Origin of the sequence: Stenotrophomonas rhizophila (genome assembly GCF_003751305.1) — a bacterium.
GTDB classification, from domain to species: Bacteria; Pseudomonadota; Gammaproteobacteria; order Xanthomonadales; family Xanthomonadaceae; genus Stenotrophomonas; species Stenotrophomonas rhizophila_B.
In genome coordinates, this window is record NZ_RJKV01000001.1 from 1,348,898 (window position 1) to 1,464,240 (window position 115,343).

The following is a 115,343-nucleotide window of genomic DNA, read 5'->3' on the forward strand; positions in this document are numbered from 1 at the left end:
TGGACCGCCTGCGTGCCGCCCGGGAACAGGCGCGTGCGGAGAAGGGCGCGGACTGATGGACGGCATTGGCCTGTGGTGGCAGCAGCTCGGGCTGGTGATGGCCGGCGGCGCACTGGGCGCGGCGCTGCGTTTCGTGATCGGCGATGCGATGCTGCGCCAGTTCGGTACTTGCTTCCCGTGGGGCACGCTGACGGTGAACCTGGTCGGCGCGTTCGTGGCGGGTTACGTGATGATCTGGCTGCAGAGTCGTGGCACGGCCGCGGTGTACTGGCGCGCCTTTCTGATCGTGGGAATCGTGGGCGGGTTGACCACGTTTTCGTCGATGATGCTCGAGTCGCTGGTGTTTACCCGCGCGGATCGAAGCCTGATGGTGCCGCTGTATCTGGGCATCAGTCTGCTCGGTGGCATGCTGCTGGTGTGGGCTGGCGCGCGTGTGGCCGAGGCGTGGCGCTGAGGTTCACACGCTGCCATCGCAGAAATCCACGCAAAACGCTGGATTAAAGTGATGTCTCACGATATCGTGCGCGCCCCCGTTTGCATCCTCGTCCGTCATGCGCGATGAACAAGACCCCGGAACACTGGAACTGACGCTGCCGCGCAAGCGCGGCCGTCCGCCCACGTTCGGCTACGCGATGACCGATGCACAGCGTGCGGCCCGTTACCGTGCGCGCCGCGCCGGGCAGGCCGGGCATGCCGATGTGCGCAACTGCAGCGACATGGTGCTGCTGGACAAGATCCGCGCCTCGATCACCAGCAAGGACCCGGAACTGACCGGCTTCCTGGTACACGTGCTCTGGCAGCGCTACCCGCTGCAGCTCAAGTAAGCGCGCCCGCCCGTTCCTGATCGAGCAGGCCCGTCAGGCGCACGGCCAGGGCTTTGACCAGCGGGTCGGCTGTGGTGCGGTGAAGCAGCGCGATCTCGAACGTGTCGATGGGCGGCAACCCTTGTTCCGGACCCAGCACGGTGTGCTCGCGACTCAGGGCGCGCGCCGGCAGCAGGCTGATGCCCATGCCATCGGCGACGGCGCCCTGGATGCCGCTCAGGCTGGAACTGGTGAAGCTGATCCGCCAGCGCCGGCCGAGTGCTTCGATGGCATCGATGATGTCGTCGCGATACAGCCCGCGCGGAGGGAAGGTGACCAATGGCACCGGATCCAGGCCGATGCAGCCATTGCGGGCACTGTCGATCCAGACCATCGTCTCCGGCCAGCAGGCCACGGCGGCGCGGCTGTTGCGGCGCTGCTTGACCAGGATCAGATCGAGTTCGCCGTGATCGTAGCCATTGGCCAGGTCGCGGCTGAGGCCGCTGGTGACTTCCAGCTTGACCTGGGGGTGCTCGCGGTTGAAGGCGCCGAGCAGCTGGGTGGTCGCGGCGCTGACGAAGTCTTCCGGAACCCCCAGCCGGACGGTGACGGCCACCGTGGTGCCGGCAAGCGCTTCGAGCAGTTGGTCATTGAGCGCCAGCAGTTGGCGGGCATGGCCAAGCACGAGCTGCCCGGCATCGGTGGGATGCACGTCGCGGTTGCCGCGCACCAGCAATGGATGGCCCGCCATCTCCTCCAGCCGACGGATCTTCTGGCTGATGGTGGATTGGGTGGAGTGCAGACGCGCCGCCGCCGTGGTGAAGCTTGCGCAGTCGGCCACCATCACCATGGCGCGCAGCAGGTCCAGGTCGAACAGGGTGCGATTCGGTTTTTCACTTGCGGTCATGCCGTCATTCTGAGTTGCAATGGCTGTCGGCGCCAATGTCGACGCGCATGCGGTCAGGTGCTGTTGGTGCCTGCCGAGGCCTCCGACGGTTCGCTACGGGCCAGGCTGCGAGTGATCCGCTCGCGCGCCTCGCGCATGGCCTGATGCAGCGCAGGGGGTCCCAGCACCTCGAAGTCCAGACCCAGCGCCAACAGCCAGTACACCACCGTTCCCAAGGGGTTGGCGGCGCAGCGCAGCAGGCAGCGCCGATCATCGACCGCTTCCAGCTCCCCGGCCGATGCCGGTATCTGCTGGCGCATGACCGACAGCGGCGCATGCAGGATGATCCGGGCCTCGTCGTGGTACTGGCCCAGCGAGAGCGAGCGGGCGACCCATTGGCGCAGGTCACCGTCGCCTGGGCCTGCGCGGGGTACAAAATGCGCGCCCACCAGCGGTGCGCTGGCGATCCGGTCGATGCGGAAGGTGCGCCAGTCATTGCGTCCGGTGTCCCAGGCGACCAGGTACCACCGGCGATCGGTGTGCACCACGCCTTGGGGATCGACCTGGCGGGCGCTGGAGACACCCTCGCGGTCGGTGTAGTCGAAGCGGAGTTGCACCTGGTCGCGACATGCGCAGGCGAGGGTGGTCAGCCGCCCCGCATCGACCTGCGGGCCGATCGGGCTGGCGGGGAGAAGCGTCGAGCGCAGCGCGGCCAGCCGGGGGCGCAGTCGCGGTGGCATGGCCTGTTCGATTTTCACCAGCGCCGTGATCGCGGTCTGCTCGATGCCGCTGATCGTGCCGGTCACGGCCGTGCGCAGCGCGACAGCGGCCGCCAGTGCTTCCTCGTCATCCAGCAGCAGTGGCGGTAATGCGCGCCCCGGACGGAACGCATAGCCGCCGGCGATGCCGGTGCTGGCGTGGATGGGGTAGCCAAGCTGGCGTAGGCGATCAATGTCCCGCCGCAGCGTGCGCGGGTGGATGGCCATGCGCTCGGCCAGCTCGCCGCCGGCCCAGTGCGGGCGGGATTGCAGCAACGAAAGCAGGCTCAGCAGGCGGGCGGAGGCGGTCAGCATGCGCGCCAGCGTAACAGTCATTGCGGGCTGATTCTGTCCGCAATGCTGCCTAGTCTTGAGGGCACGGTGCAGCACCTGTTCCGCCGCACCTTTCCGCCCCTTTCAAGGAGTTCTTCAATGTCACTGGTTTTCTATTGGCACCCCATGTCCAGCGCCACCCCGGTCGCGTGCGCTCTGGCCGAGCTGTCCGTCCCGCACGACCGGGTCAAGATCGACATCCGCAACGGCGAGCAGCGCACGCCTGCGTATCTGGCGATCAATCCGAACGGCAAGGTCCCGTGCCTGGTGGTGGACGGCACGCCCCTGTTTGAAGGTCTGGCCATCCACCTGTGGTTGGGCGAGCAGTACGGGGTGGGCCAGGGCCTGTGGCCGGCGGCGGGGACCCCGGCTCGACTGGAGGCGATGTCCTGGTGCACGTGGGCGTACGTTACCTACGCAGCGGTGCTGGGGCGGGTATGGCTGGCGACCGTGGACGATGCGCTGCGCAGCGTGGAGCATGCTGCGGCGGGCATCCGTGCCGCCAACGAACTGCTGGATCTGTTGGAGGCGCGCCTGTCGCAGCAGCCGTGGATGGTTGGCGAGGCATACTCGTTGGTGGATCTGGTGGTTGGCCAGGTGGTGGGCTACGGCACCCATCTGGGGGCGGTGGTGGATGCGCATCCGGCGGTTGCAGCCTGGCTGCAGCGGGTGCAGGCCCCCCCGGCCATGCAGGGCGAGAACTGAGGCTGCTGCGTATTGCAGCAGGCTCCATTGCAATTGTGCATGCGCATCATGCTGAAATTTAACTGGTGAATGTGCCGGGCCTGACCGTAAGGTGGCCCGGTTCTCTTTTTTCCGGTGCGCTCTCCATGTCCTTCCGTCTTGCGATCCCGGTGCTGCTTGCACTGGCCCCTTCCGCGTTCGCAGCCGAGCAGGCCGATCTAATGATCCGGCATGCCACCGTGGTCGACGTCGAGCGCGCCACGACGGTGGCCGACCAGACGGTCGTGGTGCGTGGCCAGGACATCGTGGCGGTCGGCAATGACCGGGCGATGCGCAAAGCGTGGCGAGCCAGGCAGGACGTCGATGGCAAGGGGCGCTATCTGATTCCCGGGCTGTGGGACATGCACGTGCATTTCGGCGGCGGCCCGGCGCTCATCGACGAGAACAAGGCGCTGCTCCCGCTGTACATCGCCCATGGCATCACCACCATCCGTGATGCTTCTGGAGATCTGCCCGAGCAGGTACTGCAGTGGCGCGGTGAGATCGCCAGCGGCCAACTGGCCGGCCCGCAGCTGTTCACCTCCGGGGCAAAGATCGAAGGCGTCAAGCCGGTCTGGAAGGGCACCATTGAAGTGGGCTCGCAGGCCGATCTGGATGCGGCGTTCGTGCGCCTCAAACGCGACCGCGTCGATTTCGTCAAAATCACCGACAGCACCCTGACTCCGGAGCTGTTCCTGGCTGCCGTGCGCGGCGCGCGCGCCAATGGGCTGCGTGCCTCCGGCCACATCCCGATGGCGTTGACCGTGCAGCAGGCCGTCGATGCCGGTATCAGCTCGATCGAGCACCTGGACTACGCCTACAAAGCCGGGGTCAAGGATGAGGCGGCCATTGCCGCGGACTTCGCGGCCAAGCGGATTGATCGTGCCCAGGCCAACGCACGATTGGATGCGGGTTTCGACCGTGACACTGCCATGGCCGCCTATCGCGGTTTCGCGACCAAGGGCGTATTCGTGACGCCGACACTCAACGGCGGACGCATTTTGGACTTCCTGGACCAGGACGACCATCACGACGATCCCTATCTGGCCTACATCGGTCCGAAGCTGCAGGCCACCTACGCCTGGCGCGTCGAGCGTGCGGCCAAGGCGACGCCGGCACAGATCCAGGCCCGGCATCAGGAGTACCACCAGGTCGCTGCGGTACTACCGATGCTGCAGCAGGCCGGGGTCACGATCATGGCCGGCACCGATGCGGGCTTCCTCAACTCGTTCAACTATCCGGGCATCGGCCTGCATGACGAACTGTCACTGTTCGTCAAGGAAGGGCTGAGCCCGGCGCAGGCACTTTCGGCGGCGACGCGCGCGGGCCCGGCCTGGTTCGGTACGCTGGACCGCTACGGTGCGGTCGCGCCAGGCAAGGCCGCCGATCTGGTGTTGCTGGAGCGCAATCCGCTGGAGGACATCGAGGCCACGCGTGGCATCCAGTACGTGGTGCTGCGCGGCCAGGGGTATGACCGCAAAGCGCTCGATGCGCTGCTGGAGCAGACCAAGGCGAAGGTCGCGGCGTGGAAGGCGGAAGAAACGAAAGAGTAATGGATTCGGGCGCGCTCACCGGTGTGGTGGGCGCGCACGGGGCTGGACAGTGAGCCGGTCTACGGCGATGTCGGCGAGGTGAAGGTGAACGTTCGGCCATCTGCAAGCCGCGCGGTCGCGCTGCGCGGGGGTAGGGTGTGCGTATCGACCTGCTGCGGTTGATCGGAGAAGTTGGCCACGATCACGCTGCCGTCGGTGAACGTAGTCTGCTGCACCTGGCCGGCGGTATCGCGCCAGCGGAAGTCGATCAGCGCCTGATCGAACAGGGCCTGATGCAGCGGCCGGAAGAAGGCGTCCAGATGGCGCAGGTAGGCGATCCGTGATGCGGCGGTCGCGACGCTGAGGTTGAGCAGCGGTGGCACGTTGTACAGCTGCTGCAGCAGCTCGGTGGTACTGCGGCTCTCGCGGAACTTGAGGCTGTCCAGGGTCCAGTGATGGGTGCTGACCACGCTGTCGTGGAAGGCAGCCTGCAGCAATGGCAGGCGACGGGCCGGGTTGAAATAGAGCTGCTGGTACCGCGGTTTGAGCTGGCTCTGTCTGAAGAAGAAGGCGGGCTGGTGCTCTGGCGCCCAGGCGCCGAGGTAGTAGGGGGAGGCACGCTCCCGGCGCATCTGCGGATCGGCCCAGCCGAAGCCGGAGGTCTGTGCGCCGTGGGCGAACGCAATATGGCGGTTGACGACGGCCGAGCCCACTTCAGAGCCGACCACCAATTTCTGGGTATCGGCCAGCCAGGCCAGTGCCGCGTTCCGGTGGCCGGCATCCTGGGCCTGTGAGGTCGGTTTGGCCGGATCCACGTCATCGAACAACATGCCGGTCGCGGCCACATCCAGGAACCAGCTGTTGTAGGGCGCGTCGGCGCGAAGGGTGCGCACGCGCCGTTCCATCAGCGGGCGGATGCAGGCCGCGTTGGTGTACACCCCGTTGCCCTGGAAGCCTTTGATGCGCTCGCCGTCGGGTTTCATGATCCCGCAGCGCTCGAATGCGTCCTGCCCCAGCTGCGCTGAGAGCCAGGAAGGATTGTCGTTGCCGTCGGGCAGGGCGGTGTCATAGGAATCGTAGGGCGCCACCAGATACCCGGCCTTCGCGGCGGCGTCCACGGCGTCAGGGCTCGCCCAACCGGCGGTCCAGTCCGGCAGCCCGAGCCAGAGGCGTGGCAGGCCGGCAGCCTGCAGGGCATGGATCATCCGCGGCGATGCGCTGTCGCCCCGAAGCGCGTCGGGCTTTAGCGCCTTGCCCAGCGTTACGTCCAACTGTTGCCTGCGCTGCTGCAGGGACTCGGCCGTGTCACCGGGAAACTGTTCCGCCAGCGCGGCATTGATGGCGGCCACCAACACCTGCTGTACATACGGGCCGCTGTATTCGGCGGTGAGCGCCTGCAGCGCTTCGGCGTCCTTGGTGATCCATGCCCGCGGCAGCAGTGATTTCAGAACGGCCCAGTCACGCACGTCCTGTTCGACCAGCAGCCGATCGCCCCACAGATAAAGGTGACTGGCACCGATCAGCTTGTGACCGTCGGGCAGCTGGGCGAGTTTGTCCTTCAGTGGTACGAAGCCGCCCTGCGCCTGCAGCCAGTGCCGGTAGCGTTTGGCCGGGGCCAGCCAATCCGGCGCATCCAGGCTGACGATGACGGTATACGGGTCGGCCTGGTTGAGGGCATTGACGTGGTGCTCGGCGGCCACTGCGACACCCGGCCCGTCCGGGCTGAAGCGCACGGTGTTGTTGAACGGTGTGGCGAACAGGATCGACAGCACGCGATCCTGCCACGCCAAGCCGATCACGGGCAGGGTCAGGTCTTCGGTGGTGTTGATCTCGCCGTAAGCATCGATGAGCTCATCGCGCCAGACGGTGTCGTCGGCGGGAAGGTAGTAGCCCTCGTGCAGTGGCAGCAGCAAGGCGTGTGGGCCCGCTGGCAGTCGTGGCCAGTGGATGCTGCCGATGGTGCTTCGCTGGAACGTCATCTGCAGCGTATCGCCCACCAGTGCAGCGCGCACTTCGGTTGCCTCACCCCATTGCCAATGGCCGGTGTCGCGGGTCTGCACCAGCGCTGACACCGTGCCGACATCGCCCGCGGAGGAAACCTGGGTCGTGGTGCCGTCGGCAGCGGTGATGGAGGCCGCCAGCGTTGCGGGATCGATATGGACGCGCCAGTGCGCGTTGGTCAACGTCAGCGCTTGCGCCTGCGTTGCGGGGAGCAGCAGCAACAGAACGAATAAGTACTTCATGCAGAACCTTGGCGAATGTGGCATGTAGTGCCGATCAGTTGCGGGAGCCTAAAGCGCGTGACGGCGCTCGCGTCGGCTGTACGTCACAGTTGCGCGCATGGCGCTGCTGCGAATCATGAAATGTGAGATGCGTTGGCATCCATGGACGCGGTTGCCATGTGTTCGCCCAGTGCGAATGCAGTCTGCAGGTGGGCCTGCACGTCGCCCGAGTCCGTTTCCAGCAGCAGCGTGGACGACAGCACCGGCGCGCCGCAGTAGTCGAAGATGCCGGTCTCGATCTGGGTCTTCATCGCGTCGGTATAGCCACGCTTTTGCCACGTGCGTTCGTCAGCGCCGCCGAGGCTGACCAGGTGAATGGACAGATGCCCCAGTTTCTTGAGCACCCCCTGGCCACTGCTGTCGTCATAAGCCCACCCATTGGAAAACACGCGGTCGATCCAGCCCTTCATGAGGGCCGGCATGCTCCACCAATACACAGGGAAGACCAGCACCAATGCAGTGGCGCGGTCCAGGCGGGCCTGTTCGGCCAGTACATCAGCGGGGAAGGGCGCCAGGCGTTGATGGCCCTGCATGTCGTCCTGATTGAAGCGGGGGTCGAAGCCCTCGGCGCTCAGATCGGCCAGTTCGACCGTTGCGCCGGCAGCTGTCGAAGTGATGCCCTCGGCGATGTGGCGGGCCACGGTGTGGGTCAGTGCGTCGGGATGGGGGTGAGCGGTGACGATCAGGGTGTGCATCGGAGTCCAAGAGGATAGGGGAGGCTGTATACTTTCGGTAAGTTACACTTCGTAAGTTACGATTGGTATATAGCTATGTCAAGCCCATCTGATCCTGCTGCCTCGGTGCCGACCCGGCGCCGGATGACGCGCGACGACCGCCTTCGCCAGTTGCTGGAGACGGCATGGCGGCTGATACGCGAAGAGGGCACCGACGCCCTGACGCTGGGGCGGCTGGCCGAGCAGGCCGGGGTCACCAAGCCGGTGGTGTATGACCATTTCGGTACGCGGGCGGGTCTGTTGGCCGCGCTGTATCGTGATTTCGACGCACGCCAGGGCGTGGTGATGGAGACGCTGTTTGCCAGCAGCGGCCCGACACTCGCGGAGAAAGCGCAGGTCATCGCCGAGGCCTACGTGGCCTGCGTGATGAAGCAGGGACGCGAGATTCCCGGCGTGATTGCTGCGCTGGCCGGCTCACCGGAGCTGGCGCGTATCAAGCGCGAGTATGACGTCGTGTTTCTCGAGCAGTGTCGCGCGCTGCTGTCTCCGTTCGCGCCCGAAGGTACTCTGGGTCAGGCCGGGCTGTGGGGCATGCTGGGTGCCGCCGAAGGGCTCTGTTCTGCGGCGACTGCCGGTGACATCACGCCCGTACAGGCCGAGCAGGAGCTTGCCGCGACGATCGAGGCGATGGTCATGCGTGGTTGAGTGCTGCGCAGGCTGGCATGAAGTGCGGCACGGCTGCGATGCGCTGGCCGCGAAGCGGGCGTGATCGGGCGCGTATGATGTCCCGCCCTTCTGGACTGGATGCCATGCGCACTTTTGTCACCGTTGCTGTACTTACTGCTGCTATCGCTGCGGCAGTGCCCACCAGCGCTGCAGCACTGTCGTTGAATGAGCGTCTCAAGAATGCATCGACTGTCCAGGTGAACCAGGTGCCGCCGAGTGGCGCGTCACTGCTTGGCCGCGTGCAGCAGTTCCAGAACGGCGACAGCTTGATCCGCGTCGGCGAGGGTGAGGGTGAGCCGCTGGTGCTGACGCTGTGCAATGGCAAGGCGCATATGAATCTCGACGCGAGCTGGCCCGGCGCGCCTGCGGCGAGGACGCAGGAAGAGAAGCAGATGCGTGCGTATGGCCTGTACATGGCGGTGATGGGCGGCATGGCGATGGCGCAGAGCATTGCGGGCGACACGCTGGAGCTGCCGGCCGAAGGGCAGGCCTCCACGGTGCAGCGCGAGACTCCGTGGGCCTATGGCAAGGAGCAGTACGCGGTGACGGTGAGTAACCGGACCGACGGGGAGCTGCGGATCAGGGTGGCCAAGACGGGAAACACCACGAGAACCCCATCGTCGGGGCCGGATGACATCGTCAGCACCGACGATGACAAGGCCGCGCGCCTGGCCGAGCTTGAGCCGGTCGGTACCTCGCGCGAGCTGGTGATCTCCGCGGCACCGAAGGTTGCGTCCGTGCCGGACGACATGTCCTTGAAGGGCTGGATGTCGGCCAGTGGCAAGGGCGGTGCAACGGTGGGTGCCGCGCGCAAGGCCTCGGGCGATTGCGCGCGCTGAACCGGGCGGCGCAACGTCAGTGATACCCATTCTCATTTGAGTTACACTGGCGCGATAGCACCGTCCCTCGCTCCGGGTAGTCATGATTGTTTCGTCGTCGCTGATCTCTTCCGTATCGCCGTGGTTGCGCACGCTGGGCGTGGCGACCGCCATCGGCATGGCGGCGTTGTCGCCCGCCTCGGCGCAGCAGCGCAATCCCGAGCAGAAGGTCGGTGAGACGGTGCTGGATCAGCCGGCGCAGAGCTATCGTTTCGAGCATTTCGTGCTCGACAGCCCCGACAAGGCCCGCCGCTGGCGGGTGAATGTCGGCGTGCCGGCCAAGGCCTCGGCCACGCCGGCACCGGTGCTGTACATGCTGGATGGCAATGCCGCGGCGATGGTGCTCGACCAGGCGATGCTTACCGATCTGGCCGCACATGCCGCGCCGGTGCTGGTATTCATCGGCTACGACAACGATCTGCGCATCGATTCGCCGGCGCGTACCCGCGACTACACCGCGTGGATCGATACCGCTGACGACGAGAACGGCACGTCGCAGTCCAGCGGTGGCGGTGCGTATGCGTTCCTGGATCTGATAGAGCGCCGGATCAAGCCGGAAGTGCAGCGCCGCGCCAGCATCGATCTGCAGCAGCAGTCACTATGGGGCCATTCGCTCGGCGGCCTGTTCGTGGTCAGCACGCTGTATACCCGCCCGGCCGCGTTCCAGCATTACGTGTCCGCCAGCCCGTCACTGTGGTGGAGCCAGGGCGCCCCGCTGGGCGACATGGAGCGCCAGTTCATCGCCAACGCCCAAGGCCAGCCGGCACAGGTCACGGTGATGCTCGGTGGCGACGAGCGCACCGGCAACCGCGGCGTGCGTGACATGACCAATCCGCGCGTGGTCGCGCATCTGCGCCGCATTGGTGGCGCCACCCCCGATGCCGCGCAGCAGCTGGCCACCCGCCTGGCCAAGGTGCCGGGCCTGACCGTGCAGTACCGCGAATTCCCCGGCCTTGGCCATGGGCCGATGCTGCCGGCATCGCTCAAGGCAACGCTGAGCCAGTTGTATGGCATCGCCGATCGCAGCGGCACGCCCGCGCCAGCCCCCTGATTTTTCGTTACCCAGGCAGTTCCGTGGCCGTGTGCCACCGCCGCAAGGGACCGCGGCCACGCCAAGGCAAGCACTGTGACAACGCGCCAACCGGCGCGCCCCCAACAGAAGGAGTCTGCTGATGTACACCCTGAAAACCCTCCCGCGCGTCGCCACCCTGGCCCTTGCGCTGTCGCTGGCCAGCCCGACCGTGTTCGCCCAGCCGGTGTTCGATGCGCCGGCCAACGGCTTCCGCGGTGAAGTGGTCAGCCGCGGCCAGAACGTGGTGCCGGGCAGCGACGCCGAGGTGATCGGCCGCCAGTTCGTCCCGGGCCAGCAGGTGACCCTGCTGCGCGGTGAAACGGTGCTCAACGCCACCCCGTACGTGGTCGATGCCGAGGGCAACTTCAAGGGCAAGGTCGCGGTTCCGGCCGATGCCGTGCCCGGCCAGCAGCCGGTGATCGTGCGTGCCAGCCAGCCGTCCGCCGCCGCCGTGCTGTCGCTGCGCGTTTCGCCGAACCTGCCGCTGAGCGGGCAGCAGAACTTCAACCAGACCTCGGCCAAACTGGTCCAGGGCCTGTACCAGTCCGCGTACAGCGCGGCCAGCAACGCGGTCTTCGTCACCGCTGCCGTCGGTCGCCCGCCGGTCACCCAGTCGCAGCTGCTCAAGCTGGACCCGAAGACCCTCAAGGTCACCGCCAAGATCACGCCGGCGGAAGTGCCGGGCGGCAAGGGCGGTGCAGTGTTCGCGGTCTATGGCGTGGGCGTGGATGATGCCAACGGCAACGTGTGGGTCACCAATACCCGCCAGGACACCGTGGCCGTGTATCGCCAGAAGGATCTGTCGCTGGTGCGCCAGTTCGATGTCGGCACTGTGCCGCATGCCCGCGACGTCGTGGTCGATGGCCGTCATGGCAAGGTATTCGCTTCGGCCGCCGGTGAGGATCATCTCTCGGTGTTCGATGCCCGCACCCTGCAGCCGCTGGAGCCGATCACCCTGGCCTCGGGCGTGGACGACAAGAAGTTCGTCCCGATGAGCCTGGTGCTGGATGAAGCGGCCGGCAAGCTGTTCACCGTCAGCATCGGCACGCCCGAAGCGGCCGTGATCGACACCACCACCGGCAAGGTGGAGAAGGTCATCGATCTGGGCAACTCGATCAGCGCCTCCGGCGTGGCCTATGACGCTTCGGCGGGTCGCCTGTACGTGGCCTCGCAGGGCACTGACAACCTGCTGATCGTCGATGTCGCCAGCGGCAAGGTGCTGCACGACGTGCCGGTCGGCGCGGGTGCGCTGAACGTCGCCTTCGAGCCGGTGTCCAAGCTGGCCTATGTGACCAATCGCGGTGCCGGCACGGTGACCGTGGTCGATGGCAACGGCAAGGTGGTGGGCAACCTGGATGGCGGCACCTTCCCGAACCATGTGCGTGAAGATGGCAAGGGCAACGTGTTTGCCGTCAACAAGTCGCGTGATGCCCAGGATCCCAAGGGCGACCGCATCACCCGCATCAGCACCCGCGCGAACTGAGGTTCGCGCAGTGCGTTGCACTGGCGGCGGGGCGAACAGCCCCGCCGTTCTGATGGAAGAGGAACTGCCATGAAGTCGATTGTTGTCCGCCGCAGCCTGCTGGCGCTGTCTCTGGTTGCCGTAATCGCCGGGTGCTCGAAAGAGCCTGCCGCGCCGGCTGCCGATACCGCCGCGGCACCGGGCGTGCAGGGCGCCGAAGCGCTGCCGGAGGGCTGGCAGCGCGTGCTGGGCGTGGACGTGCCGGATATCGACGGCGCCACCCAGCAGTTGCCGGCACAGGTCACCTCCGATGATGGTGTGGCCACGACAGTGACCGATACCTCCAGGATCATTGCCGGTGGCGATGACATCATCGCCGTGCTCGAAGCGCTTGGTCTGGACGACCAGGTCTACGCCGCGCCGCTGCGCTCGGCCACCGCGTCCGGCCGCAAGGCCCCCAAACAATTTCTGTTCAACCGCACCACCGGCGTGGAAGGCGTGTTGAGCCTGCAGGGCACCCTGTTCCTGGGCAACAGCCTGCGCCGCCATTCCGATCTCGCTGCCAAGCTGCGCGGCGCAGGCGAGGCGGCGGTGATCGTCGACGATCTGCAGCCGGCCGCGGACAAGGTGCGCAAGGTCGCCGCCGCCGTCGGCATGGCCGAGCAGGGTGAAGCATTGGCCACGAAAGTGCAGTCGCAGCTGGATGCGGCCAAGGCCAGTGGTGCCGCATTGGCATGGCACCCGCGCGTGATCCACGTGTCCGCGACAGGTGCCGGCGGCGCGCCGACCGTGGCGGGCTCGGACAGCGCCTCGGGCAAGCTGATCACGCTCGCCGGCGGCATCAACATCGGCGACGAAGCCGGCGTGGCCAACTACTCGGCCCTCAGCAATGAAGGCGTGGTGGCCGCTGCGCCTGACGTGATCCTGGTCACCGAGAACGATCTGGCCCTGTTTGGTGGCCAGGCCGGGCTGTGGCGCGCCTATCCGACGCTTCGGCAGACGCCGGCCGGTGCGGCCAACCGCGTGTGGGTGATGCCGGATGTGGAGTTGAAGTCCGCCAGCGTCGCCTCGGGCAGTGGTGCGGTGGCGCTGGCCGCGGCATTTGCAACCGTTCCGCGCCCGTGAGTGCCTGAGGCATGGCGGTGTTGAGTCCTGCGCGTCGCCGCGGCGCGACCGTGTTGATCTGGGCCGCGGTGGGGCTGCTGATCGCAGTCATTGCCTCGTTCGCGGTGGGCCCGTTGCGGTTGCCACCGATGGAGGTGCTGCAGGCGATCGGCGTAAAGCTGGGGCTGGCCGATCTGGCCAGCGTCAGTACCCGCGATCTGGCCGTGGTATGGCAGTTGCGCATTCCGCGTGCCTTGTTGGGCGCGATGGTGGGCGCCGCACTGGCGATGGCCGGCGCGAGCCTGCAGGGGTTGTTTGGCAATCCCTTGGCCGACCCCGGCATTGTCGGCGTGACCCAGGGCGCTGCCTTGGGCGCGGTCTCGGCGATCGTGCTGGGTGCCGGCGCCTTCGGTGCGTGGACGCTACCGCTGGCGGCGTTCGCCGGTGCCGGTGGCGCGATCACATTGACGTACCTGCTGGCGCGACCGGGGCAGGGCACCGGCACGGCGACATTGCTGCTGGTCGGCATTGCGATCGCGGCGTTCTGCTCGGCGATGATCGGGTTCCTGACCTACATCGCCAGCGAGAGCGAGTTGCAATCGCTGGTGTTCTGGCAGATGGGTTCGTTGGCCCAGGCCGACTGGATGGATGTGATCGCGGTGGCGCCGGTGTTCGTGCTCGGCACGATCGCGTTGCTGCGTCTGGCGACACCCTTGGACATGCTCGCGCTCGGTGAGCGCCAGGCCCAGCACCTGGGGCTGGATGTGAAGCGCACGCGGCTCAAGTTGATTGCCTTCAGCGCGCTGCTGGTCGGTGCCGCCGTCGCCTTTGCCGGCTCGATCGGTTTCGTGGGTCTGGTCGTGCCGCACGTCGTGCGTCTGCTGGTCGGCCCCGGCCATCGTTGGCTGCTGCCGGTCTCAGCCGTCGCCGGTGCGCTGCTGATCGTGGTCGCCGACACCGCCGCACGCACGCTGGATCCGCCGTCGGAGATTCCGCTCGGCCTGTTCTCGGCCGCCCTGGGTGCGCCGTTCTTCCTGTGGCTGGTGATGCGTCAGCGCCACCGGAGCGGCGCATGAGCGCGCTGCTGCAGTTGCAGTCGGTGCAGTTGAGTCGCGGCGCGCGGCGCATTCTGGATGACATCACGCTGGATTTCGTGCCCGGCACGGTGACGGCGCTGGTTGGGCCGAACGGCGCGGGCAAGTCAACGTTGCTGGCGGTGGCCGCAGGCGATCTGGACGCGGAGCAGGGCAAGGTGCTGCTGCGTGGACAGGCGCTGGCGGACTGGAAAGCCAAGCCGCTGGCACGTGAGCGCGCGGTCATGCCGCAGGAGCACGCCGTGCGGTTCGCCTTCCGTGTGCATGAAGTGGTGGCGATGGGCCGGCTGCCGCATCCGCCGGATCCGGTCAAAGATGCCGCCTGCATTGCCGATGCGCTGGCACGAGCAGACCTGCATGCGTTGATCGAGCGGGAGGTGGAACATCTGTCCGGTGGCGAGGCGGCGCGCACGACCTTCGCCCGCGTGCTGACCCAGGACACGCCGTTGTTGTTGCTGGATGAACCGACGGCGGCATTGGATCTGCGTCATCAGGAGCGCACCCTGCGCGCGGTCCGCGACCTGGCCGATGCCGGTGCCTGTGTGATCGTGGTGTTGCATGATCTGAATCTGGCCGCTGCGTATGCGGACCGGATCGTGTTGCTGGAACAGGGTCGCGTGGCCGCCGATGGCACGCCGACCGACGTCCTGACCCGGGAGCACATCGAGCGCGTCTACCAGCAGCCGGTCCTGGTGCTGCGGCATCCGCAGCGCGATGTCCCGTTGGTGGTGGTGACCGACGCCTAGCGCCGGGAGTTACCCCGGCGCCGCCACCCTTTACCAGCCGAAGCGCGCCGTCGCCATCACGGTGCGGCCGCTGCCGTAGTAGCACGACGACACGCCGGTGCAGGTCGATACGAAACGCTTGTCGGCCAGGTTGCTGGCGTTGAGTGCCAGCTGCACCTGGGTGCCGCCGATCTGACCCACGTCATAGCGGATCGCCGCATCGAACAGCGTGTAGGACGGAATCCGGTACAGGTTGGCGCTGTCGCCGTAGCTGACGCCGTTGTAGCGCGCGCCCGCAGCCAGGCTCAGGCCCTGCAGCGCGCCGGCCTGGAAGGTGTAATCGGCCCAGAACGAGGCGCTGTAGTCCGGCACCATCGCCAGTTCCTTGCCCTTGTAAGGCGCCGAACGGGTCATCTCCGAGTCCATCCGGGAGGCGGCACCGATCAGGCTGAAGCCCTCGATCGGCGTGATCCGGCCTTCCAGTTCGATGCCGCGCACGCGACCTTCGTCGCCCTGGATCGAGCAGGCGGCAGTACCGGTCGCGCCGCAGTTGCGGTGCGAGGCCACCGGATCATCCACGATCATGTTCTGCTGGCGCAGGTCGTACACCGACAGTGTCACCAGGCCGTCCACCGAGGCGGGCTGATACTTCAGGCCGGCCTCCCACTGCGAACCTGTCACCGGTTCGAACGCGGTCTGGGTGAAGCTGTCCAACGGCGATTTGGTCGACGGCTGGAACGATTCGGCGTAGCTCACATACGGGGTCAGCCCGTTCTCGAACACATACAGCACGCCCGCGCGGCCGGTGAACGCCTCGCTCTTGATCACATTGCGTCCGCCCGGCGTGGAGATGCCGGTGGCGATGTTGCGGTTGGCGCTGCTGCTGTCGTCCTTGGTCCAGTCGTAGCGACCGCCGAACGTCATCCGCCAGTTGCCGAGCGCCACCTGATCCTGCAGATACACGCCGCTCTGCCGGTTGATGCCGGCAGTCGGGGTTTCCGTGCTCACCGTCGGGCGGTAGGTCGAATACACCGGGTTGAAGATGTCGATCGGGCGCGGGCTGCTCATGGCACTGCGCACGCCCTCCCAGTCCGCACGCTGCCAGTCCCAGCCGAGCAGCACGGTGTGATCCACCGCGCCGGTGCTGAAACGGGCCTGCAGGCGGGTGTCGAAGGTGTCGCCATCGGAGTCGCCGGTGCCCATTACGCCGCGACGGTTCTGGGTGCGGCCATCGGCATTGAGTGCGCCGAAGGTGACCACGCTGCGGAACAGCGAATCGACATGCGTGCGGCGCGCGCTCTGGGTCAGCGTGAGGTGGTCGTTGAACTGGTGCTCGAACATCCAGCCGGCCGTCCACAGCGTGCGATCGAACGTGTTCCACTCCGGCTCGCCGATGAAGGTGCTGTTCTTCATGTAGCCTGACGCCGTCGGATTGAGCGTGCCGGCGGCGGGCAGGAACTGGTAGGTCGAGCCGCCATCGTCCTTCTGGTACATGCCCAGCAGGGTCAGGCGGGTGCGCTCGGCGAGCTGCCAGGTGTAGCTGGGCGCGAGGAACCAGTGTTCCTGCTCAGTGCGCTTGATCTGGGTCTGGCCGTCGCGATAGAGGCCGACCAGGCGGAACAGGTGATCATTACCAGCCGTGCCGGCGCCCACGTCAAAGGCAGCGCTGTACTGGCCATTCGCATCCACGCCCAGGCGCAGTTGCTGCAGCGGATCCGGCGTCGGCGTCTTGCTGACCTGGTTGACCATGCCGCCCGGGGCCACCTGGCCGTACATCACGGCGGATGGGCCCTTGAGCACTTCCACGCGTTCCAGGTTCCAGCTGTCGAACATGCTGCGGTTCCACTGGCTGCCCTGCGGCGCGCGCATGCCATCCAGGGTCACATTGTTGGACCAGCTGCCGGCATCGAACCCACGGATGCGGAAGTCGTCCACGCGGTTGTCGATGCCCGAGCTTTCCAGGCTGACGCCGGCGACATAGCGCATCGCATCGTTGAGCGACTGCACGCCACGGGCATCCAGCTCGGCGCGTTCAATCACCGACACCGATTGCGGGGTTTCGGCCAGCGCGGTGCTGGTCTTGGTCGCGCCGCTGGTGCTGTTGGCCGCCCGGTAGGCATTGACGCGCACGGCGTCCAGATCGGTGGCGGTCTGGGCCTGGGCGGTCGGAACGATCGCAGCGGCCAGGCACGCCAAGGCCAGCAGGTTGTGGCGCAATCTGCGCGGATTAAGGGTCAGGGAGCAGGGCATGGGCAACAACTCGACAACACGGAGGAGGGAGTGCGGGCGCTGGCTCGGTTACCGGTGGTGAGACGGAGCCAGCGTCGCGGGCGTCATCAATAGCGACGCATAGGCGGCCATTCTAAGGATTCCCGCCATACACGCAATTGCGACACATTCGCATATCCGCCGGTGCGCACTCCGATCGTGTTCCATGCGCGAGCTATTTCGTAAACGATGCACCTCATTGTTGCGCTGGTGGTTTCAATGAGGGCTTGTGGCGCGCGATCAGAGGTCTACAATGCCGGCTACACCCCAGGTGACCCTCATGACTTCGATGCCGCTTCTGACGTTTTTTACCCTGACCCGCGATGTCGCGGCACGGGCGCGTCTGCCAATCGGAGTGCGAGGCTGCTGACCGGAACACCGGTCACCCTGGACCCCACGCAGAGCGCCCACCGGGCGCTCTTTTCGTTTCCACGCAGCAGAACTGTCTGAAGGAGAACGTGCCATGCACCAGATCGCCGAGCCCCAAACCTGGCCGCACGCCCGTTAGCCAACGGCGGCGTGCGGCTCCCCGATGTTGGCAGCGAGACCTATCCCATGAACACCCATACCCAGACCCTTACCCTCCGGCGCAACCTCGGCATCATTGCCCACATCGACGCCGGCAAGACCACGCTCACCGAGCGACTGTTGTGGAAAACCGGCGAGATCCATCGCGTCGGTGAGGTGCATGACGGCGCGGCGACCACCGATTTCTCGGCGATCGAGCGCGAGCGTGGCATCACCATCGGCGCAGCCGCCGTGCAGGCCCATTGGGCACCGCGCGACCAGTCGATCCATCACCTGACCCTGATCGACACCCCCGGCCATATCGATTTCGCGATCGAAGTGGAGCGGTCCCTGCGCGTGCTGGATGGTGCGGTCGCGGTGTTCTCCGCGGTGGACGGCGTGCAGCCCCAGTCCGAATCGGTCTGGCGCCAGGCGCGTCGCCACGGGGTGCCGTTGATCGCCTTCGCCAACAAGATGGACCGCACTGGTGCGTCCTTCGAACGCGTGCTGACCCAGCTGCGCGAGAAACTGCGTGCGACGCCGTGGGCGCTGGGCGTGCCGATCGGGACCGAAAGCCAGTTCAACGGCTGGGTGGACCTGGTCGACCGCAGCACCGTGCATTGGGATGACAAGGGCAACGCCCTGCGTCATGCCTGGACGACCGATGAGGCGGCGCAGTGGCTGCCGCAGCGCGAGGCGCTGATCGAGGCCGTGGCCGATGCCGACGACGTGCTGGCACAGGCGTGGCTGGAAGGCACGGTGATCGACAACGCACAGCTGCGCGCGGCGATCCGTCGCGGCACCCTGGCCGGTGCGGGCGTCCCGGTGCTGGCCGGCTCCGCGTTCAAGAGCAAGGGCGTGGAGACGCTGCTGGATGCGGTGGTCGACTATCTGCCCTCGCCACTGGATCGGCCGGCGGTGGTCGCCGCCGAGAACGGCAACGACGTGCTGCTGCCACCGGACCCGGAGGGCCCGCTTGCGGCGCTGCTGTTCAAGATCACACACCAGAACCACGGTGCGCTGAGCTTCGTGCGGGTGTATTCGGGCACGCTGAAGGTGGGCGATGCGCTGGCCAGTTCGCAGCATCCGCAGGGGCGACGGGTCAGTCGCCTGGTCCGGGTGCAGGCCGACCAGACCCACGACATCAAGCAGGCCGTGGCCGGTGACATCGTCGCGGTGCTGGGCTGGAAGGATGCGGTCAGCGGTGAAACGCTGAGTGCGCCATCGCGCCCACTGCTGCTCGATACGATCCAGGCGCAGCATGCGGTGCTGGCATGGCGGTTGACGGCGGAGAAGGCCTCGGACCTGATCCGCATCAGCCAAGGATTGGCCAGCCTGGCGCAGGAGGATCCGTCGTTCCGTGTCGAGACCGATGCGGACAGCGGTGAAACCCTGATCTGGGGCATGGGCGAGCTGCATCTGGAGGTGATGGTCGAGCGCCTGCGCACGGAGTGGGGCGTCACCATCCGCACCGGCGAGCCGCGCGTGGCCTATCAGGAAACGCCGAAGCGTGCGGTGCAGCGGGTGGAAGGCAAGGTCGCCAAGCAGACCGGCGGCCAGGGCCAGTTCGCCCAGGTGCTGATCGATGTGACGCCGCGCGAGGATGGCGAGGTGACCTTCGTCGACCGCACCGTCGGCGGTGCGATCCCGCGCGGGTTCGTCAATGCGGTGGAGAAGGGCGTTCGCGCTGCACTCGGCGAAGGCCCGCTGGGCCATCCGGTGGTCGGTATCGAGGTGACGCTGGTCGACGGTCAGACCCACGTCAAGGACTCCTCGGACATGGCCTTCCATCGCGCCGGCAGCGAGGCGGTGAAAGCGGCGCTGGCCCAGGCGGGCACGCAGCTGCTGGAGCCGGTGATGGAGATCGCCATCCACGCGCCGTCGGGCAATGTCGGCGATGTGGTCGGCGACCTCAACCGCCGCAGCGGACGGGTGGCCTCGATCGAGGACCAGGATGGGCAGGCCGAAGTGCTCGGCTATGCACCGCTGTCGCGACTGGGTGGCTACACCACCTCGCTGCGTTCGCTGACCCAGGGGCGCGCGTCCAGCGACATGCGCTTGAACGGGTATGAGGCGGCGCAGACGGCCTGATCGTGGAAGAGGAATGGAGAGGGAGCCGGGCAACCGGCTCCCTTTTTTGTGCCAGCGTTGGCAGTCCGCACAGCTCCCAAGGCCCGCCGCAGCTAGACTATGCACCGCAATGTCGCTGGCAGCCCGACTGCCGCAGCGACCGGATTTCTCCTTGGAGTACGGCAATGACCAGCACGCATTTCTATCCGATTGGCACCCCCGGCCAGCCCTGGGGCGACGCGGAACGCGCCCAGTGGCGAGCCAATCAGCAGCGCCAGCGCAGCTATCACGACGATGTGGTGGCTGCACTGGAGCGCCTGGAGGACCGCTTCGAGGTGGTGCAGTACGGTCAGCTCGACTACGCGCCGGATCATTACCCGTTGTTTGCGGTGGTGAACCGTGAGTGGGACGCCTCCTTGCCGACGGCGCTGGTTACCGGTGGCGTGCACGGCTACGAAACCAGTGGCGTGCATGGCGCCCTGCAGTTCCTGGACGGACAGGCGGAAGCCTACGCAGGCCGCATCAACCTGATCGTGGCGCCCTGCATCAGCCCGTGGGGCTATGAGCGCATCCAGCGCTGGAATCCGGATGCAATCGATCCCAACCGCAGTTTCCGCGGCGAAGGCCTGATCGAGGAGGCGGCCGCGCTGATGCGATGGATCGCGGCGCGCGGCGATACGCTGCTGGTCCACATGGACCTGCACGAAACCACCGACAGCGATCTGCATGAATTCGATCCGGCACGCTGCGCACGCGATGGCATCGCACTGGTGCCGGACATCATTCCCGATGGCTTCTATGTGATCGGCAACAGCGAAGACCCGCAGCCGGCGTTCCAGCGGGCGTTGATCGCGGCAGTGGAGAAGGTCACCCACATCGCGCCGGCAGATGCCAAGGGCGAGCTGATCGGCATGCCGCTGCAGTCCCCGGGGGTAGTCTGGGGCGAGTCACGCGCGATTGGTGCGTGTGCCGGCTTCACCGAGGCGTTGTATGCCACCACCACCGAGGTGTACCCGGACAGCCCGCGCACTTCGCCCCAGGAGTGCAATGCGGCGCAGGTCACCTCGGTGTGTGCGGGGCTGGACTTCGCGTTGAAGCATCCGCAGGGCTGATCAGAGAGGCGCCGCACAGCGCAACCGCGCTGTGGTTGCGCGGCGGCCGTGTTCTTTCGCCGTCAGCTTTTCAGCCACCGCTCGCAGCCCGCTGTGCCCTCGGCAGAGGAGGCGGCCTTGGTGCAGGTCGCGGTCATCTGCGCCTGCAGGCGGGTCAAGCTCTCTGCGCCGTGATGCGTGCGGCTCCACGCCTGCAGCGCGCCGCCCAGCCGTTCAAAGCGCTGGCGCGTGCGCTGGTGGTAGCCCGCCGGCTGCGCTGCCAGATCGGCAATCACCTCGCCAGTGGCCTGCTCGATGGCCGGCGCATCGTCCGGTGCCAGGCGGAGCAGGCCTTCGACGTACAGCACGCCCCACTGCACGCGCGTGGCGGGGCCCTGTGCGCCCTGGTAGGCCTTGTGCAGCCACGAGAGGGCAGTGGCCTTGTCGCCGCGTTCCTCGGCAAGGTCGGCCAGTTCAGGCATGTAGTAGTACGGCGTCTGGCTGCGGTCGAGTTCGGCCAGCAGCAGTTTCTCGGCGGCTGCGTCGTCCTTGATCTGGCGCAGCACATACACAGCGGTGCTGATCGTGGCCTGGCGTTCGTGCGGGGTGGTCGCGGCAGCATCGGCAGCGGCGACGCGCTGCTGCGCCTTGGTCTTCAGTGCCGCCGGAATGGCCTGGTCGGGATGCAGCTGGCGCTGCAGCGCCAGCGCGGTGATCACGGTGCCCAGCCGCGCGTCCGCTTTGTCGCCCAAGGCGTGGTCGGCGGCATCCAGCGCGGACAGAAGCTGCGTGCCCAGTTGCTGGGCCTGCGCAGGGGTGGCGCTGGCCTGCTTCACCAGTGCCGGCCCTTGATACCCGAGGAGCTCGCGGTTGGCACGGACTTCCGCGGGGGCGGCAAGCACTGCCTCCAGCACGCTGCGGGTGGCGTCGCGCTGCGCCGGCGTTGCGGTCGCATCCGGCGTGCCTGCACCCAGCGCCAGCAAGGTGAAGCGACGCTGCAGGGCCGGCTCGGGCGCCGCCTTGGCCAACTGCTGCAGCAGTGAGGCCGCATCACGCTCGCCGGCCAGGCGATTGGCATCCACCTCCCAGCCGTAGTCGCCCAGCACGCGCCAGTCCTCCGCGCTGACGTCCTGTGGTGCCGTCAACGCGTGCTGAAGGACCTCGCTGACCGCGGTGCGCCGGCTGACGGCGAGGGTCAGGGCGCGGGTCAGTGCTTCGCTGTCATTGCCGCCGGCCAGGCGGGTGAGCTCATTGCGCTGGGGATCGAGCACGATCAGGGTCGGGTAGCCGCGCACACCGAAGCGTTCGCCCCAGGCCTGGGCGCCTTCCTCATCGCCATCCAGGTAAACGGGCACGTACTGGCGCGTCAGCGCGATGAAGGCCGGGTCCTTGAACAAGGTCGCCTTGAGCTGGTTGCAGGGCGGGCACCACACCGCGCCCCAGTACAGCAGCACCGGCTTGCCGCTGTCGCGTGCCTCGGCAAAGGCGTCGTCCACGTCGCCGTGGCGCCAGGCGATTTCCGCAGGCGCCTGCTCGGTCGCAGCAGGCGTGGCGGTGGCAGCGGGGGAGGGGGCAGGCGTGCAGGCCGGCAGCAGGGCGACCACACCCAGCAGACCAAGGGACAGAGCAAAGCGCATTGAGGAATCCAGATAGGGACGCAGGGCAGGAGGCGTGTTTGATTGTAGGAAGCGCGGGACGCCGCGACTGCATGATCCTGATGCGGATTGCTCATGACGGCAGGCGCTGGCGTGATAAGGCGAATGCGGGGCGCTTGAGCGCTTCGCCCGCGTAGCGTCCTGATGCAGCCCGCGCGGTGACGAATGTCATGTTTCGGTCGCGCGCGATATCGCCATCGGCGAACACGACATAACCCCTGCGCATTTCTCGATCGGGCCATGAGCAGGGTTAATGAAATCGTTTCCCCCACCAGCGATTGCCCCACGATGACGACAGCTCGTTCTTCCCTGCGCCCGCACCTGCTGGCGTTGGCGGTGTTGCTTGCCACCGCATCTCCCTTGGTACATGCACAGTCCACCACCGGCGCGATCGCCGGTCAGGCGCCGCCATCGGCGCAGCGCATTTTCGTCCGCAGCGACACCGGTCTTACCCGGGAAGTAACGGTCGATGCGCGCGGTCGTTACACCGTCGGCCAGCTGCCCCTGGGCCGCTACTCGGTCGAAGCGCGTGATGCCGACGGCAACGTGCTGCAGACCCGGCAGAACGTCGCGCTCACCGTCGGTACCAGCACCGACGTCTCCTTCGCCGAGGTCACCCGGCTGGATGGCGTGCAGGTCAGCGCCGACCGCGCCGCGGCCGCAATCGATGTCAGCAGCGTGGATTCGCGCACCGTGATCACGGCCGAGCAGCTGCAGCGGCTGCCGCTGGGCCGCTCGGCCGAGGCCATTGCCCAGCTCGCGCCCGGCGTGATCGGCAACAGCGGCAACGGCACGTATGCCGGACCGACTGGCGCGCAGTTGGTGAGCTTTGGCGGTTCGTCTGCCGCAGAGAACGCGTACTACATCAACGGCTTCAACAGCACCGACCCACTGCGCGGCCTGGGCGGCCTGACGCTGCCCTATGGCAGCATCGACCAGCAGGAAATCTATACCGGCGGCTACAGCGCCAAGTACGGCCGCTCCGACGGCGGCGTGATCAATGCGGTCGGCAAGCGTGGCACGAACGAATGGCATTTCGGTGGCCAGGCGACCTGGGAACCCGCGTCAGCGCGTTCTGACAAAGATGACGTGCGGTATCCGGATGACGGTGCGCTGTATGCGCCCGAGAGCAAGGACCGCGAGTGGGTCAGCACGCAGAGCATCTACGCCGGCGGCCCGCTGATCGAAGACCGGCTGTTCTTCTTTGGCTCCTATGAGCTGGAGCGACGTGAGGGCACCGACGTCAAGAATGTCGAGGCCACCAATGCGTATTCCAAGTACGAGTACGAGCGCCCCCGCTGGTACGCCAAGGTGGATTGGAACATCACCGACAACCACCTGCTCGAACTGACGGGCGCCTCCAGTCGCAACGTCTTCCGGGGCGACATCTTCGCCTACGACTATGACACGCTCACCCGTGGCGCCCAGCGCGGCAAGGAAGACACCACCAAAACCGGTGGCGACCTGTGGACGGCCAAATACACCGGCTACCTCACCGACCGGCTCACCGTGAGCGCGCAGTACGGCGAAATGCGCACGGATGACTACATCGGCAACCCGGCCTACGACGGCAGCCTGACCTACATCAACAGCCCCACGCTGCAGAATCCGGCACTGACCGGTGGTGCGCCGATCAGCAATGCGCAGACCACCTCGCTGCTGGTCAATCCGGACCGGGGCAACCGCAGCAACAACCTGCGCCTCGATGCCAACTACGTGTGGGGCGACCACAGCATCACCGTCGGCATCGACAACCAGAACGCGCGTGCGCTGAATCGAGGCTCGGTCGCGTCGGCCGATGGCTACTACTGGATCTACGGGCAGTCCAACCCCAACGTGCCGATCAATACCGGCCTGGGCGTGCCGGCCACCGGCGGCATCCGCAATGGCGAAGACGGCTACTACGTGCGCCAGTACATCTACAGTGCGCTGGCCTCGGTGCGTGCGTCGCAGCGGGCGCAGTACATCGAAGACAACTGGCAGGTGACCGATCGCCTGCTGCTCAACCTCGGCCTGCGCCTGGATCAGTTCACCAACTTCAACCGCGATGGCGATGCCTACATCAAGCAGACCAGCGGTCAGTGGGCGCCACGTCTTGGCTTCAGCTGGGACGTCGACGGCGATGGCCGCTTCAAGGTGTTCGGCAACGTAGGGCGCTACTACCTCGCGCTGCCGCTGAACCCGGCGTTCAACGCAGCGGGTGCGACGCTTGCCACCTCGACGTACTACACCTACGGCGGCATCGACAGCAACGGCTACCCGACCGATCTCACCCAGTTCTCCGACGCGGTGTCGGCCAACAACAACTACGGCCTGCTGCCGGATGCGAAGACGGTGGCCACCTCCGGCATCGAGCCGTCCTACCAGGACGAGTTCATCCTCGGCTTCAGCAAGGCACTGGGCCAGAACTGGGTGTACGGGGCCAAGGCGACCTACCGCGTGCTGCGCAGCGGTGTGGACGACTACTGCGATATCGATGCGGTGCTCGGCAAGGCCAGCAGCCTGGGCTACAACGTGACCAAGGACAGCAACCCGGTCAGCTGCTGGCTGATCAACCCCGGGCGCGCCAACACCTTCAATCTGGTCGACACCGGCGGCAATTACGTGACCGTCCCGCTGAGCAACGCGGAAATGGGCTTCCCGCAGTTCAAGCGCAACTACTACGCGGTGAACCTCTCGCTGGAGCATCCGTTTGACGGTCGCTGGTATGCCCGCGGCGACTACACCTGGTCGCGCAGCTACGGCACCACCGAAGGGCAGCTGCTCTCCGGCATCGGCCAGACCGCCGTGTCCACGACCCAAGCGTGGGATTACGCCCAGCTGATGGAGCACACCAACGGACCGCAGAGCAACGATCACACCCATCAGTTCAAGCTGCACGGCTATTACCAGCTGACGCCGGAATGGCTGGTCTCGGCCAATCTCAAGGTGCTCTCCGGCTCGCCGTTCAGTGCGCTGGGCTCGTATGGGCCGGACTTCGAAGACCCTTCCGGCTATGGCATCGCGTATCACTTCTACAACGGGCAGCCGGCGCCTCCGGGCAGCCAGGGGCGCCTGCCGTGGCTGAAGCAGCTGGACCTGGGGCTGTCCTACCGCCCCGCGGTGGCCGAGGGGCGGCTGGGCTTCAATCTGGACGTCTTCAACGTGTTCAACAGTCAGGTGGCGCTGTGGAAGTCGCCGTACTCCGAGCTGGATCCAGGCCAGCCCGATCCGCTGTATGGCGCGGCGACCATCCGGCAGGCGCCGCGATCGCTGCGGGTCAGCGTGAGCTACGACTATTGACGGAGGAGAGTAGGGCGGGGGAGGGAACCCCTGCCTGCTTGCGATGGCGCGGGCACCTTTCACGGAGAACGTGGCGCGCCGTTAACGGTGGTCGATGCAGTCTGGGACCATTGCCAGTGGAGCCTTTCATGCAGAACGAGATCCGAATCAAGGCAGGGTTGGCCGCGGTCGGTTTGACGATGCTGCTCTGCGCCTGTTCGCCACAGGGCCAGGGTGATGCCGCCCCGATCGTGTCGCCCAGCGGCGCGGACCCGGGGGCAGCGAAAGCCGCCGATCCCGGACCGGCGTCGACCACGGCCGGGCACCCGTCCCCCGTGTATCAGGAAGGGGGGTCGGGCATCGCGGTTGGCCCGGTTGCAGGGGTGCGGGTGGTGCACGACTTCCAGCGCGAGTACCTGGCGTCGCCCTCATGGAAGCTGTTTGCTTCTCCGGACAGCATGGGCACACCACTGGTGGCGCTGGTGCTGGAAGGCTCGGATAGGGTCACTGCCGGGGAGTTGCGGATCGGGCGCAGCGAGGATGCCGCGGCGGTCAACGCCTGTCTCGAGCTGCCTGCAGAAGCAACCGGCCCTACGGCGGCGACCACGGTCGATATCGGCGGTGTTCCGTTTACGCACTTCACCGTGGGTGATGCGGCGATGAGCCACTACGTCAACGCGGAGAGCTATCGCGCGGTACGCGATGGCAGTTGCTATGCCATCGACCTCGTCGTGGCCGGGACCCGACCCGAGGTCTATGATCCGCCGAAGGTGCCGCCGTTTACGCAGGCGGACGCGGCGTCACGGTTGGCCGAGGCGTTGAAGGCGGTGTACTGGGTACGTTGACAGCTCACCTGCCGGCTATCGGGATGGAGACGTACCGGCATAGGGCGGAGCATCCCGCGCTCGCGCCCTCGGCCAGTAGCAAGGCGCCCTTCGACCATCGGAGTCTTTCCGATGGAAGCTGGCCCCGGTGCATGCAATGTCGTTGCTGCTGGGCACCTGCGCCAGGACTGGCCATCACGCTTCTGGCTTCCCCAGCGGCAGGCCAGCCCCACGTTCGTGCCACGCCGGAAGCTCCAGCGCATGCTCTTTGAGCATCGCCTGGATGCACGCGCACGCTTGATCTCTCTCCGCGTGTTCGCATTGATCCAGAATTTCTCCAGCGAGCATTTCGAACTGCGGCCAGAACTGCGCTGGATGGCGCACTTGCGCCATCCAGTGGACCAGCATCCCGGCCAGCGCATCGAGCTGACCCTGTATCTCGGGACGGACGTTCATCCCGGGGGTGCGTCCAAGTCAAGGGCGACCTTGTAGTAATGGCCGTCGTCGCGGAGCAGGACGCTGAGGTCCGGCTGCAGGACGTCATCCACATGCAGTGTCGGCTGACCCTGCGCCGTGCGGGTCACCACGAACTCGTACAGGCTGCGCCCGAAGCGGTAGCTCAGTTCGAATGACGGCCAGTGATCGGGCAGGCACGGTTCAAGTGACAGACGATCGCCGTCGCGACGGATGCCGAGCAGCGATTCGACCAGCAGGCGATACATCCAGCCGGCCGAGCCGGTGTACCACGTCCAGCCGCCTCGGCCGACGTGCGGTGACACGGCGTAGACATCGGCTGCCAGCACATAGGGTTCGACGCGGTAAGTCTGGACTGCTTCCGGATCCAGCGCGTGGTTGAGGGGGTTGATCATGCCGGCCAGCTCCCAGGCACGCACCGCATCTCCCTGTTGTGCGAATGCCATGGCCGCCCACACCGCCGCGTGGGTGTACTGGCCACCGTTCTCGCGCACGCCCGGGACGTAACCCCGAATGTAACCGGGGTCCTCCGTGGTCTGGTCGAAGGGCGGGTCCAGAAGCTGGATCAGCTTGGCGTCCTTCCGCACCAGATGCGTGTACAGCGAGTCCAGGGCCTGCGTGGCGCGCTCAGGCGCGGCAACGCCGGACAGCACCGACCAGCTCTGGGAGATCGAATCGATGCGGCACTCCTGGTTTTGTGACGAGCCCAACATGGCGCCGTTGTCGAACCAGGCGCGGCGATACCACGCCCCATCCCACGCGTGGTGTTCCAGGTTCTGACGCAGGCGTTCGGCCTGTTCTTCGCACCATTGTGCACGGGGGGCATCGCCACGGGCGTTGGCCAGCCCGATGAAGCGGCGAAGCGTGTCATGCAGGAAGAACCCGAGCCACACACTTTCGCCGCGCTGCTGGTCGCCGACCCGGTTCATGCCATCGTTCCAATCGCCGCTGCCCATCAACGGAAGCCCACGCTCGCCGAGCAACCGGCACCCGCGCTCCAGCGCAACGACACAGTGCGCATACAGGGTGCCGCGCTGCGCCGAAAGGGTAGGCATGTCGTAGTAGCCTTCCTCCTCCGGGGTCACCGCGCGACCCTCGATGTAGCCAACCACTTCGTCCAGCACGCTGGCGTCGCCGGTAACCTCCAGGTAGCGGGATGCGCCCTGGGGCAACCACAGATAATCGTCTGAGCAGCGGGTGCGCACGCCGCGACCTTGCGGCGGGTGCCACCAGTGCATCACATCGCCTTCGGTGAACTGGTGTGCGGCGCAGAGCAGCAGGTGTTCGCGGGTCAGGTCCGGGCGCGTGTGTACCAGCGCGAGTGCATCCTGCAGCTGGTCGCGGAAGCCGAACGCGCCGCCTGACTGATAGTAGCCACTGCGCGCGAGGTAGCGGCAGCCCAGGGTCTGGTAGACCAGCCAGCCATTGGCGAGTGCGTCGAATGCCGGGTCCGGCGTGCGTACCTGCACCGTGGCCAGCACGTTGCGCCAGTGGATGCGCACGGCGTCCAGTGCATCAATCGCTTCCTGATTGCCCTGGCGGCTTCGTGCCAACGCCAGGGTTTCCTCGCGGTCGCGCCCCGCGCCAAGGCGGAACGTGGTTTCACTGCGGTCGCCCGGCGCCAGCTCCAGCGGCACCTGGATCGCCGCGCAGGGATCCAGGCCCGCACCTGCCCGTGCATCCAGACGTTCGCGACGCAAGGCGGCCGGTGCGTGCAGGCCGCCGTTGCGGCCGATGAACTCCAGGCGGTCGCAGGTCCAGCCGCAGCCCTCGGCATCGGTGTCGAAGAAGGCCATCCGGCCGCCGAACTCGGTGCTGTAACTGTTGCGCGCCATCAGCGCCCCGGTCTGCGGGTCGCGTTCGGTGACCACATGCATGCGCGACTTCGGGCGCAGGTCACCCATGACCCACTCCACGTAGCCGATGGCCGACAGCCGCCGTGGCCGGCCCGACAGGTTGTGCAACCGCAGGACCGAGAACTTCAGCGCGGCCGTGACATCGACGAAGACCCACAACTCGCTGACGATGCCGTCCTCGATGTGCTCGTACACGGTGTAGCCGAATCCATGGCGCGTCCGGTACGCCCCGGTGCCTCTGCACGGCAGCGGCATCGGCGACCAGACACGGCCGGTGTCCTCGTCGCGCACGTAGAAGGCTTCGCCGCCGGTATCAGACACTGGATCGTTGAGCCAGGGCGTCAAGCGGAATTCGTGTGCATTTTCGAACCACGTATAGCCCGGTGCACTCTCGCTGACGACCGTGCCCAGGCGGGCGTTCGCGATCACGTTCGCCCAGGGTGCCGGCGTCGGGGCGCCTTCGCGCACCACCACCACGTATTCGCGGCCGTCCTCGCTGAAGCTGCCGGTGCCGTTGTCGAATCGGCCGGCGCCGCGGTACGGAAGGAACGGCCACGGGTCGTCCACCTCTTCGTCGTGCTCGGCGCCCGGCGGCAGTCCGGGTTCGGGCCCGGGGTCGGCGACGACGGGCAGCCCTGGCGTCTGTTCCATCGCCAGTGCCAGCTCCTGTTGCTCCGCCTGCGGCACCAGGGCCGGAATGCGTCGCACGGGCAGGGGCTGGCGCCCCACCTGAGCAGCCAGCGTGCCGTCCTCGTCGCTGAGCACCACCCTCGCAACTGCCTGCAGCAGAATGCGGTCCTCGTGGCTCATGTTCTGCACCGGCCGCACGAAAATGCCGCCGGGGCGATCGAGCAGGCCCGTCTCGGAACTGGCGGCGACCATTCCCAGAATCTGGTCCTGCAGTTCCTGCCGATAGCCGGCCTTGCTGTCGTTCCAGATGACGAGGTCGGTGTTGAGTCCCTTCTGGCGCCAATACGCATGCGCCTGCACCAGCTGCCTGACCAGTTCTATGTTCTCCGCGTCGGTGACTTTGAGCAGGACGATGGGCAGGTCGCCCGAGATGGCATGGCCCCATAGCCCGGATTGTCCGCGCTGGTTCTGCTGCAGGACCGCGTCGCCGGCGCGCAGCAGCGGATTGGCATACAGCACGTGGCTGGCCAGGCGCTCGTACAGCGACGCCTCGGCCTGGCTGGCGTTGATCTGCCGGCGCACCACCTGGCTGTGTGTCCAGGACAGATCGAAGACACGGTCGGCCAGACGGCGATCACGGTATTTGTCGACCATCGCCTCGCACCCGGAGCGGTCCGCGCCAATGCCATACACCATGTCCAGCTGCACGGTCTGCTCGGGCTCCAGCACCACGCGGACGCGGATGGCCACGATCGGGTCGAGCACCGAGCCGTCCGTACCGGAGAGGTCGGTATCGGTGGTCAACGCCTGCGGCGTGCGCGGCGTGTTGCCACGCCCCAGGAAGCGCGAACGGTCGGTTTCGTAGGAGATCGACACCACCTCCGCATCATGCACCGCGACCAGATGGAACATCCACGGCGGTATCTCGTCGTGCGAACGCGGCCGGCGCGTGCATAGCACGGCCTGCTTGGCGTCCAGGATCTCGCTCTGCACGAAGAGGTTGCTGAAGGCCGGATGCGCGTCGTCCGACGCTGCGGGCGCCAGCACCACTTCGGCATAGGTGGTGATCTCCACCGTGCGCTGGCGACGGCCGCGGTTGGTCAGGCGCAGGCGCCTGAGCTCGATGTCGTCCTCAGCGGAGATGGCGACCTGCAGATGGCTCTCGCAGCCGCGGCGGGCACCGCGGAACTCTGCCTTGGCGTCGGAGAAGATCGCCTCGTAATGGTCCAGCGTCACGCAGGTGGGTTGGTAGGCGGCAGACCAGAACTCGCCGCTGTCCACGTCGCGCAGGTAGCAGAACGTGCCCCAGGCATCGGTGGTGCCGTCTTCGCGCCAGCGGGTGAGTGACAGGTCGCCGTGGCGGCTGTAGCCGCCGCCGGCATGGGTCAGCATGCCGTGGTAGCGCCCATTGGAGAGCAACTGCACCTCAGGGCGCGGGCCAGCCGGGTCGCGCAGGACGCGCAGGGAGGTCTCGTGCTCGGCCATGGCGGAGTGCTCGCCCAGGGATTCGACCTCATGCGGATGGAACACGCCGATGCGCGGAATACGTTCCTGCAGCAGCAGCAAGGTGGCCTGGAACTCGGTATCGGCAACGAAACGGCGCTGCATCGGCTGGTCGCGCAACAGGTAGTCCAGCGACAGCAGACCCATGCCCTGGTGGTGGGCCATGAACGAACGCAGCAGAACGTGATCCTGCCCCGGCGGTAGCCGGGCGGGGGTGTAGTCGATCGCTTCGTACATGCCGAAGCGGCCGGAGAACCCTGATCCTTCAAGTGCCTGGAGGTTCTGGCACGCAGCCTCCGGTGCCACCATCAGCGCCATCATGCTGGCATAGGGCGCAATTACCCGATCCTGGCCGAGGCCGCGCTTGAGCCCCAACCCGGGCACGCCGAACGCGCGGTACTGGTAGTTCAGGCGGGCATCGACCGCGTTATAGCCGGACTCGGACACGCCCCACGGCAGGTTCAAGGTGCGGCCGTACACGATCTGCGCCTCGACCGCATGCCGCGCGGTCTGGTCGAGCAGCGTGTCCGGATAGCTGGGCATCACCAGCTGCGGCATGAGGTACTCGAACATCGAGCCACTCCACGACAACAGCGTCGGTGTGCCGTTGACCTCGGTGAGCATCCGCCCGAGCGCGAACCAGCTTTCCTGCGACAACTGGCCCTGGGCGATGGCGACGAAGGCGCACAGCCGCGCTTCGGAAGCCAGCAGGTCGTAGAAGCTGTTGTCGAGGCGATGGTCGTCGACGTTGTAGCCGATCGAGAGCAGGTTGCGGGTACGGTAGAACAGGAACCCGTACTCCATCAGCGAGAACTGCCCGGCGCGGTGCGCCAGCGCCTGCAGTTGCTCGATGCGCGCGCGCGCGTCCGCACCGGCGGAGCCGGGCAGGGTGGCCAGCTGGCGCAGGCTCGGTACTGGCGCCTCGACGTCCGCGCCGGCATCGGCAGGGAGGTCGGCGAGTGTCGCGTGGGCGGCATGGCATTCGGCAGCGAACAGGGCCGGCCAGTGCAGCTCACCTTCCTCGGGCGCTGGTGGTGCCGGCCACTGCGCCAGTACGGCGTCGGCCAGACCGGCCAGCTCCTGCAACCGGGCGAGCAGCTGTGCCGTCCCACGGGGTTGGTCGGTGCGCGTAGAGGCCAGGCGCTGGCGAAGGTGGTTGAGTGCCTCGCCCAGGGGCGCGTCAGCAGGGCGATGGCGCTGCCGTTCTTCTTCCAGCACGCCGAGCGTATCGGCCAGGCCGTCGAACGTGTGCGGTGCCAGCACCGGCGCATCCACGAGCGCGAGCAGGCCTTGGCGCAGGGTAAGCAGGTGGCCGGCCAGGTTGCCACTGTCCACGGTGGAGACGTAACGCGGCTGCAGCGGCGCCAGGGTTTCGGTGTCGTACCAGTTCAGGAAGTGGCCGCGATGGCGCGGCAGCTGGTCCAGCGTATCGAACGTGAGCGCGGTACGTTCCGCGACCGCGCCCAGCTGGAGCCAGCCGAAATCCCACGCAGAGAGATTGGCCAGCAGCGACAGGCCGATGTTGGTCGGCGAGGTGCGCCGCGCCACCACCAGCGTTGGATGCTCCTGGATGTTATCCGGCGGCAGCCAATGATCCTGCTCGCGCACCCACGCCTGGAAGAACGACCAGGTGCGTCGCGCCAGCCGGCCCAGGAAAGCCCGCTGTGTCACGGACAGTTCGGCCACACTTGCGGCCGGCGGCCGGCCGAGCCACGCCATCAAGGCGGGTGCGAAGACCCACGCCAGCAGCAGGGACAGGGCGACAGGCAGCGCCTGCGGAGCCAGGCTGACCACCACTGCCGCCAGCGCAACTGCCAGCAACGATGCCGGCGCCATCACCCGCCATTCCGCGCCGCGGTCGCTGCCGAGGCGGCGCTCGACTTCGCTGGAGGGGTTCCATTGCAGCAGGTGGCGGCGGGTGACGGTCATGCGCCAGAGCGTGCGCAGCACCGCGCCACCGGCCAGCAACGCTTCGTAGGGCAGACACGCGACCTGGGTGGCCGCGCGCAGCAACGACTGCAGCGTGCCGCGCCCAACCATGATGTAGTGCGCTTCCAGCGGGGTGTCGTCCGGAACGCTCAGCGCATCGCGCAGCATGCCGATCAGCGGCGGTGCGAACCACAGTGCCAGCACCCATGCCGTCCACGCAGCCGGGCGTTCGGCATACAGCCAACCCGCCACCAGCAAGGCCAAGGCAGCGATCGGCACCAGGCTCCGGCGCAGGTTGTCCAGCAACTTGCCGCGCGACAGCAGGCTGAGCCGGTTGCGTTCCCATCCCGATCCCGGGCGCGGTGTCCACGGCATCAACCAGGGCAACAGCTGCCAGTCGCCGCGGATCCAGCGCGCACGGCGCTTGGCATCGGCGGCGTAGCGCTCGGGATAGTCCTCGTAAAGGCGCACATCGCTGACCAGGCCGGCGCGTGCATAGCAGCCTTCCAGCAGGTCGTGGCTGAGGATGCGGTTCTCGGGCAGGCGGCCCTCGAGCGCATGCTCGAACGCTTCGACGTCATAGATGCCCTTGCCGACGAATGAGCCTTCGTCGAACAGGTCCTGGTAGACATCCGAGACCATGCGCGAGTATGGATCGATGCCGGGCTCGCTGCCGAACATCCGCGCAAACCGCGAGGTGCGGCGCGTGCCCAGACTGGTGCCGACGCTGGGCTGCAGAATGCCGTAACCCTCCACCACGCGTTGCAGCGCCGGATCGAAGCGCGGGCGGTTGAGCGGGTGCGCGAGGGTGGCGACGAAGGCGCGTGCGGCATCCCGCGGAAGCTGCGTGTCCGAATCCAGGGTGATGACGTAGCGGACGCCGATCAGGGCCGCCGTGTCACCGACAGTGCGCATGAACGCGGCCGCATCGCCCTGGCGGAGCAGGGCATTGAGGGCTGCCAGCTTGCCGCGCTTGCGCTCGTGCCCCATCCACACCCCTTCGCCCGGGTTCCATTGCCTGGGGCGGTGCAGCAGGTAGAAGCGATCGCCGCGCTCGGCCGCATAGCGACTGTTCAATTCCTCGATACGCTCCACGGCGTGCGCGAGCAGCGTGTCGTCCGTCGGCGTCTCGGCTGCCGCGGCATCGAGAAAGTCCGTCAGCAGCACGAAGCGCAGCTGAGGGTCGCGGTTGGCCAGGAAGCGGACCTCCAGTGCTTCGGTCAGGACATCGATGCCGTCGATGCTGGACAACATCGAGGGGACCGCGACCACGGTGGAGCAGGCGGCAGGGATACCTTCGCTGAAATCGAGCTTGGGCAGCGGCCTGGGCGTGACCAGTACCGTTGCCGTCCAGTTCACCAGGACGATGCCCAGCTCGCTGAACACCAGCAGCCCGAACAGCGCGGCCAGCCAGACGGGCACCGAGCCACTGCCCGAGGCCAGCAGACCAGCGGTCGCCACCACCGCCAGCAGGGCGATCGGCAGCAGGTACAGGGCAAGGGGCACGCGATGCGCCAGTCGCCGTGCCTTGCGGCGGCGCGGTGCCGCCTCGGCCACGGCGTCGACAGTCGCGTTCACGCCTTCGCCGACGAGCCAATAGCCCACGTGCGTACGTGGCCCATCGAGCGGCGCGGCCGCCCGCGCCAGATCCAGCGCGATGGTCGCAACGCGTTCTTCTGCAACGCGGCTACCGCGCGCGATCTTCTCTACGACATGGCGATAGGCATCGCGGGTGCCGAAATCCATCTCCGGATAGACGGCCATCGGGTCTTCCCGCAGCCGCTGCTCGACGACACTCATGTCTTCGACAAAGGTGCGCCAATCCATGGTGGAGAGGAAGCGCAGGCTGCCGATGCTGTTGCCGATGGAGACCTGGTCAGCCGCCTGCTGCTGCCCCTCGGCGGCGACCAGTTCGTCGATGCGCTGCCCAGCCGCGGCGGCCCACTGTTCCAGCCAGGCGATGGGCATGGCCCACGCGCCGCCGCGCCCCTGCAGCGAGCGGGTCAGCTCGGCGATGAAGGCGCCGGTCAAGGGCGGCTCGGAGCGTGCCATGTCCGCCACCACGAGCACGACATCGGTCGGAGTGTCCGACGCCGCGCGATTGAGGCTGTCCGCCCATTGGGCAGCCAGGCCACGGTCCGTCCCGTCGCGCATCACCCGCGCCGCCATCCGCCGCAGATTCTCCAGCAGCGCCAGGCGCAGCATGATCGGAACCGCCCACAGTTCGCCCAGGCTCAGCGGCGCGAGCGATTGGTACGAGGCGATGAAGCGGCCCAGCGTATCGGCATCAATGCGGCCATCGCCGTGCGCGATCGCTTGCATCGACAGCTCATACACGCGCGGCAACCCGGCCGAGGGGCCGGCGACCAGCGAAGGCAACTGCCGGCTGTAGCCGCGCGGCAAGTGGCGTCGCGCGGTCTGGATCTGTTCTTCGATCAGGTAGTAGTTGTCGAGCAGCCATTCCCCGGCCGGGGTCACCGGCCGCTGTTCGCGCACTACGTTGCTGAGCAGGGTGTTGGCATCTTCCAGGACACGCTCGTTGGCCTGCAGGCGATCGAGCAGGCGCTCTGCGCCTGGTCGCATCCGCACCCGATGCTGGCGCGCCAGGGCGCGGCCGTACACCTCCATCTGTTCAACGCTGTACAGCGCGGCGCGCAGGGGGACCTCGGTGGCTTCGATGGCCGGGACCGAGGCCTGGCGCTCACGCCAGCGCCAACGGACAAGACGACGCAGGCGGAGCCAACGACCAAAAAGACGGCGAAAGTGGGGCATAGGTTACCGAGGGGGGCAGGTCGCGTCCTTGCATAGTTGCATTCGGGGTGGCGTGGTAGTTGTGAAGGCCGGCTTGATTGCCGGACCGCCATAGCCGCGCGACAGGCGTTTGGCGCTCTCCACTTAGCGGCGCGTTGTGACTGGTTCTGGTCAGGGAGCCAGCGGGGGCGGCCATGGTGCTAGCCGCCCGGACGGTGGACCAGCAGGAGGAGGGCCGCCACGCTGTGTTTCAGGTCGCGCGCCTGACGGAATCCAGTTTCGTTACGAGGCTGCCTTAGGCAATTATCTGCCTGGGTGAGATCTAGATGTTGACCTGCCACACCTGGTCGGTGATCGTTCGAGTAACGCATCGATCGTGGCCGGGGGAATATGGAGCATTTGATAGGCCTGGCCGGGGGTCAGCTCAAGATGGTCATGGGTTTGGCTATCCTGGTACTTGGGGGCTTTCGGTGGCTGATTGGCCGAAGAGATCTTCAGTTCGTCCGCCGACGCGAATTCCTTCAGCATTGGAAGAATCCGTGGGAACTCGACGCATTAAGTGTGGAGGTGCTTTCGCGCCAGTTGTTCGGCGCCTATCTGCCGGCAGCTGTGGTCAGAAGGGTCTGTGATCGATCAGGTGCTGAGGTTTGTCGGATGCTAGGTGATCTCGCCGACGTATGGAGCCTGGTTGAGTGGGATCAGAATGCCCAGCGGGTTGGTTGGAAGGCCAAGGCGGCAACGGCTACGAAGCGAGCGAAGTGGAATCTGGTCTTCTGGGCTATCTACTTCGTGTCGGCTTTCTCAGGAGCAACGTTACTTTTTGCGCTTATAGCCGGTTCCAACAACGTAAGCATTTCGGCTTCTGTTGCCTCTTCCTTGTGGGGCATCATCCTGATGGCCGTATCGGGCGTTGCTCTATGGCGAACCGACGCTTGGGCAGCGGCAGCGAGGCTTGGTGACGGCTTCTTGGAGGATGTAAACAGGCTGGCGGTAAGTAACAGGGAGGATTCTCACCTTGGTCCTCGTTAGCGACTGCTGGCTGAAGCCAAGCACGCATTGAGTGCTGCCGATTAAATTCCCAGGCAAAATGCCTATGCAGAACAATGGCATGTAATGGAATGCACCAACTTGGCACTGCCTTTCGAAGCTGATCTGGGCTGCGGATAGGCACGATCGACAAAGAGAGCGTCTTGCTTGCATTCATCGCGGCCGACGCCGTCTCATTTTTGCTCACGCCAGGCTGTTGAGCCAGGTAGTTGCCGAGCGGCTCAAGACGGCTCAGGATCAAGCGCTGATCGCTGCGCTGCGCTAAAGAGCGGCTCAGACTCTAGAGGCGCTAGGGAGCGGTGACTCTTCCTGTGATCGTCAATTCGTGGCGCGGCCTACCCGAGCGCAGTGAATAGATCGTCGGCATCGTCCCTGTTCAGCTACCAGTGACGCGAGCACGCTGATTAGGGATCGTTATCAGGGGTAGGGCAGAGGTCTGCTACTGGCCGATAGCGGACCCGGCAGATTAGCGGTGAGATATCGGCAGCTGGGTGGCCAGAGATAAGCTATTCGGCGAAATCTGGTCAAAGCCAGGTAGAGGCGACACCGTACTTTTACTGGCTTCCCCTGCGTAGAACACCAGAGGCGGGCGCTCTGCGCATACCCCAGCATCGTGGCATCGGCCCACCGCACGGGAACTGCCATGGCAGACCAAACGCACCGTTCGCCCACGTCTGCATCAGATGAAACCGCGGGCCCCATGCCGGGCACGCGACTGACCGAAGCCTATGCCCGATCGGCGGCGCGAGACGTGTACTTCTGGGCATGGCCGATGGTGAACATTTACAACCGTCGGGTGAACTTCCAGTCACTCCTTGGCCCGGGCCGGCTGGGAGGGGTCCTGCCGGCGGCGCCCCCCAACCAGCTGAGCATGCTGACCGACTATGTCGCACCGAGCGAACGTGAGGTGGCGTGCCCCAACCAGGACGTGGTGTATGGCGGCGGTCCACTGGCGTTGGACATTGAACCGGTCGTCCTGCAGGTGCCGGATTTCGGCACCCGCTTCTGGGTGTACCAGGTGGTCGACACGCGGACCGACAGCTTCGCCGAGCTGGGCAGCATGTACGCAACGCCGCCGGGGTTTTACCTGCTGGTGGGGCCAGACTGGAAGGGGGAGCCGCCGGAGAAGATCAACCGTGTCTTCCGCAGCACCACCTTCAGTGGCTACGCCATACCACGCGTCTTCCTTGACGACACTGAAGAAGATCGACAAGCGGTGCAGGCACTGTTGAGCCAGATCGACATGTACCCACTGTCACAGTTCGATGGCCGCATGAAGACACGCGACTGGAGCAGCACGCCGGACTTTCCCGCGCCCCCGCCGCAACCGGATGGCAGCGAAGCGCCCAAGGTGGACCCGGCCACGTTCTGGGACGAATTGGCCACGGTACTGGCCGACACCACGCCGCTTCCGGGCGAGCAGGCCCAATACGCAAAGGCCTTGGCGCTGGTCGATGCCGCTGCACGTGACCCCGCCCTCAAGGCGACGATCACCGACGAAGCGGTACGGACCGAGCGCGAACTGATCGCACCGCTGCTCGAGTTCCGCAACTTCGGAATTCCGTTGCCGGGCAACTGGACCACCATCCGAAACGGTGCCCGGTTCGGCACCGACTACTTCAGCCGCACGGCAGTAGCCAAGTCGAACATCTATGTAAACAAGCCGAACGAAGCGACCTACTTTTACCAGGACCTCGATGCCAACGGCGCGCGACTGGACGGAAGCCAGCGTTACACCGTGACTTTCGCCAAGGGCGAGCCCCCGGTGAAAGGATTCTGGTCGCTGACGCTGTACGACGCCCAGCACTTCTTCTTTCCCAACCCGGTTGACCGTTTCTCACTGGGCACGAAGAACCAGGACCTGGTCCGCGGGGCCGATGGCAGTCTGACCTTGTATGTGCAGCCGGACCCGCCAAGCGACCCGGCATTGCAAGGCAACTGGTTGCCATCGCCAAGGGGGGCTCCGTTCTCGCTGTATGTGCGCACCTACTGGCCGGATGCGGCCATCCTGGATGGCGCTTGGTCGCCGCCCGCCGTGGTGCCGATCTAGCCGCCGAGCAGCTGAAGCGTCCGGCCGCGATGGAACTGCCTCGACCAGGAGCTTTGCCATGGTTCCACCGATCGAACCACATCCCTTCGGCGCCTTTCCTCCACCGAGATGCCTGGCAGCATCGCTGGCGATGGTCATCGCGCAGTGGGCCGCTCAACCGGCGTTTGCCGCCCCGCCGCCCGATGCGCCGCCGGATGTCGCCGAATCCGTCGGCAGCGGCACGCTCCTCTCTACCGATCCCGGTGCGCCACAGGGTTGCTTCGGCGTTACCACCAATCCGCGCGGGCTCTCCCTGTGCGATGGCGGCACCTACAACCTGCCCGATGGAGCCATCACCCAGACCGTCTGGGATGTGGTGCGCGTGGCCTATGGCACCACCGCCACATTCACCGGCTACCAGGCGGTTGCCGAACGTCCCGCAGGCAGTTACTTCAGCCCCATCACCGTGTTCAGCGGGCCAGGCGCCGCCTATGCCCCTGCAAACGCGACCTTCGTCGATTCCACCGTGTACATGGCGCCGGAACGGCTCGCCAACGCCGTGGCCACCACACAGGGTACGTTGACCCTGCGCAATGCCACGCTCACGCTGCACCCGGGCACCAGCTACGTTCCGACGCAGACCCTGGCGGTGGTGGCAGCGTTCGGCGGCGGCGTGGTCAATGTCGAGAGCTCCATCATCGATATTCCCACCACGCTCGGCTATGGCCTGCAGGTCATGAACACGGATCCGGGCGGTGGGCTGCCTGGGCAGAACGGCAGCTTCGCGCAGATAAACGCAACCAATACGATCGTGCGGATCGGCAGCGGCATCACAGGTGCCGGGCGCACGTTCGGCGGCTTCGTAGCGGGCGAATCCGAGCTCAACGTCACCAATGGAACCTTCGAGCTGGGCGACTATTCGACGGGCATCTACAACATCTTCAGCGCTACCTACGCCTCGCCCGTGTTGGGGTCGCGAACGAACCTGACCGACACCTCGCTCACCTTGGGAAATCGCAGCGTCGGGTGGTGGGGTACGGGTGCACTTGCGCCCGCGCGGTTGAACGACACCCGCGGAAGGTTCCTGGTAGGGGAGCAGAGCTGGGGCCTGTACATGACCGCAGGCAGCGTTGCCTCGTTGACGGACACGCAGATCCAGACGGGAAGCAACAGCTACGGTGCGGCGCTGGTCCAGGGCGCCGAACTGACGCTGGCGGGTCAGGCGGCCATTACCGCTGCGGGAACGGGTTCGATCGGCATTGACAACAACGCCAGCCGCGTGTTCTTCAATGCCGGCAGCCTGAACGTGCTGGGCGGCAAGCAAGGCATCGTCGGTAGCAATTCGGCCAGCTTCCTCCTGCGCGGTGGCAGCACACTTGGCGTTCAGAACCAGAGCGGGGAAGGCGCCATCTATCTCGATACGGGCTCGCAGTTCACGAGTGAAGCGAGTAGCGCCTTGAACGTGTCCTCCGCAACCGGCGGTGGCATCTTCGCTCTGGGCTCGCAGGCGCTGCTGGCAGGCACCGTCAACGTGAGCGCGGGATGGTCTGCTGTATCTGTAAGGGACTCGCTTGGCCACGTGTCACTGTCTGGCGGCGGGACACTCATCAGCACGAACGAGGATGCTGAAGGTGTGATTGCCGCCGAGGCTACAGGCCTTTTCGAGGGAACCGGATTGGTGATCAGCGGCACGGGCGCCGACAGCTCCTGGGGGGCGGTGGCGCGCAATGGCGGGGAAGTCCGGTTGGCCTCCAGTACCGTCAAGACAGTGGGGACTGGAAGTCATGGTGTCGTCGCGCAGGCCGGAATGGTGTCCTTGGACGACGTCGATGTCATTGTCGACGGCGCGCAGACGGCGGGCGTTCTCGCGGCATACGGTGGCCGGGTCAGTGCGTCCAACACGGATGTCTCCAGCTACGGGCAGGGTGCGCCCGCGTTGTGGCTCAGCGGCTTCTTTCCGCGAGCGGACTTTGCCGACAGCCGGCTCAGCAACGTAGATGGACCCACGATCTACGTGAATGGCAGTGACGGGGTGAACGTCCAGCTCACGAACACCACCGTCGGCGGAAGCGGGCAATGGCTGTACGTGGGCGCGAACCTGGGCGGTGATCCGGCCGATGCCTACATCCATGCAGAGCGCTCTTCGTTGTCTGGCTTCGCCCAGACCGGCCCCGACAGCGTTTCAACCGTCGTGTTGAATGACAGCACGTGGCTGATGAGCGACTCATCGCTGCTGACGTCGCTCTCGCATCAGGCGGGTTTGATTGATTTCGGGGCACCGCTCGGCGATCCGGCGCTGCCGGAGAGCTACATGGCGCTGACCGTCACCGATTACGTCGGCTACGACGGGCTGCTGGCCATGAACACTTGGCTGGACACAGATGGATCGGCATCGGACCGGTTGGTCATCGTGGACGGTGCGGGCGCCGGCCAGAGTCGCATCCAGGTGCGCAACACCGGGGGCAGTGGCGCGGTGACCGAATCCAACGGCATCCTGCTCGTACAGTCCGTCAACGCAACCACATCGGCCGGCGCCTTCAGCCTTTCCAGCCCGGTCGTCGCCGGCCCATATGAGTATTTCCTCTATCAAGGCGGAGTTGCCGATGCGAGCAGCAGCGACACGGACAACAGCTGGTTCCTGCGGTCGGTAATCGATTGCGCCGCCCCAGGTGCGCCCTCTCCACCGTGCCCAGCACCACCACCACCACCACCCCCACCCCCGCCGCCGCCGCCAGATCCAGACCCTGATCCTCCGCCGCTTCCTCCACCGGATCCGCCGCCGCAACCGCCGGTGCCGCCGCCGGACCCGCCACTTCCGCCGCCGGTGCCGCCGACGCCCCCCATGCCCACGCCGGCCTACCGGCAGGAGGTGTCGCTGGCCGCGGCATTGCCAACCATGGCAGCAATCTACGGCCGAGCCGTGGTTGATACGTTGCATGAGCGCGTAGGCGAAGAGCATATGCTGCAGCAACGGGACGACCTCTCGTCAGGAGGGACTGGCCTTGCTGGCGCGTGGTTACGCGTGCTGCATCATGACGGCGAACGTGACGGAGGGAGCCAGGGCATCTACGGAGACCGGGGACCGGGCTTCGACTATGCGTTCGATGTGCTGCAGGTTGGCGTGGACCTGTACCGCTCTCTCAGCGAGGACGGCAGCCACCAGCACGCCGGCAGCTACCTGGCCTATGGCAAGGCTCGTGGTCGAGTGCGTCATACGTTCCCTGACTACGAGTTCCATGCCGGCACCGACGAGTTCGACGCGCGCACTATCGGCACCTACTGGACAGCGTTCTCCCCCCGTGGCGCGTACGTGGATGTCGTTGCTCAATACACCTGGTATGACTTCCGTGCGCGGTCCACCCGCCTGCCGGACATCTTCACCAATGGCGATGGCGTGCTTGCTTCCGTGGAAGCCGGCTGGCCGTGGCTTATCGGGCAAGCCGGCAGTGGCGAGCCCAGCCGGACAGGCTGGCGCATCGAGCCCCAGGCTCAATTGATCTGGCAGAAGATCACGCTGGACGACTTGGTCGATGCCGTTGCACGGGTCCGTTACACCGATGGCGATTCCACCGTGGGCCGACTGGGCCTGCGGCTTAACCGTACCGGCGAGAGAGCAGTCAGCTCAGGTATGCGCGCCACAAGTTGGTGGATACGCGCCAACGCTTGGCACCAGTTCAGCGGCGCACCGACCACCGAGTTCTCCAGTGCACGGGGCTACGTCCCCTTTACCGCCGACCTTGGCGACAGTTGGGGCGAAGCAGGGGTGGGCGGTACCTGTCAGGTCAGCGCTACCGGCTATTTTTTTGCAGACGCCGACTACACGTGGAGCTTTGACGGCGAAGAGACCTCATGGAACGCAAAGGTAGGCATGCGCTGGCATTGGTAGAGATTGAAATCCAGCAGCAAGGTCCAGCACCAATGGGTTCCATGCTTGGGCGCCTAAGGAATCATCTACTTGGAGGTGAGCATTTTACGTAGAGGGAGCGGCTGCTGTTGGCCGGAAGCGGACCCTGGCCCAACGGGTAGGGTGGGGGAACTGCTATCCAACATTAGGATTAGGGATGTTTATCGAGGGTAAGGATGGGCACCCCGTTTCCGCCATCAAATTCCTCGGGCCAGCGCTCGTTTCGCAGCGGGGGGGGGCATTGAGGTTCCACGCGCAGATGCCTGTGCGATTGCCTACCGCAGTCGCACGATCCATCGAAATGCGAGCCTGCAAGGTCAAAACTTGACGGTCACAGGACGGATAGCCTGCACTGCGACATGAATTCAAATTGTGGCTGAACCCGTTTACGCATCGGTTGACTTGCTGACTGAGATTTCAATGTGATGCAGACGGTGCGGCGAACGCGCATCGGAACGGAAGCGACCAAAGGACCAAGAGCCTTCGACATTAAAGGAACTATCCGTTGCTAGCGTGACACTGATCTTGTCGACACCGAGAACAATACCGTCAAGATCACCGAATCCACCCCGCAACCAGTTCGGTCGATTCGCAGGGAAGCTCTTAAATTCTGTGTTGTAGTAAGGTTGAAACGCCGCAATTAGCGACGCCTCGATAGCCTCAAATAGACTGTTCTCCCCTCCAGAAATGATGCTCTTGAGGACAGCATCTGTCGTCAAGACGACGCCTCCATGCATTTCAGTGATGAGGGCGAAAGCTGGGTTATACGCAAAAATGAACAGGTCACGATTTCCGTAAATGCGCTGGAAAGCCCCTGAAATTTCGACCACCTTCTCGTGGGCAGTGGCACGCTTGAACACGTTGCTACTTCCGTTCTTCCCACATGCGATACCGACGTACTCCACCTTGAAATCGGTCAGTTCTGTTGGTGTGTCAAAGCGAATGAAATGAAGTAGGTCTGGGGTTAGGAAGTAGGTGAAAAATGAGCCGTCCGAGTGAACAAATTTCAGCCCTAGGAGCATGGCTTCGGGCATCGGAGGGACCGCCTCAATAGAGATAATGTCATGCGGCCGAATATTCGAAGGAATCTTGTACGGGGAAGATCCATCCAGCACGAGCGTAAAAGGCACCAGAGTCTCTTTTGGCGCGGTTCGAAAGACGAGCTTGCCCTTAGCCAGAAGCGTGTCCGTTGACCACTCAACTGGCTCGTGTGAGAAGTGGCTCGCCGTTCTTGAGCCTAAGACGTATAGGTGGTAGTCACGGGTGAGGCCAGATACCTCAATCTTGCGACCACGACGGTCCAGGTAAACATCACAGGTGCGACCGTCAAGTTTCGCCTTCTTGAGCATCTCGGGGGCATCAAGATTCAGCAGCACCGGGAAGCCACTGAAGTAGTCAAGTCTTGCTTTGGAGCGATTCATCGAAACTTCCTGTTCTAGTAATTCCATATCGTGACGCGACAACTTCTTTGCCGCAAACAGGATACTGGACCGTCCAATTTACGCGCCGGCAATCTGCAGCCTACAGAGGACACTTGCCCAAGCACTCCATGACCGCTCGTCGCCGGAAGCGGGCATCGACAAGGGTAGGGGATTAGGGAGATTTACCGGGGGTAGGCGAGACCAATTTCTGGCATGCGAACGACGGCTTTAGCCCCACGAGTGGCCGCCTTATGCGCAGGCTATTAACCGGAGCGACTCACGGCCTCGCGTTCTTCAAGTGTTCAGACGAATGTCGCGAAACCCCTCTCCCAGTTGCAGTGCGGCACTGCGACGGTCGCCCATGTCGATCAGGTGGTCGAGTGTCCGAAGGAAGGCCTGCGCCAAAGGGGCGCTCATTGGTGCGTCCCGATGGGACAAGTACTGAATGAGGCCGGCGATTCGTGCGTAGAACAATGTGCCGCGCCAGCCTGGCAGCGCCTCGGGGCCAAGTGTAAGGATCGCCAGCACCTGATCCGCGAACGCAGCGGAGGGGTAATGCGCTCGCGATCGTTCGCAAAGCGTAAGGTACGAATCCATGACTGGAACTGCCCAACCCGGCGTACGCACGTACCGATCCACCAGCGGCATGATCCTTCCAATCTCTGACCAGTCGCCATTGACGTAGCGGCTGGCAAGCTCGGCCCGCTCAATCGACACGAACATCTCCAAGGCGCTTGCAGGTGAGATGAGTGCTGTCCTTGCGAGGTCAGAGGCGGCAATTGCTGCGGAACGCCTCGCCTGCGCCCGGGCCACCGAATTGCAGCGATTGGTCGATCAGCTTCAGCTGCAGGCTGCGGAACTGGCCGAGCAACGAACCACCGCTATTCAGCGGCTTGAGCAAGTGGAGGCCTCACGCCAGGCGCTCTACGACAGGCTCCAAGAGACTGAAAAATCAGCGAGATCTGAGCGCGAGAGCCTGGCTGAGCACGTCAGATCTGTCGAAAACCGCGCATTGGGTGATCTTGATCGCGCTAGACAAGAGAGCAAGGTGTTGCAGGCGCAGCTAGCCAGCGCACTGAAAAGACATGCGTCGATTGAAGCAGAGATGCGAGGTAACCTCGAAAAGGCACGCACAGCCACTGCGGCGGCAGTACAAACGGCGGACAATCAGCGGGGCCGATGTGCAGCTCTAGAAGAGCAGCTGGCCAAGCTCCAGAACTTGCCGGCGGATCTAGAGGCTGCGCTTAGGAGAAGCCAGGTGACCGCTCGCCCACGGAAGACAAGCTCCAAGCAGAGAGCTAAGAAGAGCTCACCGAAGGACACGAATTAGGAACACTGGCTCGGCCAGAGCCCATCTCGGGACATCAATTAGGATCACTATTGACGATGATTTGCTCCTAATTGATGTCCCGGCTGGCGTTTTGGGTAGAAAAAAGCCTTTGAATTCAATAGGGGGCGCGATCTAGGAACAAAAGGACATAAATTAGGAACACCGACAGTGGTACCTCACTCCGGCCGCAGTAGTTTTACATAATATACATTCCGGCCTTAGCCGAACCCGTCGAAGCCGTTGCGGCAGTAGGTGTTGCGCTGATTCCGATGCTGATGGCCAGTAGCATGGCGCTTGCAGCCAGCTTCCTCCAAACGGCCTTCTCTTCGCGGCTTATTGCTCGCGCCTCACCGACGATTCCTAGTACCCGCGCCAGCGGAACGCCCGTCAGTCCAGCGAGGGTCGCCGCCACCACCGGGTCCGGTAGCGCTCGGCCTTTTCGGTAGTTCGACACCGCCTGAGGGCTCACGCCAAGGCGCTTCGCAAGGTCCTTTTCCATCTGGACCCCGCACTCTTCTTTAGCCTTGTCAAGCAAAACATTTATGTCCATTGGACTATTAGCCCCTTGTATTGGCAGTACAAGGGGTATTTAATCACCCCCGCACTACATGGACCATGTAGTGCACCCGCCAGCCGGCTCCCCTAGGCCGCTGGCGGGGTTCTAGGGGCTAGGGGAGGGGGCAGGACCATGTTCGAACTCTTCCACTGCGTGCGCATGCGCCGCGTCGTCGTAGGCACGTTTATCGATCGACGGGATGCCGAGGTTGTCCGCGAGGTCCGCCAGTTGCGCGAAGAGCGTGCGGGCCTACCCGTCAATATCTATCAGATCCGGCGAGTTCCGCGGTGAGCGCCGTTGCCTGCATCGTCACCCTGATCGCCGCTTCCATGTTCATCGCCTTTGGCGTTGTGCGCATCGGCAACTGGCTGATCGACGCCCGCGAGCGGTCCGCTTCCCGCGCAATCCGTGACGCAGCATTCGTGGCCCAGGCACGTGCAGAATTCCTGCCAACGCCCAGCCGCCTGCGTCATCTTGAGGTGGAGGCCAGCAAGGCCGGCGATCTGCTGGGCGCTGCTCGCTACGCTGAACTTGCGGAGGCTAACCGTGGCTGATTCCGCACGCTTGATGCTCGCCTGCATGCCGTCGAGCGAGGGCTTTTCCCCGGTATCGACCGGTGAAAAGGGGCAGGGAAGGGCGGAGGTTGGCCCGGGGAGTAACACGGGCCAAAAGGGTCAGCAAACCGCGATCATCGACTATCTGACCCTTGTGATGCCCCAATCGGTTGTTGATGACTTTCGCTGCAGCAACATCGAGCTTCTGTTGTACAAGCTGTTCGGTTTTCGTGGCGAAGTCGTTGCAGGCGCTCTCCGGGAGAAGAACTGGAACTTCTATGCGCTGTCAGCATTTCTCATCGACCGCGACGGCGAGCTTGTTGGTCGCATCGGCGTCAGCGGCAACAAGGAAACCATCTGCGTCAGCCTGACCGGCGCAGGCTGCAAATGGGTGAAAAACTGGGCTCACGTCCACAAGCAGGCCACGATGCTTCGCGCGCGCATCAGTCGGGTGGACTGCGCCCACGACGACTACGAAGGCACCCGGTTGGACGTGCATGCGCTGCGAGAGCGCGCCGCTGCCGGGGACTTCTGCGAGGGCGGTTGCCCGCCTAGGCATCGCTTCATGTCCGATGAGGGCCACGGCACCGGCTCAACCCTCTATGTCGGCGGAAAAGGCCACAAAGAGCTGTGCGTGTACGAGAAGGGCAAGCAGCTTGGCCTTCCATCGTCGCCATGGGTGCGTGCTGAGGTCCGCTTGTACGGTAAGCATGTTGAAGTCCCCCTGGACACATTGCTTGATCCCGGCGCGTATCTGCGCGGGGCATACAGCGTCATGAGCGAACTCATCGAAGGCGTGTGTACCCGCCTCAAAACGATTCGCAAGCAAGTCGAAGTATCTGCCGAGGCGATGGTGCTCTGGATGGAGCGTCAGGTCGGCCCGGCACTCAATGTTCTGCGCGGTGCGTTCGGCCATTCGTGGTCTGACGTATGCGAGGCCCGCATCCTCCGAGACGGTCACCCCGGAAGATTTCGCGGTATTGCCAAGGGTGACGCCCTACACAAATTCGTGAGAGAAGAACTATGCCAATCTGCCGCGTGAAGTCTGCTGCCGTCGAAGAGCAGCACAACCAAAAAACCCAAACCATCATGCGCTCGCAGATGGCTGGCCTCGACTTGGGTAACGGGTATGAACTGCCGTTCCGCGTCGGCCTCGGCCAGCGTCCGGCCTACCCGGTGGGTGAGTACGACATCGACCCCAAGTCCTTCGCGCTCGGCCAGTACGGCGACCTGACGCTTAAGCGTTACGTCGACCTCGTTCCCCTGGGCGCGAAGTCTGCTCCGTCCATCCCCACAAAGGCATAACCCATGGCCGTGCTGATGCCCGCGTGCTTAGAAGCGAACTTCGACGCCACGACGGGCACCTGCACGGCGGTGGTCTGGATTCCTCAGCCGTCACTACTGCCGGAGCTGCCGGTTGAGGATGCGCAGTTGATAGGGGCAAAGATCGCGCTCCTGTGGGCTGTGGCTTACGCGTTCCGGCTCATTCGCAAGTCCATCCATCACTAGGAGCAACACATGAAGAAGTTCATCAATTCCCTGAAGGGCAAGACTGCCGCCCTGGTCGCCACTGGCTCCACCGCGATGCTCGCACTCCCGGCCATGGCCTCGGGCGGCGGCGGTGGCGTGGATGTCGCCGGTGCGGTCAGCGCCATCGAAGCCGCCAAGACGGCGGTCGCGAGTATCGGCGCTGCCGTGATCCTCGTGTACGTCGGCATCTCCGTCTACAAGTGGGTGCGCCGCGCCCTGTAATAACCACCGGCGGGCAGGGCCGACTCCCTCCCGCCGGTCTCTTGGGACGCGCCACAACGGGGCAGGGGACGTGTTATGGAAGGCTGGATCTGGCTCGGCGCATGGCTGGTCGCCTGCGCAATCATCTTCGTGGACTTCAGCTGATGCGCGCCGCACTGCGCGTCATGCTCACACTCTTTATTCTCGCCGGTGTCTATACCGGCGGCGGCGCTGGCATCGACCGCGCACAGGCTGCACAGCAGTGCGCCTATCCCAATGGTGGATACCTCAATTGTGATCAGGGCATGGCATACGCTGAGTGCGCCCTCGCTCTGTCTGACAGTCGTGCATGGCTTGCCGCCAACCCCGCAGGCTCAAACGTTGGCGGTCCAGGCAACATCGTTGACGCCTGCACTCCCGGAACTCAGGGATCATCACTTCGCACTTTTCGATGCAGCTACAAGGGCTACGGTGCAGGGGCAACAGTTGCGTGCAGGGGCCTCACGTCCGCTACATCTGCATACCCCATAGCCAAGACCTGCGACAAGCGTGATGCCTATACCGGCGTCGGCCCGTGGTCTTCGGGCGGCAAGGCGCGCAACGGCAGCATGGGTTGCCAGAATGGCTGCGACGGTGTGTGGTACAGCAATTCCGATGGCAGCATGACGTTTAACTCCGTCGGCGGCACTTGCAAGGAAGACGAAAAGGGCACGTGCGAGCACTATGGCGAGGGCTTCTACTGGAACGCCCTACTTAAGGTCTGCGAACCGCCCGAGGGCAAGTGCCCCGGCAACAGCAAGGCCAACTCACTCGGCAAATGTGAGCCGGAACCGTGCCCCGATGGCAAGGTTCTTCAGCAGGACGGCACCTGCAAAACAAAAGAGAGCGAGTGCCCCGCAGGCAACATCAAATCGCCTGACGGCAAGTGCTTGCCCGGTGAGGGTCAGTGCGCTCAGGGCGAGGCGCGCGGCAAGGACGGAACCTGCAAGAAGGACTCTGACGGCGACGGCCAACCCGATGAAGAAAGCGGCGAGCCGGGTGAGAAAGAGCCTGATTCTTTCTCCGGTGGCGACGACTGCAAAACCCCGCCATCGTGCAGCGGATCCGCGATCCTTTGCGGCCAAGCGCGTATCCAGTGGCGTATCGATTGCAACACGCGCAGGAACCGCAACATCGCAGGCGGCCAGTGCAATGCGCAGCCCATTTGCACCGGCGATAAGTGTGATGCCATGGAGTACACATCGCTCCTGATGCAGTGGCGCACTGCGTGCGCACTTGAAAAGGCCTCTGGTGGCTCTGGCGATAACGGTGACCTGGCTGCGATTCGCAACGCACTTACCGGTACCGGCGGTAGCGTCAATCCCGGCACCTTGCCCGGGTCCGATGCATGGGTTACCGGCACCGGCCAGCCCACGAAACCCAACACGGCCGGTTACGGCTGGAGCGGTTCCTGTCCCGCCATTCCCGCTGTCAGCTTCATGGGCACCAGCATCCAGATCGACGCCACGCCCATCTGCAACTGGCTCTCCCTCGGCTCATTTTTCGTGATGGGCCTTGCGGCGCTCGGCTCCCTTCGGATTGTTGCCACTAAGGATTCCTGATGCCACTTTTCATCGCCTCGCTGCTGTCCGGCCTTGCAGCTATCTTTCGCTCTCAGATCGGCACGTGGATCGTTACCGCAATGGCGTGGCTTGGCATCGCCTGGGCAACGCATGAATTTGCCGTCCAGCCGTGGATCGACAACATGCAGTCCAACATCGGCGGCGGCGCGCCGGGCGGCCAGTGGGGCTCCGTTCTCATTGCCTACGCCGGCATGATGAAGTTCGATCAGGCCTGCACCATGATCGCCTCAGCAGTGGTGACCAAGTTCGGCGTCAATGCCGCACGCGCTGTGCTGGTGCGGAGGACTTAAGGTGCCTATCGAGATCTTTACCGGCCAGCCCGGCAACGGCAAAACGGCTCTCATGATGGAGCGCTTGTTGAAGGAATCGAAGGACGGCACACGCCCATTGTTTGCTGCCGGTATCGACGGGTTGCAGCCTGGACTCGCCACAGCGCTCGATGACGCACGCGACTGGAATGCCAAAGATGCTGAGGGCAACCACATCGTGCCTGATGGCTCGCTGATTTTTGTCGATGAGGCGTGGAAGTGGTTCGGCCACTTGCACGATGCAACCAAGCAGGCCACACCCAAACACGTACTCGATCTAGCAGAGCATCGCCATCGCGGGTTGGACTTCGTTTGGACTCTTCAGCAGCCCAATCAGCTTTACCCGTTCGTGCGCGGCCTGATCGGATCGCACTCGCACGTTGTGCGTCGGTTCGGCACGAAATTCATCGACGTTTTCCGCTGGGGCGAGTTGCAAGAGGACATTAAATCGTCCGGCAAACGCGAACTGGCCCAGCGCACTACGCGACTTCTGCCGTCCGCCAGCTTCGGCAGCTACAAGTCGGCCGAAGTGCACACCATCAAGGCCAAGCTGCCCCTCAAACTCATGGCGCTTCCCGTCATTGTCGTCGTGGCTATCTACCTCGCGTGGGCTGCATGGACGCGCCTCGATGAAGACGGAAAATCGCCCATCGGTGCGGGGGCCGGCCAGCAATCCGCAACAGCGGATGCTGGCGGGTCCCCGCAGGGTTTCGGCGCATCACAGAAAAGCGAACCGCGCTGGCAGTCGGCGAGTGAGTACGCCACGGATCATCTTCCGCGCATCGCCACGATGCCCTGGACTGCGCCGGTGTTCGACGAACGTCCGGCGGTCAGCGATCCGCTGCTCGTGTGCATGTCATCCGGCCCCGGCCTCGATGGCCTCGGCAATCGCTCTGAAGGCTCCTGCACGTGCGTCACGGAACAGGGCACCGCATACGACATAAGCCAGCCCGAATGCCGCACGCTCGCGCGTCACGGGCCGGTCTACAACCCGTACCGGCAGCGCAGCGATCAGGCAATGCAGCAGCAGCAACCGCAGATGGCTGTGCAGGGGCAGGGCACCTTGGGCGGCATGAATGGCTCTGTCATTCAACGCCAGACCCGTTCGCTTGGCACCTTCCCCGAGTCTCAGCCATATGAGACGCAGACCAAGGTTCCAACCACCACGAGGGACATGTGATGACCAGTGGTGGACGCGAGTTGCTGAAGTGGATCGCGGTGCTACTGATGACCGGCGATCACGTTGCCAAGGTGTTCTACGGTGGCTATGTACCGGTCGTCAGCGAGCTCGGGCGGATCGCGTTCCCGGTGTTCGCGCTGGTGATGGCCTACAACCTCGCCGAGCCGGGCGCCGACATAGCCAAGTCTGTTCGCCGCCTCGCCATGTGGGCGGTGATCGCGCAACCGGCTCACGCCCTGGCATTCGGGTACTGGCTCCCTCTGAACGTGCTTGCGTCGTTCGCCCTCGCCGCGTCTGTGGTGTGGTCCATCAGGGCAGGGCGCTGGTGGCTCGTCGCTGCGCTTGCAGGGCCACTGCCGTTGTTCGTTGACTACCAGTGGTGGGGTATTGCAGTGGTGGTCGCTGGATACGCGTCGTGCAGATTGAAGGGCTTTCCGGCCGGAGTCTGCGTGCAGCTGCTCGCCATATGCCTGCTGTGCCTCAACAATGACAACGTATGGGCACTGCTGGCGCTGCCGGTCATGTGCCTCGGGTACGCATTGGTAAGCGTTCCGCGCACCCGCTGGGCGTTCTACGGCTACTACGTGGGCCATCTTGCGTTGTTTGCAGCGTTAGCAGGATTCGCCGGGTAGGTTCTCCCAGCCTCCCGGGATCCGCCGGAACAGTGTGCCGTCTATGCAACGTAGCTGCTGTTTCCTAGCACCCTTGTCTCGACCCGCAGATTTGGCTTCCGTCTCAGCCTGTGCGCGTTTTCTGCGGATCTCAGCAAGCTTTGCCTTCCGCCCGGCATCAAGCATGGGTTTCTCTTGGCTGGCTGGCTCAGCAACCGTTGGATGGGCGGCCGTAAATCGCTCATTCCATGCTGCATTTGTCTTTGTGAGCATGTGTACGCCTCCAGCCATCAGGGCGATCAAGGCCACTGCGATCACGGCCAGCCATGGGAATTCCCACCCGCGTCGCTCGATGGGCTGCAGGTACTCCGGTCGTTCTCGTTCCATGAATCCCCCTAGATCGCGTCCTGCGCTCATTCTAGCTGGGGGTGTAGGGGCTGCGCCCCTACGGATACGCCGTCAACCCGCTGACCGTCCGAAGTGGCGGTCCCGGAAGTCGCCCAGGTCTACTACCACGACCTTTACCATCTGGCGCTGACCGGCTTTTCGCTGCCCGGCCTCGGCCTTGCGCCGGGAGGCGAACCCGGCGACCCTGAGTTCCATCTGATCGCGCCACGCAAGCCCGGCAATGCGTTCGGGGGTCATGCGGTCACCGTCAGGGCTGACTAGATAGTTGCCTCTGACGCTCCAGCCCGCGAAGGGGCCGGTCAGGTACTGGCACATGCATCAATGCTCGCTTTGTCCTTGGAACCACGGAGAGGCAAGAGCGATGCCAGCAGGAGGCGGATCAGGCCTGCGTAGTACCGGCCGACGTTTAACATAATATACATTATGCGAAATGCAGTTTGGCAGTCTTAAGCTGTTCTGGTTGTGGATCAAGTCTTTCCCCCCGTCTTGGGAACCCAACACGTGTCTGCCGCGGATAAGTTGCTCATTTCACCGTTGCACCAGGGGCATCCGGGGAAAGTGATCATAGGCCTCTGCCCAACAGTAATTAGGGCGTGTGGAACGGCTCCCATGCTTGACTCCGCTTGTCGCCCGGCACCTTGCGCCGCCGATTGCGCCAAGTTCGATTGGGAATGTCTTCATCGGACTGTCCTGGCTGCAGGGGTTGTAGGCCGAGCCATCGCGAGCGATTGCGACACAGACTGGCAACCTAACTTTGGCCTTTGTGCCCTGCTCTGTCAGGCACGTGCAGGTCGTGTCCTTGTCGGTGGTTCCAGATGCCATAAATCTATCCCGAGTGGAGGGCCGCTCCCAAGGGCGCCAGGGCACTTGCCGCCAGCGAAGCACCGGCCCCCTGCTCCACTTTCATGTCTTTGGCGGCGCGCGGCTTGGAAAGGTAGAGCCAGCCCAACCACAAGAAGATGATCACCGTTATGTAAACGGACAGGCCCTGAAGAACGCGCCTAGGCACCTTGAACTCATGGCTGGCCGTGTGCAGCGCCGCGCTGCGATAGCGAGAATACAGGCGCTGAGCCTGATGATGAATCTTGCTCGGCCACTGCGTAACGAAAACGAGATCGAAGCCGCGGTCCGGCGCCTCTACATGGAGCAAACGCGTGCGTCATCCACGTCACCAGGTTTTCCGCTGGACGGGAACAGCGTGTTGTAACGCTACAGTGTTGACGAACGGGGCATCTAGCCCACGGCAATCACACGCATTACAAACTTTGTGACACACATCTCGAATGAGCGTTGCAAAGTACTGACTTCATGTTGTATTAATCATAGGCACTCACAGCCGATGGATCGGAAACGTAAATGAGTTCAAGGATGAACGCATTACCCGCTTGCCTCGCTGCAGGCCGCCGCTTCTTCCCCCACTTTTTTGCGCTCCCTACGCGATTTTATTGATCGCGGGGTTGCTGTCCCTTGCCGTTTCTAAAGTCGTGAACGCCAATTGTTGGGGATTTTTCTCGTATGCTCGCTCTTCGCAACGTCAGCAAGATCTATCGGACCGGAAGTGTGGAAACGACGGCGCTACGTTCCCTCGATCTTCATGTGAAGCCGGGTGAGTTCGTCAGCGTCACCGGTCCTTCCGGTTCCGGGAAGTCGACGCTGCTCAATCTACTTGGCCTGCTGGAGGCGCCCAGCGCCGGCGAGTACCTGATCGACGGCGCGCTGTCCCACACGTTGTCCGATTTCGAGCGATCGCGCCTGCGTAACGAGAAGATTGGGTTCGTCTTCCAAGGGTTCAACCTTGTGCGGGATCTCACTATTTTCGACAACTGCGACATACCGTTGCGTTATCGCGGCATGGGTGGAACCGAGCGCCGCACGAGGATTGAATCCGCGCTGGAGCGTGTCGGTCTCGCTTCGCGCGCACGGCACTTTCCAACGCAGCTATCCGGTGGCCAGCAACAGCGCGTTGCCATCGCGCGCGCACTCGCAGGTTCGCCGCGCGTGCTGCTTGCCGATGAGCCCACCGGCAATCTGGATACGCATATGGCAGAAGAGATCATGGCGATGCTGGAGGGGGTCAACCAGGCCGGCACTACCGTGGTGCTGATCACCCATGACACGGCCTTGGCGGCCCGGGCGCATCGGCAGATAAGGATGCTGGACGGTATTGCTTCCGAGATCGACGCCGTAGTCAGCGATACCCTGACACTCAACGCGTCGGCGCTGGCATGAGGTCCCCCATGACCCACACGCTTCTGTTTGGCTACTACCTGCGCATGGCTCTTGCCAGCCTGCGACGCAACCTGCTGCTGACCAGCCTGATGGTGGTTGCCATCGGCGTGGGCATCGGTGCGGCCATGACCACGCTCACCGTGTTCATGGTGCTCACCAATGATCCACTTCCGGACCGCAGCGAGCGCGTTTTCCATCCACGACTGGATGCACAGGACATGTCTGGCTATGCCCCCGGCGGCGAGCCACATGATCTGCTGACCCGGCTCGACGCAGAGCGGCTATTGCGAGAAAAGCGCGGCGTCCGCCAGGCCATGATGTACGCCGGCTTTAGCGTCATCGAGCTTGACCAGGGCGACGACATGCCGTTCCGCCAGCGCATCCGCTACACCTCGTCCGACTTCTTCCCGATGTTCGGCGTGCCTTTGCAGCACGGCCAACCCTGGTCGGCAGCCGACGACGAGGCGCGTGCACGCGTGGTGGTCATTGGCGCCGATCTGAACCAGCGCGTGTTCAACGGCGGCAACAGCGTGGGCAAACTGCTCCGCATCAATGGCGAGCAGTTCCGCGTCATCGGTGTCGCTGCACCGTGGCACCCGCAGCCGACCTTCTACGACCTCAACCGTGAAGGTGGCTTCGCCGAGGCGGACCAGTTGTTCCTTCCCTTCTCCACATCGCGGGCGCTGCGCATGGGCTTTGCGGGAAACCTCGATTGCTGGGGCGAGGTGGACAAGGAAGAAGGTCAGCTTGGGCTGAATTCTTCGTGTGCGTGGGTGCAGTACTGGGTGGAGCTGGCGAGCGCACAGGACGCAGCGGACTTCCGGGCTTACCTGGAAAACCATTCCAGCCAGCAGCGACAGAACGGCCGCTACCAGCGTCCCGTCAATGTGCGTCTGGACAATATTCCACAATGGCTGGATTACAAGCGCGTAGTGCCCAGTGACGTCCGCCTGCAGACCTGGCTGGCGTTCGGATTCCTGTTCATCTGCCTGCTCAACACGACGGGCCTGCTGCTGGCGAAGTTCCTGCGACGCGCGCCGGAAATCGGCCTGCGGCGGGCGCTTGGCGCACCGCGCAGCGCTGTGTTCCAGCAATGCCTGGTCGAAGCCGGCCTGATCGGCATCGCGGGCGGCGCCTTCGGCCTGCTACTGGCGTGGTGCGGCCTGTGGCTGGTTCGCCAGCAGGCGGTGGGTTACGCCGCGCTTGCCGGGATGGAGGCGGGCACGCTGTTCGGCACATTCTTGCTTGCCCTGGTTGCCAGCTTGGCGGCGGCGGCGTTCCCTGCCTGGCGAGCCTGCCTGGTGGCTCCCGCCAGCCAACTGAAGAGTCTCTAAGGCCGCTCATGGATATCTCTCTGGTTCTCGCCGCGCTGCGGCGCCACAAGATCATCGCCAGCCTGGTCGTGCTCGAGATCGCATTCACCTGCGCGGTGATCTGCAACGCCGGCTTCCTCATCGCCGAGCGCATCGAACGCGTGCAGCGACCGTCCGGATTGGCCGAAGACAGCCTCCTGCGCCTGCAGCTCAGTGCCGCCAAGCGCGGCGATCAGGACGCGCTCGCACAGACACGTACCGATCTGGCCGCGCTGCGCGCCATCCCCGGCGTGCAGTCTGCAACGGTGGTCAGCCAGATACCTTACGGCGATTCCTCGTCCAACAGTGGCGTCAACCTGCGGCAGGACCAGGACGCCCCTACGCTGGATGCATCGGTGTACCTGGCCAGTCCGGAGGCGCTGCCCACGCTGGGACTCAGTCTTGTCGCCGGGCGTGATTTCAGTGCGCAGGACTACATCGACTGGCAGCCCGGTACCGCGCCGGGCGAGATCAACATTCCCACCGCCATCATCACCCAGGCGACGGCAGACCGCCTGTTCCCGCAGGGCAACGCGGTCGGCAGGCAGTTCTACAGCTGGGGCAGCCAGCCCACCCAGGTAGTGGGCGTGGTGGAGCGGCTTACGCGGCCAAGCGAGACCGATGACCCCAGCAGCATGGAGTACTCGATGATCTTCCCGGTCAGTGTGCCCTACACCTCCGGCGCCAACTTCCTGGTACGTACGCAGCCCGGACAGCGCGACAACGTGCTGGAACAGGCGACCGCCGCACTGCGCGAGAGCGGTCCACCACGAATCTTCGGCCTCAACAATGGGTCCATTGAATCGCTGCGCGACCGCTATTATCGCAACGACAAGGCGATGGCGTGGCTGCTCGCGCTGATCTGCGTGTCTCTGCTGGTCATCACTGTCGCCGGCATCGTCGGCCTGGCCAGCTTCTGGGTGCAGCAGCGCACGCGCGCCATCGGTATCCGCCGCGCACTGGGCGCCACGCGGGTGCAGATCCTGCGCTATTTCCAGACCGAGAACCTCCTGCTGACCCTGGGCGGATCACTGTTGGGCGCACTGCTTGCGGTGGCCCTGAACCTGTTGCTCATGCAGTTCTACGAGGTGCCTCGCCTGCCCGCAGCCTACCTGCTGCTTGGCCTGGCCGTGCTGGTTCCCCTTGGGCAGTTGGCCATCCTCCAGCCCGCCCTGAAGGCGAGCCGCGTGGAACCGGCCACGGCCACGCGCAGTGCCTGATCAACCATTCCGTCCGTTCCGTGCATACGGTTCGCGGCGACAACGCGCACGGAGAAGGCATCTCGCCTTGTCCCTGCAGGAGGCCGGCGGGCTCGTTGCCGGCCACAAAGGAAGCAGAGGGAATTAGAAGTTCCAATCAACGTCAAGACAACGGAGGTTTCATGGATAGCAAGCTCAAAGGGTTGGCCGATCGCCTGAAGTCGAGGATCGAAGGCTCTGCAACTCCCTTGGTTGGTGCCAGCGACATGACTGATCTGGTTGATGCGCACCTGGACCTGGTAAGCGCAGCACATGGCTCGGGCCACACGTCCGGACACAAGTCCGGCCACGCCTCTGCTGGTGGTGGTGAAGTGGAGATCCGGCCAGAGTCCTGATTGGCTGGCCTGACGCTTGGGTACCGGCGCTTTTCGCCGGTACCCTCTCAACCGCAGCGCGCCCATGACAGGCCAGTATGGATGGCCTGTTCCATTGCGCAGTCACAGGAAGTGCGCCGATGACCGAACTCTTCAGGGGCAACCGCCTCGACGTGGTACTCAAGCTGGCCGAGCGCTGCAACCTGGCCTGTCCCTACTGCTATTACTTCGAGCAGGAGAACAACATCTCCGAGCTCAGCCGTGCATTGATTCCGGAGCAGACCGTGATCGACACGGCCCGTTTCCTTCGCCAAGGCGCGCAGGAGATGGGCATCAAGAACATCTTCCTCGGCCTGCACGGCGGCGAACCGACGCTGTTGCCGAAAAAGCGTTTCGACCGCATGTGCACCATCTTCCGCGAAGAGCTGGCTGACTACACCCAGCTGCACATCGGCATGCAGACCAATGGCACGCTGGTGGATGCCGAATGGATCGACTTGTTTGCCAAGCACAACGTAATGGTGGGCGTGAGCATCGACGGCCCCAAGGACGTGCATGATCGCCAGCGCCCGGACCGGCGCGGTCGCGGCAGCTATGACAACAGCGTGCGCGGCCTGAAGCTGCTGCAGCAAGCCGCAAAGGAACGCCGCATCCCGGCCACCGGCGTGTTGTGCGTGGCCAACCCGGACCTGCACGGCGGCGATGTGATCCGCCACTTCGTCGAAGAGCTGGATGTGCATAGCCTCAACCTGCTGTTGCCGCGCGAAGGCCACAACAGCACCTACCTGCAGTCGCAGGACAAATGGATCCGGTACTTCAACGAAGTCATCGACTACTGGCTGCAGACCCGTGGCAGCAATCCGGTGCGCATCTATCTGCTCACCGAGATCGTGCTGGCGCTGATGTCCGAAGAATACGCTGAAGGCCTGGATTACCAACGCGCCAACCGACATGGCATCGTTACCGTGTCAGCCGAGGGATTCCTCGGGCCCGATGACAACATCATGGCCTTGGACAAAGCGTTCTGCCTCACCGACGTCACCGTGCGCAACACCACGCTGGCCCAGTTCTTCGGCAGCCCCATCTGGCAAACGCTGGTCAAGAGCATCGACACGCCGCCCACCAAGTGCGCGAGCTGTGACTGGTATCGCACGTGCCGCTCCGGTGACCTGTTCAATCGCTACGCGCCGGGCACGCACTTTGACCAGGCCTCGGTGTTCTGCGAAACCCTGGATTCCATCCACACCGCGATGGCCAGCATCGTATCCCAGCGCGAAGGGGCGTTGGAGACGATGGCCGGGATCCTGGCTACGGCTCCCCGCCATGCAGCCCGCGATTTCCTCAATCCCGTGGCCACCGCCTAAGCGTCCGGAGAGAGTCGATGGAAGTATTCCGCACCCTGTCAACGCCGCTTGAAGGGAACTATCGCTGGCTTGCCGCTGAACTGGCCACCCTGCATTACGCGGCCTTCTGTCAGCGCGTGGCCGACCGCGATGGAGGCGGCCACCACCGCGAGCCATTGTCCCAGTTGCTGGAAAAGGTCAGCAGTCGGCCCCCATCGCTGGGCTGCTGGACCCCGGAAGCCAGTATCATCTTTGCAGGCATCAAGCCCCCGGGTGCAGCGCCCGGGCACATCGCCAGCGACGACTGGCTGCGCGCCCAGGCCCTGCTCAGCGGCGTCGCGCTGGGCCTGCTGGATGACGTGGAACTGGCGCTGGACGTCGACCAGCCTCTGCTGCTCTGCGGCCGCGCCCTCAGCGGCAGACTGTCCTTGCAGGCCGATGGTGAGCGCATCGTGGTATGCGAGGCCGATGGTACCCGTACCCACTGGTGCAGGATCGCCGAACGCGATGGCGCACCGGTGTGGAACGACGAGCAGGCGCCAGACAGCTTCGTCATGCGCGATGGCCGCCCCGCCATCCGCCTGGTTGGTGAAGGATGGCACGCAAGCCCATGGATCCAGGACACTTTCCGCGTGCAGGCGCCCAGCGCGGACATGGCGCCGCAGATAGAGGCGGCGCTGGATCTGCTGCAGGACATCGCGCCGGATCATGCGGCATGGGTGTGCTGCCTGCTCAAGGAAATCACGCCGCTGCGGCGGCCGGCGGCCAACACCATCGCGAGCAATTCGTCCGCCCTGCGCATGGGCGGCATCGACCTGGCGGTGCCGGCAAATGCGCTGGAAACCGCCGAAATGCTGGTGCACGAGTGCACGCACCAGTACTACCACATGGCCAGTTGGCTCGGTCCGACTGTGGTGCCCGGCGCCGGCTCGTACTATTCGCCGCTCAAGCACTGCAACCGTCCGCTGGACCGCATCCTGCTGGGCTATCACGCCTTCGGCAACGCGATGATGGTCTTCGACCGCATGGCGGCAAGCGGGTTGCAGGAGCAGATACGGATCCGCTGGGAGACCGTTGCCGGCTACCTGCGCGAGCTCTCCGTTCCGCTGCAGGACGGGGCCGAGCTGAGCGAACTGGGACAGGCGTTGTTCCACCCGCTGCGCGCAAGGCTGGCAGCACTGGAATTCCGCGAGCCGGTCGGAATGAACGCGCCCGCCGACACCGGCGTTGCGGTGCTGGAACGCGTATGAGCGCCCCCCTCCGGAGAGCGTTCCATGCGCCCTGACCCGTTGCCGACCCGACCATTTTTCCGGCCCGAGGCGGAACAGTTCCGGCGCTTCCGGCACCTGGGTTCGATTGCCCTGTTCCGGCCCCTGCCGCTGCGACTGCTGGCGCTTGTACCGCTCGTGGCTATTGCGCTGGCAGGCGCGGGTGCAGCGACGCTGCAGATTGCGCCGCATGCAGACCTGCAAGCCACGGCGGTGGTCAGCGGCAACGCCTTGCAGCTGCTGCTTGCGCCCGGCAACGAACGCTACTTCCGTCCCGGAGACCACATCCAGCTGATGCAGGGCACCGCGCTGCAAGGCACGGCGCACATCGAAGACACCGCACCGACGGAATGCCCGCCGCGTCTCGACGCCATCTCGAAGGCATCGTGCCTGCGCATCCTCGCGCGTTGGAACCCGCACGGCGCGCAAGCGGCAACGCCACCGACCAGTGTGCGCGGCGCGCCGCGTCGCTTCCTACTGCCCTGATCCAGGCCTATCGTCATGAAGTTGCGCAAGCGCTCCGTTCCGATGATCTACCAGGCCGAAAGCAGCGAGTGCGCCTTGGCCTGCCTGGCCATGGTCGGCGCACGTCACGGCATGGACATCCCGCTGCTGGAACTACGCGAGCGCTTCCCCATTTCGTTGAAGGGCTCCACCCTGCGCGATGTGGTGGAGCTTGCCGACAAGATGGAGCTCGACGCACGCTCAGTGCGCTGCGAAATGAGCGACCTGCCACGCCTGCAGCTGCCCGCCCTGCTGCACTGGGACTTCGAGCACTTCGTCGTGCTGGTGGCGGCGCGCGGCGATATCGCGACCATCCATGACCCAGCGCACGGCGTACTGCGGCTGCGGCTGGCCGATGTGTCGCACCATTTCACCGGTATCGCGGTGGAGCTGGCGCCACGGCCCGCGTTCAAGGTGCAGCGGGTGGATAAGCACTTCACCCTGGCCGCTCTGCTGCGGCACAGCCGCGGCGTATTCGGCTACGCTGGCCAGGTCCTGTGGATCACCCTGTTCCTTGAACTGTTCGCCCTGCTCAGCCCGCTGCTGCTGAAGACCGTCATCGACACCGGTCTTGCCCGCCAGGACATGGGCTTCATCGCTGCGATCACTGCCGGCTTTGCCGGCGTGGCGCTGCTGCACGGCGCCGTTGCGCTGGCCCGTGACTACGTGCTGCTGCACTTTGGCTCCAGCTTCAACGCGCAGTTCATGGGAATGCTCATCCAGCGGATGATGCGTCTGCCGCTCGGCTTCTACGCGAAACGATCCATCGGCGACCTGGTGGATCGCTACCAATCCACCAACGCCGTCCGCCAGATCCTCACGGGTGCTCTGCCGCGGGTGCTGTTGGACGGCCTGATCGCGCTGGTGGCGCTGGGCATCATCTTTGCCATGTCGCCGGCGCTTGCAGGCATCGCCCTGGGGACGTTCGTCCTGTACTTGGCGGTCCGCCTTTGCTTGTTCAAGCGCATGCGACAGCTCACCGAAGAAGCCGTGAAGGCTCGCTCGGAAGAGAACTCACATGTCATCGAAACCCTGCGCGGCATGCAGCCGATCAAGATCTTCGCCAAGGAACACGAGCGGCTCGGCGCATGGAGCAACCATTACAGCAGGCTGGTAAACGCCGACATCCGCGCGGGCCTGATGGCCTCGTTGCAAGGCGCCAGCAAGGTCACGCTGCTCGGGCTGGACATGGCGGCCAGCGTCTACGTGGGTGCCACCCAGGTCGCGGCGGGCAGCATCAGCCTTGGCCTGTTGTTCGCGCTATTCGTCTACAAGGCGCACTTTGCCACCAAAGCGATGGCGCTGGCGGAACAAACGATGGAACTGCGGCTGGTCGGCCTGCACATGGACCGCCTTTCGGAAATCGCCGTTTCACCGATAGAACAGGATCCTGCTGAGAGCCGCGGCGTACCGGAGCGGATGAAGCAGGATTTCACCATCGAACTGGTTGATATCAGCGCACGCTTCGCGCCACAGGAAAAGCCGGTGCTGCGGAATGTTTCGCTGAAGGTCCAGCAGGGCGACTTCATCGCACTGACGGGACCGTCCGGCAGCGGAAAGACCACCCTGTTCAAGGCGCTGCTGGGCCTGCTGGAGTTGGAATCCGGGCAGATTCGCATCAATGGCGAGGATATCCAGGGTTATGACCTGCAGCAGTACCGTCGCCTGTTCGGTGTGGTGATGCAGGAAGACATGCTGCTGTCCGGCAGCATCCTGGATAACATCGCCTTCTTCGCCTCCAGTCCTGATGAAACACGCGCGCGCCACTGTGCGGACGCTGCGCTGATCCTGGATGACATCGAAGCGATGCCGATGAAGTTCAATAGTCGCATCGGCGATCTCGGCTCCACCCTTTCCGGCGGACAGAAACAGCGGATCCTGCTGGCGCGTGCGCTGTACCACGAGCCACGTATCCTGCTCCTGGACGAGGGCACCGCCAACCTGGACGAAGCGCTGGAGCGCCGGTTGCTGGACAACCTGGCCGGCCTCGGCATCACCTGCGTATCCATTGCCCACCGGCCAGAGACCATTCGCCGTGCCAACCGCGTCTATCACGTGGAAGCCGGCACCGTACGCCTGCGCCCCCAGTCTGCAGCGCCGTCCCCTCTTACCTGCGCCATCCCTTAGACAAGGAGCTGTTCCATGGGTCTACGCCGCATCCCACCCCGCGCGCACAACCGGTCCGATCAGGTCGAGCTGTTCATGCGCCTGTGGGACCTGCCACTGGACGATGCACAGATGCAGCACATCGGCCAGCGCGCACCGATTTCACAAAAGCGCTCTGTTTTCGGCAACATGAACAATGATGGCGCACCTTACCCAGCCAGCAGCTGCCTGGCATCACGGTTCCATCCGGACTTCCTTGCCGTGGTGGAACCGGGCGTGCGCGATTTCCTGGTAGCGATCGCAGTGGACCACAACCTGGTGACCTACACCAGCTGCGAAGGGCACGACTACCGCCCGGATGGCCGGCTGCCGGACGAAAGGCATGTGGGCGTTATTCCACGCAATCGCGAAGAGGGCGAGCGCGCCATTGCGGTGTTCGAGGAAGTAGGACGGTCCATCAACGCGGCGCCAGCTTCCCCGGCAGTGGAGGTGGCCCTGATGCTGAACCGCGTGCATGACGGCGAGGCGGTCTACCCGACCATCGACCTGTATCTGAGCAAGCAACCCAACGCAGGCTGGGACGACTACTTCGCCGATATCGAGCTGATGACGGCCCAGCTGGTGCAGGCACTGGAACGGCATCCACCCATCGCCTGACCCCTGCATCGGCAGGGGCAGGCTCGTCCCTCAGCAGCACGGCTGCCTGCTGTGGCGATTGGCCAATCTACTGCGCGTGCTCCATCGATTCATTCACCGGCGTCTGCACGGCGACGGCGGTGTTCATGCTGGCATGCTCTCGCCGCCGGACAGCCTTGCCAGGTGGCCAAGCATCGGTGCTCAGATCAACCCGACGTTTCCGCCGCAATCTTGATCGACTTGACGTTCACAAACTCCTTCAGACCTTCCGGGCCGTGCTCACGCCCATAACCAGACGCCTTCACCCCACCAAACGGAAGCGCTGGCGATGCCACGTCGAAGGTGTTGATGAAGATCATGCCGGTGTCGAAGTACTTGCTGGCCAGCTCCCGGGCGCGCTGCACGTCGCGGCTGAAGATGCCGCCGCCCAGGCCGTAGCGGCTGTCGTTGGCGATGCGCATGGCATCCTCATCGTCCTCGGCGCGGATGATGGCCGCTGCAGGACCGAACAGCTCATCTTCGTAGGCCACCTGCCCTGGAGCAACATCTGCCAGCACGGTGGCCGGGTAGAACCAGCCGGTGCGGTCCGGCACTTCGCCGCCCACCAGAAGACGGGCCCCTTGCGAGACGCTCTTGGTCACCTGTTCGTGCAGCTTGTCGCGCTGCGCCTTGGAGACCATGGGGCCGAGCTGGGTGTCGTCGGCATTCGGGTCGCCCATCCGGATCGCTTCGAACGCCTTTGCATAGCCGCTGACGAAGGCGTCATAGTTCTTCTTTGTCACGATGAAGCGCTTGGCGTTGACGCAGGTCTGCCCGTTGTTGAACAGGCGGCCCTTGACGCAGGTCGCCACGGCGAGGTCCAGGTCGGCGTCGTCCAGCACCAGATAGGCGTCGTTGGAGCCCAGCTCAAGCACGGTCTTCTTGAGGGCCGCGCCGGCCTTGGCTGCCACGGTACGCCCTGCCGCCTCACTGCCGGTCAGTGTCACCGCGCGCACCAGATCATTTTCCACGATGTCATTGGATTGGTCGTGGCTGATCAACAGCACCCCGAACAGCCCCTTGGGCAGCCCGGCACTCTCGTAGATGTCACGCAGCAGCAGCCCGCTGCCGGTGCAGCTCTCGGCATGCTTGAGCAGTACGCCATTGCCTGCCATCAGGCTGGCGATGGAATAGCGGATCGCCTGGTAGGCCGGGAAGTTCCACGGCTGAATGCCGTAAACCACGCCGATGGGCGCGTGGGTCACGATGCCTGTGGCACCTTCCACATCGCGCTCCTCATTGGCCAGCACGACCGGCCCCTGCTTGGCGGTGTAGTCACAGATACCGGCACACAGCTCGATCTCGGTGCGGCTGTCTTCAATGAGCTTGCCGACCTCGTCGGTCATCAGCTGTGCAAATTCTTCCTTGCGCTCGCGAAGTGCTTTCGCGATGCCAGCGATCACGGTTGCGCGCTCATCCAGGCTGCGCAGACGCCATTGCAGAAACGCTTCATGGCTTGCCTTCACAACGGCGGCGGCTTCGGCGTCAGACATGTAGGAATAGGTGGCGACCACTTCCTCGGTCAGCGGATTGATCGTGGTGAGTTGCTTGTTGGGCATGGAAAGAGACTCTTCGGTTCGAAAGCAGGTCCGTAGAGGGTCGCCGTCGTGCAGTTCCTCTGCCGTGAATTCTTCGGCGGTGCGCATCACTGGAGGTTCACTGGACCCCATTGCTACAGTGCGCCTTCGGCTTGCCCTGACGAACTCCCTACATGCGCTCCTGGTTGCGAACGGTCTCCATCACCCTGGCTGCCTCCTTGGCTACCGCCGCTGTGGCCAGCCTGATGCAGACCCAGATCAATCTGCATGCGCTTACCCAGTTGGGCCTTGAGGTCAGCTGGCAGGCCCGGGCTGCCGTTACCGTGGAGGATCTGGCCCGGTTCGGTCCTGTGATGGTTGGTTTTTCGCTGGCCGGCGGCGTCCTCGCGCTAGGTCTGCAGGCGGGCCTGCGGCGGTTGGGGTTGAGCGCCCTGCCCTGCGCGCTGCTCGCCAGTGTGGTTGGGTTGGCCATCGTGCTGGCGCTGCTGCGCAGCGTGATCCCGATGCCGGCGATCGCTGCGATCCGGGAGATGGCAGGCTTGGCCGTGCTCAGCTTGTGTGGGCTGGTGGGAGGATTTGTGAGCCACACGCTGACGGCGCGTGCCGTGCGCGGGCCACGTCTGCACCGTGGCCTTGCTTACCTGCTGTCTGCCTGCCTGGTGTTGCTGCCGCTTGCGTCGTTCCTGTTGATGCATCCGAAGCCGGAACGGTCACGGCCGCCTGCGGCGTCGGGATACCAAGCGACCATCGTCGCCGACGGCCTCGAATGGCCCTGGTCGTTGGCGGAACTGCCGGACGGAAGACTGCTCGTCACCGAAATGGCTGGCCAGCTTAAGGTGATTGACCGGGCCGGCGAACGTGTGGACGTCAACCTTTCCAAATTGCCCGAGGGGTATCAGCGGGAGCGCGTGATCGGTCTGATGGACATCGCTCTCTCCCCCGATTACGAGAACGACCACCGTATCTATCTGACGCATGGCTACCGCGATCCGCGCGGCGTGGGCGTCCGTTTGATACGTAGTGCGCTCAACTTCGCCGGCGGTGAGTGGTCGATAGATCAGGTGGAGGTTCTATTCGAATCCACGCCAAAACCTAGCGACGGCAACAACGGCGGGCGTCTGGCCTTTCTCGACTCGCACACCCTGCTGATGACGGTGGGCGATGGGAGTGCACGGCGGGAGGAAGCCCAGAACCAAAGCAACTCACTGGGCAAAGTGATGCGCATTTCGCTCGCCCCGGGTGCCGGCGTCGCGGCCGTTTACACCTCAGGGCACCGCAATCCGCAAGGGATCGTGCGTGACCCCGTCACCGGCGCCATCTATGTCAGCGAACACGGGCCGCGCGGCGGCGATGAGCTCAACCGGCTTCGACCGGGTGGCAATTACGGCTGGCCTTTGGTCAGTCATGGTATTGACTACCCGTTTGCCCGGGTGAGCCCGTTTACGCATCACCAGGAGTTCGACGACCCGGAGGTGATCTGGTCGCCGTCGATCGCACCCTCTGGCTTGGCCGTCTATCAGGGCGCCCTTTTCAAGGGGTGGCAGGGCGACTTCCTGGTGCCTGCGTTGCGTGAGCGGAGTGTCCGCCGCCTTGCTCGCGACGGTGACCGTGTAGTGCACCAAGAGCTGTTGCTCGGTGAACTCGGTGAACGTATTCGTGACGTCAAGGTCGCTGGAGATGGTTCCATCTACGCGCTCACCGACGGGGTGGACGGGAAGCTGCTGCGGATGGTGCCAAGGGACCCCTTGAGCACGCCGCTCAAGTGACGCCGGCCGCGACGCTTGCGGTGTCGCGAGCGCTGGAACTATCGGGAGCGCATGCCCACTAGCTGCCGTGATCGGCCAACGCATCGTGAAAGTCGAGCTCGTGGACGATGACAACCCGAGATCCTGCCTTACGCAGCTTAATGGCCTTCTCGACCTTGCGTCCGTAGCACGCAAATGCCCAGCAAGGATTGCCTTCCGCACCGATGACCAGGTAGTGAACTTTCTTCGACGGAGATGAATGGGCTGATCCCCCCAACTTTTCAACGGCGCCTTCGAATTCGGCGCGAGTGAAGCGCGACGATGCGCCTGTAAAGCAGAAGCCCCTGTCCAGGAAACTGATCTCCGGGTCTACCGCGCATAAGCCAACGATCTGCCGCCCTTCCAACACGCGCGGACTGGTGATTGTGCGGTCGTCAAGCAAGGGCGTGAACTCTGCGAAGAAAGCTTGGAGCATCGCGTGTTCCTTCGCGTCTATCTGCTTGTCGGCGAGCACCCCTGTGATCAGGCTGCCCACCTCGTCGAAGGGCCAGCATGTTTTCAGGTGCTCGTGATCTGCCATCCAATCTGACAGGGCGCGCAGCTCTTCCACGGAGATATGCGTGTCCGCAACGATGCCCCCCAAGATGGCGTGCAACCGCTGCAGGTCGGCAGTCACGTCGTCGTAGAATTCAGTCGAGCGCAGACGTTCACACAGCCACACGATGTCTGCGTGCTCTTCCTCGGTCAGGACGCCGTCGGCTACCGCGGCAGTGACAACCGGCACGAGCTCGTTGAAGGGGTGCTGGTCACGCACGGTGTCGTGCTCGGCCAGCCACAGGTTGAGGTAGTCGAGCTCGAGGGCGTTGATCTGGCCGTCGATCACGATGCCTTCCACGATGCCGAGGAGCGCGTTGACGGATTTGTCCAGCCGGGCCTTCGACGTGAACTTGAAATAGTTGCGGTGATCCGAGTGCATTGCGTTACGTCCCTGTTCAACGCCGTCCAGTGGCGTGCTATGGAAACTTACCGCCTTATCGCCATCAGGCGCTAGAGCCGAGATTACACGCGTCCCGCACCGGTTACGGGCAATCTGGCAGCGCGGCGGCGCGTCCACGCGCTATGTCCAGGTTCTTGGGGGGCACTGGCTGGTAGACGCAATGTCGCGTTTTGCCCGCTATCCCGCGGTGTGCTGTCACGCGTCATTCCGGTCGTGGAGCACTGGCGTTGCACCACAGCAGCTCGAACCGCAGCTCAAGCATCTGCCCTGACTCCAGCGGCTTCGGCGCCAGGGTAAACCCGTCCGGCGGCCCAGTCTGCGGCTCCACACAGGTTGCGTGCGCAGTCCCGTCATACACCACCCAGTGCTCCGAGTCCGCCCGCAACTCCAGCCGCTGCGCCCCAGACACCAGCACCACCTCCGCCTTGTTGATGAAGCAGTCATCAAAAGGCCCGGTCGCGGGCGCGGGAGTAGCACGGGGCAAGGTAGCGATGCCCTCCCCGTCCCGTGGATACATCGCACTGGGTGAAAACAGCAGCTGATCGGGCTTTCGAAACCACGGGTGCCAGCCAAGAACCGCCGGCATCGCCTTGTCGCCGGCTTGCACGGCCAGCCTCAGCTTCAGACGGTCGGGCAGCACATGGATCGCCTGCGTCGCACGCCCCCCGAAAGGCCAATAGCCATCCTCAGGAAGCGCCAGTGACAGCGTCGCGGTATCCGCCCCAAGATTTTCAATCCGCCACGGCCGCGAGAACCCTACGCCATGGATGGCATGCGCCCCAAGGTTCGGCGGGAGCTCAAACGCCTTGCCATCAAACACAAAGCGCCCGCGCCGGATCCTCCCCGCCCAAGGCACCATCGGATAGCAGCCCCATCCAATGGCGGCCGCCTCACCCTCGTCCTCGCCCACCAGCCAGTCCACCCCGTCGTACCGCATCTGAGCGATACGGCCACCGGCGTCCGGTGCAAGCGCGACCTCCAGCCTGCCCGCGCGCAACCAGTACAGGCGCCCACCATGCAGCGGCGCCTGCGCATCATCCTCGGGTGATGCCGCTTCAAGCGCCATACGGATCGATCGTCCGGATGCTGCCGTCCGCCTCCATGTGCAGCGGTGTGCACTTGACCGAGCGCAGATGGGTCACGCCGCCGGATAGCAAGGCGTCGTGATAGAAGAGATACCACTGCCCCCCGAACGCGCAGATGGAGTGATGCGTGGTCCAGCCCACCACGGGCTTCAGGATCACGCCGGCGTAGGTGAACGGTCCGTACGGGCTGTCGCCGATGGCGTAGCACAGCAGGTGCGTATCGCCGGTGGAGTACGACAGGTAGTACCGGCCCTGGTATTTGTGCAGCCACGGCCCTTCGAAGAACCGGCGCGCATGATCATCGGCCCGCAGCGGCTGTCCGTGCTCGTCCAGGATCACGATCTCGCGCGTGGGCTCCGCCAGTCGAATCATGCCCGTGTCCAGCCGCCCTACGCGCGGGCCCAGTGCAGGCGCATCGCCGGTGGGCTCTTCGTGCGCCGCATCAAATCGGTTGTCGCGGTACTTCTGCAGCTGGCCGCCCCAGATGCCGCCAAAGTAGAGGTAATGCGTGCCGTCGTCGTCCTCGTACACGGCCGGATCGATGGAGTACGTGCCCTCGATCGGCTCGGGCTCGGCGGTGAACGGTCCCTCGGGAAGGTCCGCGACCGCCACGCCGATCCGGAACATGCCCTGCCCGTCCTTGGCCGGGAAATAGAGGTAGTAGCGGCCGTCGCGGTGGGCCGCATCCGGCGCCCACATCTGCTGGGCGGCCCAAGGCACGTCGCGCATATGCAGCGCCACGCCGCAGTCGGTGGCCTCACCTTCCGGCGAGTCCATCCGCAGCACGTGATAATCCTCCATGCGGAAGTGCCCCCCCTCATCGTCGAAGGGCGCGCCGCCGTCGATGTCGTGCGATGGATAGATGTACAGGCGCGCTTCGAACACATGGGCCGAGGGGTCGGCCGTATAGAGGTGGGTCACCAGCGGCGGGGAGATGGCATGCGCCGCGAGCTGATCAAGGGTACTTCCCTGCCGACGCAGGTGCAGGTCCTGCTCGATGCGCGTCTCCATGCGCTTGTCGATCTTGTAGAAGAAGAGCAGCGCGACCGCGACCAGAAATGGGAGGGAGCAGTAGACGCTTACGGTCAGGCGGATGCCGTCCACCACGGCCTGGGGCTGTTGCTCCGCGCCGGCCTGATAGCCGTGGTGTGCAAGAATGCCGGCGACCAGCGCACCGCCGATGCTGAGCCCGATCTTCAGCCCGCACAGCATCGCGGAGAAGATGATCGCGGTGGCGCGGCGATGGTTCTTCCATTCCGAGTAGTCGGCAACGTCCGCGATCATCGCCCACAGCAGCGGGATGGTGATGCCGTAGCAGAACCCGTGCAGCATGAAGGCGCCAAAGGCCACCCCCACCGCTGTAGGCGGAAGCAGGTAGAACACCAGCAGGAACACGGTAGAGACCAGCAGCGCGCCACCAAATACATCACGCTTGCCGAAGCGGTCGGCCAAGCGCCGGGAGACCCCGATGCCCAGGATCATGCACAGGATGCCGCAGGCGTTGAACAGGCTGAATGCCGAGGTCGCCGGATCCTCCGGCCAGGTGAAGCCGGACAGCCCCCACCCATTGAGCGTGGCGTTCAATCCGCCGATGAAGCGGTTGAAGCCGGAAGTGTCGAGGAAGCCCGCCAGCGCGGCCTCGCTTATGTAGTACTGGAAGTAGTAAATGTACGTGCCGCCCTTCAGGGCCAGGTTGATGAAGACCAACACGGTCAGCGCCAACATCACCTTCCACGGCCGGTTGTGCAGCAGGTCGGTCAGGTCCTGCATCACGCCGCCTGTCTGCTCCTTGGCCGGCACGATGCGCTCGCGGGTGGTGGCGAAGGTGATCAGGAAGAACAGCGTGCCCACCACCGCGAACACGGTCATCACCCGCTCGAAGCCCTGCACCCTATCCCCGTCGCCCAGGATCAGCACCAGCGGCAACAGCAGGACCTGGATGATGAACTGCGCGATCATCACCGCCACGAAGCGGTAGGCCGAAAGGCTGTTGCGCTGGGCCATGCTGCCGGTGAGCACGCCGCTGAGCGCGGAGTACGGCAGGTTGTTGGCCGCGTACACGAACATCAACAGGCCATAGGTCACCAGGGCATAGATAACCTTGCCCTGCGCGCCCAGGTCCGGCGTGCTGAAGGCGAGCAGCGACAGCACACCGAACGGGATCGCCGTCCACAGGATCCAGGGCCGGAACTTTCCCCACCGGCTGACGGTGCGGTCGGCGGCAATGCCGATCAGCGGGGTGAACACGAAGGCACCCAGCAGGCCGATCACGAAGATGATCGTTGCCGCCGTGGCGGGCGGCAACCGGTATACGTCGGTATAGAAGAACGCCAGGTAGGTGATCAGCGTCTGGAAGATCAGGTTGGCGGCGAGGTCGCCCAGGCTGTAGCCCAGCTTCTCCCGGACCGACAGCGTGTGCTCAGGGGTATCGCTGTGGCGGGCATCAATCACGACTCGCCTCCACGGTGAAACGGCTCCGCACCCGGGCATCGGCGCTTGAGCCGCCTATCCTTACTTCGTATGCCCCGGGCCGCACGACATAGGCGCCCTGCGCGTCGTCGTACTCGCGCAGTGCCTGTTGCGCGTCCAGATCGAAGGTCACGGTGCGCCGCTCGCCCGCAGCCAAGTGAACACGTTGGAAGCCGCGCAGCGTCTGCTGCGCATCGCCTGCCCCAGCCGCCAGCCGCCGCACGTACAGCTGCACCACTTCATCGCCCGCGCGTTTGCCGGCGTTCGCCACCTCCACCTGCACCTTGAGCGTGCCGTGGTCGGCGATGCGGGGCGCGTCGAGGCTTGGCTTGCCGTAGTCGAACCGGGTATAGGAGAGCCCGTAGCCGAAGGGATACAGCGGGGTGCCGTGGAAATAGCGGTAGGTGCGGCCTTCCATCGCGTAATCATCGAACGCGGGCATTGCCTGGTCTGCGCGGTAGAACGTTACCGGCAGCCGGCCGCCCGGATTGACGTCGCCAAACAGCGCCTCGCCCACGGCGGTGCCGCCGCGTTGCCCGGGATACCAGCTCATCAGGATCGCGGACAGATTCGCCTGGGCCCACTCCACCGCCAGCGCCGACCCTCCGGTCAGCACCATCACCACCGGCTTGCCCGTAGCGTGCAGCGCTTCCAGCAGGGCGCGCTGGGTAGCGGGCAGGCGCAGGTCGGTGCGGTCGCCGCCGGCGAAGCCCGGATAGTTGACCGTCATCTCTTCGCCCTCGACATCGCCGGTCAGGCCGCCGACGAACACCACCACGTCCGCACTCCGGGCGGCATCGACGGCTTCGTCGAACGGCGGCTTCGCCCCGGGCATGCGCCAGCCCAGCCGCACGCCGGCGTCGCGCTCGGCATCGTAGTACTCCAGCGTCAGCTCATAGGCACGTCCCGCCTGCAGGTCCAGATCGACACCGTCGCTGCGCAGGCGATCACTGTTGGCCCAGTGGTCCAGCACCCGCTTGCCATCCACGTAGAGGCGGAAGCCGTCGTCGGCCGCCGCCTCGATCCGGTAGCGGCCCGATACCGGCGGCAGCAGCTGGCCACGCCAGCGGATGCTGAAGCCATCGTTGGGAATGCCCTGCCCTGGCGCCGCTTCGCCGCGGGCCAGCAGGTTGTCGGTCGGCGAGCCGCGGTCCCAGCGGAACCCGATCTGGGCATCGGTGCGCACCAGTGCTGGGGCTCCTGACAGATCCGGCGTACGGAAGTACTCACCGCGCAGGCCACGTTCCGGGGAGTCGGCCGAGGGCCGCAGATACGCCGCCTCGATCAGCGGCGTCGCGCTGGGATCGTCGCGCCCTTCGACCAGGTCCACACCACGCGCATAGCGCACCTCGATGCCCTTCGCCGCATCGCGGATGCCCTGCAGGATTGTCACCGGTGCCGCCGGTGTGCCGAAGTAGTTGCCGAGCAATGCCATGGTGTCATCGGCGGTCGGGCCGACCACGGCGATGCGCTTGAGGTTGCGTGACAGCGGCAGCACGCCATCGTTCTTCAGCAGCACCAGTGATGCCTGCGCGGCCTTCAGGGCCAGCGCATCGTGCGCCGGGGCCTGGTTCACCGAGGCCGGAATCTGCGCCCAGCGCACGCGCTCGGGCGGATCGAACATGCCCAGCCGCATCCGTGCGGTGAACAGGCGCGTCACCGCGTCATCGATCTCGGCTTCGCTGATCAGACCCTGGCGCACCGCGGCCGGCAGCGTGGCGTACTCCTGGCCGCACTCCAGCTCGGTGCCGTTCTTGACGGCCAGCGCCGCCGCAGCTTCGCGGGTGGGGACGATGTTGTGATGCTTCCAGATATCCACGATGGCCCAGCAGTCCGACACCACGTAGCCCTTGAATCCCCAGTCGCGGCGCAGCACGTCGCGCAGCAGGAACTGGCTGGCGCTGGCGGATTCGCCGTATACCCGGTTGTAGGCCCCCATCACCGCATCCACCTGGCCCTCCTTCACCAGCGCCTCGAAGGCCGGCAGGTAGGTGTCGTACAGATCGCGCTTGCTGGGGCGGGCATCGAAGTGGTGGCGGTCGGCCTCGGGGCCGCTGTGCACGGCCAGGTGCTTGGCCGTGGCGTCCAGCTTGCGGTACACCGGGTCGTCGCCCTGCAGGCCCTGCACGAAGGCGACGCCCATGCGCGCGGTGAGGTACGGGTCCTCGCCGTAGGTCTCCTGGCCCCGCCCCCAGCGCGGGTCGCGGAAGATGTTGATGTTCGGCGACCAGTAGGTCAGTCCCTGATAGCGGCCATGCAAGCCTTCACGGACGAACTGGTGATGCTTGGCCCGCGCCTCGTCGCTGATGGTGGTGGCCATCTGCCTCATCAAGGGCACGTCGAACGTGGCGGCCAGCCCGATGGCCTGCGGGAACACTGTCGCCTGCCCTGCCCGTGCCACGCCATGCAGGCCTTCGTTCCACCAGTCGTAGGCCGGAACGCCCAGGCGCTCGATGGCGGGCGCGGCGTTCTGCATCTGGGCGGCCTTTTCCTCCAGGGTCATCTGCCCCACCAGCGCGGCGGCGCGGGTTCCAAAGCTGGCCGATGCATCCAGCCACGGCTGGGCGTCGGCGGCGTGACCGGTGCTCGCCACTGTCACGGCGGCGCACATCGCCAGCATGCGGAAGATGGGGCCACGACGGCCGCTGTGGAGGGAAGACATACGCGTCATCAGTTGCTCCTCAAAGCGCGCTCGTCGCGCGCGAATGGTCCCAGCAGGGCGCCGACAAAGCCGCCTGCGCGATCCGTACTCAATACCGTTCCGTCCACGTCGCCCGCGAGGGTCTGCCAGCCACGCCCGTCGTCCGTATCGAACGCGAAGGCAAAGCGCCCCTCGTCACCCGCGATCTGCAAGCGCAGCGATGTGGATGCGGTCACCTCGCGCGTGGCCAACGTGCGGGTCACGCCGCTGCCGTCGCGCCCTTCAAGGAAGACCGCCACGCGGTCCCCGCCGAGGCTGCGCGCGCCAAGGAAGTACCAGTACGCCTCGTTCTGGAAGGCGGCAAGGCCTGCCGCCACACCCGCGGCCGGCCGCGTCATGTCGGTGCTGGCCTCGAAGCGCAGGTGCTGCTGGCGACGCCCGAGGAAGGCGGGATTGCGCAGCGTGTCCAGGTTCTCCGGCAGCGGATGCACGGCCAGCGTGCCCGGACGCAGGCTGAGGTCTGCCCATGCCTGTTTGGGGACGCGTACCTGCACCCATCCGGTGCCAAGCGTGGGTGCATCGAAGCCGTCGCGATCGACGAAATTGCCGGTCGACGGTGCCTGCGAGGCATCGCCCTGCATCCATGACGGTGCCTTGGCCGCATACGGAATGGCCTGCTCTGCCGGCAGGATCACCGGCCAGCCGTCACGCCATTGCACGGGCAGCAGATACGTCTCCCGCCCCGTGTTGTAGTGCCGCGTCTGGTAGTTGCGGCTGGCCAGGAACACGGCCCACCAGGTGCCGTCCGGACCTTCCACGAGGTCGGCGTGCCCGGCATTGGTGATCGGCAGCGGCCGGTCGTCGGGCAGGTCGCGCTGGGTGAGAATCGGATTGCCCGCATACGGGAGGTACGGCCCCCACACCTGGCGGCTGCGCAGAACCACCTGGGAATGCTGCGGGCCGGTACCGCCCTCCGCGTCGGAGAGGTAGTACCAGCCGTCGTGCTTGTAGACGTGCGGCCCCTCGATCCAGATCGGATTCTTCGCCGGCTCCACCCCGCCGTCGATCAACACCCTGCGCGGCCCGACCGGTGTGAACGCGGCCAGATCGATCTGCTGCATCCAGATCGCGCGGTGACCCTCGTAGCGTGGCGGACCGGGCGGAACATCATTGTTCACCAGGTAGACGGCACCGTCGTCGTCGAAGAACAGCGACGGGTCGATGCCATCGATGCTGGGCAGCCAGTGCGGATCAGACCAGGGGCCGGTGGGATCGCGCGCGGTCGCGATGAAGTTGCCGCCGCTGTCGACCGCCGTGGTGACCACATAGAACACGCCGTCGTGGTACTCGATGGCCGGCGCGAAGATGCCACGGGAGACGTTCAGGCCATCGAAGTCCAGCTGCGTGGGGCGATCGATCACGTTGCCGATCTGCTTCCAGTGCACCAGATCGACGCTTTCGAATACTGGAATGCCCGGGAAGTAGGTGAAGCTGGAATTGACCAGATAGAACCGATCGTTGGCGCGGACGATGCTCGGGTCCGCATGGAAGCCGGCCAGGATCGGGTTGCGGTAGTAACCGGCGGGCAGCGGCGTCTCAAAGGCCGCATCGTGACCGGCATACTCGAACCAATCGAAGTACACCGGTGGCGCAGGCGTGGCGGCCAGCGCCGGCGCTGCGGACAGCAGCAGAAGTGCCGCAGTCAACAGCAGGCGCAGCGCGGGTGCGCGTCGATGTCGGTCGTGGGAAAGCCAGTCACTCCAGCGTGTTTGACTCATCGTCCATCTCCCGGTGCGGAAGGAAACTGCAGGGCCTCATACCAGGCCAGCGGGTGCGGCGGTGCGGTTTCGCCGTCAGGCAACGGCCTGCCGCTCACCGACTGGAAATACGCCACGCTGGCATCGCGCCACCACTGCGCTTCGCGGCGCTGGAGGCTGAGAAAGGCGTCGACCTGCGCATGTCGTTGCGCATCCACCCTGCCCCGCAGGCCGGCCCAGGTCGCCTGCATGCCCTGCACCTGGCGTATGCCCTGCGTGTAGCGCCCGATCAGTTCATCCCACAATGGCCGTCCCGACGCCATGCGGTGATCCCACGGCACATGGTGGAACCACAGCAGCAGCGGCTCCGGCACGCGCGCCAGATCCCCATACTCCGCGGCTACCTCCGGTGCGTACTGGCCCACCGCATTGCTGCCACCAGCGGTCCTATCGAAGCCGATGCCATGACGATCGGCGCGGTGGTAATAGACCGACGTCCAGTCCGCGCGGGGGCCGCCGTCCACCCAGGGGCCCGGCCCGTAGTGGTGCCCGCGCGCCATCAGGTGGTGCAGACCCAGTGGCGTCATGTAGTTCACCGCCGCCTCGCGCGAGTCCATCATCATCTCGACGATGGGCTGTACCACCTCGGGATCCGGCGCGAACGTCATGGCGGCCCACTCCGCTGCGATGTCACGGCTGGGGTGCTGCGGATTCCACGCGAGCCGACCAAAGGCGTACCAGTTGGCCTGATCGAAGTGCGAGCCCGTCCAGGTCCGGTCATTGCCGATGTTGGCCACGCCGGCGATGGCGGTCAGGAACTGCGCCACCGTAGCGTCCTCACCGCGGGCGCGGGTGTCGGCTTGCAGCACCTCCTCGTACAAAGGCCCCAGATACACCAGGTGCGTGGCGAAGCCGAGATACTCCTTGGTGATCTGGACCTCCATCATCAGCGGCGTGCGTGGCATGGCGCCGAACAACGGATGGAACGGCTCCCGCGGCTGGAAATCGATGGGCCCGTTCTTCACCTGCACGATCACGTTCGGGAGGAATGCACCGTCCAGGCCAACAAACTCGGTGTACGCCTGCGTGGCGCGGTCCGCCGGCACGTCGTGTGCGTAGACGAAGGCCCGCCACATCACGACGCCGCCGTGCGGTGCCAGCGCGGCGGCCAGCAGGTTGGCACCGTCCGCATGCGAACGACCATAGTCCTGCGGGCCGGGTTGCCCTTCCGAGTTGGCCTTCACCAGAAAGCCGCCGAAATCCGGAATGCGCGTGTAGATTTCGTCGGCCTTGTCGCGCCACCAACGCTGCACGGCCGGGTCGAGCGGATCGGCGGTGGTCAGCCCACCCAGCTCGATCGGTGCGCTGAAGCGCGCGCTCAGGTACACGCGGATGCCGTAGCGCCGGAAGATGTCGGCCAACGCCGCTGCTTTGGCGAGATAGTCCGGCGCCAGGCTCTGCGCGCTGGCATTCACATTGTTCAGCACCGTGCCGTTGATGCCCAGCGAGGCGTTTGCGCGCGCGTAGTCCGTGTAACGAGGATCGCGCCATTCCGGCAGGGTCTGCCAGTCCCACAGCGAGCGACCCGCATAGCCGCGTTCTACATACCCGTCCAGGTTGTCCCAGTGGTTGAGTAGGCGCAGACGGACCCGTGGCGATTCGCGCACCTCAAGCGCATCCAATGAGGCCCCGGTCTGCAGCAGTCGCAGCAGATGGAACACGCCGTACAGCACGCCGATATCGTGGGGTGCGGCTACCAGCAGCACATCGTGCCCGTCGATCTGCGCATGCCTGAGCAGGTAGCCCTCGTCACCCAGCGCGTCCATCTCCTTGCGCAGCGGCGCGATCACTACCGACGACTGCGGCGTACCCAGCACCACGGTCGGGGCAGTGATCGCCACTGTGTTCATCCGGGGGGCGCGACCCAGCAGGCCGCTGAGGCCGCGCACCAGCTCCTCGCGTGCGGCACGCTGCGTCGGCGTCTGATCAGGGGCCACGACCTCCCCTAGCTGCGTGCGGTAGTCCGCCGCGAGTGCAGGTGCCAGCGGGGCATAGCGCATCCAGAGGCCGTAGCCGTCCTCCGCGCGAACGTTGCCCGTGAACGCCAGCAATACCGCGGCGGCAACCAGCATCCAGTGACACCGCTCGACATTCCAACGGTGCAGTGGCGTCGCCCCTAAACCTTGTAAGCTCAGGCCGTGCCCGCCTCGCGGCAGCGTGACGAAGAACAAAGGCAAGACGGATTGGACAAGCCGAAGAAATCGGTCCGCCGCAAAACCAGTGGCGTGACGATCGACGAGGTGGCGGCGCTGGCCGGGGTATCGCCGATGACGGTGTCGCGCGCGATCAACCACGGAAAAGTGCGGGATGTCACGCGCGACCGCGTCCTGCGCGCGGTGCGCGAACTGGGCTATACGCCCAACCTGGCCGCCAGTTCGCTGGCCGCCGCGCAACACACCCGTATCGCGCTGATCTACACCAATCCCAGCGGTGCCTACCTGCGCGAGCTGCTGGTCGGCCTGCTGCGGGTTGCCGCCAACGCCGCCATCCAGCTGGTGATCCACTACTGGGACAACTTCGATCCCGACGCCGAGCGCAAGGCCGCGCGTGCCTTGGCCGGCCGGGTGGACGGGGTCATTCTGCCGCCCCCGCTGTGCGAGTCGCAGGTCGCCGTGAACGAGCTGGTCATGGCCGGCATCCCGGTGGTGGCCATCGCATCGGGGCACCTGAGGGACGATATCTCCTGCGTCCGCATCGACGACTTCCACGCGGGCAAGGAGATGGCTGAACATCTGATCCAGCATGGTCACCGCCGGATCGGCTTCATCCGCGGCCGCAACGACCTCAGCGCGAGTGGGCGACGCTACGATGGGTTTGTCAGCGCCCTGCATGACGCCGGGCTGGAGGTCGACCCCGACCTGGTCCAGCCGGGCGACTACACCTACCGCTCGGGTCTTGCCGCGGCCGAGACGCTGCTGTCCCATCGCCGGCCGCCGACCGCGATCTTCGCCAGCAACGACGACATGGGCGCTGCGGCGATCTCCGTCGCGCACCGGCGCGGCCTGGAGGTGCCCCGCGACCTGTCGGTGGTGGGCTTCGATGACACCTCGGCCGCCACGACCGTCTGGCCGGAGCTCACGACCCTTCATCAGCCGATTGCCTCGATGGCCGATGCCGCCATCGATATCCTGCTGCGCACCATCCGCCGCAGGTCCGATGACGCGCGCGTGCTGACGGACCATGTCGTGCCCCACCGGCTGGTGATGCGCGATTCGGTCGCTAGCCCCTCCAAGCGTTGAACGCGCGAGGCCCACGCTTGCCGCCATCAGACACCGCGCTCGGAACGTGACGGGGTGGTGGGTCATGGCGCTCCTCCTTGCCGCGGCGCTCAGCGCAGCAGGTACTGGTTGATCAGGTTCTCGTAGCGCTCCTGCCTGCCGCTGATCTGGCGAGGCTCGCCGCCCTTGGCACCCAGAGCGGCCAGATCCGTGAGGCTGAGCGCGCCGCGGGCAAACTCCTTGCCGGCACCGCTGTCGAAGCTGGCATAGCGCTCGGCGCGCCACTGCTCCCAGGGCGAGTCGTTAAGCAGCCCATGGGCGACTTCCAGCCCCCGGGCGAAGGCATCCATGCCACCGATATGGGCAATGAACAGGTCGTCCAGATCAGTCGACTCACGCCGCACCTTGGCATCGAAGTTCAAGCCGCCTTCCAGGCCCCCTTGGCGCAAGACCACCAGCATCGCGCCCACCGCGTCGTACAGATCGGTCGGGAACTGGTCGGTATCCCAGCCGTTCTGTGCGTTGCCGCGGTTGGCGTCGATGCTGCCCAGCAGGCCATGGTCCGAGGCCACCTGCAGATCGTGTTCGAAGGTGTGGCCGGAAAGCGTTGCGTGGTTGGCCTCGATGTTGAGCTTGAAGTCCTTGTCCAGACCATGCTCCTTCAGGAAGCCGGTCACCGTCGCGCTGTCGAAATCGTACTGGTGCTTCATCGGCTCCATCGGCTTGGGCTCGATCAGGAAATTGCCCTTCAGGCCGATGCTGCGGCCGTAGTCGCGCGCCATCGTCAGGAACCGCGCGAAATGGTCGACTTCGCGCTTCATCTGGGTGTTCACCAGCGAGGCATAGCCTTCCCGGCCGCCCCAGAACACGTAATGTTCGCCGCCCAGTTCAACGGTCGCCTCCAGCGCCGCTTTCACCTGTACCGCGGCACGCGCGACGACCGCGAAATCAGGATTGGTCGATGCACCGTTCATGTAACGCGGATGCGAGAACAGATTGGCCGTGCCCCACAGCAGCTTCATGCCGGTCGCTTCCTGGCGCGCCTTGGCCAGGCCTACCATGTGTTTCAGGTTCTTCTCGTACTGGCCCACATCCTCGGCGTCCGGGGCCAGGTCGATATCGTGGAAGCACCAGTACGGCACGCCCAGTTTGGTGAAGAACTCAAACGCGGCATCCACCTTCGCCTCGGCCGATGCCAGCGGCGCGCCGACCTCCCAGGGGAAATGGCGCGTGCCCGGACCGAACGGATCATGTCCGGCGTTGCAGAAGGTGTGCCAGTAGCAGACCGCGAAGCGCAGATGCTCCTCCATGGTCTTGCCACCGATGATCTTGCCCGCGTCGTAGACCTTGAAGGCCAGCGGGTTGTCCGAACCCCGGCCTTCGAAGGGGATCCGGCCGATGCCGGGGAAGTATTCCTTGGCGCCGATGAAGGGCTGCATGCTCATGGTGCGGTGTCCTGTCGTTGTGCGAGGGGTCGCGTAGAAGAATCAGCCGCGATACAGCGGCGTGAGGGCGTCGAGATGGCGCAGAAAACGGGCGTACGCCGTGGCGTAGGCCTGGGTGCGTGCCGGATCCGGGCGCGCGGAAAGCTGGGGGGCGAGCGCGACATGCCGGTCAGCGATGTCGGTGATCGAGGCGGCATCGCCGCGTGCACGGCCCACGGCCCACAACGCCTGCAACGCGGCACCGAACGCCGCGCCCTCGGCTTGCATGGGGACGTCCACCGGGAGGCCGAACACATCGGCGACCAGTTGCCGCCACTGCGCGCTGTTGCTGCCACCGCCGGTGAGCACGATGCGCTCGAACGTCATGCCGGCGCGAACGAACGCGTCAAAGCCGTACTTCAGGCTGTAGGTCGCCCCTTCCATGGCGGCACGGTAGATATGCGCCGGCGTCATGTTGGTCGTATCCAGACCGGCCAGCACACCCTTGCCCAGCGGCAGGTCCGGCGTGCGCTCACCATTGAGGAACGGTAGCATCACCAGTCCGTCGGCCCCGGGCGGCGTGGCCCGCAGGTGGGCATCGCCGTCGCGGGTGCTGAAGCCGAATGCCGCGGCGACCTGCTCGGTTGCTACGGTGCAGTTCATCGTGCAGATCAGCGGCAGCCAGCCGCCGGTCGAGGAGCAGAATGCGGCCCAGGCGCCGTCCGGATCGACCACCGGCGTATCGGCGTAGGCAAACAGGGTGCCCGAGGTGCCCAGGCTCATCGCCAGGCGACCGGGCGAAACGCAGCCGGTGCCGATGGCTGCCATCATGTTGTCGCCGCCCCCGACCGCGACCTTGACGGCGCTGGGCAGCCCCAGTTCGGTCGCGGCGGCAGGGTCGATGTCGAACACCTCATCGGGTGCGGCGATGCGCGGCAGGCAGGCGGCCAGGTCGCGCGCCGGATCGGTCGCGCGCAGCAGCTCGGTCGACCAGGTACGGGTGCGTACATCCAGCCAGCCCGTGCCCGAGGCATCCCCGTACTCGCAGAAGCGCTGGCCGGTCAGTACGAAGTTGAGGTAGTCGTGCGGCAGCAGGATGGTGGCAAGCCGTGCGTACGCGTCGGGGCGGTGCGTTTTCGTCCAGGGCAGCTTGGAGGCGGTATAGCCGGTCAGGACAGGGTTGCCGGCCAGTGCGATCGTGCGCGCCACGCCGCCTGCCGCGTCCATGATCTGCGTGCACTCGGCCGAGGTGCTGGTATCGCACCACAGTTTGGCCGGCGCGAGGACCTCCCCTGCCGCATCCAGCGGGACGAAGCCGTGTTGCTGGCCCGAGACGGCCAACGCAGTGATCTGCGATCGCACCGATGGATCAATGGCATGGAAGCACGCGTGCAGTGCCGCGACCCAGTCCGCCGGCTGCTGTTCGCGGCTGCCATCGGCGGCGGAGGTCAGGCTCAGCGGCGCGCTGGTGCTGGCCACCAGGCCGCGCCCGGCAGGGTCGTACACCACGACCTTGAGGCTCTGCGTACCTGCATCGATTCCGGCCACCAGATCCATGTCCTGCACTCCGTTCGTTAAAAAGGTAGCGCTACCATTTCTGTGCGACAGCGTGGTGTTCCGTTACGCCACCACCGCGCCCCGTGACCACACCTGCTGCGCCGCCTTGCAGTACTGTTCGATGAACGCGGCCTGCGACGGCATCGTCGCGACCGCCTGCTCGATCGGCTGCCGCAGCCGCGTCAGCAGCGTGCGCAGGTCCGCGTCATTGATGGCTGCGGCCAGCGGATGCGGTGGTCCCGGCTGGATCCCCTGCCCCATCAACACGCTGGTCCAGGAGTCCACGCGGAACAGCTCCCCGGGGTCCTGCCAGACATGCGCGCGCTCGCGCCAGGCGCGCAGTCGGACCGCGAGCGACTCGGGCAGCGCCATCTCGCGACACGCCTTCCACATCGGCTCGTCGCGTTGGTTGGCGTGGTAGTGCAGGATGATGAAATCGCGCACATGTTCCATCTCCTGGCGGCTGACCTCGTTGTACAGGTCCACCAGCGTCGAGCTGATGCCGTCGGACGGGAACAGCTGGATCAGGCGTACCACCGCGCTGATGGTCAAGTGGATGCTGGTCGATTCCAGCGGCTCGATGAAACCACTGGCAAGCCCAAGTGCCACCACGTTCTTGTTCCAGGCCTTCAACCGGCGTCCACTGCGGAACGGCACCAGCCAGGGGTCCCGCAGGGGCGGGCCGTCAACATCGCGCAGCAGCTTGGCCTGTGCCTCGTCATCGGACATGTGGCGGCTCGAGAACACCAGCCCGCAGCCGACCCGGTGCTGGAGCGCGATATGCCAGCGCCAGCCGGCCTCGTGCGCGATTGCACGGGTGTACGGAACCGGCGGCCCGACCGCTTCGGTCTGCACCGCAACGGCGCGATCACTGGGCAGCCATTCATTCCAGTCTTCGTAGCCGGTATGCAGGGTCTGCTCGGTCAACACACCGCGGAACCCGGTGCAGTCGATGAACAGATCGCCTTCGATGACCTGTCCGTCTTCCAGCACCAGTGCCGCCACGGCGCCGTCATGGGCATGCTGCCGGACCTCGCGGATCTTGCCTTCCACGCGTCGCAGTCCATGGGCTTCTGCCTTGCGCCGCAGGAATTTCGCATAGAGTCCGGCGTCGAAGTGATACGCGTAATTGACCTGTGGCTGGGTCTGCAGCGAGAAGCGGTCTGCACGCGAGGCGACGCTTTCCAGGCAGAAGTCGCCGAGGTCCGAGGGCATGCCGCGGCGCAGGCTGTCCAGCCAGAAATGATGGAAGGGCGTGGCCCAGGTCCCCTGCCCGATCGTACCGAACGGATGGATGAAGCGATCCCCGGGGCGACGCCAGTTCTCGAACGAGATCGACAGCTTGAACGTGCCGGCGACGGCCTGCAGGAATTCCTGTTCATCGATCTGCAGGAAGCGATGGAACGCCCGGATGGGCGGCACGGTGGATTCGCCGACACCCACGGTCCCGATCTGCTCGGACTCCACCAGGGTGATGTCCAGCTGGTCGCGGAACTGATGGGACAACGCACAGCCGGCCAGCCAGCCTGCGGTGCCGCCTCCGGCGATGACGACCTTGCGGATGCGTCCTTGCGATGCGTTCGCCACGTTCAATGCGATGCTCCCATCAGCGGTTGAGTCGAGCCAGCAACTGGGCGCGGGTGCGGCGCGCCTGCGTCTCGTCGAACGGTGCCAGTTCACCCCGGGCAGCGTCGGGCAGGTGCTGCCCTGCGCGCTCGCCCGGGCCGAACACGTAGTAATCGAAGATCGCTGCCCACGCCTGTTTCTCGCGTGCCGGCAGATCGCGCAGCGCCCACATCGCATGCTGGAGCGCCGGCAGCGGTGAGGGAAGGAAACGTGGCGAGCTGCGCCACCAGTAGTTCACCAGCACGTTGAACGGCTCGAGGCTGCGTACGTGATGCCACCACATGCTCGGAATGAAGATCGCATCACCGGGCTCAAGCACGGCGGTCCGGGCGCTCGCCAATGCATCACGGAACCGGGGATGGCGCGTGAAATCCGGACGATCGAAATCCACCACGCTGACCACCTGTCCCCCGGGCGTAGGGTCCAGCGGGCCCGGGTACAGATTGTCGATCTGCTCTGGCGGAAACAGGGTGAACCGGCGTCGGCCCACGGCGCAGCACGCCAGGTTGTCGGGCGTGTCGAAATGGCAGGACGCAGTCACGCGGTTGCCGATCCAGATGCTCGCCGGGGCGTCGATGCCCTGCCCGGCCAGGCCGGCATCGTTGTACTGCGCGAACCCGGGCAGTGCCCGATCGATCAGCAGCGAGGCGACATAGTAGGTAGGCGGCCGTGGCGCATCGAGGGTCGCGGCAATCTCGTCCAGCACCTGCGTCAGCAGGCCGCGCCGAACCTCGACATTCAACTGCGTGAAATCCGCGGTGTAGAACGGACGTCCGTCGATCTCCGGAGCACCGAAGGAGTACGGCACAGGCACGCCTGCCTCGAAGCCCTGCAGATAGGCCATCGCCTGCTGCGTGGAGTGCAGCCCGGCCTGTACCAGCGCCCAGTCGCGCGCGATCCCGCGCAGCACCACCGGCTCGCCCGCGGCCACCAGCGCCTCCAGCGGAAGCGCGCCGGGCTCCAGGTCTTCCAGTATCTGCATGGCAACGGCGTCGAGCACCGGTCAGTTCCTGCCCGCGGCGACAGCACTATCGGACATGCGCAGGCGACGTTGCTTTTCGGCGATCAGGCGTCGCATGTTGTGCAGCGATGACAGCATCAGGTAAGTGCCTTCCAGATAGCCGGCGCGGTTGAGTTCGGCCAGCGCCGGACCGTCCAGCAGGGCCAGGCGGTCACGGTCGATCGCGTGCAGGCCGTTGACACCGATCCGGTGCTGCGGATCGAGCTGCACGTCGAGCGTGATCGGTTGAATCAGCCCGTGTGCATCTAGCGTGGCAAACATCTGCGCACCAAAGGCATGGCCATCGTGAATGCCACGGAGCACGCCTGCGATGTGGTCCAGATAGGGCGTGTTGCCCCCCTGCGGCAGGAACACCGGCTCACCCTGCATCGCGTTGACGCGCGGATGGTCCAGGTCTACGTGCAGCACGGCTTCCTGGGTAAGCTCGCCGTCGATCCGGTTCTCCTGGAAACCGATGAGGAACGGCCCCTTGGCCGCAGCCCCGGGCAGATAGGACGCATTCCAGCGCCCGTCCTGCAGGAAAAGATTCTCGTGCTGCTCGAACCCCAGCAGGGCCACCGACTGCCAGTCACCGGTCGTGGTGTCCTTGCGGAGGAAGAGCGGATATTCGCGCTGCAGCTCGGCGAACTCACTCGGGTAGGCCGGCACCATGCCCACCGCATCACCGAATTCAGGTCCGAAACCGGTGGTCACTCGGAGGTCGCGATGGGCGATGTTGTTGAGCATTTCGTAACGCGGCATGGTGTTGTCCAATCCCATCAGGAGCCGTGAACAGGTGCCGCTGCCTCTGCAGCGGCACCCACCGTTCAGAACCTGTAACGAACGCCGAGCATGTAACGCGGGCTCTGGTCAGCCAGCTTCACGATCATCTGCGAGGTGCGCGAGCGCCAACGGACGTCCTCACCGGTCAGGTTGATCGCCTCAAGACCGAACGACCAGTGATCATCCAAGGTGTAGTTCACACTGAGATCCCACTGTTCGTACGCTTCCACGTAGTACGGATTGCGACTGGTTCCCTGGTTGGCGAGGATCAGGTACTGGTCACGCCAGTTCCACGCCAAACGTACCGACCAACCATATTTTTCGTACATTAGCACGGCGTTTGCGGTGTCACTGAGGCCGGTCAGCGCGAACTGGTCGATGAGCGGATCGCCCCCGTTGTTGTAGCCGACATCGCCATCCACCAGGGTGTAGTTGGCGAGGACGCCGAAGCCGGTATCGCCGAAGAAGTACTGGCCACCGAGCTCCCAACCGTGCAGCTTTGCCTGGTTCTGGTTGATGGGACGGTTGACGCTGAACTGGTAGAGCGGATCATCGCCCTCCCCGTACAGGTCATAGGCCGCCTCGGTCGCCAGAACCTGCGCGTCGGTGCCGTTATAGGCGCCCAGTCCGGCCGGATTGTTGCGCAGCAACGCCAGCGCGGTGAACAGGGCCGTATCGTTGGCCGAGCAGGCCGCCGCATTGGCCGCACCGACCTGGGTGATACAGGCGCCGCTGTTGAGGAACGCCAATGCGGCCTGCGCATCCGGACCGGCGGTGGGATCCCTCAGCCCATACAGATTCTCCTGCACGATGGTGTTGCCGATGAAGTTGTTGACGGACTTGTTCCAGTACGTCAACGACACGTAGCTGGCGTCGGCGAAGTACCACTCCAGTGCCAGGTCGAGATTGTCCGACTCCAGCGGCTTCAGCTGCGGGTTCTGTGCGGTGCCGCTGGCCCGCGAAGACGGATCGATCAGCACCGAACCAAACGGTTGCTGTGCGGTCGGGCCTGCGTAGAGGTTGCCGATCGGCGCGCGCGCGATGCTCTTGCCGAACGAGACGCGGGCCTTCAGATCGTCCATGAGGTCGATGCTGAAGTCGAGGTTGGGCAGGATGTAGCTGTAGCTGTTCTTTTCGGTGAACGGCTGTTGCTCATCGGACAACACCACGCGGAAGTCGTTGTTGGACTGCCATTCGATGGCCTCCGGGATGGCGATGACGGACGTTGACACCACATCGGTGGTTTCGTAGCGCACGCCCAGGCGGGTATTGGTGCGCAGGCCGCCCAGCTCGCCGTCCAGCTCGACCTGGAAATATGCCGACTTGGTCTTCTCCTCCACCAGGTTGTCGGCGGCGCGCTGCGGGCTCACGCCGAGACTGGCGCCATAGTTGTCCGCCGCCCATTGCGCCAGGCGGCCCGCATCGCCGCGCCAGGCGGTGAAGCTGTTGGCATTGAAGTCGTTGAACAACCCGACGATGTTGACCGGCTGCAGCAGGTCCATCAGCCCGTTGGCCACATCTCCGTCAACGTTGGCCACGCCCCAGTCGCCCAGGGTGTTGTAATTCTCCGCGGCCTGGATCCGGTGGGTGGTCTGCTTGCTGGAGTCGACGCCAAACTGGAAGCGGCCCCGGTCGAAGCTCCATTCACCGTCGACGCGTCCCTGCTTGATCTCGCTGACCTGGGTCTGCGAATTGATGCGCAGCACCTGCGAACCAATCTCGCCCGGCACGAAGCCGGGGTTGACCACGCCGTTGGTTTTGGCGATGGCATCGGCCGTGCTCGGGTACCAGACCTGGGTGCCCACGGGCAAGCCGTTGTTGAAGTTCATTTCCTGCACCCAAGATCCACCGCAGTGCGGCCCGCTGGTGCAGTTGTTGGTGCCGGCGATGCTGCTGAAGATGGAGCCGCCCCCGGTAAGCGGATCGTTCGGCCGACTTTCGTTCTTTGAATTGTGCGCGTCGAAGGTCAGCTTGAACCGGTCGGTGACGTTCCACAGTGCATTGAAGCCGAGCGATCCCAGCTTGTACTTCTGCATGCTGCGCTGCTGTTCAAGCCCGAAATCCTTGGTCCCGGCGATCTCACGGATATAGACCGGGGTTGCGACCGCACCGCTGGTGTCGAACGTGACATCGGTGTAGTTGCTGTTCTGCAGCCACATGCCCTGTTCGCCACGATTCTCGGTGATCTCGTTCGTCGAATAGGTGTAGTCCAAGGTCAGGGTCACCGCATCGGTCGGTGCGAACTGCAGCACCGCCTGGCCATTGATGCGCTCACGTTCGAACTCGGAGAACGCATAGCGAAGGTCGTTCGGACGACCGTACAGCGCGCCCACCGCCGGTGCATTGACCACGGTCGGGTTGCCGGGCATCGTGCCGGTCCACGGCTGGATGTTCCAGTAGTTGTTGGTGGCCTGCACCGAGCCACCCTTGCGCTTCTGGTAGCTCGCACTCACGCCAACGCCGAAGGTCTTGTCCGGGTTGCTGTAGCTGAAGATGCCGGACAGTTCGGGCGTCAGGTCGCTGTCGAACGGCTGGCTCTGGTCGGAGACGACCTTGGCACCGGCACTGGCGATGGTGCCGTCATGATCGAACGGGCGTCCGGTCAGGATGTTGATGGTGGCGCCGATACCGCCGCTGGGGACATTGGCCTGGCTGGTCTTGTACACCTCGATGCCATTGATGGATTCGGCGGCCAGCTGGGCGAAGTTGAAGGCACGGGTACCTCCGTCCACACCGCCGATGGCGACCTGCCCGGACGCGCCGAACGCATCCGCGCCCGGCATCTGCCGCCCGTTGAGCGTGACCATGTTGAACTGTGGACCAAAGCCACGCGCAGTGACCTGTGCACCTTCACCATCACGGCGTTCGATGGAGATACCGGTGATGCGCTGCAGCGACTCGGCCAGGTTGGTGTCCGGGAACTTGCCGATGTCCTCGGCACTGATGGCATCCACCACGCCGGCCGAGTCGCGCTTGATGTCCATTGCCTGGCTGAGGCTGTTGCGGATGCCGGTGACCTGCACGGTGTCCAGCTGCGTCGGGCTGGGCTGGCCCTGCGACTGGGCCACCGGTGCGGGCGTTGGCGTGTCCTGGGCAAATGCGGGATTGATGACTAGGACGCCACCGACAAACGTAAACATGGCCCTGGAGGTGAACTTCGCCAGCGTGCGGCTCATGAACGAGCCCCCCGGCCTTGGGTACGACGGAACGTAGAAGCGCTCATGACTCTCCCCTCTGACATAACGATCGAATGGATGTACCGCCCCTCCTGGGGGCACGTACGGGCGATGCCCGTCTTCCACACCGAACATCGCAGCGCGCTTTGTGCGCGTGCTGCGACTCACACTCGCTTTCAGGCTTGCCAGAACAGCCGCGTGGTAAAGGGGGGGTACCCGCTGGCCTTACCCCGGCACAGTGGTAGCGCTACCATCACGTCACGGGCGCAGACTAATCACCCGCGGTCGCGCTTGTCATCATGCAGCGCAGCAAAGGAGTCCACGTCGTGAAGCACAGCCCCAAAGCGGCCCGCCGCAAGGCAAGCGCCCTCACCATCGATGATGTTGCCGCGCATGCAGGCGTCTCGGCCATGACGGTGTCGCGTGTGATCAACGGCCATGCCGGCGTGCGCGAAGGCAACCGCGCGCGCGTCATGCGCAGCGTGCGCGAACTGGACTACCGGCCCAATCTGGCGGCCAGCACGCTGGCGGCAGCGCAACACACCTGCATCGCGTTGATCTACACCAACCCCAGCGCCAGCTACTTGCGCGAACTACTGGTCGGCGCGCTGCGCGGCTCCACCCGGGCCGCGGCGCAGCTGGTGATCGCTACCTGGGATGAGCTGGGCGCCCAGGCGCGTCGCGACGCCGCGCGGCAACTTGCCAGCAGCGTGGCGGGCGTGATTCTTCCTCCGCCCCTGTGCGAATCGAACGACATCGTCGACGAATTCGTGACCGCGGGTATTCCCGTGGTCTCCATCGCCTCCAGCCATTTCAGCGACAGGCTGTCCTGCGTGCGCATCGATGATCGTCGCGCCAGCCACGAGATGGTGTCGCATCTGATCGCGCACGGGCATACGCGCATCGGCTACATCACCGGCGATCCGAACCAGACGGCCAGTGCGCACCGCTGGCAGGGCTACCGCGATGCGCTCGCCGATGCAGGGATCGGTTACGACGACACACTCATCCAGCCCGGTTACTTCACGTATCGCTCGGGGCTGGAGGCGGCCGAACGGCTGTTGGCCCTTCATCTGCCGCCCAGCGCGATCTTTGCCAGCAACGATGACATGGCGTCGGCCGTGGTTTCCGTCGCGCATCGTCGCGGCCTCGATGTGCCGCGTGATCTGTCGGTGGTGGGCTTCGATGACACCTCCGCCTCCACGATGGTGTGGCCGGAACTGACCACGATCCATCAGCCCGTGGCGGAGATGGCCGACACCGCCATCGACATCCTCCTGCGGGAGATCCGACGCCCCGCCTCCTCGGTGCAGGGCACCATCAATCAGGTCCTTGCGCACCAGCTGGTCACGCGGGCGTCCGTCGCCCGTCCTACACGATCGGCATCACGGCAGCCGGCACCTGGCGCGAGGCACGCAGGTATCGCAGGTACTTCCCGATGAAGATGCCGGTGAACCCACCTGACAGCAGCAGGTAAGCGGCACGGAAACCAGCATCGACGTTGAGCGATGGGGACACGGACAGCGCGACCTCGAAGCCGTACTTCACCGCAAAGGTGACCAGCAGCAACGGCAGCAGGCTGTAATCCGCACTGCGCCACAGCGTCCCCGACGCCGCATTGAGCGTCAGCGTTGCCCGCCGCAGCAGCAACCACCCCAGACCCATGCCCACCCCGATGCCCACCAGCCACTCGCCCCAGGCCTCCCAGGACGCGCCGAAGCGATGGGCCAGCGACCAGAGGCCCCATGCGGTGAACAGCGTCGGCACGATGGCCAGTTTGGCAAGCGAGGTTTCACCGGGCTTCATGGCCGCGACGCCACGCGTGACCAGGAAGATCAGGATCGCCCAGACCCACACTGGGGTATTCGACACGAGTTGCTGCAGCATGCTCACAGGACGTCCTTGATGTAGAGGGGTGCCGGCCATGGAGTGCCGTGCGGAAGTGGCAACATTCTCGCGTTGCACCCACCCATCACAAGTGACAGCTGTCAGGCATCTGGGAGTACAGGGCGGCTCAGCCCCGCCGCATCAGGATCATCTTCTCCTGCGACATGTCCCGCATCGTGTACGGAATGCCCCCGGTGCCGTAGCCAGACTCGCGGCGGCCGGCGAACGGCATCCAGTCGGTGCGGAACGCGGTGGGGTCGTTGATCATCACGGCCGAGGCATCCAGCCGGTTGGCGGCGCGCAGGGCGATGTCGATATCCTGCGCGAACACGCTGGCCTGGAAGGCGGTAGGCAGGGCGTTGGCGCGCGCGATCGCCTCGTCGAGGTCGGTGTAGCGATAGACGGCCACCACCGGGCCGAAGACTTCCTGCGTGGTCACCCGCGCGTCGCTGGCCGGATCGAGCAGCACGGTGGGCTGCAGTGTGGTCTCGGAAAGTCGTTTGCCGCCCGTGGCGAGCTGCGCGCCGCCGCGCACGGCCTCCTCTATCCATTCGGCGACGCGGTCCGCCTCGCGCGGCTGGATCAGCGGGCCCACCTCGGTGTCCTTCAGGGTCGGGTCGCCGGTTCGCAGCCGTTCGACCCGCGCGATGAGGGCCTCGGTGAAGTCGTCGGCAATGTCGTGGTGGACGAAGATGCGCTGCGTGGACACGCACACCTGGCCGGCGTGGTAGTAGCCGCCCTTGACGATCGGCTCGATGATTCTGCCCAGGTCCGCACTGCGGTCGACGATGGCCGGTGCCACCCCGCCGTGTTCGAGTGCCGAGCGTGCGCCGTGTGCCAGCTTGGCGTGCAGCGACCACCCTACCCTCGCCGAGCCGATGAAGCTGAGGAAGGCAATGCGCTTGTCGGTGGCCAACGCTTCGGCCAGGTCATTGCCATCCGGCAGGAAACTCTGGCACCACGCCTCGGGCAGTCCGGCCTCATGCACCATCGCCACGAATTCGAGGCAGGACAGTGGCGTCGCGGACGCGGGCTTGATGATGACCGGGCAACCCACTGCGATGGCCGGGGCCACCTGGTGGACGATCAGATTCAGTGGGTGATTGAACGCCGAGATCGCCGCAACGACGCCGATGGGTTCGCGCGTGGTGAAGGCCCAGCGCGCTTCCGACGCGGCCGATAGCCCCATCGGGATTTCGCGGCCGGCGAAGTTGCGCAGTTCGTCGGCGGCGTTGTGGACGCCATCGATGGCGCGCGTGGTTTCAACGATGGCATCCGGCAACGGCTTGCCACCCTCGCGTGCAATCTGCAGGGCCAGATGGTCGCGCTTGGCGTCCATCAAGGCGGCAAGTCTGCGCAGGATGGCGATGCGCTGGTGCGGATGGAGCCAGCCGTCGCGGTTCTTGAAGACCCGCTCGGCGGCGTCGAGCTTGCGCTCCAGCGCTGTGGCAGTGTCGAACCCGATCTCGGCGATGGGCGCGCGGTCAAAGGCCTGTACGACGGTCAACATCTTGAGCTCCTCTCGGAAGGATCAGCAGTGGCGATCATGCGCAGCCCACATCCGGCGTGCGGTTGCGCAGCTCATCCACCAGCACGCGGGTGTTTTCGGCATAGTCGATCGGCACGTCCAGCACGTGGACGCCGCCGCCAGCGAAGGCGGCTTCGATCATGGGCGCCAGATCGCCTACCGCGGTCACCCGGCTCCCTTTGGCGCCGTAGGCCTCGGCGTACTTCACGAAATCCGGATTGCCAAAGCGCATCCCGAAATCCTCGAAGCCATCCACCGCCTGCTTCCAGCGGATCATGCCGTAGGCGCTGTCGTTGAGGATCACCACGACCAGGTTGAGTCCCAGCCGCACGGCGGTTTCCATCTCCTGCGAGTTCATCATGAAGCCGCCGTCACCGCATACCGCCATGACCCGACGCTGCGGGTACAGCATCGCCGCCATCATGGCCGACGGCAGGCCGGCCCCCATCGTGGCGAGTGCGTTGTCGAGCAGCAGTGTATTGGCGACATGCGTGCGGTAATTACGGGCGAACCAGATCTTGTACATGCCGTTGTCGAGACAGACGATGCCATCCTCCGGCATGGCCTCGCGCACGTCATGCACGACCCGTTGCGGCGTGATCGGGAAGCGGTCCTCCTCGGCGCGGTCGTTGAGACGGGCGAGGATCTTCTGGCGCAGCGCGACCATGCCTTCGTCCGCCGTCAGGCGGCCGTCCAGCCGCTCGGCCAGGGCATCCACCGAGGCGCCGATGTCGCCCAGCACTTCGATATCCGGATGGTAGACCTGCTCGACGGTGGCGGACTGGAAGCTGATATGGATGACCTTGGGCCCACCACTGCTCTTCATCAGGAAGGGCGGCTTTTCGACGGTGTCATGGCCGATGGAGATGATCAGGTCCGCGCGGGCGACGGCTTCGTGGACATAGTCGCCTTCCGAGAGCGCGGCCGTTCCCATGTACAGGTTGGAGCCGCCGGTGACGGCGCCCTTGCCCATCTGCGTGTTGAAAAACGGCAGGCGGGTCCGCGCGACGAACGCGGAAAGCGCTTCGGTGAGCCACGGGCGGCTTCCGGCCGCGCCGATCATTACCAGCGGTCGTTTGGCGGCCAGGATGGCTGCCTCTGCGCGGTCGAGCGCGGCAGACGGTGCGATCGGACGCTCCAGCGGATGGACCGGGATGACGGGGATATCCTCCACCTCCTCGCCGGCGACATCCTCTGGAAGCTCCAGATGCACTGGCCCGGGTCGCTCTTCCATGGCCACGCGGAAGGCATCGCGCACGGTGGCCGGAATCGCGGCCGGGCTGACGATCTGACGCGTCATTTTCGTGAGCGGCTTCATCGAGGCCACGATATCCACGATCTGGAACCGTGCCTGCTTGGCGCTCATCACCGGCTTCTGCCCTGTGATGAGAATCATCGGCCACGCGCCGAGGTGGGCATAGGCCGCGCCAGTGGAGAAATTCAGCGCGCCAGGTCCGAGCGTGGCCAGGCAGACGCCCGGCCTGCCCGTGAGCCGGCCATGGGTGGCGGCCATGAACGCGGCGGCCTGCTCGTGGCGGGTAAGCACCAGCTCGATGTGCGAGGTCCGCAGCGACTCCAGGAAGTCCAGGTTCTCCTCGCCCGGCACGCCAAAGATGCGGTCTACGCCTTCGTTCTCCAGCGCCTTGACCAGTAGATCCGAGCCCTTCTGCATAGCGTCGATCCTTTTGGTGAGGATGGATCACTATACCCGGGGGGATTTCAGGGTTTGGTGACAGCCAATTCCCCCTGTGAAATCATCCAACGTTGGCCGTGCGGCGAGCGTGTGTGTTCAAGCGATTCTTCAAGAAAAACAGTACGAAGGCGGCGGCGACCGCTGCGCTCGACGTGCGGAGTAAACGCCCTTCTGCGGGAGAGATCCGCGTGGAAGGCGTGACCGAAACGCTGTTCCTGTCTCCCTTGCCGGTGTACACCGGTCAGGTCCAGGGCTCCCGTCGACAGTTCTCGGACATCAATGAGGTGTTCCTGGATCTGGGCGGAAGCAACTGGGGAACGGTAGAGGGCGTCAAGATGCTGGCCGGTGGCATCGTCGGCCTGCTGGTGTTGGCGTTCATCGTGCCAGCGCTCATCATGCTCTACCTGGTGCTCGCCTACCCGGAGAACTTCCCGGCGCCGCTGGCGGATTTGAAGATGTTCATCCAGGTCTTCTCCGCTGGCGCGCTGCTCGGCCTCCTTCCGTTGGGAGCATTCGCTTACGGAATGTTCGGCGACGAGTTCAAAGGCGCAAAGCCCTACCCGGTGCGCTTCAACCGCCAGCGTCGCGAGGTGTGTTACATCGACCGCAACAGCGGTCGCGCCCTGATCGTGCCCTGGGAGAGTGTCGTTGCCTGGGTGTCCAATGCACAGGGCGTCACCCCGTACGGCGCGACGCGCCAGTACACCTTCGGCATGGGCCTTGAGGATGAGGAGCGGGACACCGTGCAGTTTGTCCTGCTGCCACAGCCCAGTGATTCGCACTCGCTGGGCCTGTGGGCGTCGATCCGGAACTACATGGAGGACGGGCAGTTGTTCAACGCGCCCAATCCCTGGTTCCAGGCATTGGGCCTGGTCCCGACCGAGGATCGGCTGAAGCCCTATGAGGGCATGCACACGTTTGAGATCGAGCGCGAAGATGCGCGCGCGATGGGCTCCCTGGATGATGGCGGTGACGACCTGACGCCTGAGCAGCGGGCGCATTACGGCTACGACAAGCGCTCCTGGTGGCCGCTTCGTCGCTGGTATCTGTGGCGTGTGCTGACCTTCTGGAAGCTGCCCTATCTGCTCGCCGAATGGGTCCATCGCCGCGGCCGTCCTCCGCTGCCGGCTACGGTGGAAGCCTGGTCCCAGGCGTTGCCAGAGGCGCAATGGGCCACGCCCAGCGCGGCGCTTGTGAAGGCCAACAAGATCGTGAGGACGGCCATGGATAAACAGGGCGCGACCTTCGTCGATGCCTGCAAGGCGGCAGGCTTACGGTGAGGTAGCGGTGGGTCGCGGCGGTGCCCGTAGTTTTACTGCCCCCGGCTCGCAGGTATTGCGGTTGAGGGTGAATGCGGCTGACGCCAGACTGAGGACCCACGCGGCGCTTGCCACGCGTGGCCGAATCACTTCGTTCCCGGCAGGCCGCCCTCACAGGTAAGGTCCCATGACCACCAGTCGCGACGACCTGATGCACCAGCTGATGCTGGGCAATACGTCGAGCAGCGTGGACACTTCCCGATGCTGTCGCCGACCAGCCCCCGGCGTGACCCGGGCGGACACGTCGGCGACACGCCGGCGCAGCCTGCTCTTTCTTGGTTTGGCGGTGTCGATGCCCTGGACCGCCATGGCACAAAGCGTGGACGCCGCAAGCTGCGTGACCGTGCCCGTTGGCGTGCCTGCCCAGCAAGTCCGTGCGAACGGTACGGTGCAGACGATTGCGGCGGGTACGTACGCGCCTACCACCGCTGGGGCACCGGCGTTCTATGCGGCCAATGCCGGCGTGATCAACGCCACCGGCGCCGTGGCATTGATCACCAGCGCCGCCAACACCGCCACCGTCTGCTCGACCAGCGCCGGCGCGGTCAACTTCCTGGTCCCCGGATCCACGGTCAGCCGGCTCGGCGCGGGCGGCCCGGCAGCCCGCCTCGAAGCAGGCACCACGCTGACATCGACCGGCACTCGCTTCTACACTTCCCTGGCCAACAGCGAGGGCATCCAGGTGGCGGGCGGCACGTTCAGTGGCAATGGTGATGTCATCGCCACCGGGATCTTGCTGGGGACGCAGCCGGGAAACCCCGCCACCTACGGCCTGCCGGTGGACGCCAGCGGCGTTCTGGTGACCGACCCCGCGGCGTATGTGGGCAAGGCGGCCACGGCAGCGCACGGCATCAGTGCCATCGACGGCACAGTCCGGTTGAACGTGGACGGGGCAGGCACCCCGACCGGCGGCAGCACCGCGATCCATGTCCTGGGCACCGGTGCCGGCACCACCAACGGCAGCCATGGGCTGTTCGGAACCAGCGGTGCGCAGTTCGATGTGCACGCAGTGAACATCCTGACCCGCGGCAACAACAACAGTGGCGGGCGCTTCGCGACTGGTGCACGACTCGAGGCATCCCAGCTCTCTATCGATACCGCCGGCACCGGCGCGAGCGGGCTGGTGTTCGCCGATGCGCAGGGCGTGCTGACCGGCCTGACCATCAATGCCACCGGCATCACGGCGCATGGGGTATCGGCCGGGGGCGCGTCACAGGTGCAGGTTGATGGGCTGGACATCCGTGTGGCTGGGCAGAACGCGCACGGCGTACTGGCCGGCAGTGCCAGTACCGTGGCACTGGGTGGAACGCCCGGGGTGATCATTGCTGCCGGCCAAGGCGGCAATGCGCTGCGCGCCGATGGCAGCGGAAGCGCGATCACGGCAAGCGGGTTGCGCCTTTCCACCCTGCTCAACGCGTCCATCGGTGCCCATGCGCTGACGGCTGGCACGCTCACGCTGAGCAGCAGTGAGGTCTACACGTCCGGCATTCCCGGCGGCAACGCAGCGGTTGGACTGCAGGCGGCCAGCGGGGGCACGGTAATCAGCCTGGGCAACGTTCTGCTCACCGGCGTCACCCTCGGAACGGATCCTTCCATTGCCAGCTATGGCCTGCCAGTGGACGCCGGCGGCAACCTTACAACCGATCCTGCCGCCTATGTGGCCACCGGCACCACCGGGGCGAACGGTGCACAGGTCTCCTCTACCGGCGGCATCCTGCGGCTGGACGTGGCGGACGATGGCTCGCCGCTGGCCACCACCACGTACATCGAAACCTTTGGCAACAACAGTACCGGGGTGCTGGTGGCGCAGGCCGCTGCTGCGACATCCCGGCTGCAGGCGGCCAATACGGTGATCACCACGCACGGCATCAATTCCAATGCCGTCCTGGTCCAAGGCACCGCTGGCTCCACCGGGCCACAGGCGACATTGCTGCGTCTGGACACCCGCACCACGGAACTCAATGCCAATGGCGTGTATGGCCAGGCCGGCGCGCAGGTGAGTATTGGCGACAGCATCCTGACCTCGTCGGGTAGTGGTGCGGGCATCCGCGCCGATGGCGCGTCTACCCGCATTACGGCACGCAATCTTTACATCGGTGGCGGCGGCCCTGGCGGCACCGGCCTGAACGCCACCGGCGGCACCATCGACAGCGCCGGCTCCACCATCATCAACGCCGGCCGCCCTGGGATGACCCTCAACGCCAGCGGTGGCACGCCAGGCACCCTGATCTCCAGCGGCGACACCCTCCATACCGGCGTGTTGCTGGGAACCGACCTGGCACTGCCCACCTTTGGCCGCCCCGTCGACGCCAGCGGCAATGCGGTGAGTGATCCAGCCGCGTTCGTCGCCTCGGGCATCTCCGGTCACGGCGTATACGTGGGCACGGCCGGCGGTCGGGTCTGGATGAACGTCGATCCGGTGAGCGGACAGGCTGACGGGGCGCGCAGCAGCATCACCACGCTGGGAAATGCCAGCGAAGGCTTCAACATTCAGGGCGTGGATGCAACCGCGACGATCGCCAACGTCAACGTCTCTACGCGCGGCGCTGATTCCATCGGTGCACGCGCGGCAGGTGCTGGCCAGATCCGTGCCAGTGGCATGACCGTCACCACCAGCGGGTTGCATGGCTATGGGCTTGCTGCGTATGCCGACAGCCTTCTCACCGCGACGAGCAGCACCATCACCACACGTGGCGTGCAGGCACATGGGTTGATTGCCTGGGCCGACAACGGGCGCCTGTCACTGGGCGACGGCAGTCGCGTGAGTACCAGCGGTGCGCTGGCCCACGCCGCGGTGGCATGGAACGGAGGACAGGTGGACGTTGCGGATACCGCGCTGGCCACGAGCGGTCCCGGGGCTGCGGCGTTGCTGGTGCGAGGCGACCCGGCCGCGGCATCCGCCTCCATCACGCAATCCATCCTCGCTGCCGCCGATGGCCCCGGCATGGGGGCCATTGGCGCGGCACGGATCGACCTGGCCGGCAGTACGGTGGGCGGTCGCGAGCTGTGGTTGAAGGTCGGTGCGATCGCCGATTTCGACGGGCTCGACGCCGCGGTGCCCGTGCTTCCGCCAGACCTTCCGCCCGATGACCCGGCGGTACCCCTGCCGATGGCACTACCGGTCCAGCGGGCGGTGTTGCCGGCCGCCGACATTCCGACCGTGGCCACCATCCGCGCGACCGGCAGTGTGCTCACCGGCGCTGCGATCACGTTGCCCGGCAGCGTCTCCAACGTCGAGCTGCATGACACGCGTTGGAACCTGACCGGCAGCTCCACGCTCACCACGCTGCTCAATGATCGCAGCCGGATCGCGTTCGCAGTGCCTGGCGCAGACCCCGCCCAAGCGGCCAGTTACAAAACCCTGACGGTTTCCCGCTACAGCGGCGATGGCACGCTCGCTCTGAACACCTGGCTGGGCGACGATGCCTCCCCCTCCGATCAGCTGGTCGTGGTGAACGGCAGCAGCAGCGGACCTGGTGTGTTGGATATCCACAACAACGGCGGCCGTGGCGATCTCACGCGTGCCGATGGCATCCGTGTGGTCCAGACGAACAACGCCACCAGCACGGTAGACAATTTTGCGCTTTCCGCGCCGGTCGTGGCCGGTCCCTACGAGTACTTTCTGTATCGGGGCGGTGCAGCCGCGCTCTCCGCCCCGGACGTGGAGAACAGCTGGTACCTGCGCTCGGTGATCGACTGCGCCAGCCCGGGTGCACCGGCACCCCCCTGCCCCACCCCGCCACCCGAGCCGCCCCAGCCGCCCCAGCCGCCGCCAGAACCCCCGCCGGACCCTCCCACGCCGTCGCCGCCCCCGGCCTATCGCCAGGAGGTGTCGCTGATCGCGGCCGCACCGGCGATGGCCCAGGTGTACGGCCGCACCTTGATCGACACCCTGCACGAGCGGGTCGGCGACGAGCAGCTGCTGCATCAGCGCGGCGACCTGGATACCGAGCGCAGTGGATTCAACGGCGCCTGGATGCGCTATCTCGGCCACGACGGCGAACATGATGGTGGCCGGCGCGGCATCTATGGCGATCGCGGCCCCGACTTCGACTACCGCTTCGATGCGTTGCAGATCGGCACCGACCTCTACCGGCGCGTGGATGCCGATGACCTGCGCCGCCGCCACGCCGGTTTCTACCTGGCGTATGGGAAAGGCAAGGGCGAGGTGCGGCACAACCTCCTGGACTACCGCTTCCATGCCGGCACGGACCGGTTCAAGGCGGGCTCCGTCGGCGGCTACTGGACAGCGTTTTCCGCCAAAGGCGCCTATATCGACGCCGTGGCCCAGTACACCTGGTATGACATGCGCCTGCAGTCCCCTCGCACCTCCGACAGTTTTGTCGATGCCGATGGGGTGGCGCTGTCGCTGGAGGGCGGCTGGCCGTTCATCCTCAACGAGGGCGACGGATCCTATGGAAAGGACGGCCGTTGGCGTCTGGAGCCGCAGGCGCAGGTGATCTGGCAGCAGATCGACGTCGACGACCTCGATGATCACACCGCGCAGGTGCACTTCAGTGACGGTGACTCGCTGGTCGGGCGCATCGGCGCGCGATTGAATCGCACAGGCCAGCACGAGACCGCGCAGGGCGAGGCACGCAGCAGCAACGCCTGGCTTCGCGCCAACGCGTGGCACGAATTCCGTGGCACCCCCCGCGCCGCGTTCGCCACCAACAGCGGCTACGTGCCGTTCGCGGTGGACATGGGCGGATCATGGGGCGAAGTAGGCATCGGCGGGACCTGGCAGGTCACCCAGACCGGCTACCTGTATGCCGACCTCGATTACAGTTGGAGCTTCGACGGCGACGAGACCGCGTGGAACGGTAAGGTGGGCATGCGCTGGAACTGGTAGGAAGCCGAGCGATCCTCACCGTGGCACTGGTCACTTGCGGTGGAAGCCGGGGCTGTCCATCCTCGCCCATGATCGTTGTCCCGCTCAGGGCATTCCGTCCTCGTGCGATGGCTTCCGATCCCGCCGGATCGACTGCGACGCTGCGCCATGGGTTGCACAGCGGATGCCCACATCGAGGAGTTCCATGCATAAGTTTCCTGTTCTTTTGTTGCTGTTCGCCACCCTGACCGCGCAGGCTGCCGGTGACCGCGAGGATCAGGTGCTGTTGCAAGGCAACATCGCCGGCAAGCAGGTCGTGAGGGCTGTCGGTACCGACCAGGCGCGCGTGGACTACCACTACAACGACCGTGGCCGCGGCGACGACATCCAGGCGCAGTGGCGCCTGGACGGCAATGGCCTGCTGGTCGAGTACAAGGCTCAGGGCAAGAACTACACCAAGGCCGAGGTCAACGAGACATTCTCGCTGCGCGACGGCAGGGCGAGCTGGAAGAATGCCAGCGAGCAAGGCGATCGGCCTCTGGCCTCCCCGGCTTTCTTCATGCCGATTTCCGCGCCGCCGGAGATCCAGGGCGTTCTGGTACGCGCCTTGCTGAAGGCGCCTGGCCAGCGCCTACCCCTGCTTCCGTCCGGTGAGGCGCGCGTTGAGCGCGCCGGCACACTGCGCATCAATGCCCCGGGCGGCCCTGTCGAACTGACCCACTACCGCGTCATCGGGCTGGGGTTCACGCCTTCCTCGGTGTGGCTGCGCGGCGATGGCAGCACCGCTGCCGTCACGTATGCGTCGGGCTGGATCTCCATCCTTCCTGAAGAACTGGACCCCGGCCTACCCGACATCATCGCTGCCCAGGAACGCGCGGATGCACAGTGGTCGGCCAAGCTGGCGCGCGATCTCACGCACCAGCCGAAAGGGCCGCTGCTGATCCGCAACGCCCGTGTATTCGATCCGCGCGATCTTGCCGCCACCCCCGGCATGAGCGTGCTTGTCGAGGGTGAACGCATCATCCGGGTGGCCGCCGATGCCTTGATTCCGACCCCGCTGCACGCTGAAGTCATCCATGCCGAGGGTCGTTTCCTGCTGCCGGGTTTGTGGGACGTGCACAAGCATTATGCCGAGGCCGATGGTCCCCTCGACATCGCCGGGGGCGTGACCAGCAGCCGTGACCTTGCCAACAACACCGACAACTTCATTGAGCGGGTCAAGCGATTCGACGCCGGCACCGAGATCGGCCCACGGGTGTCCATGGCAGGCTTCATCGATGGGGCGGGACCGTACGCCGGGCCAACCAAAATGCTGGTCAGCACGCCAGAGCAGGCCCTCAAGGCAGTGGACTGGTACGCCGACCATGGGTATGTGCAGATCAAGACCTATTCCTCGCTCAAGCCCGAGCTGTTCCCGGTGATCGCAGACCGTGCACACGAACGCGGCCTGCGCGTCAGTGGCCATGTGCCGGCCTTCGTCTCGGCGCGACAGTTCGTGGAGGCCGGCGCCGACGAGATCCAGCACATCAATTTCATCTTCCTCAACTTCATGTACCCCCGCGTGCAGGAGACGCGCAACATGAAGCGACTGACGGAGATTGGAGAACACGCCTACGAGTACACGCCGGACCAGCCGGAGGTGCAGGAATTCATTGCCTTCCTGAAGCGTCACCACACGGTGCTCGACCCCACCCTGGCCGTGTTCGAGGATCTGTCCGGGGATCCAGATGATCCGGTGCCGCCGGGCCTGCGCTCGATCGCTCACCGGCTACCGCCACAGGTACAGCGCAATTTCGGCTTCGGCGCTCTGCCCGTCCCGAAGGGCCATGAGGAGGCCTACGCGAAGGCCTTCCCTTCCTTGATGCGCATGTTGAAAGCACTTCACGATGGTGGCGTGACCCTGATGCCCGGCACCGACGGACTTGCCGGCTATCTGCTGCACGCCGAGCTGGAGATCTATGCCCGCGCCGGCATTCCCAATGCGGAAGTACTGCGGCTGGCCACGCTGACACCGGCCCAGGTGATGGGCGTGGACAAGGATCGCGGCGTGATCGCGCCGGGAAAGCTCGCCGACATGGTGCTGATCGACGGGGATCCGCTCAAGGATATGCGTGATATCCGCAACGTTGACCTGGTGCTCAAAGGTGGCAAGATCTTCGATCCGGCCGCGATCGAGCAGTCTCTCGGTATCCAGCCACGCAAGCAGGGGCAGACCCGATGAGCCTCACGGTTGACGCCATGAACAACGAGGTGCGCGACGCCGAGCCGTCACGGCGGCGCTTTCTTGGCGCCTGCGCGCTGGGTGCCGCCGGTGCGATTCTGCTGCCGACGCAGGCAGGCGCAGCTTCGCCGGCGGGACCGGGCCGCTCACAGTGGCCAGGCTACCGGCGGGCCACTGTGATCGACGCGCTCAGTGGAGGGCCACTGGATACCAAGGAGAGGGTCGACTATGCGCCGTTGAGTGCGCGTTCCCTGGCAGACGCGCGCACTTCCGGGTTGACGGCCTGCACCATCACCGTCAGTGGCGTCGGCAGCTACCTCAACGACTACGCGTTGACGATGCGCAACATCGCTTACTGGAATGAGCAACGGGCGCTGCATGAGGACGCCCTGAGTCTGGTGCTTGCAGGTGCGGACCTTGTCGACGCCAAGCGCAGCGGTCGCCTTGGCCTGATCTATGGTTTCCAGGATTCGACGCCGTTCGGCGAGGACATTGAACGCTTCGATACCTTCCACGGCCTGGGCGTACGCATCTACCAGCTGACCTACAATCGTCGCAATCTGGTCGGTGATGGTTGCCTTGAGCCAGCCAACGCAGGGTTGAGTCGATTCGGTCGCGAGCTGATCGAAAAGATCGATACCGGACAAGGGCTGATCGATCTCTCGCATGCTGGCCAGCGCACTACGCTCGATGCGATCGCAGCATCCAGGCACCCGGTTACGATCAGTCATACTGGCTGTGCTGCGCTGGCCGACAACCCGCGCAACAAGACCGACGAGGAGTTGCGGCAGCTTGCTGGACGCGGCGGTGTCGCGGGCATTTACCTGATGCCATTCCTGCGCGAGCAGGGGCAGCCTATGGCAGAGGATCTGATCCGCCACATCGAACACGCCATCCAGGTCTGCGGCGAAGAGCACGTCTGTCTTGGGACCGATGGCATGATCTCCTCGATCGATCTGACGCCGGAGTACCGTGAGCGGCTGCGCGGCGTCGTGGAGGAGCGCATCAAACTCGGCATCTCCGCACCCGGCGAAAGTGCGGATGTGGTGACCTTCCTGCCCGACCTCAATCAACCCGATCGCTTCGACCGCCTGGCATTTCTGCTGTCCCGGCGCGGGCACAGCGATGCGCGCATCGAGAAGATCCTGGGGAGCAACTTCGCACGTGTGTTCATGGACGTCTGTGGATGACGGCCATGCGTGCCTGCCCAGGTCTGGGCTGGCACATCCTTCCGTGAGCGGTTACAGCCGCATGCCCAGCCAGATGACGGCTTCCGTCGCGCCGGACACGACAGGGCCGAGCACCTTGGGCCAGAACGCGCCTGCCTGGCTATGCGCCAGGGCTTGATCGTGATGCTGTTGCTCGTCCGCAATGATGGATGAGATGGCCAGCACTGCGGCAGGGTCATGCCCTTCCAGCACCACAATCTGGTGCTGAAGGTGGCGCAGCACCACACGCTCTACGGCTGTCGTGGTTGCGGAAATTGCCCCTCGCCCCAGCAGGCCGGTCGCGACGCCGAGGACAAAACCACCCACGCCGCAGAGCCAGTAGCTTCGGCACCGAGGACGACCGCGTCGCTGCAGCTCCGCGCCGAAGACGGCGCGATGTCGTTCCTCGTGCGAACGGAACTCACGTAGCTCATCCACCAGTGCGGGTGCGGTCAGCCGGGCCAACAGAATCTGTCCGGTGTAGATCGCAATGGCACCATGCTCCCCAGCATGATTGACCTTGATGATGCGGTCGCCCAGATCAGGGCAGACAGAGTGTGCGACGACGTCCATGTGAGTCCTGACCATGTGATGTGGGGCCCTGGATGCTGACGATACCAGCGGCAGGCGGGTCGATGCAGCCGACGGCGTTCTTCCGGGAGCAGGTGCTATCGGGCAGGCGATTGCTCCGCCGTTCCAGCGTCCAGCGCCTTGCGCTGCGCCTCGTTCCAGGCCTCTCCTTCGGCGCGCGCGCGGGCATCCAGCTCCCGGTTCTGGCGATCAATCGCCTGGTACTGCGCCCAGACCTCCGGCGTGATGGTTTCCAGCCGATTGTCTGCACGCAGCTGGATCGAGGGCGTGTGCCCCATGGAGACCCTGAAGTTATCAAACAGCCATTGCCTGCGCGCCTCCGGCGAGGCGTACAGCAGGTCAGGCTCCGCGTACTGCTGCATGGGCAGCGCCTGTTCTGCGAGGGACGTGTCCGAGGAAATCCGGGCAAGCCTGACAACAAGCCGCTCATGCTCCCGGTCTTTCTGATACAGGGCAGCGACGTCTCCCTCGATCCACAGCACGTACCAGTAGCCTGCAATCGGATGGCGCTGGAAGGGGTGCTCCCGGATCAGGATCAGGTCGCCGGGTTCTTCGTAAAGCGCTTTCCATCCAGCGGGTGCCGGGCGGATGGAGCAGTCGACCGTTCCGCTCATGAGTTCCTCCACCCTCGGCGTTCCGCCGCTGGTGGACAGGCGTGTCGTCCAGCAGCGCAGGCTGTCCCGGTTGTGTGACGCGAGCAGCACCGCGTGGTCGTCGAGGACGACCGCATCGGTATGGACGAAGCGATCGTCAGCGGCGCCAGGATCTTTAAGGAGTGCTGCGAAAGCCCTGTCGGAGAGCTTTCCGCCATCGACATACAGCTCGAACGTCGTGTAGTGCTGGTACTTGCTGACGTTGATATCCAGCCTGCTTTCGGTGACCGCCACGACTTTCAGCGTGTCCGACGAGAGCACCGTTTCACGCTTGGTTCGCGTGCAGCCACTGGCAAGCAAGGCCGCTGACAGCAGCAGCACGGTAGAACGCATTGCGGTGCTTGTTTTTACGTTCATCGTGATGCGGCCTGCCGTGCTTGTACGGGTGGAGGGTGGTATCCGTACAAGCATAGCGGTTGAGAAGGAGTGCCGTTACAGCTCCGGCGGATCCGCGTTGAGGACCTGCAGGGACGCGCCGGTGGTGTCGGCAAGCACGTGTTTGTCAGTGACCAGCAGCACCACGCCCGGGCGCAGCAGTGGCTGCAGTTGGGAACGGAAACCCGGTTGCAGCAGGATCTTATCCTCCTCTGCCCGGGCAACCACCGTTCCGCTCGCCGCTTCCTGTCCGGGGATACCGATCTCCACCCATGACGGAGCCGTTGCCGGTGCAACGCCATCGGCGACCATGAAAGCCCGCGTTCCCGCTGGCGCCGCCCCGTCGCGGAAGCCCACCCTCGCCCGCCCGATCTCCTTGCCATCACGATACGCAAACAGCCTGGCGTCCGAGGTGCTCAGCAGCAGCGACAACACGCCGGTCGGCGCACGTTCCGGCTGCCAGCGGAACTGCTCCTGCACGCCCAAGGGGGCGGCCAGCACTTCCTTGCCGGTACCGGGATCGATCGGACTGGCCACACGTGGATGGACCAGCTCTGATGGCGACACGCCATCTTTGGCGATCACCACCACCATCCCCATGTTGGTCGCACCGAACAGAAGGCGCGCGAATTCGGTGGGCAGGTGCACGCAGCCATGCGATTCGGGGTAGCCGGGCAACCCGCCGGCGTGCAGGGCCACGCCATCCCAGGTGAGCCGCTCCTGGTAAGGCATGGGCGCGTCGTTGTACTTGCTCGACCGGTGGTCCTTGTCCTTCTGCAGGATGGTGAACACCCCGGTGGGCGTCTCATGGCCGGGTTTGCCGGTGCTCACCGTCGAGACCGCGACCAGCAGCCCGTTGCGGTACACGTAGGCCCGCTGCTCGGTGAGACTCACGACCACGGCCATCGGTCCCATCGCCTTCGCGTCGCCGCCCCAGACCCACTCGCCAGGGTGCAATGCCGCCGGCACGGTATCGGCCGGACGGGACGTCTTCGCGCCCCACGAAGGCACCGCCAGCGCGGTGGGCACCACGGCGAGCAGGGCAAGCAAGGCCAATGCAATTCGGGTCATCACAGTCCTTTGGATCGACGGGTCACGCTTTACTGTTACCGGTGTCTGATGCCCCGGCAACCCCGCGCCGCACGCGCGCTCACCGATATCACCCCATCCGGGCAGGCTGCAGCAGCGCATGTATCAAAGTGCGTCAAATGGTAATATGTCTCATTCCCACCTTCGATTCCCCCCTCCCCCGATGCCCCTCTTTGCCCGCAACGTTCTTTCCCTCGCCATCGCGCTCTCCGGCAGTACGGCCCTTCACGCAGCCGAGGTCGACACCCCGCCGGAGGTGAAGGAACTGGACAAGGTCCAGGTGCTGGGGCGGGCGCAGACCCTGTATCGCGTGAATGACGCGGCGGTGGGCACCCGAACGGATACCCCGCTGGAGCTGGTGCCACAGTCCATCCAGGTGTTGCCCCGCGAGCTGATCGACGATCAGGCCGCGCGCCAGGTCACCGATCTGTATCGCAGCATCAGTGGCATCAGCTTCTTCAGCTATGCCGGTGTCACCCTGCGCGGCTTCCGCCAGGAGAATGTGCTGTATGACGGGCTGCGTGGTGATCCCTACGCGGGCTTCTCGGTGCCGCAGCTGTTCAACATCGAGCGCGTCGAAGTGCTGAAGGGTCCGGCCGGCGCGCTGTACGGTGGCGGTGATGCGGGCGGCGTCATCAACTATGTGACCCGCAAGCCGTCGGCCAAGGCCGAGCGCCGGGTGGAGGTGCAGGTCGGCAACAACGATTTCCGCGCCGCCTCCGTCGAAGCCACCGGTGCACTGAACACCACCGGCAGCGTGCGCTACCGCGCTGGCCTCTACAGCGACACCGAAGACGGCGTGCGCTGGAATACCGACAGCGAAAGCGTGATCGGTGATGCGTCGATTGCGTTCGACGTGGGCGATACCGGCGAGCTGGTGCTGCAGTACACCGACATCACGCAGAAGCTGGGCGGCAATCGCCTGCGCGGCGTGCCGGTGAACGATGCAGGCACCTTCCTGACCGATCGCCGCTGGAACCACAACGAGGCCACCGACTTCCTGGACATGGATGCCAAGGTGGTGCTGGCCCAGTACCGTTTCTCGCCCACCTCCAGCCTGGATCTGGACGTCGCGGCGCGCTGGTTCGAGAACAACGAACACCAGATGTACCACGAGCCGATGGGCCTGATCGACCGCGATCGTGATGGCACCGCCAAGTGGATGACGCGCCAGCTGCGCAACCAGATCCGCGCCAACGACGCCTTCGCCGCCAACGGCAACGCCGTCTGGCGGCTCAGCACCGGAGGCGTGGACCACAAGGTGCTGTTCGGCGCCGACGTGTTCCAGATGGACGCGGACTTCAACGCCCAGACCGCGAACAGCGCGGACCTCGCTCGCGGTGCCGGCCCTGTCCCGGGCATCGACCTGTTCAACCCGGTGTATGGCGTGACCTCCTATCACGACTACAACCTGGCCGCCCTGCCCTGGCGTGCGACCAGCACCCGCAGCAAGCGGTATGGCGGCTACCTGCAGGACGAGATCACCCTGACCCCGCGCTGGCACATCCTGGCCGGGCTGCGCTGGGATGGCTTCAAGGATGACGATCGCATCGCCGGCAGCAGCGTGGATGGCGATGACATCAGCTGGCGCCTGGGCAGCACCTTCGTGGTCCGCGACGGGGTAAACCTGTATGCCAACGTGGCCAGCGGCTTCGTTCCGCAATCGGCGGCCAACCAGAATGCCGCCGCCGGTGGGCCGTTCGATCCCGAGCGCAGCCGGCAGTGGGAAGTGGGCATGAAGAGCCTGCTGGCCGAGCGCATCACCCTGAACCTGGCCGCGTACCGTATCGAGCGCAGCAACATCGTGCAGGCCACCGGCGCGGTGATCGATGGCGTGAACCAGCTGTCGACGCTGGGGCTGGTGCGCAGCGAGGGCATGGAACTGGACTTGCTGGCCGACGTGACCGACCGCTGGGTGGTCAATCTCACCTACGCCTACAACGATGCCGTCGTGAAGGACGCCGGCACCGGTGGCATCACCAATGCGTCGGGCGATCGCTTTGCCAACGCACCACGCAACAAGCTGGGTCTGTGGACCCGCTATGACTTCCCGGCGATCCAGTCGGCCGTGGGCTTCGGTGCCGACCATGTGGACGAGCGCATCAGCCTGGATGGGCAGACGGTGAAGCCATACACCACGTTCGATGTCAGCTGGAAAACGCAGTGGCAGCAGTGGCAGTTCCAGGCCAACATCAAGAACGTGTTCGACAAGGTCTACGCGGCCAGCGGCTTCACCGGGCGCACGGGCCACTTCCCGGGCGAACCGCGTCGTGTGTATGTCCAAGCGGCCTATACCTTCTGATGAACGCCACGCGCCAGCCTTCGCCAGCGCCCCTGCCCGCCCCGCCCGCAACCGGTGGCGGGCGTCGGCGCTGGTTCGAGCTGCACAGCTGGATCGGGCTGAAACTGTGTCTGTTCATGGGCTTCGTCTGCCTGACCGGCACGCTCGCGGTGTTCTCGCAGGAGATCGACTGGCTGCTGCACAAGCCGATGCGGGTGGCCGACGGTGGTGACACCGCCAGTTGGGGACGCATCATTTCGGCTGCGCAGCGCGCTCGGCCGGCCTGGGAGCTGGAGGGGATCAGCGCCGGGCACACCCGCTTGTTCGCGGCCCGCGCGCAGATGCGCCTGCCCGATGGCCGCAGGCGCTTTGTGTGGATCAACCCCTACACCGCGCAGGTCACCGGCGACACCGGCTGGTTCAATGTGCAGCGCCTGCTGCGCAACACCCATCGCCATCTGATGCTGCCGGTCATCTATGGGGTGCCGTTGGTGACGGCACTCTCGGTGCCGTTGCTGCTGTCCTGGCTGGGCAGCCTGTACATCTACAAGAAATGGTGGCGCGGCTTCTTCAAGCGTCCCGATACCGCGCGCCCGCGCCGCCTCTGGGGTGATCTGCATCGCTTGGCCGGCGTGTGGTCGATGTGGTTCCTGATGCTGATCAGCATCACCGGGGCGTGGTATCTGGTCGAATCCCTGGGTGGCGATGCGCCGGCGGCCCCGGTCACGCGCCTGGCCGATGGCGATGCGCCACCGCGCCCCGTCGACCCTGCGGCGGTGGATGCCGCCGTGCGTCACGTATCGGAGCAATGGCCGGCGTTCACGCCCACCGGCGCCCTCGTGAGTCGCGATGGTCGCGGGCTGGTCCTGATGGGTGAGGCCACTGCCTGGCTGGTGCGCGAACGGGCCAACAACATCGCGCTGGATCTGCAGGACGGCACTGTGCTGGGCCGCCATGACGGCGGCGATCTGGGCGTGCACCAACGCATCGCGGAAATGGCCGACCCGCTCCATTTCGGCAGTTTCGGCGGCTGGCCGATTCGCCTGCTGTGGTTCGTGGCCGGCGCCCTGCTCACCTCGCTGTGTTTCACCGGCGTGTACATCTACGGCCTGCGCACCGCCGATGCCTTGCGTGCGCGTGCGCGAAAGGCGGCGGTATGAGCCCGCAGAAGACACCCGGTCCCTGGCGTGCCGCGTGGCGTGGCATGGGCCGTTGGCGATGGCTCTGGCTGGTGTTGCTGCTACTGTGGCTGGGCTTCCTGCCGGCGGAGTTCTCCAAGTAACCCGCCCTGCGCGGCACCCGAAGGTGCCGCGCGTTTTATCAGGCGCCGATCAGAAGCTGTAGTCCAGCGACACGCCCACCGTACGCGGCTGCATCATCACCGCGTTCCAGCGGCGGTAGTTCTGCGCCGTGCCAGCGGGAATGGTCCTGCCGGCGGCGACGTAGATGTCCTTGTTGGTGAGGTTGGTGATGAAGAACCGCACGGTCGTGTTCTGGCTGCTCACTTCGGCGGTCAGATCGACTGTGGTGTAGCTGGGCAGCTCGAAGGACTGTGCAGACGCCACCGAGGCCTCGCGCTCGCCGTAATAACGCAGCGCGCCGCCGACACTCCAGCCCCAGTCGCCACTGGTGGGGAACTGGTAGTCGGCCTGCAGGCTGCCTGCCCACTCCGGTACCTGCGGCAGCTGCGCGCCGGATTCGGCCTGATTGGCGCCGCCCGGACGCGCCGGCGGAATCGGCGAAGTCAGCTGGGCATCGGTATAGGCCAGGCTGGCACTCAGGCGCAGGCCGTCGACGGGCATCAGCGCGCCGGTGAATTCCACGCCTTGGCTGCGTGCGCTGCCGCCGTTGACGCCATAGGAAATGCCCTGCGGGGTGAGCAGGTTCAGGCGGATGTCATCCCAGTCGATCCGGAACGCAGCCACTTCGATCAGCGCACGACGATCCCAGAAGTGACTTTTCACGCCGGCTTCGTAGTTGATCAACGTATCGGACTTGACCTGCGAAGGCACATCCGGCGCGGCCGGCAGGATGGGGTTCGGGCTGCCGGCACGGTAGCCGGTGGCCACGCGCAGGTAGGCCATGGTGTCCTCGCCCAGGAACAGCCGCGGGCTGGCGCTCCAGGTGGTCACGCTTTCCGACGACTCGGTGACGCGCTGCACGCCGTCGCCACCCAGCGGGCCGCCCAGCGTCTGGCGGAAGACCTGATCGTTGCGCGCATGGCGCACGCCCAAGGCCAGATCGAAGCGATCGGTGAACTTCCAGGTGGTGTTGCCGAACAGCGCCTTCTCTTTATAGCTGGTCAGCACGGAGGCCTTGAACAGATTGAGCACCGGGGCGAACGCCGGGCTCAGTGCGCTGCCATCTTCGATATAGGCCGCGTCCTCATCGGTGTAGAACGCGCCGACCTGCCACTGCAGGCGGCTGTCGCCCTTGGAGGTCAGGCGCAGTTCCTGGGTCCACTTCTTGAGTTCGATGTCGGTGTCGAGCGCGGCGTACGCCATCACCGGGCCCACGCCGGGGCGCTGGCCCAGCAGCGGAATGTACTCGACGGACTGGTCCTGCAGGCGCCACGAGTTGGATTTCATCCAGCTGCTGGCAGAGGTGAAATCCGCCCAGCCCAGATCCCAGTCCACCGTCAGCCCGTAGACGTCGTACTTGATCGTGCTCGGCTGCAGGAACAGATACTCGTTGGCGTAACCCGGCAGCTTCGGCTTGAAGGTGACCGGATCCAGTGCCACGGTTGCGAAATTGTCGCCCTTGTTCTCCTGGCGCATCGCGGTCAGCAGGACGTCCACGGTGTCCGAGGCTTTCCACAGCAGCGAGACGCGACCGGCATTCTGGTGCACATCGTTGGTGTCGCGACGATGCAGGACGGTGTTGTCGATCCAGCCGGGGCTGGTCTGCTCGGCGTAGCTGGCGCGCAGGGCCAGGGTGCCCTTCACCAGCGGCACATTGACCGCCGCGCGCTCGGAGTGCCCGACCCGACCGCCGTCGTCCACCACGCGCATGGTGGCGCCTGCACGGCCAGCGAAGTACTCCAGGTCCGGCCGCTTGGTCACGTATTTGACCACGCCGCCCAGCGCACTCGCGCCGTACAGCGTGCCCTGCGGGCCGCGCAGCACTTCCACGTTCTGTACGTCGTAGGGCAGCAGATCGAACATGCCCGAGGTGGCGCCGGACAGCGAGCCATTGGCGGTCAGCGGCACGTCGTCCACATAGATCGACGTGGCGGCGGTGTTGCCCATCGGGGTAATGCCGCGGATGGAGATCGTCGAGCGGCCCGGCGCGCCCAGGCTGGTGACCTGCAGGCCCGGCACCAGTCCGGCGAGGTCGTTCATGTTGTTGACCTGCAGGCGGTCCAGCTGTTCTTCGCTGATGACGCTGATCGACATCGGGATATCGGTCACCACTTCCACGCGTTTCTGCGCGGTGGCGGTGACCGTGCCCAGGGTATGCACGTCGTCACGATTGGTTTTTTCAGCGGCCACCTGCGCCATGACCGGGGCGCTGCAGCCCAGGGCGAGGATGCCTGCAGCGCAGGCCAGCGACAACGCGTTGATTCGGGGCGAACAGTGACTCATGTGATGAGACCTCGGTAGCGAGCAGGAAGCCCACGGCAATGGGCACGAAGTGCGGCAGTCAGGGCGCCCCGGGGTTCAGGGGCATGCCGGCCTGGCAGTGACGCTCCTGGGAAATGATGGATGCTTATAAGCCCATGTAGGACACAATAGTCCTGTTCAGAGAACTGTCAATCCCGCGTCGCAACATCGACATGAAACTGTGTGCCAGGACGGCTCCCACTCCCACGGTCAGCCGCCCCAGACGGCCTCGTCGCACCAGATCGTGCCGTCCCGATAGACCACGCCGGGCGTGCGGTCCTGCTTGAGGAAGGTCGGGCCATCCAGATCGACCAGGTCGCACAGCTGCCCCACCACGAAGCCCGGCGCAGCGCCCAGGCTGCTGCACACCATGCAGCCGACCATCACGCCCAGCCCAGCTTCCCGCGCCGCGGCGGCGATCAGCAGCGCCTCGGTGAGACCGCCGCATTTGTCCAACTTGATGTTGAACACGTTGAAGCGACCCTTGAGTCCCTCGACGTCCGCCAGCGTCAGCGCGCTTTCGTCTGCGGCCAAGGGAATGGGCGATGCAAACCCGTCCAGATCGGACTCGCGCCCGCGCGCAAGCGGCTGCTCGATGAGGGATACGTCAGCGGCGAGCATGGCGGTCACCAGACGGTCGAGATCGGCGATCTGGTAGCCCTGATTGGCATCCACACCGAGCCACACGTCCGGACGCACTGCGCGGATGGCCTCGACGCGGGCAATGTCCAGATCCAGATCGCCGGTCAATTTTACCTTGATCGAGCGCGCCTGCCGATATCCCACGGCAGCGGCCGCCATGGCCGATGGCGCATCGGCGCCCACGGTGAAGGTCGTCGGCAGCGGTCGCGGCGCCGCGAGTCCGGCAAGCGCCCAGACGGGCCTGCCCGACTGCTTTGATTCCAGCTCCCACAGGGCGGCGTCGACAGCATTGCGGGCACCCCCTGCCGGCAGGATCGAACGCAGTTCCTCGCGCGTGGGGTGTGCCTGGATCGCATCGCGCGCCGCTTCAATCTGGGCGCGCATGCTGTCGAGGTCTTCGCCAAGGTAGTAAACGCCGGTGGCCTCGCCCCGACCGATATGCACGCCGTCATCCAGGGTGACGAGGATGGCCAGCCGGCTGTCGAACACGTGACTGGCAATGCGGAAGGGGGCGGCCAGACGAAGCGCATCCACCGCGATGCCGAGTTTCAGGGGGGCCATCAGGCGTTGACCCCGGTCGCAGCGGGGTCACGACTCAATGGGGGCATTGCCAACAGCGTGATCGAGCACATCTGGTTTCCCTGCCTCAAGGTGAGCATTTCTCACATTGAGACATTAGTTCTCCATCAAGAGAACTGTCAATGGGCGCCGCGGTCGGCGCCCTGCCTGCGCATCAGGGCAACCTCACTCGACGGCGCAGCGGCCGGAGCGAGCGCGGCTGCGATCCGCGAGACATGCTTGTTCCAGTCGAACTTCTGACCTTCCGGCGTCCAGCCCAGCCGCACGATCACCGCATCCTGCGACGGGATAACGGCCACGATCTGGTGGTTGTGGCCCATCGCCATGAAGGCATCGGGTGGAACGTCCTGCAGCACCTTGCGCCCTTCTTCATCTGGCGCCGCCCGGTTCAACCAGAGCTGCGCGCCGTACGAGGGGCGCGGTGATGCGGGGGTGGGGGTCAGGGCGAACGCCAGCCATTGTTTCGACAGCAGGCGCTTGCCACCCGCTTCGCCTTGGTTGAGATGCAGCAGCCCGTAGCGCGCCCAATCGCGAGCCGTGGCGTAGCCATAGGAACTGCCGACCAGCACGCCCGATTCGTCCGGCTCGATCAGCGCGCTGCGCATGCCCGCCGGCTCGAACAGACGGGTCTGCGCAAACCGGGTCATGCCTTCCAGCGTGCCGCCGGTTGCGTCGAAGACAATGCGCGAGAGGATGTTGGTGGTGCCCGAGGAATAGCTCCAGTGCGTGCCGGGGGCGTGTTCAAGCGGCATCGCGGCGGCCAGCGCGGCCATGTCGCCCGCCTCGAACAGCATCTTGATCGACTCGTTGCCTGGCTTGTAACTCTCCACGAAGGTAAGCCCGCTCGACATCGTCAGCAACTGGCGCAGCGTGATGGCGCCCCGCGGGTCGCCCTTGCCCTGCCACTCGGGAACCGGTGCCGGGTCATCCAGCTTAAGCACGCCGTCATCGACCAGCAGGCCGACCAGCGTTCCCATGATGCTCTTGGTGGCTGACCAGCCGAGCATGCGGGTGTCCTGATTGAACCCCGGCGCATAGCGCTCGGCGACGATCGCCCCACCCTGCACCACCACGATCGCCCGGGTGTCCGGGTAGCCGCCCACGTTCTGCTCCGCGAACGCCGCACTCACGGCCGCATCCAGTGCGGCGCGGTCGAGCTTCGTCTCGGCGGCCGCCTGCAGCGCCGGAGCCGGCAGGTCACCCTGCGGCCAGGGTCGTGCCGACAGCTGCCGCAGCGGTGAGAGCCGTGCGGCCTGGGCATCGAGCGTCTTCAGCGGCACATCGCCGGTGGTCAACGTACAGCCGACGGCCGGTCGATGCAGCGCGGTACGCGTGGCCGCGCCAGGCGCTGAAGCGGTGACCGTCCCGGCCTTGCGATCCACCGACAGCGCCACCGCCTTGGTAAATGGCGCCAGCGCGTGGATGTCGTCGCGCAGTACGTCAGCCTCGGCACGGTTGGCCACGAAAATGCCAGCGCAGGCGATCTGTGCGGAGACCGCCGTGCCGAGATCGTCCGCGCTGGTGATCGGTGGTGCGGCCGCGAGTGCCGGCGCGGACGCGGCGAGCGCGAGGGCAAGAAGGCTGCCGCCGGTGGAATATCGGATCATGAATTGTGTCCTGTGGTAGTTGGGGCGCGCATGTGGATCAGCGCGTGCGGCAGGGATGGCGCAGCGCCGAGCCCGCCCGGGCGCCGGTGTGCTTGCCGCCCTCGAAGCTCACCACACCGTTGACGATCACGGTCTCGATGCCGGTCGGCGCGCCGGCGGGTGCGTCCCAGCTCGCCACATCGTCCAACGTGTCCAGATCGAAGAGGACGATATCGGCGCGCATTCCCTCGCGGATCAGCCCGCGATCGCTCAATCCCATCCGCTGTGCGGGCCAGCTCGTCATCTTGCGGACCGCGTCTTCCAGCGTCAGTACCTGGCGTCGCTTCACATACTCGGCGAGGATGCGCGGGAACGTGCCATACGCGCGCGGGTGCGGCAGGCCGATGGCGCCGTCGCTGCCGTAGTTCACCGCCGCGGCGGCATCACTGCCGATGCTGACCCAGGGCTGGCGCAGCGCGAGCTGCACATCCGCTTCGCTGATCATGAAATACAGCGCCACCGCGCGATTGGGCAACCCTTCCAGCGCAATATCCCAGGCG

Annotated in this window: 85 protein-coding genes and 1 pseudogene (2 of these 86 running past the window's edge); 49 read left to right on the forward strand and 37 right to left on the reverse strand. The window is 65.3% G+C overall.

Going from position 1 to position 115,343, the window contains the following annotated elements:
• From EDF74_RS06200 to EDF74_RS06210, 3 genes are all read left to right on the forward strand, one after another.
• On the forward strand, window positions 1–56 hold the 3' end of the coding sequence (locus EDF74_RS06200; RefSeq protein WP_260232189.1) for a replication-associated recombination protein A. 1,246 nt of this gene lie to the left of the window's left edge; 56 of the gene's 1,302 nt are visible here — the last part of the coding sequence; its start codon lies beyond the left edge, outside the window; its stop codon occupies window positions 54–56.
• Window positions 56–454: a fluoride efflux transporter CrcB gene (gene crcB, locus EDF74_RS06205; protein WP_123729246.1), complete on the forward strand. Its 399-nt coding sequence runs from the start codon at window positions 56–58 to the stop codon at window positions 452–454. The genes EDF74_RS06200 and crcB overlap by 1 nt, the downstream gene beginning before the upstream one ends.
• Window positions 455–551: 97 nt before the next feature.
• Complete coding sequence (locus tag EDF74_RS06210; RefSeq protein WP_019184750.1) at window positions 552–824, forward strand: hypothetical protein; 273 nt, start codon at window positions 552–554, stop codon at window positions 822–824.
• On the opposite strand, the gene EDF74_RS06215 is transcribed toward EDF74_RS06210, so the two are convergent.
• Window positions 817–1,710, reverse strand: coding sequence for a LysR substrate-binding domain-containing protein (locus EDF74_RS06215; protein ID WP_123729247.1), 894 nt, complete (start codon window positions 1,708–1,710; stop codon window positions 817–819). The genes EDF74_RS06210 and EDF74_RS06215 overlap by 8 nt on opposite strands.
• A gap of 53 nt (window positions 1,711–1,763) precedes the next feature.
• Window positions 1,764–2,783 (reverse strand): helix-turn-helix transcriptional regulator, encoded by a 1,020-nt coding sequence (locus EDF74_RS06220; protein WP_260232190.1) that lies wholly within the window; start codon window positions 2,781–2,783, stop codon window positions 1,764–1,766.
• A gap of 96 nt (window positions 2,784–2,879) precedes the next feature.
• Here EDF74_RS06220 and EDF74_RS06225 point away from each other — a divergent pair, with 96 nt between their 5' ends.
• Together EDF74_RS06225 and EDF74_RS06230 are read left to right on the forward strand one after the other, a co-directional pair.
• On the forward strand, window positions 2,880–3,485 hold the full coding sequence (locus EDF74_RS06225) for a glutathione S-transferase family protein (protein WP_123729249.1): 606 nt from the start codon (window positions 2,880–2,882) through the stop codon (window positions 3,483–3,485).
• 125 nt (window positions 3,486–3,610) lie between these two features.
• A complete protein-coding gene (locus tag EDF74_RS06230; protein WP_123729250.1) occupies window positions 3,611–5,056 on the forward strand; it encodes an amidohydrolase family protein in 1,446 nt (481 codons plus the stop codon).
• Window positions 5,057–5,115: 59 nt separating this feature from the next.
• Here the strand turns inward: EDF74_RS06230 and EDF74_RS06235 are convergent, their stop codons facing one another.
• Together EDF74_RS06235 and EDF74_RS06240 are read right to left on the reverse strand one after the other, a co-directional pair.
• Complete coding sequence (locus EDF74_RS06235) at window positions 5,116–7,278, reverse strand: glycoside hydrolase (RefSeq protein WP_123729251.1); 2,163 nt, start codon at window positions 7,276–7,278, stop codon at window positions 5,116–5,118.
• A gap of 113 nt (window positions 7,279–7,391) precedes the next feature.
• Window positions 7,392–8,012 carry an NAD(P)H-dependent oxidoreductase gene (locus EDF74_RS06240; RefSeq protein WP_123729252.1) on the reverse strand — a complete coding sequence of 207 codons (621 nt, stop codon included), beginning with the start codon at window positions 8,010–8,012 and terminating at the stop codon, window positions 7,392–7,394.
• Between the two features lie 123 nt (window positions 8,013–8,135).
• Between EDF74_RS06240 and EDF74_RS06245 the strand changes: the two genes are divergently transcribed.
• The 7 genes from EDF74_RS06245 to EDF74_RS06275 all read left to right on the forward strand — a co-directional run bounded on the left by EDF74_RS06245 (window position 8,136) and on the right by EDF74_RS06275 (window position 15,073).
• Window positions 8,136–8,696 (forward strand): TetR/AcrR family transcriptional regulator, encoded by a 561-nt coding sequence (locus EDF74_RS06245; RefSeq protein ID WP_221180327.1) that lies wholly within the window; start codon window positions 8,136–8,138, stop codon window positions 8,694–8,696.
• A gap of 104 nt (window positions 8,697–8,800) precedes the next feature.
• Window positions 8,801–9,556: a hypothetical protein gene (locus EDF74_RS06250; RefSeq protein WP_148045913.1), complete on the forward strand. Its 756-nt coding sequence runs from the start codon at window positions 8,801–8,803 to the stop codon at window positions 9,554–9,556.
• An 82-nt stretch (window positions 9,557–9,638) separates the two neighbouring features.
• On the forward strand, window positions 9,639–10,646 hold the full coding sequence (locus EDF74_RS06255; protein WP_123729255.1) for an alpha/beta hydrolase: 1,008 nt from the start codon (window positions 9,639–9,641) through the stop codon (window positions 10,644–10,646).
• 121 nt (window positions 10,647–10,767) lie between these two features.
• Complete coding sequence (locus tag EDF74_RS06260) at window positions 10,768–12,150, forward strand: YncE family protein (RefSeq protein ID WP_123729256.1); 1,383 nt, start codon at window positions 10,768–10,770, stop codon at window positions 12,148–12,150.
• 69 nt (window positions 12,151–12,219) lie between these two features.
• Window positions 12,220–13,254 (forward strand): heme/hemin ABC transporter substrate-binding protein, encoded by a 1,035-nt coding sequence (locus EDF74_RS06265; protein WP_123729257.1) that lies wholly within the window; start codon window positions 12,220–12,222, stop codon window positions 13,252–13,254.
• 20 nt (window positions 13,255–13,274) lie between these two features.
• Window positions 13,275–14,309 (forward strand): FecCD family ABC transporter permease, encoded by a 1,035-nt coding sequence (locus tag EDF74_RS06270; RefSeq protein WP_123729731.1) that lies wholly within the window; start codon window positions 13,275–13,277, stop codon window positions 14,307–14,309.
• Window positions 14,306–15,073: a heme ABC transporter ATP-binding protein gene (locus tag EDF74_RS06275; protein WP_123729258.1), complete on the forward strand. Its 768-nt coding sequence runs from the start codon at window positions 14,306–14,308 to the stop codon at window positions 15,071–15,073. The genes EDF74_RS06270 and EDF74_RS06275 overlap by 4 nt, the downstream gene beginning before the upstream one ends.
• A gap of 30 nt (window positions 15,074–15,103) precedes the next feature.
• Here EDF74_RS06275 and EDF74_RS06280 read toward each other — a convergent pair whose 3' ends face one another.
• Window positions 15,104–17,302 carry a TonB-dependent siderophore receptor gene (locus EDF74_RS06280; RefSeq protein WP_123729259.1) on the reverse strand — a complete coding sequence of 733 codons (2,199 nt, stop codon included), beginning with the start codon at window positions 17,300–17,302 and terminating at the stop codon, window positions 15,104–15,106.
• 573 nt (window positions 17,303–17,875) lie between these two features.
• Between EDF74_RS06280 and fusA the strand changes: the two genes are divergently transcribed.
• Together fusA and EDF74_RS06290 are read left to right on the forward strand one after the other, a co-directional pair.
• The gene (gene fusA, locus EDF74_RS06285; protein ID WP_123729260.1) at window positions 17,876–19,918 is read left to right on the forward strand and encodes an elongation factor G; all 2,043 of its coding nucleotides are present in this window, start codon (window positions 17,876–17,878) and stop codon (window positions 19,916–19,918) included.
• A 164-nt stretch (window positions 19,919–20,082) separates the two neighbouring features.
• A complete protein-coding gene (locus EDF74_RS06290) occupies window positions 20,083–21,009 on the forward strand; it encodes a M14 family metallopeptidase (protein WP_123729261.1) in 927 nt (308 codons plus the stop codon).
• A gap of 62 nt (window positions 21,010–21,071) precedes the next feature.
• Here EDF74_RS06290 and EDF74_RS06295 read toward each other — a convergent pair whose 3' ends face one another.
• Window positions 21,072–22,625 (reverse strand): thioredoxin family protein, encoded by a 1,554-nt coding sequence (locus EDF74_RS06295; protein WP_123729262.1) that lies wholly within the window; start codon window positions 22,623–22,625, stop codon window positions 21,072–21,074.
• A gap of 306 nt (window positions 22,626–22,931) precedes the next feature.
• On the opposite strand from EDF74_RS06295, the gene EDF74_RS06300 reads away from it, so the two are divergent.
• Window positions 22,932–25,925, forward strand: coding sequence for a TonB-dependent receptor (locus EDF74_RS06300; protein ID WP_123729263.1), 2,994 nt, complete (start codon window positions 22,932–22,934; stop codon window positions 25,923–25,925).
• Window positions 25,926–26,053: 128 nt separating this feature from the next.
• Window positions 26,054–26,749: a hypothetical protein gene (locus EDF74_RS06305; protein WP_123729264.1), complete on the forward strand. Its 696-nt coding sequence runs from the start codon at window positions 26,054–26,056 to the stop codon at window positions 26,747–26,749.
• Between the two features lie 174 nt (window positions 26,750–26,923).
• Here the strand turns inward: EDF74_RS06305 and EDF74_RS06310 are convergent, their stop codons facing one another.
• Window positions 26,924–27,184 carry a hypothetical protein gene (locus EDF74_RS06310; protein ID WP_123729265.1) on the reverse strand — a complete coding sequence of 87 codons (261 nt, stop codon included), beginning with the start codon at window positions 27,182–27,184 and terminating at the stop codon, window positions 26,924–26,926.
• On the reverse strand, window positions 27,181–35,892 hold the full coding sequence (locus EDF74_RS06315) for a glycoside hydrolase family 94 protein (protein WP_123729266.1): 8,712 nt from the start codon (window positions 35,890–35,892) through the stop codon (window positions 27,181–27,183). Before EDF74_RS06315 ends, EDF74_RS06310 begins: the two co-directional genes overlap by 4 nt.
• Before the next feature lie 414 nt (window positions 35,893–36,306).
• Between EDF74_RS06315 and EDF74_RS18080 the strand changes: the two genes are divergently transcribed.
• The 3 genes from EDF74_RS18080 to EDF74_RS06325 all read left to right on the forward strand — a co-directional run bounded on the left by EDF74_RS18080 (window position 36,307) and on the right by EDF74_RS06325 (window position 42,833).
• Complete coding sequence (locus EDF74_RS18080; protein WP_148045914.1) at window positions 36,307–36,900, forward strand: hypothetical protein; 594 nt, start codon at window positions 36,307–36,309, stop codon at window positions 36,898–36,900.
• A gap of 718 nt (window positions 36,901–37,618) precedes the next feature.
• Window positions 37,619–38,968 carry a DUF1254 domain-containing protein gene (locus EDF74_RS06320; protein ID WP_221180328.1) on the forward strand — a complete coding sequence of 450 codons (1,350 nt, stop codon included), beginning with the start codon at window positions 37,619–37,621 and terminating at the stop codon, window positions 38,966–38,968.
• A 58-nt stretch (window positions 38,969–39,026) separates the two neighbouring features.
• Window positions 39,027–42,833: an autotransporter outer membrane beta-barrel domain-containing protein gene (locus EDF74_RS06325; RefSeq protein WP_184997077.1), complete on the forward strand. Its 3,807-nt coding sequence runs from the start codon at window positions 39,027–39,029 to the stop codon at window positions 42,831–42,833.
• A gap of 404 nt (window positions 42,834–43,237) precedes the next feature.
• On the opposite strand, the gene EDF74_RS06330 is transcribed toward EDF74_RS06325, so the two are convergent.
• Both EDF74_RS06330 and EDF74_RS06335 read right to left on the reverse strand, forming a co-directional pair.
• Window positions 43,238–44,272 carry a hypothetical protein gene (locus EDF74_RS06330; RefSeq protein WP_123729269.1) on the reverse strand — a complete coding sequence of 345 codons (1,035 nt, stop codon included), beginning with the start codon at window positions 44,270–44,272 and terminating at the stop codon, window positions 43,238–43,240.
• A 294-nt stretch (window positions 44,273–44,566) separates the two neighbouring features.
• Window positions 44,567–44,989, reverse strand: a complete 423-nt coding sequence (locus EDF74_RS06335) for a hypothetical protein (protein ID WP_221180329.1) — start codon at window positions 44,987–44,989, stop codon at window positions 44,567–44,569.
• 28 nt (window positions 44,990–45,017) lie between these two features.
• Here EDF74_RS06335 and EDF74_RS18280 point away from each other — a divergent pair, with 28 nt between their 5' ends.
• On the forward strand, window positions 45,018–45,602 hold the full coding sequence (locus tag EDF74_RS18280) for an integrase (protein ID WP_148045915.1): 585 nt from the start codon (window positions 45,018–45,020) through the stop codon (window positions 45,600–45,602).
• Between the two features lie 196 nt (window positions 45,603–45,798).
• Here the strand turns inward: EDF74_RS18280 and EDF74_RS18415 are convergent, their stop codons facing one another.
• A complete protein-coding gene (locus EDF74_RS18415) occupies window positions 45,799–46,152 on the reverse strand; it encodes a helix-turn-helix domain-containing protein (RefSeq protein ID WP_123729270.1) in 354 nt (117 codons plus the stop codon).
• Window positions 46,153–46,290: 138 nt separating this feature from the next.
• On the opposite strand from EDF74_RS18415, the gene EDF74_RS18195 reads away from it, so the two are divergent.
• The 10 genes from EDF74_RS18195 (at window position 46,291) to EDF74_RS06385 (ending at window position 52,185) form a co-directional block, all read left to right on the forward strand.
• Entirely contained in the window at window positions 46,291–46,449 is a 159-nt protein-coding gene (locus EDF74_RS18195) for a hypothetical protein (RefSeq protein ID WP_184997083.1), read from the forward strand.
• Window positions 46,446–46,712, forward strand: coding sequence for a hypothetical protein (locus EDF74_RS06345; RefSeq protein WP_260232192.1), 267 nt, complete (start codon window positions 46,446–46,448; stop codon window positions 46,710–46,712). Before EDF74_RS18195 ends, EDF74_RS06345 begins: the two co-directional genes overlap by 4 nt.
• Window positions 46,705–47,754: a replication initiation factor domain-containing protein gene (locus EDF74_RS06350; RefSeq protein ID WP_260232193.1), complete on the forward strand. Its 1,050-nt coding sequence runs from the start codon at window positions 46,705–46,707 to the stop codon at window positions 47,752–47,754. The genes EDF74_RS06345 and EDF74_RS06350 overlap by 8 nt, the downstream gene beginning before the upstream one ends.
• Complete coding sequence (locus EDF74_RS06355; protein ID WP_237393536.1) at window positions 47,751–48,017, forward strand: G5P family DNA-binding protein; 267 nt, start codon at window positions 47,751–47,753, stop codon at window positions 48,015–48,017. The genes EDF74_RS06350 and EDF74_RS06355 overlap by 4 nt, the downstream gene beginning before the upstream one ends.
• Window positions 48,018–48,020: 3 nt before the next feature.
• The gene (locus EDF74_RS06360; RefSeq protein ID WP_123729272.1) at window positions 48,021–48,221 is read left to right on the forward strand and encodes a hypothetical protein; all 201 of its coding nucleotides are present in this window, start codon (window positions 48,021–48,023) and stop codon (window positions 48,219–48,221) included.
• A 9-nt stretch (window positions 48,222–48,230) separates the two neighbouring features.
• On the forward strand, window positions 48,231–48,464 hold the full coding sequence (locus tag EDF74_RS06365) for a major capsid protein (RefSeq protein WP_123729273.1): 234 nt from the start codon (window positions 48,231–48,233) through the stop codon (window positions 48,462–48,464).
• A 101-nt stretch (window positions 48,465–48,565) separates the two neighbouring features.
• A complete protein-coding gene (locus EDF74_RS18090; RefSeq protein ID WP_148045916.1) occupies window positions 48,566–50,044 on the forward strand; it encodes a hypothetical protein in 1,479 nt (492 codons plus the stop codon).
• Complete coding sequence (locus EDF74_RS06375) at window positions 50,044–50,355, forward strand: DUF2523 family protein (RefSeq protein ID WP_123729275.1); 312 nt, start codon at window positions 50,044–50,046, stop codon at window positions 50,353–50,355. Before EDF74_RS18090 ends, EDF74_RS06375 begins: the two co-directional genes overlap by 1 nt.
• A gap of 1 nt (window position 50,356) precedes the next feature.
• Window positions 50,357–51,553: a zonular occludens toxin domain-containing protein gene (locus EDF74_RS06380; RefSeq protein WP_123729276.1), complete on the forward strand. Its 1,197-nt coding sequence runs from the start codon at window positions 50,357–50,359 to the stop codon at window positions 51,551–51,553.
• Window positions 51,553–52,185 (forward strand): TraX family protein, encoded by a 633-nt coding sequence (locus tag EDF74_RS06385; RefSeq protein WP_123729277.1) that lies wholly within the window; start codon window positions 51,553–51,555, stop codon window positions 52,183–52,185. Before EDF74_RS06380 ends, EDF74_RS06385 begins: the two co-directional genes overlap by 1 nt.
• Window positions 52,186–52,623: 438 nt before the next feature.
• On the opposite strand, the gene EDF74_RS06390 is transcribed toward EDF74_RS06385, so the two are convergent.
• Together EDF74_RS06390 and EDF74_RS18200 are read right to left on the reverse strand one after the other, a co-directional pair.
• Window positions 52,624–52,887 carry a DUF3653 domain-containing protein gene (locus EDF74_RS06390; protein ID WP_123729278.1) on the reverse strand — a complete coding sequence of 88 codons (264 nt, stop codon included), beginning with the start codon at window positions 52,885–52,887 and terminating at the stop codon, window positions 52,624–52,626.
• Between the two features lie 511 nt (window positions 52,888–53,398).
• Window positions 53,399–53,722 carry a hypothetical protein gene (locus EDF74_RS18200; RefSeq protein WP_184997085.1) on the reverse strand — a complete coding sequence of 108 codons (324 nt, stop codon included), beginning with the start codon at window positions 53,720–53,722 and terminating at the stop codon, window positions 53,399–53,401.
• 365 nt (window positions 53,723–54,087) lie between these two features.
• On the opposite strand from EDF74_RS18200, the gene EDF74_RS06400 reads away from it, so the two are divergent.
• The 9 genes from EDF74_RS06400 to EDF74_RS06435 all read left to right on the forward strand — a co-directional run bounded on the left by EDF74_RS06400 (window position 54,088) and on the right by EDF74_RS06435 (window position 63,604).
• Window positions 54,088–54,801, forward strand: coding sequence for an ABC transporter ATP-binding protein (locus EDF74_RS06400; protein ID WP_123729279.1), 714 nt, complete (start codon window positions 54,088–54,090; stop codon window positions 54,799–54,801).
• Window positions 54,802–54,824: 23 nt separating this feature from the next.
• Window positions 54,825–56,135: an ABC transporter permease gene (locus EDF74_RS06405; RefSeq protein WP_123729733.1), complete on the forward strand. Its 1,311-nt coding sequence runs from the start codon at window positions 54,825–54,827 to the stop codon at window positions 56,133–56,135.
• An 8-nt stretch (window positions 56,136–56,143) separates the two neighbouring features.
• A complete protein-coding gene (locus EDF74_RS06410) occupies window positions 56,144–57,373 on the forward strand; it encodes an ABC transporter permease (RefSeq protein WP_123729280.1) in 1,230 nt (409 codons plus the stop codon).
• Window positions 57,374–57,534: 161 nt separating this feature from the next.
• Window positions 57,535–57,747, forward strand: coding sequence for a hypothetical protein (locus tag EDF74_RS18095; protein WP_148045917.1), 213 nt, complete (start codon window positions 57,535–57,537; stop codon window positions 57,745–57,747).
• Window positions 57,748–57,866: 119 nt separating this feature from the next.
• A complete protein-coding gene (locus EDF74_RS06415) occupies window positions 57,867–59,090 on the forward strand; it encodes a radical SAM protein (RefSeq protein ID WP_184997087.1) in 1,224 nt (407 codons plus the stop codon).
• 17 nt (window positions 59,091–59,107) lie between these two features.
• Window positions 59,108–60,319 (forward strand): aKG-HExxH-type peptide beta-hydroxylase, encoded by a 1,212-nt coding sequence (locus tag EDF74_RS06420; RefSeq protein WP_123729282.1) that lies wholly within the window; start codon window positions 59,108–59,110, stop codon window positions 60,317–60,319.
• 24 nt (window positions 60,320–60,343) lie between these two features.
• Window positions 60,344–60,823: a hypothetical protein gene (locus EDF74_RS06425; protein ID WP_123729283.1), complete on the forward strand. Its 480-nt coding sequence runs from the start codon at window positions 60,344–60,346 to the stop codon at window positions 60,821–60,823.
• Window positions 60,824–60,865: 42 nt separating this feature from the next.
• Window positions 60,866–62,968: a peptidase domain-containing ABC transporter gene (locus EDF74_RS06430; protein ID WP_260232228.1), complete on the forward strand. Its 2,103-nt coding sequence runs from the start codon at window positions 60,866–60,868 to the stop codon at window positions 62,966–62,968.
• 15 nt (window positions 62,969–62,983) lie between these two features.
• Window positions 62,984–63,604, forward strand: coding sequence for a hypothetical protein (locus tag EDF74_RS06435; protein ID WP_123729285.1), 621 nt, complete (start codon window positions 62,984–62,986; stop codon window positions 63,602–63,604).
• Window positions 63,605–63,789: 185 nt separating this feature from the next.
• Here the strand turns inward: EDF74_RS06435 and EDF74_RS06440 are convergent, their stop codons facing one another.
• Window positions 63,790–65,181, reverse strand: a complete 1,392-nt coding sequence (locus tag EDF74_RS06440; RefSeq protein WP_123729286.1) for an aldehyde dehydrogenase family protein — start codon at window positions 65,179–65,181, stop codon at window positions 63,790–63,792.
• Window positions 65,182–65,333: 152 nt separating this feature from the next.
• Between EDF74_RS06440 and EDF74_RS06445 the strand changes: the two genes are divergently transcribed.
• Entirely contained in the window at window positions 65,334–66,926 is a 1,593-nt protein-coding gene (locus EDF74_RS06445) for a PQQ-dependent sugar dehydrogenase (protein ID WP_123729287.1), read from the forward strand.
• Window positions 66,927–66,984: 58 nt separating this feature from the next.
• Here the strand turns inward: EDF74_RS06445 and EDF74_RS06450 are convergent, their stop codons facing one another.
• The 7 genes and pseudogenes from EDF74_RS06450 to EDF74_RS06475 all read right to left on the reverse strand — a co-directional run bounded on the left by EDF74_RS06450 (window position 66,985) and on the right by EDF74_RS06475 (window position 78,049).
• Window positions 66,985–67,881: a BRCT domain-containing protein gene (locus EDF74_RS06450; RefSeq protein ID WP_123729288.1), complete on the reverse strand. Its 897-nt coding sequence runs from the start codon at window positions 67,879–67,881 to the stop codon at window positions 66,985–66,987.
• A gap of 223 nt (window positions 67,882–68,104) precedes the next feature.
• Window positions 68,105–68,968: an aldose epimerase gene (locus EDF74_RS06455; RefSeq protein ID WP_123729289.1), complete on the reverse strand. Its 864-nt coding sequence runs from the start codon at window positions 68,966–68,968 to the stop codon at window positions 68,105–68,107.
• Complete coding sequence (locus tag EDF74_RS18330) at window positions 68,958–69,974, reverse strand: glycoside hydrolase family 43 protein (protein WP_311316913.1); 1,017 nt, start codon at window positions 69,972–69,974, stop codon at window positions 68,958–68,960. Before EDF74_RS18330 ends, EDF74_RS06455 begins: the two co-directional genes overlap by 11 nt.
• Window positions 69,951–71,477: pseudogene (locus EDF74_RS18335) on the reverse strand (MFS transporter); the annotation flags it as partial. The pseudogene EDF74_RS18335 and the gene EDF74_RS18330, both read right to left, overlap by 24 nt.
• On the reverse strand, window positions 71,431–74,076 hold the full coding sequence (locus tag EDF74_RS06465) for a glycoside hydrolase family 3 protein (RefSeq protein WP_184997162.1): 2,646 nt from the start codon (window positions 74,074–74,076) through the stop codon (window positions 71,431–71,433). The pseudogene EDF74_RS18335 and the gene EDF74_RS06465, both read right to left, overlap by 47 nt.
• A gap of 50 nt (window positions 74,077–74,126) precedes the next feature.
• Window positions 74,127–75,875, reverse strand: a complete 1,749-nt coding sequence (locus EDF74_RS06470; protein WP_428999135.1) for a glycoside hydrolase family 43 protein — start codon at window positions 75,873–75,875, stop codon at window positions 74,127–74,129.
• The gene (locus tag EDF74_RS06475; RefSeq protein ID WP_428999146.1) at window positions 75,872–78,049 is read right to left on the reverse strand and encodes an alpha-glucuronidase family glycosyl hydrolase; all 2,178 of its coding nucleotides are present in this window, start codon (window positions 78,047–78,049) and stop codon (window positions 75,872–75,874) included. Before EDF74_RS06475 ends, EDF74_RS06470 begins: the two co-directional genes overlap by 4 nt.
• A gap of 48 nt (window positions 78,050–78,097) precedes the next feature.
• Here EDF74_RS06475 and EDF74_RS06480 point away from each other — a divergent pair, with 48 nt between their 5' ends.
• A complete protein-coding gene (locus EDF74_RS06480; RefSeq protein ID WP_123729292.1) occupies window positions 78,098–79,153 on the forward strand; it encodes a LacI family DNA-binding transcriptional regulator in 1,056 nt (351 codons plus the stop codon).
• An 89-nt stretch (window positions 79,154–79,242) separates the two neighbouring features.
• Here the strand turns inward: EDF74_RS06480 and xylA are convergent, their stop codons facing one another.
• The 6 genes from xylA to EDF74_RS06510 all read right to left on the reverse strand — a co-directional run bounded on the left by xylA (window position 79,243) and on the right by EDF74_RS06510 (window position 88,698).
• The gene (gene xylA, locus EDF74_RS06485) at window positions 79,243–80,577 is read right to left on the reverse strand and encodes a xylose isomerase (RefSeq protein ID WP_123729293.1); all 1,335 of its coding nucleotides are present in this window, start codon (window positions 80,575–80,577) and stop codon (window positions 79,243–79,245) included.
• Window positions 80,578–80,619: 42 nt separating this feature from the next.
• The gene (gene xylB, locus EDF74_RS06490; RefSeq protein WP_123729294.1) at window positions 80,620–82,113 is read right to left on the reverse strand and encodes a xylulokinase; all 1,494 of its coding nucleotides are present in this window, start codon (window positions 82,111–82,113) and stop codon (window positions 80,620–80,622) included.
• A gap of 63 nt (window positions 82,114–82,176) precedes the next feature.
• Complete coding sequence (locus EDF74_RS06495; RefSeq protein ID WP_123729295.1) at window positions 82,177–83,706, reverse strand: tryptophan halogenase family protein; 1,530 nt, start codon at window positions 83,704–83,706, stop codon at window positions 82,177–82,179.
• Window positions 83,707–83,719: 13 nt separating this feature from the next.
• A complete protein-coding gene (locus EDF74_RS06500; RefSeq protein WP_123729296.1) occupies window positions 83,720–84,739 on the reverse strand; it encodes a cupin-like domain-containing protein in 1,020 nt (339 codons plus the stop codon).
• A 3-nt stretch (window positions 84,740–84,742) separates the two neighbouring features.
• Window positions 84,743–85,501 carry a SapC family protein gene (locus tag EDF74_RS06505; protein ID WP_184997089.1) on the reverse strand — a complete coding sequence of 253 codons (759 nt, stop codon included), beginning with the start codon at window positions 85,499–85,501 and terminating at the stop codon, window positions 84,743–84,745.
• 65 nt (window positions 85,502–85,566) lie between these two features.
• Window positions 85,567–88,698, reverse strand: coding sequence for a TonB-dependent receptor (locus tag EDF74_RS06510; RefSeq protein WP_123729298.1), 3,132 nt, complete (start codon window positions 88,696–88,698; stop codon window positions 85,567–85,569).
• 299 nt (window positions 88,699–88,997) lie between these two features.
• Between EDF74_RS06510 and EDF74_RS06515 the strand changes: the two genes are divergently transcribed.
• Window positions 88,998–90,140: a LacI family DNA-binding transcriptional regulator gene (locus EDF74_RS06515; protein WP_123729299.1), complete on the forward strand. Its 1,143-nt coding sequence runs from the start codon at window positions 88,998–89,000 to the stop codon at window positions 90,138–90,140.
• Here the strand turns inward: EDF74_RS06515 and EDF74_RS06520 are convergent.
• The 3 genes from EDF74_RS06520 to EDF74_RS06530 all read right to left on the reverse strand — a co-directional run bounded on the left by EDF74_RS06520 (window position 90,070) and on the right by EDF74_RS06530 (window position 93,785).
• Window positions 90,070–90,585, reverse strand: a complete 516-nt coding sequence (locus tag EDF74_RS06520) for a DUF6622 family protein (RefSeq protein WP_123729300.1) — start codon at window positions 90,583–90,585, stop codon at window positions 90,070–90,072. The genes EDF74_RS06515 and EDF74_RS06520 overlap by 71 nt on opposite strands.
• Before the next feature lie 127 nt (window positions 90,586–90,712).
• Complete coding sequence (locus tag EDF74_RS06525) at window positions 90,713–92,095, reverse strand: aldehyde dehydrogenase family protein (protein WP_123729301.1); 1,383 nt, start codon at window positions 92,093–92,095, stop codon at window positions 90,713–90,715.
• 34 nt (window positions 92,096–92,129) lie between these two features.
• Complete coding sequence (locus tag EDF74_RS06530; protein WP_123729302.1) at window positions 92,130–93,785, reverse strand: acetolactate synthase large subunit; 1,656 nt, start codon at window positions 93,783–93,785, stop codon at window positions 92,130–92,132.
• A gap of 113 nt (window positions 93,786–93,898) precedes the next feature.
• On the opposite strand from EDF74_RS06530, the gene EDF74_RS06535 reads away from it, so the two are divergent.
• The 4 genes from EDF74_RS06535 (at window position 93,899) to EDF74_RS06550 (ending at window position 103,367) form a co-directional block, all read left to right on the forward strand.
• The gene (locus EDF74_RS06535) at window positions 93,899–95,086 is read left to right on the forward strand and encodes a hypothetical protein (RefSeq protein ID WP_221180330.1); all 1,188 of its coding nucleotides are present in this window, start codon (window positions 93,899–93,901) and stop codon (window positions 95,084–95,086) included.
• Between the two features lie 376 nt (window positions 95,087–95,462).
• Window positions 95,463–99,977: an autotransporter outer membrane beta-barrel domain-containing protein gene (locus EDF74_RS06540; protein ID WP_184997091.1), complete on the forward strand. Its 4,515-nt coding sequence runs from the start codon at window positions 95,463–95,465 to the stop codon at window positions 99,975–99,977.
• The gene (locus tag EDF74_RS06545; RefSeq protein WP_123729737.1) at window positions 99,895–102,177 is read left to right on the forward strand and encodes an amidohydrolase family protein; all 2,283 of its coding nucleotides are present in this window, start codon (window positions 99,895–99,897) and stop codon (window positions 102,175–102,177) included. The genes EDF74_RS06540 and EDF74_RS06545 overlap by 83 nt, the downstream gene beginning before the upstream one ends.
• The gene (locus EDF74_RS06550) at window positions 102,174–103,367 is read left to right on the forward strand and encodes a dipeptidase (protein ID WP_123729738.1); all 1,194 of its coding nucleotides are present in this window, start codon (window positions 102,174–102,176) and stop codon (window positions 103,365–103,367) included. Before EDF74_RS06545 ends, EDF74_RS06550 begins: the two co-directional genes overlap by 4 nt.
• Before the next feature lie 51 nt (window positions 103,368–103,418).
• On the opposite strand, the gene EDF74_RS06555 is transcribed toward EDF74_RS06550, so the two are convergent.
• The 3 genes from EDF74_RS06555 to EDF74_RS06565 form a co-directional block, all read right to left on the reverse strand.
• Window positions 103,419–103,958: a demethoxyubiquinone hydroxylase family protein gene (locus EDF74_RS06555; protein ID WP_123729304.1), complete on the reverse strand. Its 540-nt coding sequence runs from the start codon at window positions 103,956–103,958 to the stop codon at window positions 103,419–103,421.
• Between the two features lie 95 nt (window positions 103,959–104,053).
• Complete coding sequence (locus EDF74_RS06560) at window positions 104,054–104,962, reverse strand: hypothetical protein (RefSeq protein ID WP_148045918.1); 909 nt, start codon at window positions 104,960–104,962, stop codon at window positions 104,054–104,056.
• Window positions 104,963–105,061: 99 nt separating this feature from the next.
• Window positions 105,062–106,075, reverse strand: a complete 1,014-nt coding sequence (locus EDF74_RS06565) for a L,D-transpeptidase (RefSeq protein ID WP_123729306.1) — start codon at window positions 106,073–106,075, stop codon at window positions 105,062–105,064.
• Between the two features lie 181 nt (window positions 106,076–106,256).
• Between EDF74_RS06565 and EDF74_RS06570 the strand changes: the two genes are divergently transcribed.
• From EDF74_RS06570 to EDF74_RS18340, 3 genes are read left to right on the forward strand one after another with little or no spacing between them, the layout of a single operon-like run.
• On the forward strand, window positions 106,257–108,395 hold the full coding sequence (locus EDF74_RS06570; protein ID WP_123729307.1) for a TonB-dependent siderophore receptor: 2,139 nt from the start codon (window positions 106,257–106,259) through the stop codon (window positions 108,393–108,395).
• Window positions 108,395–109,534, forward strand: coding sequence for a PepSY-associated TM helix domain-containing protein (locus EDF74_RS06575; protein ID WP_123729308.1), 1,140 nt, complete (start codon window positions 108,395–108,397; stop codon window positions 109,532–109,534). Before EDF74_RS06570 ends, EDF74_RS06575 begins: the two co-directional genes overlap by 1 nt.
• On the forward strand, window positions 109,531–109,656 hold the full coding sequence (locus EDF74_RS18340) for a hypothetical protein (protein ID WP_260232195.1): 126 nt from the start codon (window positions 109,531–109,533) through the stop codon (window positions 109,654–109,656). The genes EDF74_RS06575 and EDF74_RS18340 overlap by 4 nt, the downstream gene beginning before the upstream one ends.
• A gap of 49 nt (window positions 109,657–109,705) precedes the next feature.
• Here the strand turns inward: EDF74_RS18340 and EDF74_RS06580 are convergent, their stop codons facing one another.
• From EDF74_RS06580 to EDF74_RS06595, 4 genes are all read right to left on the reverse strand, one after another.
• A complete protein-coding gene (locus EDF74_RS06580; protein WP_123729309.1) occupies window positions 109,706–111,958 on the reverse strand; it encodes a TonB-dependent receptor in 2,253 nt (750 codons plus the stop codon).
• Window positions 111,959–112,186: 228 nt separating this feature from the next.
• Window positions 112,187–113,179, reverse strand: a complete 993-nt coding sequence (locus EDF74_RS06585) for a dipeptide epimerase (RefSeq protein WP_123729310.1) — start codon at window positions 113,177–113,179, stop codon at window positions 112,187–112,189.
• A 137-nt stretch (window positions 113,180–113,316) separates the two neighbouring features.
• Window positions 113,317–114,804: a serine hydrolase domain-containing protein gene (locus EDF74_RS06590; RefSeq protein WP_123729311.1), complete on the reverse strand. Its 1,488-nt coding sequence runs from the start codon at window positions 114,802–114,804 to the stop codon at window positions 113,317–113,319.
• Window positions 114,805–114,841: 37 nt separating this feature from the next.
• Window positions 114,842–115,343: the final stretch of an N-acyl-D-amino-acid deacylase family protein gene (locus EDF74_RS06595; protein WP_123729312.1), read on the reverse strand. Its footprint extends 1,118 nt past the window's final position; 502 of the gene's 1,620 nt are visible here — the last part of the coding sequence; the start codon falls outside the window, past its right edge; the stop codon is at window positions 114,842–114,844.

Coding starts and splice junctions, on each gene's coding strand:
- EDF74_RS18280 (WP_148045915.1), top strand. CDS start 45,018: ATGAGTGCTGTCCTTGCGAGGTCAGAGGCGGCAATTGCTGCGGAACGC.
- EDF74_RS06280 (WP_123729259.1), bottom strand. CDS start 17,302: ATGCCCTGCTCCCTGACCCTTAATCCGCGCAGATTGCGCCACAACCTG.
- EDF74_RS06215 (WP_123729247.1), bottom strand. CDS start 1,710: ATGACCGCAAGTGAAAAACCGAATCGCACCCTGTTCGACCTGGACCTG.
- EDF74_RS06430 (WP_260232228.1), top strand. CDS start 60,866: ATGATCTACCAGGCCGAAAGCAGCGAGTGCGCCTTGGCCTGCCTGGCC.
- EDF74_RS18095 (WP_148045917.1), top strand. CDS start 57,535: ATGGATAGCAAGCTCAAAGGGTTGGCCGATCGCCTGAAGTCGAGGATC.
- EDF74_RS06445 (WP_123729287.1), top strand. CDS start 65,334: ATGCGCTCCTGGTTGCGAACGGTCTCCATCACCCTGGCTGCCTCCTTG.
- EDF74_RS06325 (WP_184997077.1), top strand. CDS start 39,027: ATGGTTCCACCGATCGAACCACATCCCTTCGGCGCCTTTCCTCCACCG.
- EDF74_RS06245 (WP_221180327.1), top strand. CDS start 8,136: ATGACGCGCGACGACCGCCTTCGCCAGTTGCTGGAGACGGCATGGCGG.
- EDF74_RS06465 (WP_184997162.1), bottom strand. CDS start 74,076: ATGCTGGCGATGTGCGCCGCCGTGACAGTGGCGAGCACCGGTCACGCC.
- EDF74_RS06550 (WP_123729738.1), top strand. CDS start 102,174: ATGAGCCTCACGGTTGACGCCATGAACAACGAGGTGCGCGACGCCGAG.
- EDF74_RS06320 (WP_221180328.1), top strand. CDS start 37,619: ATGCCGGGCACGCGACTGACCGAAGCCTATGCCCGATCGGCGGCGCGA.
- EDF74_RS06310 (WP_123729265.1), bottom strand. CDS start 27,184: ATGAACGTCCGTCCCGAGATACAGGGTCAGCTCGATGCGCTGGCCGGG.
- EDF74_RS06420 (WP_123729282.1), top strand. CDS start 59,108: ATGGAAGTATTCCGCACCCTGTCAACGCCGCTTGAAGGGAACTATCGC.
- EDF74_RS06235 (WP_123729251.1), bottom strand. CDS start 7,278: ATGAAGTACTTATTCGTTCTGTTGCTGCTGCTCCCCGCAACGCAGGCG.
- EDF74_RS06470 (WP_428999135.1), bottom strand. CDS start 75,875: ATGAGTCAAACACGCTGGAGTGACTGGCTTTCCCACGACCGACATCGA.
- EDF74_RS06510 (WP_123729298.1), bottom strand. CDS start 88,698: ATGAGCCGCACGCTGGCGAAGTTCACCTCCAGGGCCATGTTTACGTTT.
- EDF74_RS06255 (WP_123729255.1), top strand. CDS start 9,639: ATGATTGTTTCGTCGTCGCTGATCTCTTCCGTATCGCCGTGGTTGCGC.
- EDF74_RS06410 (WP_123729280.1), top strand. CDS start 56,144: ATGGATATCTCTCTGGTTCTCGCCGCGCTGCGGCGCCACAAGATCATC.
- crcB (WP_123729246.1), top strand. CDS start 56: ATGGACGGCATTGGCCTGTGGTGGCAGCAGCTCGGGCTGGTGATGGCC.
- EDF74_RS06450 (WP_123729288.1), bottom strand. CDS start 67,881: ATGCACTCGGATCACCGCAACTATTTCAAGTTCACGTCGAAGGCCCGG.
- EDF74_RS06230 (WP_123729250.1), top strand. CDS start 3,611: ATGTCCTTCCGTCTTGCGATCCCGGTGCTGCTTGCACTGGCCCCTTCC.
- EDF74_RS06330 (WP_123729269.1), bottom strand. CDS start 44,272: ATGAATCGCTCCAAAGCAAGACTTGACTACTTCAGTGGCTTCCCGGTG.
- EDF74_RS06275 (WP_123729258.1), top strand. CDS start 14,306: ATGAGCGCGCTGCTGCAGTTGCAGTCGGTGCAGTTGAGTCGCGGCGCG.
- EDF74_RS06545 (WP_123729737.1), top strand. CDS start 99,895: ATGCCGACCTCGATTACAGTTGGAGCTTCGACGGCGACGAGACCGCGT.
- EDF74_RS06240 (WP_123729252.1), bottom strand. CDS start 8,012: ATGCACACCCTGATCGTCACCGCTCACCCCCATCCCGACGCACTGACC.
- EDF74_RS06390 (WP_123729278.1), bottom strand. CDS start 52,887: ATGTGCCAGTACCTGACCGGCCCCTTCGCGGGCTGGAGCGTCAGAGGC.
- EDF74_RS06315 (WP_123729266.1), bottom strand. CDS start 35,892: ATGCCCCACTTTCGCCGTCTTTTTGGTCGTTGGCTCCGCCTGCGTCGT.
- EDF74_RS06440 (WP_123729286.1), bottom strand. CDS start 65,181: ATGCCCAACAAGCAACTCACCACGATCAATCCGCTGACCGAGGAAGTG.
- EDF74_RS18090 (WP_148045916.1), top strand. CDS start 48,566: ATGGCTGGTCGCCTGCGCAATCATCTTCGTGGACTTCAGCTGATGCGC.
- EDF74_RS06505 (WP_184997089.1), bottom strand. CDS start 85,501: ATGCCGCGTTACGAAATGCTCAACAACATCGCCCATCGCGACCTCCGA.
- EDF74_RS06265 (WP_123729257.1), top strand. CDS start 12,220: ATGAAGTCGATTGTTGTCCGCCGCAGCCTGCTGGCGCTGTCTCTGGTT.
- EDF74_RS06530 (WP_123729302.1), bottom strand. CDS start 93,785: ATGCAGAAGGGCTCGGATCTACTGGTCAAGGCGCTGGAGAACGAAGGC.
- EDF74_RS06435 (WP_123729285.1), top strand. CDS start 62,984: ATGGGTCTACGCCGCATCCCACCCCGCGCGCACAACCGGTCCGATCAG.
- EDF74_RS06525 (WP_123729301.1), bottom strand. CDS start 92,095: ATGTTGACCGTCGTACAGGCCTTTGACCGCGCGCCCATCGCCGAGATC.
- EDF74_RS06290 (WP_123729261.1), top strand. CDS start 20,083: ATGACCAGCACGCATTTCTATCCGATTGGCACCCCCGGCCAGCCCTGG.
- EDF74_RS06565 (WP_123729306.1), bottom strand. CDS start 106,075: ATGACCCGAATTGCATTGGCCTTGCTTGCCCTGCTCGCCGTGGTGCCC.
- EDF74_RS06580 (WP_123729309.1), bottom strand. CDS start 111,958: ATGAGTCACTGTTCGCCCCGAATCAACGCGTTGTCGCTGGCCTGCGCT.
- EDF74_RS18415 (WP_123729270.1), bottom strand. CDS start 46,152: ATGGACATAAATGTTTTGCTTGACAAGGCTAAAGAAGAGTGCGGGGTC.
- EDF74_RS18340 (WP_260232195.1), top strand. CDS start 109,531: ATGAGCCCGCAGAAGACACCCGGTCCCTGGCGTGCCGCGTGGCGTGGC.
- EDF74_RS06575 (WP_123729308.1), top strand. CDS start 108,395: ATGAACGCCACGCGCCAGCCTTCGCCAGCGCCCCTGCCCGCCCCGCCC.
- EDF74_RS06515 (WP_123729299.1), top strand. CDS start 88,998: ATGCAGCGCAGCAAAGGAGTCCACGTCGTGAAGCACAGCCCCAAAGCG.
- xylB (WP_123729294.1), bottom strand. CDS start 82,113: ATGGATCTGGTGGCCGGAATCGATGCAGGTACGCAGAGCCTCAAGGTC.
- EDF74_RS06365 (WP_123729273.1), top strand. CDS start 48,231: ATGAAGAAGTTCATCAATTCCCTGAAGGGCAAGACTGCCGCCCTGGTC.
- EDF74_RS06225 (WP_123729249.1), top strand. CDS start 2,880: ATGTCACTGGTTTTCTATTGGCACCCCATGTCCAGCGCCACCCCGGTC.
- EDF74_RS06260 (WP_123729256.1), top strand. CDS start 10,768: ATGTACACCCTGAAAACCCTCCCGCGCGTCGCCACCCTGGCCCTTGCG.
- EDF74_RS06415 (WP_184997087.1), top strand. CDS start 57,867: ATGACCGAACTCTTCAGGGGCAACCGCCTCGACGTGGTACTCAAGCTG.
- EDF74_RS06295 (WP_123729262.1), bottom strand. CDS start 22,625: ATGCGCTTTGCTCTGTCCCTTGGTCTGCTGGGTGTGGTCGCCCTGCTG.
- EDF74_RS06455 (WP_123729289.1), bottom strand. CDS start 68,968: ATGGCGCTTGAAGCGGCATCACCCGAGGATGATGCGCAGGCGCCGCTG.
- EDF74_RS06385 (WP_123729277.1), top strand. CDS start 51,553: ATGACCAGTGGTGGACGCGAGTTGCTGAAGTGGATCGCGGTGCTACTG.
- fusA (WP_123729260.1), top strand. CDS start 17,876: ATGAACACCCATACCCAGACCCTTACCCTCCGGCGCAACCTCGGCATC.
- EDF74_RS06585 (WP_123729310.1), bottom strand. CDS start 113,179: ATGGCCCCCCTGAAACTCGGCATCGCGGTGGATGCGCTTCGTCTGGCC.
- EDF74_RS18195 (WP_184997083.1), top strand. CDS start 46,291: ATGTTCGAACTCTTCCACTGCGTGCGCATGCGCCGCGTCGTCGTAGGC.
- EDF74_RS06360 (WP_123729272.1), top strand. CDS start 48,021: ATGGCCGTGCTGATGCCCGCGTGCTTAGAAGCGAACTTCGACGCCACG.
- EDF74_RS06305 (WP_123729264.1), top strand. CDS start 26,054: ATGCAGAACGAGATCCGAATCAAGGCAGGGTTGGCCGCGGTCGGTTTG.
- EDF74_RS06560 (WP_148045918.1), bottom strand. CDS start 104,962: ATGCGTTCTACCGTGCTGCTGCTGTCAGCGGCCTTGCTTGCCAGTGGC.
- EDF74_RS06555 (WP_123729304.1), bottom strand. CDS start 103,958: ATGGACGTCGTCGCACACTCTGTCTGCCCTGATCTGGGCGACCGCATC.
- EDF74_RS06210 (WP_019184750.1), top strand. CDS start 552: ATGCGCGATGAACAAGACCCCGGAACACTGGAACTGACGCTGCCGCGC.
- EDF74_RS06220 (WP_260232190.1), bottom strand. CDS start 2,783: ATGACTGTTACGCTGGCGCGCATGCTGACCGCCTCCGCCCGCCTGCTG.
- EDF74_RS18080 (WP_148045914.1), top strand. CDS start 36,307: ATGGGTTTGGCTATCCTGGTACTTGGGGGCTTTCGGTGGCTGATTGGC.
- xylA (WP_123729293.1), bottom strand. CDS start 80,577: ATGAGCATGCAGCCCTTCATCGGCGCCAAGGAATACTTCCCCGGCATC.
- EDF74_RS06400 (WP_123729279.1), top strand. CDS start 54,088: ATGCTCGCTCTTCGCAACGTCAGCAAGATCTATCGGACCGGAAGTGTG.
- EDF74_RS06590 (WP_123729311.1), bottom strand. CDS start 114,804: ATGATCCGATATTCCACCGGCGGCAGCCTTCTTGCCCTCGCGCTCGCC.
- EDF74_RS06570 (WP_123729307.1), top strand. CDS start 106,257: ATGCCCCTCTTTGCCCGCAACGTTCTTTCCCTCGCCATCGCGCTCTCC.
- EDF74_RS06250 (WP_148045913.1), top strand. CDS start 8,801: ATGCGCACTTTTGTCACCGTTGCTGTACTTACTGCTGCTATCGCTGCG.
- EDF74_RS06300 (WP_123729263.1), top strand. CDS start 22,932: ATGACGACAGCTCGTTCTTCCCTGCGCCCGCACCTGCTGGCGTTGGCG.
- EDF74_RS06375 (WP_123729275.1), top strand. CDS start 50,044: ATGCCACTTTTCATCGCCTCGCTGCTGTCCGGCCTTGCAGCTATCTTT.
- EDF74_RS06520 (WP_123729300.1), bottom strand. CDS start 90,585: ATGCTGCAGCAACTCGTGTCGAATACCCCAGTGTGGGTCTGGGCGATC.
- EDF74_RS06425 (WP_123729283.1), top strand. CDS start 60,344: ATGCGCCCTGACCCGTTGCCGACCCGACCATTTTTCCGGCCCGAGGCG.